Here is a 115343-nt window from a genome sequence, read left to right as displayed (position 1 = left end):
ACCATTGCCCAGTTTACACCCCGTTTTTGCCAATTTTAATACACTTTTCACCCTATTTTGGGCCATGTTTCCGGACTATATTCCCGGCTGTCGCGCATGACACATAATCCAATAGGGCAGAGACACCAAGCAGACGGGTAGTCCCCCCCTGGCCCCTTTGTTTTGAGCGGGTTTGACAGCAAACATTCCCATAACCGTGCAGCGTGATTCCCCCCCCAGGTGTATCGGATCGGCAGCGTATTGATACGCACACCCACACACACCCGACCGTGTAGTTAAACTCCAGCGGCCCCTATCCAACCATTTTATCGAGCAGCGTGTGGGATTATTACCAATGTCAATACTGTCGGCGTTATTTACAAACATACTACCCGAAGAATTTTAACCGCTATAAATGCCACTGAATCGGTGAGTTACCCGCATGGATACAAACTTGCATTAAACACTTATAATCAACTCAGATGTCCTGTTAGTGCTTAAAGCGAGTTCAAAAGTAAATGTTACTAAACTTAAACAGGGGGGGGGTAAGATGAGATACTGGGTAGGGATAGTAATTGGATTTGCCTTTTTAGGCATTGCTGAGGTGTCTCAAGCAGTAGTTTTATTTGATAATGGGCAGTATTCGGGACATCAATCAAATATTAGAAATATTATCGAACCTGGTTTTACACAAATGATTTATGACGATTTTACATTAGATCGTGACTACGTTATTACCGGGTTTAAATGGTCACAACATGATGGAATAAATATGGTTTATATCGCAACAAATTTGACGATATTTAATGGTCTCCCTATTGAAGCTAACACACTAATAAATAGAGATATCATTGCAGAGAGAACGGAGAATAATACAAATGTATTATGGGATAATTGGTACGGCTATGATTATTCAATACATAATCTAAAAATTAATCTGGCAGCTGGTACGTATTTTTTGGGTCTAAACTCAGTGATAGGAACCGGCGTCGAAGCTATTTGGGACGATTCAAGTTGGGATGAAACCGATGGTAATCTTTCAACAATACCTGGTAGATACATCATGAATTATAATTTCACAGAACCTGGTTCATTCTCATGGTGGCAAGACTCAGTTTTTGAGGTTATTGGTCACCCCGCCCCTGTCCCCGAACCCTCGACAATATTCCTCTTGGGTGCTGGGCTTGTCGGTCTTGCGGCATACGGCAGGAAGAAAAGCAAAAAATAAGTCGGAAAATTTTACACTTTTTAAGGGGGGGGGTGTCCATCACGGATGCCCCCATTATTTCATTTGCGTGATCCGTCCACTATTCACACTAACGCTGCATCGTCCTATGCCACCCCCAGACCTCAGCATTCCTCAACATTTCCAGATATTTATTGCGCGGCCAAGAAGAGGGTATGTATCTGCGGCGAGCAGGTTGTCTTATGCCCCCCCCGATACAGTTGACTCCTCTTTTAGACAATCCTCTTTTAGACAAAGGTACACGCGGCCTATGGGACGGTATAGCTGACGGGAACAGTGACGGGGGTAGAGGGGGGTGGTTAGTCTGAACTTTCCACTCTGCAACATTTGACCTAAAAAGAGATGTATGCATTTAGAGGGAAAGGTTGACCAAAATGAGCATCAACAACAAAGGGGCTAGACATTGCTGTCTAACCCCCTGCTTTTTTTGGCGCGCTTGGAGAGATTCGAACTCCCGACCTACGGATTCGTAGTCCGTTGCTCTATCCAGCTGAGCTACAAGCGCGTATGCCTATCTGGTTGTTCGTCAGCTTGCCGGGACGAAATCAACCAGGGAAAAACCGTACAAAGGATGCTGAAAAGCATGGGTTGTGGGGTAGAGAGAAAACAGCCACCCTTTGAAAATCTCGTGATCCCCTTCGCTGATCCTGACCTGCGCCGCAGGGTTCTTCGGCTCGTTGGAGAGCGAAGTCAGCGTCGTCCCCTCCATGGTGAAGTGGGGCAGGAAGTTCTCGACCTTGATCTTCAAGGCCGTGTTGGGAATCGAGATGCTTGAACCGAGAGGAACGGTGTAGACCGTTTCCTTGTTTGTCTTCTTGTCGTTAACCGCTATTCTTACGGCCTTCCACTTTCCCTTGACCGACTCGGGGACCACAACCGTGGTTTCTTTCTTAGCCATCTGGCCAGGTTGAGAAGTGGCAGGCTCACCGACCTTTTGTTCTTCTTTCTTGCTGCAACCCGTCAGGGCAACAACCCCGACCAGTGCCACGCAAGAAAGAATATGTACAGTTAACCTCACCATTTCCTCCGACACTGGGCGGCGGCCCTTGAATGAATGGCGGAGAGAGAGGGATTCGAACCCTCGATACCGGTTTCCCAGTATACTCGCTTAGCAGGCGAGCGCCTTCGACCTACTCGGCCATCTCTCCTAACACGTTTTCTGCACTATCGTCAACAAGATATGGCGGAGGGAGTAGGATTTGAACCCACGGAACTTTCGTTCAACGGTTTTCAAGACCGCCGCCTTAAGCCACTCGGCCATCCCTCCAAACCTTTAGCTGATCCGCTCCTGACCACCCATGTAGGGCCTGAGGGCTTCCGGGATCATTACCGAGCCGTCGGCCTGCTGGTAGTTTTCCAACACCGCCACCAGGGTCCGGCCGACTGCCAGCCCGGAACCGTTCAGCGTGTGGACATATTCCGGCTTGGCCTTTTCATCTTCACGGAAACGGATCGATGCCCGGCGGGCCTGAAAATCCTCGAAGTTGCTGCAGGACGAAATCTCGCGGAATGTATCCTGTCCAGGCAACCAAACCTCTATGTCGAACGTTTTCGCCGCGGAAAAACCGATATCACCGGTGCAGAGCTCAACGACCCGATAATGGAGCCCCAACAGCCGGAGCACCTCTTCGGCATTGTCGAGCAGCCGGTCCAGCTCAGCATAGGAGTGCTCTGGGTGGCTGAACTTTACCAGCTCAACCTTGTTGAACTGATGCTGCCGGATCAGCCCCCGAGTGTCCTTGCCGTACGAGCCGGCCTCTTTCCTGAAGCAGGGAGTATAGGCGGTATACAGCAGGGGGAGATCGTCGCCACGGAGGATTTCGTTGCGATGGATGTTTGTTACCGGAACCTCGGCAGTGGGGATCAGGAAGTAATCAACACCGTCAAGGTGGAACAGGTCATCCTCAAACTTCGGCAGTTGACCGGTCCCGGTCATGCTTTCCCTGTTTACCATAAAGGGCGGCAGCATTTCAAGATAATTGTGCCGCTCCGTATGGAGATCCAGCATGAAGTTCAGGAGCGCCCGCTCCAGCCGCGCGCCGGCACCGCGATAGAGCGTGAACCGTGCCCCGGTCAGCTTTGCCCCCCGTTCGAAGTCGAGAATCCGCAGATCCTCGCCAATCTCCCAGTGGGGTTTGGGGGCAAAGGCCATGGCCGGTTTTTCCCCCCAGCGCCTGATCTCCACGTTGTCCGCCTCTGAGGTGCCGACCGGCACAGAGGCATGGGGGATATTGGGGACCATGAGCAGGACGTTCTCCAGCTCCTCCTCGACCCCGCGCAGCTCATCATCGAGCGTCTTGATTTTCTGGGAGACCTCGCGCATCTCGGCGATGCGCCCTTGGGCCTGGCTCTTGTCCTTGATCCGGCTGATCTCTTCGGAAACCTTGTTGCGCAGCGCCTTCAGGGTCTCAGACTGCAGGAGCACCTCCCGCCGTCGGGTGTCGAGTTCCCGGAAACGACCGAGGTCGACACCGCCGCCACGGGTCTTGAGACGGGATTCGACCAGCTCCAAATTTTCGCGGATAAACCGTGGGTCCAGCATAAGAATACCCTTTACCTGTCAGTCGAAGGAAGCTATAGTTTCTAGCACCTGCCTCCATTTAAGTCAACGTTTTTTGGCTCGAATATGCGACGATCCCTGCTTCTCGCCATAGCTGCATGCCTGCTTGCGTACACCCTGGCCATCCCCTCTGCAGGAGCCGATGAGGTGACCATCTCCGCAGTAGGGGACATCATGCTGTCCGGATCGGCCCGCCCCGTGCTGGAGCAACATGGCTATGCCCATGCCTTTGCCGCAACCCGAACTCTTCTCTCCGGCAGCGATATCGTCGTCGGCAACCTGGAGGCGCCCATCACTTGTGCCGGCGCCGAGTTCACCGGGAAGCGTTTCCGTTTCAGGGCGCCCCTCGCGGTCGCACCGGCCCTTCGCCAGGCAGGATTCTCGGTTCTCACCCTGGCCAACAACCATATCCTCGATTTCGGCGCAGCCGGCCTTGCCGACACCCTGGGAAGCCTCCAGGGAAGCGGCATCCGTTTCTGCGGGGCCGGCAGCTCCCTGGAACAAGCCAGGGTCCCTGCCATCATCGAGGCACAGGGGAAGCGAATCGCCTTTCTCGCCTACTCCCTGACCTACCCTGCCGAATTCTTTGCCGGCCCGAAACGGGCAGGGACGGCGCCGGGCTACGCACCCCTCGTCACGGCCGATATCCGCGCGGCGCGCAAAATCGCCGACTACGTGGTGGTCTCGTTTCATTGGGGGAGGGAACTGGCTGGCCGGCCCCAGCCCTACCAGACACGGATTGCACACCAGGCCATCGATGCCGGTGCCGACGTGATCCTTGGCCATCACCCCCATGTCCTCCAGGGGCTCGAGCGCTATCGCGACGGCGTCATCTTTTACAGCCTGGGTAATTTTGCCTTCGGCAGCGGCAGCCGGGCATCGGACCGGAGCATCATCGCCCGGATCACTCTCGATGGGGGCATCAGGCAGGTGGAAGTCTTTCCGCTCAATGTCCTGAACCGGCAGATCCGCTTTCAGCCCAGGGTGCTGGAGGGAGAGCGGGGCGAACAGGTGATCCGGAAACTGAACCGCCTCTCCGCGGGGATGGGAACGCGTCTCGTGAAAAGCGGGCAGCGCTACCTGGTGGCCGAGTTCGGCTCCGGGCAGCACCTGGCCCGCAAGTAGGGGGAAAAACCATGCACAGGCTGTTCGTGGCCATCGACCTGCCGGAAGAGATGAAGCGTGCCGTAGCCGACCTTCGAGGGGAACTGCGCGGGGCAAAGTGGGTGGGAGCGGAGCAGTTGCACCTGACGCTCCGCTTCATCGGCGATGCGGACGACCTTCTGTTGAAAGGGATCGCGGAAGGTCTGGCCGGGATTGCGTGCAACTGTTTCCCCCTTGGCCTGAAGGGAATCGGCTATTTCCCGCCGCGGGGGGCGCCCCGCGTGCTCTGGGTCGGGCTCAAAGCCGGCGCGCAGTTCCTCACCCTGCAGCACGAGGTGGAGCAGGCCTGCAGAGCAGTGGGCATCCTGCCGGATGAGCGCCCCTTCTCCCCCCATATCACCATTGCCCGGTTGAAAGAGACCACGCCCGCCCAGGTGGCGGCATACACCGCACAGCACGGAGGTTTCCAGAGCGAGCCCTTCAAGGTGACGGAATTCCACCTTTACGAAAGCGTCCTTGGCCGTGAAGGGGCCACTCACACACGGGCACGGACCTATCCGCTCCGGGACTAGTCACACCCCCCGCAAAGAGGCGCCGACACAATCATCGCAGAATCCCGCCCCTTACGGCTCCACCTGCACCTGCTGTTTCTGCAGCCGCTTGTAATAGAAGTTCTGCCCATAGAGCACCGCGACCGGGTTGTGGCCGGTGACCCGGTCCTTGCAGACCAGGGTGGTGACCGGCGCCTGGGAGTGCTTGGCGAACAGCATGTCGTGACCGACGCAGAGGCCGACGATGATGTTCATGTCGGTCTGGTGCCGGTTGCAGAGCTGGGCCTGGGCAATGGGGTTGCATGCCGGCTCGAAGGTGCCGGGCCTGACCTTGTCCTCTTCGGCAAGTCCCAGTTCCAGCTTGTCGATGCTCCCGGCCTTGCAGCAGACCGACAGCGGCTCCAGCCCCTGCGCCCGCAGGATGGCCGACAGGTTGTCGGTCTCGGCCAACAGGCCGATACAGGTGGCAATACCGACCTTCTTCCACCCCATCAGCTTGGCCAGGGCAATGGTATCCTCCACCCTGGTCCAGCGGGCATTGACCGCATCGCTTCCCGGCACCGGCTGGTAACAGAGCCCCTCGACCCTGGCCGCAACCAGGGCAAGCCGGGCATCCTCGCTGTCGTCGGTGTAGAGGGCAAACGACTCCTTGATCACCTCGTCGTAGGCGGTCGACGGACAGTTGCCGGGTCGGGGGGGCGCCGTTGCGGGATCGCCACTCCAGCAGTTGGTGGTACCCTTGTTCTGCCATACTGCGCTGCATTTGGCACATGCCAGGGGGGTCTCTTCTCCGCTCGTCATCGGCACACTCCTTGTGCAATCGGGTTTCCGGCATATACAGGCGACAATGAAACCGCCAGACCGGTGCCACGCCTATTAATCAGCCTTCAGGCCCCGGTAAACGCCCGTGGGTATTTTTCCTTTGCCCGCTCCGGCTCGATCACCGCCAGGAGCGGCGGCCCGCCGTTCTTCAGGCCGGGCATCACCGGGGTGAGCTCCCAGAACCGGCCGTCGGCAGGGTCGCGATAGAGCTTGTCCGTGCCGTTATCGGACGTGGCAAGGTGCTCCAGGGATTCGGCAACGAGCCGATTGATCCGCTCCCAGTTGGCGTCCTCCGCCATTGCGCTCCCCAGGTCGATCCAGAATCCCTGCAGAATGGTCTCATCACTCTTCAGCTGCATTTCCGCACCTCCTCAAACATGAAACGTTCAAACCGTCCGGATCATACCCCGAAACAGCGGCAGGCTCAAGACCTGCGATTACGGGATCGGGCAGCCCAGTATCTCCAAGAACTGCCGCACCAGACGAAAGGTTATTCCCCAGAGCACCGGCTTTTCCGCATGAGGCAGGAGAATGGCAGGGGCCTGAAGGGCCTCGCCGGCAAACCTGACCTCTGCCGACACCTGGCGGGCCTCTTCGCAGAGGAGCGCCAGCGGCACCCAGAAGACATCCCGGATCTCGCCGTTGAGCGTCAGGTGCGGCAGGTCGTGCAGAATATAGACGAAACAGGTCACCCGCACCGGCAGGTGCGCCCCCACTATGTCTGAGAGGCGTCCCACTGCCTCGGCGCGCTGCAGGTCGAGGCCAAGCTCCTCCAGGGTCTCGCGCTCCGCGGTCTGGCGCAGGTCGGCATCGTTATTTTCCTGCTTGCCGCCCGGAAAGCCGATGTTCCCTGACCAGGGATCATCCTCATGGGTGGCCCGCTCGATAAAGAGGAGCTCGGGACCCTCCTGCCCCCGACGTATCACCAGCGCAACGGCCGTGAGAGTCATCTTGCCCGCAGGTGCGAGGGAAACGGTGGCTGTGGCCAGGCGTTCGCGTATGTGGTCAAAGGTCATGACAGTCGGCATTGGCAATCATCACATTTCGTACGGGCCAGTGTCCCTTTCGGGTGGGGAACCCGTCACATCTCTATATCACAGAACTACACCGAATCGCTTGATTTTATCGCATGACGGCTTACTCTTGTAGCAGATTTTGTATTCTGCCGCGCAGTTCGATGCGGCCTCATCACCTGTCTATCAAGGAGAGATCCCATGAGCCGACTCTTTTCCCCACTGTCCCTGCGCAGTGTCACCTTTCGTAACCGCATATTCGTCTCCCCCATGTGCCAGTATTCGAGCCAGCAGGGCATCCCCACCGATTGGCATCTGGTTCACTTGGGGAGCCGCGCCGTGGGGGGTGCCGGTCTGGTCATGGTCGAAGCAACGGCCGTCAGTCCCGAAGGGCGCATCAGCCCGGACGACAGCGGCATCTGGAGCGACGAGCATGCCTCGGCCTTTGCCCCCATCACCCGCTTCATCGCCGAACAAGGAGCAATCCCCGGTATCCAGCTCGCCCATGCCGGGCGCAAGGCATCCACCGATCTCCCTTGGCTCGGCGGCGGGCCGCTCACCCCGGACAGCCGCGGCTGGCAGCCGCTGGCGCCGAGCCCGGTACCGTTTGCCCCCGGACATCCCGTCCCCCAGGAGATGTCGACGGTCGATATAGCCGCCGTGGTGCGCGGCTTTCGCGCCGCTGCCAACCGCGCCCTGACGGCCGGCTTCAAGGTCGTCGAGATTCACATGGCGCACGGCTACCTGCTACATGAATTCCTCTCGCCGCTGGCCAACCAGCGCACCGACGAGTACGGCGGGAATCTGGAAAACCGTCTCCGGCTGCCACTTGAGATCGCACAGGCAGTGCGCGAGGTCTGGCCGGAAGAACTCCCCCTCTTCGTCCGCATCTCGGCCACCGACTGGGTGGAAGGCGGATGGGACCTTGCCCAGTCCATCGAGCTCAGCCGCCGCCTGAAGGCGATCGGCATCGATCTCGTCGACTGCTCCAGCGGCTTTGTCGTCCCCGACGCCGCCATCCCCTTCGGCCCCGGCTTCCAGACCCCCTTTGCCACGGCAATCCGGCAGCATGCGGAGATTGTCACCGGCACGGTCGGCATGATCCTCGAACCGGCCCAGGCCGAGCAGATCATCGCCACCGGCCTGGCCGACGCGGTATTCCTGGCGCGGGCAATGTTGCGCGACCCCTACTGGCCCCTCCACGCAGCCAGGGCATTGGGGGTGGAGATCCCCTGGCCGCCGCAGTACGAACGCGCAAAGTCCTGATACGACAAGTGGAAATGACTGCGGCAACCGCGCTGCGAAGGGGTGAAAGATGGTAAACAATGAACTCAGGTTCAAGGCACTGGTAGTGGAAAAGGAAGGGGATGGCTCGTTTTCCCGGTCGATCCGGGAGCGGACCCTGGCAGACCTGCCGGAAGGCGATCTTGTGGTGCGGGTGCATTACTCGTCGCTCAACTACAAGGATGCCCTCTCCGCCACCGGCCATCCCGGCGTGACGCGCCGGTTCCCCCATACACCCGGCATCGATGCCGCCGGAGAGGTGGTTTCCTGCGACAGCGATCTCTTTACCCCTGGGGACAAGGTGATCGTCACCGGATACGACCTGGGGATGAACACCCCCGGCGGCTTTGGCCAGTACATCCGCATTCCGTCGGCCTGGGGGGTGAAGCTCCCGGCAAACCTCACCCTTCGGGAGAGCATGGCGCTCGGTACGGCCGGATTTACCGCATCCCTCTCCATCCTCAAGCTGATCCAGGCCGGCGTGACAGCCGACTCGGGCGACATCCTGGTTACCGGAGCGACCGGCGGCGTCGGCAGTCTTGCCGTGAGCATCCTGGCCCAATCCGGCTACCGGGTCGTGGCGGTAACGGGCAAACCGGACGCTGCCGACTTCCTGCAGGCACTCGGCGCCCAGGCGGTCATCTCCAGAGACGACGTGACCCGCTGGAGCGAGCGCCCACTGCTGGCGGAGCGATGGGCCGGGGCAGTGGATGTGGCAGGTGGGGAGATCCTGGCTGCGGTGTTGAAGTCAATGCGCTACGGCGGTGCCGTCACCTGCTGCGGCCTGGTCGGCTCGGCCGAACTCAGCCTGAACGTCTACCCGTTCATCCTCAGGGGGGTAAGCCTGATCGGGATCGATTCGGCCCAGTGCCCCCGCCGGACCCGCGAAGAGGTCTGGGCCAGGCTTGCTGCCGGCTGGAAACCGGCACACCTGGAGAGCACCGTGCATGAATGCACCCTGAACGGCCTTGAGGAGCGGATCCAGGCGATCCTGAGCAGCACCGTGCGCGGGCGGATTGTGGTTTCGCTTGGCGAGGCATGAGCACTGCCAAGGCAGCCCGGCCCGTCTCCGACCTATCTCCTGGCACCCTGCCAGCGCACGACCGCGAGCCAGGACACGATGACGAGGTTCACCAGGAAGGTCCCGGCCTTGACCGCGGTTACGGAGCGGGACAGCTCGTAGATCTCCAGAGGGAGGTACATGCCGCCCGAGACGATGCCGAGCCACTCCGCCCAAACCCTCCCGCGCCAGAGCCCCCAGGCCTCGACAAAGCGGACAACCGCATAGGCAAAAGCGGCAAGGGCCAATGACAGCAACCTGCCGTCGGTGACCGACCCTGCCGCCTCCAGGAAGATGCGGGGCATGCGGCTGGCAGGGTTGAAATGGAGATGCCGCACGATCTCTTCGGCAATCCGCTGGGCATCGTGATGAATGAGCCCCAATAGCCCGAACCCCGCGAGGATGATCAGCGCCCCTTTTGCCCCCTCCAGGAGGGCAATAGTATGCAGCCCCGCATCGGCCATGCCCGGATGGCCTCGTCGGCTTTTCCCTTTTCCCTTTTTACGTCCCATGGTCTTCTCTGCGGTACGCCGTGACGGACAACGTCCAGTACGTCGCTATCCGCTTATTCGAACTGACGCCTGAACTCCTCCAACATCCCGCGCAGCACCTCGATCTCGCCGCGCAGTGCAGCGACCTCGGCCTCAAGCCGCCCGATCCGCTCGTTCTCTGCCGCCACCCTGACCCGAGCCGTCTCCTGCGGCGCGACATACTCCTCGGCGGTCATTTCAGGCTCGCCTGAAAAGAGATGGGCAAAGCGTGGCTCCTTGCGCCCGGTCTGGCGGGGAAGCCTGGTCACCAGCGGCATATCGCGCTCCATGAGGGCCTGCAGCACCTCCTCGACGGCTTCCAGGCCGCTAAAGGAGCGCATCCGCTCGGCACGGGTCCGCAGTTCACCCACGGTCTGGGGGCCTCGCAGCATCAGCTCGGCCAGTACCGCCAGCTCTTCCGGCTCCAGGGTAAAACGTTCCGACAGCGAATGGCAATACTTGGCCGCCCGGATCCCCTCGGCTGAGAGCCGGGCAAATCCGCTCCCCCGCAGGACATCCAGGGCCCGGACCACGTCGGCCTCCTCAAGGGCCACGACCGGATCACGGTTGGATTTTTGGTTGCAGGCATTGGTCAGGGCGTTCAGGGTAAGCGGATAGTACTCGGGGGTGGCCAGATCCTTTTCGATCAGACAACCGAGTACCCGCGTCTCGACTTCATTGAGAGTCTTCATCAGGTTCTCCTTGTGTTGTTCAATAGTTCTGCGGCAGAGAAAATGACTGCTTCACCACAGGTGGTCACATCAGCTGTCAGGCGCGCCTGACGGTTCAGTGGCTCTCCTGCATCAGCACGAACGGACTCACGATGAGGACGGCAAAATTCTTCTGCGGCTGGCCTTCCCAGGCAGCCACCTGCTCTTCCGTCGGCCTTCCCAGCAGATGCGCTTCAACCCATCCCTGGATCGACCGGGTATCGTCAGCCGCCATCCGCTCCCCCACCTCTGCCAGGTCGAGCGACCGGTCCACGACAAGCAACGCCCCCCGCTCCCCATGGGCACGCAGCCATTGCCATTCTGCCACATCCACCTCAAGGGCGAGCTTCTCCCTGGTCATCGTCATGCCGCGCGCCTCCTTGCCCTCATTCTCTCTACCAGGCGCGCAGTATAGCAGCAGATGCCGTGCAACGCATGCAGAATATTCCTGTGCCGGGACAGGAGAACGGCTGTTCCGCCTTGGGCATGTTGCATGGTACGATGGGGAATCGGGGCCGGAACAACCGCAGAAACAGATAACGCAGGGGGATAAGAAGCGAAACGGGCGCGCCAAGCCCCGTTTCGCGCGCTGCAGATGGTGGCTAGTGGCCTTCGACAGTGGTGCGCAGGTCAAGAGGGTAGACGACGGTGAAGGTCGTCCCGGATTCCACGTCGGAACGGGTCTCCACGCGCCCCTTGAGATACCGCTCGGTCAGGAGCCTGACACTGTAGGTACCGATGCCACGGCCCGGCTCCTTGGTGGAAAATGACCGCTGAAACAGCTGGAGCCGGACCTCCCGGGAGATCACACCAGGATTGTTGCACCAGAACGCAATCTCCTCGCCGTCCACCTCACAGCCGAGGGTCACGGTCTCCCCCTCCTGCACCGCCTCCAGGGCATTCTTGACCAGATTCCCCATGACCCGCTGCAAAAGACGCTCGTCACTGAAAATGACCGTTTCGCAGATTTCGTTATCGAGTTGGATGGGACGGCCCAGTGCAAGGGGGGTGTTGCGGTAGGTGCGGGCAATACTTTCCAGGAACAACCGCGAATGGATCGGGGCGATAGACACCGACAGCTCGTTGTTCTCCGCAGCAAGAAGTTCCCGCTGGCTGCGGATCTCGCTTACCAGTGTCCGGGCGGCATCAAGAAGCGTCTCCTTCACATCGTCCGGGGTCATGATCCCCTGGACCAAAAGCTCTGCCAGACCGCCGATGGCACCGGCGGTATTGAGGATGTCGTGGAAGAAGATGCGCTCCAGCACCTTGCGCCGCTTCTCGTCGCTGATATCCACGGCCACCACCAACGCCAGCGATTCGCCCTGCCAGCGGAACGGTGTCCCCCATACCTTGAGATCCAGGGCCTCCAGCCCCCGGTTGGTGGTGCGGAGCAGATGGCATTCATGGCTGGAACGGTTGCCGGACAGGGCAGAGAGTATGGCTTCCACGGCGCCGCAGCACTGGCACGCCGCGGCGGTGCCACATCCCGAAGGAGCTGTCCGGGCATTCTCGCAGGAAAGGAGTTCTCCGGGGCGCAGTCCTGTTGGATCGCTACACCCCTGCGACGCAGCGAAATCGACCAGTGCGCGGTTGCCCAGAAGGATCTCTCTGGTCGGTCCGACGACCATGACGAATTCGGGCATGGCATCGATGAGCGTGCAGAGCCCTTCGTCCCGAGCAAGCAGGGCATGCTGGCGAATCAGTTCTTCGTGTTCGATCCGTTCCGGCGAGGCAAAGTAAGTGACAAGGGCAGGTTCGGCCATGGTTTACGATCCTTGCTTCATATATTGTGCAGAATGAATACTGTACGTAAAATCGTTACAAAAGACAAAGGGAAAGAAGGCCCATACTGCATGCCGTCCTGGTTTTGCGATCCGGCTGAATATGGTCAACCGGCCGGAATCAAGGATTTTTTTACCGCATTGACGATTTTAGTGGACGACCGACCGCACTTCCCCGTACCCTAGTAGATAACACATCAACCGGCTGTACAGCCGAGCACACGGAAAGGTCAGACTATGGCACAAGCACGGAAAGGCGATAGAGTCTCCATCAACTACGTCGGCACGCTTGCCGACGGCACCATCTTTGATTCAACACTCGAAGAAGACTGCGACTCGGAAGACTGCGGTGATGACTGCAGCACAGACGATTGCGGCTGCGATTGTCACGGCGGTCCGATGGAGCTGGTTATCGGCGAAGGAACGCTGTTCCCCCAGATCGAGGAGGCCCTGATCGGCATGGCCCCCGGCGAAAAGAAGACAATGACCATCGCCATGGATGACGCCTTTGGCGACTACGACGAGGCAAAGGTTTTCATCGTGCCCCGTACCGACCTCCCCGACAGCCTGCAACCCGAGGTCGGCGACGAGCTGATTTTGACCAACGAGAACGACGAAGACATCGGGGTAGTGGTTACCGCGGTGAGCGACGAGAGCGTCACCTTCGACACCAATCACCCACTGGCAGGTGAAGACCTGACCTTTGAGGTGGAGCTGCTCTCCATCATCTAGCAACCTCCCACCCCTCGCCCCAACTGATACGGCTCAGGAGCAACCATCCTGAGCCGTATTTCTTTCAGGTACTGCTGCAAGTCCCGCCATTCCGGCCACTCTCCCCTCGGCATAATCCGCGATCGCAGCCTCCCTGGCTTGCGGCGCCACCGCTTACCGAAACCGCTCAGGCGCTGCCCTGCGGGAGATGGCAACGACCAGCCAGGTCCCCAGAAGGGCTGCAGCCAGTATCGCGCAGGACGAAAGGGCGCTGTTGAGAATGGATGGCCTGATCAGAAGCACACTGCCGAGACAGAGCATCATGCTCCCCGAAACCAGTTTCAAGAGCCGCCCCTGCCATTCGCTCAGCTTCCTGCTCCCGAGCGTAATGGCAAAGGCAGCCACGATGACCGCCAGGGGGACGGCATAGATGACGTTATAAAGGGCGAGATAGAGATAGTAGGCCCCGGCCGGCAGCTTGTGCAGGGTCAGCACCCGGGTGAAGACCATGGGAAACCCGGCGGTGCAGAGCAGTTCATAGGTATTGGCAGCCACCGCCAGGGTCACGGTGGAGGCTATCATGGCGGGCAGCGACCCGACCCGGATGATCTCCCGCATCCGTTCGAACAGTTTCGGCTTTGCCTGCTCGGGGATGACCAGCGAGACCCCCTGCTCGAACCAGAAGAAATCCTTGATATTGATGACCGCAATGACAATGGCCAGGATGCCGGCGGCGATGGTTATGGCCGGAAGATTCCCCACCAGTATGAAGAGATTGAGCCAGGCAGCCATGAAGAGGAAGTAGATGAAACCGGAAAAGAAGACGTAGATCCCGCCGATGAGAAACATGCGCGACCGCGAGTGCACATGGGTCATGAGGCTGAGCAGGAAGAAGAGCACGAAGAAGGCGCAGGGGTTGAAACTGTCCAGGCCGGCCACAACCAGGGTAAAGACCGGCAGCGACAGCGATCCGACAGAGATGGTCCCGATCAGCGGGACGGCAATGCTTTCACCGCCCCTCTCCGGCGCCGCACCGTCCGCTCCCCGGCTCCGCTCCAGGCACCATGCCACCCGCTCTTCCAGCTTACCTGCGATTTCGGGGCTAAAGCCCGAAAACATCCGCTCCCCCAGGATGAAGGTGGGAACCCCCTGTGCCTCGCTCCCTGTAGCCACTGACAACTGCCGGAGCAGGGCGAGGTTTTCCGGATGCTGGAATACCTCATATTCGCGCACCTGCAACAGTGGGTAACGCCGGGCAAGATCCGCAACGAATGGTTTGGCCTTCTCGCAATGGGGGCATCCCTCCCCCCAGAAGAAGTGCAAGGTGATGTCGGCGTTCTCTGCCGCAGGGGCGGCAACCGCGAACAGCAGCAGGCAGACGACCAGCACGGCAATCTGTTGAAGGCTTTGTCGCATACCGACCTCCATCGAACCGGTAGCATGAGAGACAGCTTACCTTCCTGGTGCCCGCAGCCTCAAATCCGGATACATCCGCTGCCGACCCCACCTGCCATAAGCATATCCTAATCAAGGCATAAAAAAAGGGCGCCATGACAGGCACCCTGTTTTTCGTTCATTATGTTGTCCGTTCAGCAGACCGACAGTCGGACCGCCATCGGAATATGCGCCGTCTTCGGCTCTTCCAGCAGGATCTCGGCGTCGTGCAGCGCTTCCGCCAGGGCGGTCGTCCCCTTGGCGATGATGAAACAGCGCTCCGGCGTGACGAGATAATCGGTCCCATCCCCTTTTGTAAGCCAGACAGCCCCCGAAGTGCAGCGCAGGATCATTCCGTGACGCCCGCCTTCAAGCCTGATCAGTTCGCCTTCCGAGAGGGTGCATTCCATGGTGTCTCTCCTTGTAGCATGATGAATGTACCGTACCTCCTCCGGAAGAAAAAAAACAGATACAGAAATCTTGATTTGTACCCCATACAGTCAGGTGATAGAATAACTGTACCCGTCGAAATCAAGATCAACTGTACCTGTTTGAAAAGGATATACCTCGGATATACTCAAGCCATGAGCACGGAACTGACCAGCACGGACAATACGATCCCCCTCTACGAGCGGGTTGCTACGGAGATGACCGATCTCATCGAACTGGGAACCTTTCGGGCCGGCGACAAGGTCCCCTCCATCCGGCAGCTCAGCCGGCAGTTCAACGTCAGCATCAACACGGTGATGCAGGCCTATGCCCTGCTGGAGGACCGGCGGATGATCGAGGCCCGCCCCCAATCCGGCTACTATGTGCGGGTCAGGGCGCCGGAGATCAACGAACCGGTGCTGCCCAAGCGCCCCCTGATCACTCCGGCCACGGTTACCATCAGCGACCTCTGCCAGCAGGTAATCAGAAACATGATGAACCACGACCTGCTACCGCTGGGGAGCGTTATCCCCAACCCGGCAAACCTCCCGGTGGACAAGCTGAACCGCATGATGGCCAGCGAACTGCGCAGGTTCCGGGAACAGTCCATCTCCTACCTGACCCCTCCGGGTTACCGGCGGCTGCGGGTCCAGGTTGCCCAGCGCCTGCTGACGGCAGGGATCGGCACCCGCCCCGACGACGTGCTCATCACCTCCGGCTGCGTGGAAGCGGTGCTGCTGGCGTTGCGGGCCACCTGCCGGGCCGGCGACACCGTTGCCGTGGAATCCCCCTTCTATTTCAACTTCCTGCAGTTGATCGCCGAGCTGGGGCTGAAGGCCCTGGAGATCCCCTCCACCCCGCGCGAGGGGATCAGCATCGAGGCACTCCGGTATGCCATCGAACACAGCTCCATCAGCGCCTGCCTGGTGATCCCCAATTTCGGCAACCCCCTGGGGAGCCTGATCCCGGACGAGCGGAAGAAAGAACTGGTGGAGCTCTTGGCACGCCACGAGATCCCGCTCATCGAAGACGACATCTACGGCGACATCTTCTTCGGCAACGAACGCCCCTTGGCGGCAAAGTCCTTTGACCGGAAAGGGCTGGTGATCTACTGCTCGTCGTTCTCCAAGACCCTGGCGCCCGGCTACCGCGTGGGCTGGGCCGTGGGCGGCCGTTTCCAGCCGGAAATGGAGCGGTTGAAGATGATGGTTAACCTGGCCACCTCCTCGCCACCGCAACTGGCCCTGGCCGAGTTCATGGCCTCGGGCGGCTACGACCATCACCTGCGCAGCCTGCGCCGCATCCAGGCCCGCAACATCTCCCTGATGGCCGACGCAGTTGCCCGCGATTTCCCTGCCGGCACCAGGATGACCCGGCCCATGGGAGGGTTCATCCTCTGGGTGGAGATGCCCGAAGGGACGGACGCCTTGGCGCTCTACCAGCGGGCGATGGAGCAGCAGATCAGCACCGCCCCCGGCCCGCTCTTCTCCCTCTCCGGCAAGTACCGGAACTTCATCCGCCTGTCGGCTGCATACTGGGACGACAAGATCGCGCAGGGGATCAAGACCCTCGGCCAGCTGGCCCGTGAAGTCCGGGACAACCAGCCTCCCTGACCCGGCTCCCTGCCGGCCGGTTGTCTTCCCCCTGAATTGGGATATCCTCTCAACAGCCCATTAGTTTCCATCCGGAAACACCGGATGGAAACCATTACGTTCGCGAGAGGTCTGTCATGCGTGTGGAAACCGATCTGAAGCTGGGATTCAAGGATGTTCTGATCAGGCCGAAACGCTCCAACCTGAAGAGCCGTTCCCAGGTCTCCCTGGAGAGGACCTTCACCTTCCTCCACAGCCAAACCCGCTGGACCGGCGTGCCGGTTATCGCCGCAAACATGGACACCACCGGCACCTTCGAGGTCGCGACGGTTCTGGCCGGCCACGGCTTGCTCACCGCCGTGCACAAGCACTACAGCACAGCCCAGTGGGACGAGTTCCTGGCAGGATGCAACGCCGACATCTACTCCCGGATCATGGTCAGCGCCGGCAGCTCCGACGAGGATTTCGCCAGGCTCGGCCAGATCGTGGAGCGGCATCCCCAGCTGGAATTCATCTGCCTCGACGTGGCCAACGGCTACACCGAGGCCTTTGTCGCGTTCGTCGGCAAGGTCCGGGCCGCATTCAGCGACAAGACCATCGTGGCGGGAAACGTGGTAACCGGCGAGATGGTAGAGGAACTGCTCCTGTCCGGAGCTGACATCGTCAAGGTGGGGATCGGTCCCGGATCGGTCTGCACCACCCGGGTGAAGGCGGGGGTCGGCTATCCCCAGCTCTCAGCGGTGATCGAATGCGCCGATGCAGCCCACGGCCTGGGGGGAAGGATCATCTCAGACGGCGGCTGCGCCTGCCCCGGCGATGTAGCCAAGGCGTTCGGCGGCGGCGCCGACTTCGTCATGATCGGGGGGATGTTTGCCGGCCACGACGAAAGTGGCGGCCAGCTGGTGGATCGGGACGGGCAGAAGTTCAAGCTCTTTTACGGCATGAGTTCGGAAACCGCCATGTCGCTGCATGCCGGTGGGATTGCGGGGTACCGCGCCTCGGAAGGGAAGACCGTGGAGGTCCCCTATCGCGGCCCGATCGAGGAGACGGTCAGGGAGATCCTGGGTGGGGTGCGCTCCGCCTGCACCTACGTGGGAGCCTCGGCATTGCGGGAGCTGACCAAGCGGACCACCTTCATCCGGGTTCTGGAGCAGGAGAACAAGGCCTTTTCCTGAGCAGCAGCCCCCAGCAAGTTGATGAAAACCTCAGGTTGTTCAAAAACGGTCAGATCGTCGCACCCACAGAAAGCCCCGCGGCGGCGTAGCAGCGCTACGCCGCACAAGGCGGCTTTCGAGGACGGCGGCGAGATGGCTGTTTTTCAACAACCTAGCTAGAAGACCAGCGCGTTGACCAGCTCCGTGACCGCCTCGTCGCGATTCAGGGTGTAGAAGTGAATGCCGGGCACCCCGGCATCGAGCAGTTCCTGTGCCTGCCTGCGGGCAAAGGCAACCCCCACCTGCTGTACCGCTTCGGGGCCGCCGGTCCGGTCGGCCTCTTCCAGCTCCTCCATGTAAGCAGCAGGAATAGTTGCGCCACAGAGCGAGACGATGCGGCGGATCATCTTGAGGCTGAAGACCGGTATGATGCCGGGGATGATCGGCTTGTCGACCCCCAGTTCACGGGCGCGGCGAACGAAATCGAAGTAGAGGCGGTTGTCGAAAAAGAGCTGGGTGACCACGAAGTCGCCCCCCTGGTCGAGTTTGAGCCGGAGGAAGTCCAGGTCGGCCTCGGGGCTCTCCGCCTCGGGATGGGTCTCCGGATACCCTGCCACGCCGATCCCGAAATGGGGATGGGACGAGCGGATGAACGCCACCAGGTCCGAGGCGTTGAGCAGGGTGCGGCAAGCCGAGTACTCAGGCGGCGCACCCTGGGGCAGGTCGCCGCGCAGGGCGAGGACGTTGTCCACGCCGACCCGTTCCAGCTCGTCCAGGAACTGCAGCACCTCGCCGCGGTAGCTGCCGATACAGGTCAGGTGGGCCATGGTCTCCAGGCCGATCTCCTGCCTGATGCGCGTGACGATCTCCAGCGTGTTGCCGTAGGTGGTGCCGCCGGCACCGTAGGTGACCGACACGAACAGCGGCTGCAGGAGCGCCAGCCGCTCGGCGGTCCGGAAAAAGGCAGGCCAGTCGGATCGTTCCTTGGGAGGAAAGAATTCCAGGGAAATGAACGGTTTCCCCGGCCTGATGGTGTCGATGATTCTCATGCGTGCTCCGATGACGATGCCGTCATCCCTTTGTTGAATTCCTGCCGTACCGTGCCACGACGATAGCGCAGCACTCTAATCCGGTTTTATCCGCAAGGCAACAGGGAAATGATGGTGCCGGATCATCCGGTGAGCCCGCCCCGGATGGCTGCCAGGGAGAGAGCGCTGACCAGCATCCAGAGAGCCACTCCCTGCACCATGGGACGGAATCCCACCGTCTGCAGCACCTTCCGGTTCAGCCCCGCGCCGATGAGAAAGAGCGTCATGACCAAGCCATGTTTTGCTACACCGGCCAGACCGTCCCAGACCGTGCAGAACTGGGGCAGGAACGAACGGAGCAGCGCCGCCGCGATGAAACCGAGGATAAAGAGCGGGACGGTCGGCATCTTGCCAGTCCGCTTGATGAGGCCGGCTGCGATCACGCAGGGGGTTATCCAGAGCGCCCTGGCCAGCTTGACGGTGGTCCCGACGGCCAGGGCCGCAGGGCCGTAGGCGGCAGCCGCCCCAACCACACTGCTGGTGTCGTGGATGGCGATCCCGGCCCAGACGCCGAAATCGTGCTGACTCAACCCCAAAAGGTGCCCAACAGCGGGGAAGAGGAGCAGCGCCACCGAGTTGAGGGTGAAGACCGTGACCAGGGAGACGGCAATCTCCTCGTTTTCCGCCTTGATGACCGGTGCCATGGCAGCGATGGCGCTGCCGCCGCAGATGGCGGTGCCGAACGAGATGAGCGTGGCGGTCCGCGGCGGATTCTTGCAGAGCCTGCCGATCAGGGTGCCGACCAGAATGGTGAAGACGATGCCGACGATGGTGAGCAGGAGGGACTGCCTCGCCTCGTGCACGACCTGGCCGATGCCGAGGCCGAAGCCGAGGCCGACCACCGAAAGCTGCAGCAGTTTCCGGCTCGCCTTGGCCGAGCCCTGCATCCACGGATTCCCCAGGATGACGCCGAATGCAATCCCCATGGCAAGGGCTGCGGCGGTCCCCACCCAGGGTGAAGCGCAGAGCGCCACGAGCAGGAGGAAAGCTCCCTGGTGCAGGCGCGCACCGCGGTGGCGGCCATGGGTTGTCTGATCGGCAGTCTGGCTGTCTGTCATACGCACTCCTTGTCGCGCTTATTTCTGGATGGAAATGACCATCGTGACCAGCAGGGGAAAGAGGTTGAGATAGGAAAAGAGCAGTCGGTGCCCGCCTCTCCAGGGAGCCAGCAGCAGCGGCACCGGCAGCAGCGCATACCAGAGGGCCATCTCCCGGTCGATGACGTTGAAAACGGGGAGCAGCAGTGACGCAACGGCGAGTGCACCCAGCCAGAGCCGGCAGATCCGCTCTCCCTGCTCGCCTTCGGCGCATAGTGGCAGACCGGCGGCACGATAGTCGGCCAGGTGTCGTTGCTGGAAGATCCAGAAGTGGGGTATCTGCCAGAGGTAGAAAAGACCGGCAAGCAGGACGATCCGCGGATCGTCGGCCCTGCCCCCGGCCACGCACCAGCCGATGACCGGCGGCAATGCCCCGCAGAGGGCGCCCAGTGCCAGCGACAGGGAGGTGCGGCGCTTGAGCGGGGTGTAAACACAGAGATACCAGAGGACTGCCGCCACACCCAACAGCACCGCCAGCAGCGACCCGGTCGCCGCCAGAAGCGCACAGCCGGCAAAAAGACACAAGACGCCGATTGCCGCGGCTCCCCGGACGGACAGATCGCCCCGCGGGAGCGGCCGTTGCCTGGTCCGCGTCATGATGGCATCGATGTCGCGCTCCACGACTTGGTTCAGGGCCGAACTGCCGGCACCCAGGAGCGTCACGCCGCCGCACGCCAGCCAGAACTGAGCCGCCATCGCCCCTCCCGAGCAGAGGAGATAGCCACCTGCCGCGACGATGCCGTTCAGAAGTGCCAGCGGCAGCCGCAGCAGCCGTGCGACGCTCGTTATCACCTGATCTCCTCGATATATTCCACCAGCGCCTCCAGCTCTTCCTTGCGCAGGTCGCCGAATACCGGCATGATCGGCTGGTACCCCTCCACCACCTTGGCCGCCGGCGCCTCGATCGACTCCCGCAGGTAGGCATCGTCAGCGGTTACGACGATCCGTTTCCCCCCCTGCAGCACCGTCACCTGGCTGTTGTACAGGCCCTTGAAGGTCGGCCCGACCTTGGCCGAACCATCCAGCGAATGGCAGGCGAGGCAGCCATGCTTTTCCAGCAGCTCCCTGCCGGCCCCGGTCGCCTTCTGGGGGCCTTTCCGGTTGAGCCATTCGGCAAACTCCTCGGGCGGGAGGGCCTCTACGGTGGTGATCATTGCCGAATGGCCGACACCGCAGTACTGGGAACAGAAGAGATCATAAGAACCGGCCTTCTCGGCCACGAACCAGACGTGGTTCTTCATTCCCGGCACCACATCGTGCTTGACCCTGAAGGCGGGCAGATAAAAGCCGTGCAGAATGTCCACCGAGACCAGGTTCACCAGCACCGGCTTTCCCACCGGCACATAGAGCTTCGTGCTCGTCCGGCCATTGGCATAGGTGAAGCTCCATGACCACATCCGCGCGGTTGCCGTCACCGGCAGGGCGTCCTTCGGCACATTCCGGAGCGCGAGATAGCCGGCCCAGCCGTAATAGAACATGGCCAGTACCAGCAGGGTGGGGAGCACGGTCCAGACGATCTCCAGCCAGACATTCCCTTCGGATCGCGACGTCGGCTCCGGGGCGCGGGAACGGCGGTAGCGGATGGCAAAACCGACCATGGTCGCGGTGATCCCCAGCAACAACAGCGCCGAGGCGCCGAAGATGAAGATGAAGACCGGATCGACCGCCTGGTTTGTGGTGATGAACAGAGGGTTCACGCCAACTCCTCTAGCGATAGAGCACATCGAAAAAGGTGAGACCGATGAAGATGGCCAGGACCGACAGGGCGACAAAGAGCAGCCAGCGCAAGAGTCGCCCCTCGTAGCGCATGTGCATGAAGACGGCGATCACCAGCCCCCCCTTGGCGGCGGCAATGGCCAGGGAGACCCAGACATGGCCGATCCCCACCTGGTGGCGCGCGGCCCAGACGGTCAGCGCGGTCAGGAACAGCAGCCCCGCCCACACGGCGATCAGCTTTCGGTAGCTTATGATGTGGTGTTGTTCACTCATCTCCTGAATCCGTTTGAAAGCTTTCGACCTTGCTAACCGGGCGCGAGATTTCGGCCAGATCGTGTTGGCCCGCAGAAGCTTCGCTGAGGCGTAGCAGCGCTACGTCGAAGCGGGGCTTTGAGGACACGGCGGCGAGATGGTCGGAAGACCGCGCCCGCCCCTACAGGATCAAATAATACAGCGGGAAGATGAATATCCAGATCAGGTCCACCAGGTGCCAGTAGAGGGCGCCGTTCTCCAGCAGCACGAAATCGCCGGCATGGATCGCCCCCTTTTTCACCCGCACCGCCACCAGGGTGAGAACGAGACCGCCGATCAGCACATGCAGGCCGTGCAGGCCTGCGGTCAGATAATAGAGGCTGTAGAAGACCGACTCACCCGGAGGCCCCGCAACGAGCTGCGGCGAGCCGGGATAGATGCCGCGTCCGATCTCGATGCTCCATTCCAGGTATTTGTCGACCAAAAAGACCACGGCACAGAGGACCGTCCCGGTCAGTAGCAGAAAGGCCGTCTTCCGTTCGTCCCGCTGGATGGCAGTCACTGCCATGGCCGCCAGCAGGCTGCTGGTGATGAGGATGACCGTATTGACCGTGCCGAAGCCGAGCTGCATCTCTTGCCCGGCTGCGCCGAATTCATGGGGGTAGCGGGCCAGGTAGACGGCATAGAGGAGAAACAGGCCGCCGAAGAGGAGCAGCTCGGTAAAGAGGAAGAGCCACATCCCGAGCTTGGCGCCGCCATAATCCCTGTGCAGCGAACCGTTCACGGGATTCCCGCCCCTTTGAAGTCATATGGCCCGTGTGTGACCACCGGTTCCTGCTCGAAGTTCTCCGTTGGAGGCGGCGTCGTGGTGGTCCACTCCAGCGTTGCCGCACCCCAGGGGTTCCTGCCGACCGGCTCCCCTTTCAGCAGGCCGCGGAAGAGGTTTGCCAGAAGGAGCAGCAGTCCGGCCACCAGTATCCAGCTGCCGATGGTGGAGGCGAGGTTCAGGGGCGCAAACTCGGGAAGGTAGTCGTAGTAGCGCCGCGGCATCCCTTTCATCCCCAGCACCATCATGGAAAAATAGGTGATGTTGAAGCCGACGAACATCAGCGCCCAGGCCACTACCGCCGGCTTCTCCGCATAGCGGCGGCCGTAGATCTTGGGCAGCCAGTAGTGCATGGCCGCGAGGAAGGCGAAGACTGCGCCGCCGAAGATGACGTAGTGGAAATGACCGACCACGAACTGGGTGTCGTGGACATGAATGTCGGTGGCAGCTGCGCCGAGGATCAGCCCGGTCAGTCCGCCAATGGAGAAGAGCAGGATAAAGGAGAGGGAGAAGAGCATCGGCGCCTCCAGCGAAATCGACCCCTTGTAGAGCGTGGAGACCCAGTTGAAGACCTTGATGGCCGACGGAATGGCAACGATGAAGGTAAGGAAGGAAAAGACCAGGATCGCGTTGTCGCTCATGCCGCTGGTGAACATGTGGTGCCCCCAGACGAGCGAGCCGGCAGCGGCAATGGCGATGCTGGAGAAGGCGATCATCTTGTAGCCGAAGATCGGTTTACGGGAAAAAACCGGCATGATCTCCGATATCACCCCCATGCCGGGCAGGATCATGATGTAGACCGCCGGGTGGGAATAGATCCAGAAGAGATGCTGGTAGAGGAGTGGGTCGCCACCGCGGCCCGGATCGAACAGACCGGTGCCGAGCAGGCGCTCGGCAAGGATCAGCACCAGCGTGATGCCGAGGATCGGGGTCGCCAGGATCTGCACCCAGGCAGTCGCATAGAGCGACCAGACAAAGAGCGGCAGCCGGCCCCAGGTCATCCCCTCGGCCCGCAGGCGGTGGATGGTGGTGACGAAATTGAGGCCGGTCAGGATCGAGGAAAAGCCGACCACGAAGACGCCAAAGACCGCCAGCGAGACATTGGTGCCGGTCCGGGCGCTGAAGGGTACATAGAAGGTCCAGCCGGTATCGGGTGGACCGCCGCCGGTGAAGAGCGAGGTGAGGATGATCGCTGCACCGGCAATGTAGAGCCACCAGGAGAACAGGTTCAGGCGCGGGAAGGCTACGTCGCGGGCCCCGATCTGGATCGGCATGATCAGATTGCCGAAGGCGCCGGGAAAACCGGGGATGATGAAGAGGAAGATCATCATCACCCCATGCACGGTGAACACGGCATTGTAGGTCTGCGGCCCCATGATGGTCCGCCCCGGCGCTATCAGTTCGAGCCGAAGCAGGATGCCGAGCGTTGCGGCAGCAAGGAAAACGGCAAGCACCGAAAAAAGATAGAGGAGGCCAATCCGCTTGTGATCGGTGCTGAAGATCCAGGCGGCAATACCTCGTTTGCCGGTGTCGTTCCAGAAGCTTTCGGTCGTCGGGAGATCGGCTGCCGGGCTCATTCATTCCTCGGGAGGTGGTTACGCCGTTTTCTGCCGGTCAGGAGCAGGAAGGCGAGAAAGCCGCCGGCACTCAGGATGACCACCGTGGCGCTGACCCGCAACAGGTTGAAGACATAGGTCTTGCCGGTCGGGTCGAAGCTGAAGCAGTAGCCGACCACCGTGCGGATGGTGGCTCCCACCTTTCCGTCCCGCGCCTCCAAAAGCGCCAGGGTCAGATCCTTGGGGAGATAGGTCGTGCCGTACAGGTAGCGGACGATCGTCCCGTCACGGGCAACGACGAAACTGACCACCGGATGGATGAAGTCCCTGCCCGCGCGCCGGAAATGAACCCCTGCAGCATCGGTCAGCCTCCGGACATTCGCGATGTCCCCGGTGAGGAAGTGCCAGCCGTCCGCCGGAAAGGGTGCATTCATGCCGGTCAGGTACATCTTCTTGGCATGTGACGCCTGCACGGGGGTCTCGTTTTCATCAAAGCTGACCGACAGGACGCGGTACTCCTTGACCGGGACCCGCGACACCGCCGGCAGGGCGCTTGCCAGACCCTGCTGCTGGAAATTGCAGACATTGGTGCAGCCGTAATAGACCGGGAGGATGATGGTCGGACCGTTGACCAGCTCGCCCAGCCGGACCTGGCGGCCGTTGTCGTCACGGAAGGTAAGGTCGAGGGGGATGCGGGCACCGAGATGTTCGTCCACACCGAGTGCATCTGCGGTCCCTCCACCGGTGGAGAGGCCTCCGTGGCGATACTCCTCAAGCTGCTTTTCAGTGTGGGCTCCACAGAAGGGAGCCGCCACCAGCAGAAGCAGCAGGATCGCCGGCAGCAATCGGCAGTGGTGTTGGAATTTGATGACGCAAGCGCGAGCCATGCCTCTAATAATATCGCCGATCTTTCTCATGGCAATCCGAGCAGCTCCGGAATCTGGTAGACGTCCGTCAGCCGCCAGCGCGCAGCGCTGAAATCTCCGCCGGCATTCATGGCTCCGGGAAGTGCCGCAACCGCCAGTCCGGCACGGGCGGCAGCCGTCACCCCGCGCTCCGAATCCTCGACGGCAAGGCAGCGCTCCGGTGCCAGCCCGGCACGTCGGCAGGCGGTCAGGTAGGGCTCGGGATCGGGCTTCGCATTGCCGTAATCCTCACGGGTCAGGATGAAGTCGAAAAAGCCGAGCAGACCGCTCTCCCGATGCATGTGCAGGAAGTTCTCCCGCCGGCAGCTCGTTACCACGGCCATGGGCATGCGCCCGTGCAGCAGGGAGAGCACCCTGGCGACACCCGGAATCGCCTGCGCCTCAAGGCCGAGCAGCTCCCGATAGCGCTCGTCGCGCCAGCCCCGCAGCTCCAGCTCCCCTTCGGCTGCCAGCGACAGCACGCTCTCCCCGCGCTTGAGCGACAGCTCGCAGAATGCCTCCAGCGTCAGCTCGATGCCGGCCCGTGCCAGGGCATCGGCGTTGGCGCGGAAGTAGAGGTGCTCGGTCTCCATCAGCACCCCGTCATTGTCCCAGAAGATAGCGGAAAACATCCTCATTTACTCCTTGGATGGCAAATCTGCCCCTCAAATCATCACGGTAGCGATGCGATATAATTCTAATTTTTGAATATAACAGATATAGCATCGCCTTGCATGAAAACCTCCCCCCAAAAAACAAAATCCCGTTTCCAAATAATTAAAACAATCATTTCAGCCAGTTATAGTTTAAATAAAACTCAAGCGCCGAATTGAAACAAAAATTGGTCTAACCAGTAACACAACTGTAACATAACATATTGTTTTATTTTACTTTTTTATGTTTTACCACTTGCATTCCCCGAAACATCCGCATATAGTATGATTAAACATGACAAGAAGAGTGAAAGGAGAACACCCATGAAGTGCCCTGTATGTAAAACCCATGAGCAGTATTCGGAGATAGACCTCCATCTGGAAGGTTTCTCGGAGGGGATCATCACCTGCAGCATCTGCGGCAGCATCTGGTCGGTCAACCACGGCATGACCGAAATCGTCATGGACGCCCAGGAGCAATCGTTTCTCTCAGCGACCTCCGAATGCGTCGAGGCCGATGATTACGGCGTAGCCGCCTAGCAGGTTGTTGAAAAACAGCCATCTCGCCGCCGTCCTCGAAAAACCGCCTTGTGCGTCGTAGCGCTGCTACGACTCCGCGGGGCTTTCTGCGGGTGCGACGATCTGACCGTTTTTGAACAACCTGAGGTTTTCAACAACCTGCTAGACTTCCCGCCGGCCCCGCAGCCGGCAGACACCGATACCGCGGGCCACTGAAAAGGTTCGCGGTTTTTTGTACCCAAAGCATCCACTTCGCTCCGGATCAGACGATGATCCGGCCGTACTCCCTTTCCACGGTTATCTCCACGGGCGTATCCCCCCAGTCGTCGCCATCCACCTGAACCGGCTTCGCCCCTTCCACCCAAACCCGGTCTGCCTGCAGGGTCAAGAGGTCATCGCCTGCGGCAGGCGACCGCCCCCACAAGAGGGCCGCAACCAGACGCAGATAGGCGCCACGGGAGGTCGCACGCACCGCGACCAGCTCCAGGGTCGGGGAAAAGATGCTCGCCTGGGGAGCCAGCAGGAACGAACCGCCATAACGTGCCGTATTACAGACGAACAGGGTATGGCAGGCAAATCGTTCCGTTGCCGTGGTCACCTGCATGCGCCCCCGGTCCCAGGCAAAGGCGTGGCGAACGGCTGCCAGCAGGTAAGCCCCTTTCCCGAACCGCCGCTTCTGCGGGAGCGTGACCCCGCGCACCACGTGGCCATCCAGGCCGATCCCGGCCATGAGGAAAAAACGGGTCTCCCGGCCGTTGCCGCGGATCAGGCCGGCACTGAACGGCCGTGAAGCACCGGCAATGATCCGGCGGACAGCTTCTTCAGGGGAGTCGATCACGAGTTCGCGGGCAAGCACATTGGCGGTGCCGAGCGGCATCAGCGCACAGACGGCACCGGAACCGGCGAGCCCGTTCAGAACGGCGTTGATGGTGCCGTCTCCGCCTGCGGCAACGACCAGCGGGCCGCCGGGCAGACAGGAGGCACGTGCTGCCAGGCCGCAGATCTCGGCAAAATCGCCGGCCAGCCAGAGTTCGGCTGCAATGCCCCCCTCGCGCAGAAGGGCCAGCACCCGCTCCAGGACTTGCCCTGAGTAGCTCCCCGCCCCCTTGTTGGCGATCAGCACGCATTGTCCCATCGTCAACCTTCCCCTCCGGCACACAGCATTTGGCGATACGGTCAGAGGTACCGTTCTCGCAAGGCAACCTTGTTGGTTTTGCCGACACTGGTCTTGTCGAGGGCATCCACCAGCCGCACCCGCGTCAGCACCACCTGCTTGCTGATCAACCCCTTGTCCGCATATTCATGGATCAGATGGACCAGTTCCTTCTCGCTCACCCGCCCGGCATCGCCAGGCCGGGGAACCACCAGCGCCATGGGCCGCTCGCCCCACTTCTCGTCGGGCTGGCCAATCACCGCCACCTCGGAAACCGCCGGATGATGGGCGATGATATCCTCCAACTCCAGGGAGGAGACCCATTCGCCGGCCACCTTGATGATATCCTTGGTCCGGTCGGTGATCCGGACATACCCCAGCTCGTCCCGCACCGCCACATCCCCGGTATGAAGGTAACCCCCTTCCCAGAGCCGCTCCGACGCCTTATGGTCCTTCAGGTAGCCCTGGGTCAGCCAGGGCGCCCTGACCACGATCTCACCGGTGCTGGCGCCATCCCTGGGCTGTTCGCGCAGCTTGTCGTCCACCACCCGCAGATCGACCAGTGGCAGGGTAATGCCGGTCTTGCAGCGGATCGCCGCCTGTTCCGCAGGAGGCAACTCCAGCATCTCGGGAGTCAGCTGGGCCAGTGTCAGGATCGGGCAGGTCTCGGACATGCCGTAGCCGGTGAAGACATCCACCCCCCGGCGCAGCGCCTCCTGGCAGAGGATACGTGACATGACGGCTCCGCCGATGATCACCTTCCACCTGGACAGGTCAATCCGGTCGGCATGGGGATGCTTGAAGAGCATATGGAGGATGGTGGGGACACAGTGGGAAAAGGTCACTCTCTCCCGCTCGATCAGCTCCAGCAGCAGATCGGGAAGATACCGGCCGGGGTAGACCTGCTTCACTCCCAGCATGGTCGCAATATAGGGAAGCCCCCAGGCATGGACATGAAACATGGGGGTAATCGGCATGTAGACGTCGTAACGGTGGAAGCCCCCCTGGTTGGGGTTCGTAGCCAGGGCAGCCATGGTCCCCATCGTGTGCAGAACCAGCTGGCGGTGGCTGAAGTAGACCCCCTTGGGCATGCCGGTGGTACCGGTGGTATAAAAGGTGGTGGCGCGGGCGTTCTCGTCCAGGTCGGGGAAGGAGAACTCCGGCGCAGCCGCGGCCAGGAGCTGCTCATATTCGCCGCAGAAGCGGACGGTACTGTTCAGGTTGCCGCCTTCGTCGGAGATCAGGATATAGTCTCGAACCGTGTCGATCCGCCCCCTGATCTGCTCCAGTATGGGCAGGAACTCGCTGTTCACCAGCAGCACGTCATCCTCGGCATGGTCGATGGTGTAGAGGATCTGTTCCGGCGACAGGCGGACGTTAATGGTATGGAGCACCGCGCCGATCATCGGCACGGCGAAGAAGAGCTCCAGGTAACGGTGGCTGTCCCAGTCCATGACCGCAACCGTGTCGCCCGTTTTCACCCCCAGTCCGGCAAGGACGCCGGCAAGTCGCTGGACCCGCTCCCGCAACTGCCGGTAATTTCCACGGTAATGGCTCCGGTAGACGATCTCCTGGTCTGGGTTGTCCACCACCGGGCAAAAGAGCAGGTTCTTGATCAGCAGGGGGTAGTCATAGGCGGAAGGGGTGCGGGGAATGGGACTGTCGGTCATTGGGGGCTCCTTGCCGGCCGGGCGGCCTGCCGAAGATGTCAGCACCCAGGTTTATAGCATTATTGCGGCTTGAGATGAAGCATTTCCCGCACCCGCAACGCCGGTCAGGGGGCGTCGCCTCGCCGGCAGAAACCCTCCGCGGTAGCAGAAACGGGGGCACGCTCCGGCTGTGCCCCCGGCACGGACAGGGAAGATTGCGGCGCGTCACGCCAGATTGAAATTGTTCTGGTAGGCGAGCAGAGTGTTGATCATCAGGGCCGCCACGGTCATCCTCCCCACCCCTCCCGGCACCGGCGTGATCCAGGCGCACTTGGGCGCAACCGCCTCGAAATCCACGTCCCCCACGATCTTCCCGGTTTCCAGCCGGTTGATCCCCACGTCGATCAGCACCACCCCCTCCTTCACCATCTCCGCGGTGATGAAACCGGGGATACCCACCGCCACGATGACGATATCCGCCCGTTGTGTCTCGTCCAGGAGCAACTCGCGCGGCGTCTCGATGTGGGTCAGGGTGACCGTGGCGTTGCCGATGTCGAAATCGTTGGAGAGCATGATGGAGATCGGCTTGCCGACGATGTTGGAACGGCCGATGACCACGCAGTGCTTCCCCTTGATCGGGATGCCGTAGAACTGGAGCAGCTTGCAGATCCCGTAGGCGGTTGCCGGCCGGAACGCCTTCTGCCCCAGGGTCATGCGGCCGAAGTTCGTCGGGTGGAACCCGTCGATATCCTTGTCGGGCGAAATGGCGTTGATGATATGCTGCTGGTTGATGTGGCGCGGCAGGGGGAGCTGGACGATCAGACCGTCGGTGGTCTGGTCCCGATCCACCTCGTCGATCTTCTCCAGCAGTTCGGCCTCGGAGATGGTCTCGGGAAAACGGAGCAGGCTGCTCTCGAAACCGGCCAGCCCGCAGGAGGCTATCTTGGACTTGACGTACGATTCACTCGGGGCATGCTCGCCGACCAGGATGATGGTCATGTGGGGCTTGCGCAGCCCCGACTCCACGTATCCCGCCACCTTTTTCGCAATCTCGGCGATCAGGCTTTCAGCGCATACCTTGCCATCCAGCAGATTCATGGTCGCTACCTCCAGTCACAGGGCTCAAAGTCTCCCCTTTGTACCATACCGCAGGGGAAAATCCTTCTCTGTATACCGTGGCCCCGGTCAGTATCGTATCTCCAGCGCCGGCTCGGCCAGCGCTGCCAGCTGCTCCCGCAGCTGCAGGATATGCTCTCCCCAGTAGCGGGTGGTGTTGAACCAGGGGAAGGTGCGGGGGAACGCGGGGTCCTCCCACCTGCGGGCCAGCCAGGCGCTGTAATGGAGCATGCGCAGGGTGCGCAGGACCTCCACCAGCCTGAGCTCGCGCGGATCGAAGTCGTAGAACTCGCCGTAGCCCTCGATCAACTCGGCCAGCTGGGCGATCTGCCGCGGCCGGTCACCTGAGAGCATCATCCAGAGGTCCTGCACCGCCGGGGCCATGCGCGCATCGTCGAAATCGACGAAATGCGGGGCATCGTCGCGCCAGAGAATGTTGCCGCTGTGGCAGTCGCCATGGGTTCGCAGGTAACGGACCGGACCGGCCTCGGCCATGATCGCATCGATGGTCTCCAACAGCTGGGCCGTGACGGCGTCGTAGCTCGGCCGGTACTCGTCGGGGATAAACTTCGCGGCAATGAGGGCCACGCTGGCATGCCCGAAGTTCCGGCTGTCCAGGGTCGGCCGATGGACGAAAGGGCGCACCGCGCCGATCCCGTGGATGCGGCCGAGCATCCTGCCCAGGATCAGCAGGTTGTCCAGGTTGTCGAACTCCGGCGCATGCCCCCCCTGGCGGGGATAGAGGGCAAAGCGGAACGGCTCGCAGGTAAAGAGGGTGTCGCCGCGGCCATTGCACCACGGCGCCACCACCGGCAGCTCGTGCTCGGCCAGTTCCAGGCTGAATCGGTGCTCTTCCAGGATCTGCTCGTCGCTCCAGCGGCCGGGGCGGTAAAACTTGGCGATGAGCGGCTGCCCCTCCTCGACCCCCACCTGGTAGACCCGGTTCTCGTAGCTGTTCAGGGCAAAGGTGCGGCAGTCGCAGTGAAAGCCCTGGGATTCGACGGCGTCCATGATGAAGCTCGGGGTAAGAGTCTGGAATGGATGGGTATTTTCGGTCATACGGTTTGTCCCCAATGGCGGCAGATCAGCCTTTGGTCACCATACCACCAATCACGTCAGGAACCAAGGAGAAGCGCATCCAGCCGGGCCGGTAAAAAAGGGGGCAAGGTTCGAGGTGAAGAACGGGGGGTCGCGACGCAAAATCGCGGCAACGGCGGGATCGCGCTTGAATTCCCGCTCCAGGAAACGGCGCACCTCCTTGCGGTCCCAGCCGCCGGGGTGGCGAAACCCGGTATAGAGGGAGAGATCCCCCTGGTAAAAGGGCTCGGTGGCATGGATGCCCGCCTCATCGCCACAAACCGGCATGTTGAACAGGGCGAGGTTCAGAAAACCGATCGCGTCCCGGTTCCGGACCACGAACGCCAGGGTCTGCCGCGCCTCCGGCTCGGTCTCGGCCGGAGTCCCGAACAAGAGATAGAGATAGACGCCGATCCCCGCCTGGCGCAGATTCGTCAGCACCTGCTCCGCCAGCTCCAGGTCGATCCCCTTCTCCAGCCGGTCCAGTACCCCCTGGTCTCCCGACTCCAGCCCGAGCTTGAGCATCACGCATCCAGAGCTCTGCAGCGCCCGGCAGAAACCCGGATCTGCCAGCTCCCGGCCGAAACGGGCAAACCCGTACCAGGGGACCCCTGGCGGCCGGTCGGCAAGCCCCGTAAGCAGCGACGGGCTAACGGCATTGTCCAGGAGATGAAGCAGGACCGGCCTGTTCCGGGCCACGAGTTCGCCGATCTCATCCAGGGCTCGGCCGGTCGGAACCGGATGGTAGCCGTTCCCTTCGGCACGCTCCGGGCAGAAGGAGCAGCGGTTCCAGTAACAGCCGCTGGCAGCGCTGTAGGGGAGGATGAGCCCCGGCGCCAGATAGTCGGCGAGCGGAAGCTGGCCGTACTCCGGCAGGGCATGAACCGCCGCGTCAGCCCCGTTGCCGCAGATCTCCAGAAGCGGGAGTTCCCCCGGACCTGCCACCAGGTCGTCCACCAGTCCGGTAAAGGGGTTGCGCCAGCCGGGGCGTCTCTGCCACGAGGTGATCAGGCCGCCGCCGAGGACGATCCGGAGCCGGGGGAACCGCTCCCTGAGGAAGCCGACCAGGGCAAAGGTACAGAGCGCCTGGCTCAGGTAGTTGAGGGAGATCCCCACCACGCCGGCATGGGCCGCGGCCGGGTCGGCAAGGACCTCCTCCAGGCGTCGGCTGAAATAGGGGGAAAAGGGGTTATCCCGGTGCCGGTCGGCCGCCCGCAGGAGATCTGCGCTCCTGATGGGGGAAAGACCGCTATCCTGGTAGTCGGCAAGGCCGGGGACGACCCCGGTCTCCCTGCCGGAAGCGGCAAGGAGGCGGTTTATCTCCCGGACCGCCCGGTCGTAGCGGTCGGGCGACTGGAAGGTCCGGCTGTCGCGCAGTGCAACCAGGTTGCGGCCAGCGTTTTTCGCTGCCCGCCGGGTCCAGGTGTCGGCGGCTGCAGGTGCTTCTCCCAGGAGCCAGAGCATCCCCTCCAGATTGGCATCCAGCAGGCGACAGGGGACATGATGGCTCTGCAGGGCACCTGCCAGCCGGGCAATGCCGGCCGGCGGCTCACAGGGCTTGGCAACGGGTGGGTGAATGAGCAGCATGGAGGGAATTATGCGGCAGCCGGCAGATTCCGGCAAGGAGAATCAGCCCGGCCACCATGCCTGGCCGGCTCACTCTTGGGCGAGCAGGGTCCGGTCGTTTTCGAATGAGGTATGGCGGATCTGGTGGAAGCGGTCGATGAGCTTTTCCACGGTGAGCGACCGCTTCTCCTCCCCTTCAGCCTCGTAGATGATCTCCCCCTTGTCCATCATCAGCAGCCGGTTGCCGAACTCGATGGCATGGCTCATGTTGTGGGTGATCATCATGGCGGTGAGCCGGTATTCCCGAATGAACCGGTCGGTCAGGTCGAGGACGATCTGGGCGTTCTTGGGGTCGAGCGCCGCGGTGTGCTCGTCCAGCAGGATCAGGTCCGGCCGGGAAAGGACCATCATCAGCAGGGTCAGCGCCTGCCTTTGCCCGCCGGAAAACATGGCCAGGTTTTCCTTCATCCGGTCTTCCAGCCCCATCTTCAGGTGAACGAGCTCGGAGCGGAAATAGTCCCGCATCCTGTGGTTCAGGCTCCGCTTCAGCCACTTGAACCCCTTTTTGTAGGTGATCATCATGTTGTCTTCCAGGCTCATGTTGGATGCCGTGCCGAGCAGCGGGTTCTGGAAGATCCTGCCGATATAGCGGGCCCGTTGGTATTCCGGGTCGCGGGTCACATCCCGGTCGTTCACCCGGATCGAGCCGCGCGACGGGGTGTGGGTGCCGGCGATCAGGTTGAAGAGGGTGGACTTGCCGGCGCCGTTGCTGCCGATGACGGTAATGAAATCCCCTTCGCTGACCTTCAGGTCGATGTTGTTGATCGCCTGGTTTTCGTTGACCGTCCCCTGGTTGAAGACCATGGAGATGTTTCTGAGCTCAATCATGTTTCACCACGGACCTGAAGGCGGCCTTTTTCAGTTTTTTGCTCTGGGTTGCCACCAGCAGCAGGATGATCAGGAGACCTTTGATCAGGTTCAGGTCGTTGGGGGTCATCTTGACGAGGTAGCCGTAGTAGCGCCCCAGGTACATCACGGCATAGAAGCAGATTGAGCCGAGGATGGCGCAGAGGGTGAGGACACTGATCCGGTTGCTCTTCAAGATCAGGAATTCACCGATCATGACCGAGGCCAGGCCGGAGATGATGATCCCCTGCCCCAGTCCCACGTCGGCAAAGCCGAGGTACTGGGCGGCAAAGGCGCCGGACACGGCAACCAGCCCGTTGGAAAGGCCAAGGCCGATAGATTTCAGGGTCTTGGGATTGACCCCCTGGGAGATCACCATCTGCTCGTTGTTTCCCATGGCACCGATGGTCAGGCCCAGGTCGGTGCGGAAGAAGAGGTCGAGCAGCACCTTGATGACCAGGGTGACGCCGAGAAAAAAGACCAGCAGCACATACTCTTCCGGGACGATATCGGCAAGGAGGCCGGAGACCTTGGTCAGGATGGTCTCCTGGTTGAGCAGCGGCACATTGGCGCGGTTGCCGAGAATCCGGATATTGACCGAATAGAGCATGGTCATGGTGAGGATGCCGGCCAGCAGGTTCGGCACCTTGAGATGGTTGTGGATCAGCGAGGTGACTACCCCGGCCGCCACCCCGCCGGCAAAGGCGATCAGCAGCGCCAGCCAGAGATTCATCCCCATCAGGATGCACTGGGCCATCAGGGCCGCTCCCAGCGGGAACGAACCGTCAACCGTCAGATCAGGGAAATCCAGCACCCGGAAGGTGATGAAAACCCCCAAGACCATGATTCCGTAAATCAGCCCTTCGACGAATATTCCTTCGATCATGTACCGTTCCATCTGCCAGGGCGGTACGGCACCCCCTGACGTATCGGGTTATTTGCTCGTCAGCTTGCCGTTCTGCACGACCTTGTTGGCGTTCTTGACGATATCCTTCGGGATGGTCAGCCCCAGCTTCCTGGCCACATCCAGGTTGACAAGAAGATCGATATCCGAGGTGCTGGTCATGAAACGGGTCGGCATCTGCTCCGGCTTCTTCCCCTTGAGGATCTCGGCGATCATCCTGCCGGTGACCCGCCCCATCTTGTAGTAGTCGAAGCCCCAGGCTGCCAGCACCGGATGCCCTGCTGCAGAAGTCGGGTCGGCCGACATGATCGGCACCCTGCTCTTCATGGCCACGTCGGCCACGGCGCTCATGGCCGAGACCACTGTGTTGTCGGTGCTGATATAGAGGGCATCCACGCGGCGAATGATCGCCTGGACCGCCTGCTTCACCTCGGAAGACTTGGAGACCGTGGTCTCGACGTACTCGATCCCCAGCTCCTTGCACGCCTGCTTGACGATACCGGCCAGCACCACCGCATTCTCCTCGGAACTGGTGTAGATATGGCCGAGCCGCTTGATCTTCTTGATCCTGAGGAGCAGCTCGATCTGCTGCTTCACCGGGGTCATGTCGGAGACGCCGGTGACGTTGCGCCCCCCCTTTTTGAGCGACCGCACCAGTCCGGCCTTGACCGGGTCGGTCACCGCGGAAAAGACCACCGGGGTCGTCTTCAGGGTATTCACCAGCGACTGCGCCGTGGGGGTGGCAATGCCGACCGCCAGGGTGACCTTTTCCGACTGGAACTTGTTGGCGATGGATGCGGCGGTATTGGCATCGCCATTGGCATTCTGCAGATCGTACTGGGCGTTGATCCGCAGGGCGGCAAGCTCGTCCTGGATACCCTTTTCCACGCCGTCGAGAGCAGGATGGGAAACGATCTTGGATATGCCGATGAGGACCTTTTTCGGAGGCTCGGCAGCAAAAGCCATTGAGGCCAAAAGCAGCGGAACCGCGAGCAGAACCATTACCAGACACGTTTTGTTGCGCACCAGACACCTCCTGAACCGCATGGGTTATCCCGCTGCCATCGGCGAACGGGGATAGATTCTTTACCGGAACGGGAGGATATCACCGCATGGGAGCTGTCGTCAATCGGTTAGTGACCGTTTCGACACGCAGCGCCCGGCTACGGCAATTGGTAATACCTCGGGATATCTTGCTTATAGCCAATCCGACCCCGAATGTCAAAACGTCGAACCTGCCGGCTACGACCGTACCGGGCAGGCGCTGCGGAAGCCGGAGCAGGTTACGGCTCCCCTTTTCCCCTCCGATCTGCTAAACTTCCCTCATGTATCCGACCCCTTTCAGCTCCGGCATCCGCAGCCTCCTTCCCTCTCTGCTGATACCGGCAGTGCTTCTGGGCGGCGCGCTTGCCGCCTCGGCAGCAGACCTGTCTGCTGCGATCAGCCTGCAGCGGCACCTTGCCAGCGGCAGGCTCCCCGCAAGCGTGAAACAGCAGCTCGACAGCGACGGCCGTTGCGCCGTGCTGGTACTGATGGCCGATGACGATGTCCGCTCCGAAGCGGCCCGGCTCCGCACCTCCCTGAAAACCACCGTCGACACCGACGAGGTCCTGCGTGACAGCGCACGCCTCCTGGGTGAGAAAAAGGGGCGGCTCCTGGCCGGGTTCTCCCCCTTTGACCATGAACTGCTGGCCGATTTCGAGCACTTCTCCGTCCTCTACCTGCAGGTGAACGATACTGCCCTGGCCCGTCTGCTGGAGGACCCCGGCGTGGCAGGGATCAGTGAGAACCGCCGGCACCGCCATTTCCTGACCCAGAGCCTGCCGCTCATCGGCCAGCCGCAGGTGCTGTCCCGCGGCTATGACGGCAACGGCGCGTCCGTGGCTGTCCTCGATACCGGTGTCGATTATACCCTGAGCGCCTTCGGTTCCTGCACCGCGCCCGGTGTCCCCGAAGGCTGCTCGGTGATTTATGCCCAGGACATCGCGCCCGACGACAACAGGCTCGACGACGACGGGCACGGCACCAACGTGGCCGGGATCGTCGCCGGCGTTGCTCCGGACGCCGGGATCATCGCCCTGGATGTATTTCGCCGCGACTATGCCTACGACAGTGACCTGCTGACAGCGCTCAACTGGGTCCTGGCCAACCGGAGCACCTACAACATCGCTGCAGTCAACATGAGCCTGGGAGGTGGCGAGTACAGCGCCCCCTGCGCCAGCGACATCCTTGCCGGCGCCGTTGCCAGCCTCAGGAGCGCCGGAGTCATCTCCGCAATCTCTTCGGGGAACGAGGCCTATACCGGCGCCATCGCCTCGCCGGCCTGCGTTCCGGCCGCCGTATCGGTGGGGGCGGTCTACGATTCGAACCTGGGGAGCCGCAGCTGGTCGAACTGTTCCGACAGCACCACCGCAGCGGACCAGGTCACCTGTTTCACCAACATGGCGGACTTTCTGACCATCGTGGCGCCGGGGTCGGTAATCACGGCAGCGGGAAAGACCTACAGCGGCACGTCCCAGGCAGCCCCCCACGTGGCCGGGGCCGCCGCCGTCATCAAGTCGGCACAGCCGGCACTGAGCGGAGACCAGCTGGCAAGCCGTCTCACCTCCACCGGGACCACGGTCAGCGTCACCCGGCAGACCGCATCCGGACCGGTCACCTATCAGAAACCGCGCCTCAACCTGGACGCAGCCCTCATCCCCAACATCACCACAAGTCCGGCAACCGTGAACTTCGGCGTCGTCGCCGTCAACAGCACCCCACCGACCCAGACCGTCACCCTCGGCAACAACGGCACCAGCGACCTGGTCCTGGGGACCCTCGCCCTGTCGGGCACGGATGCTGCCCTCTTCTCCCTGCAGGCAGATACCTGCACCGCAACGACTCTTGCATCCAGCGCTGCCTGCACGGTCGGCATCCAGCACACGGCATCGGCAGTGGGGGTCAGGAGCGCCCTGCTGACGGTCCCGTCCAACGACCCAGATACGCCACAGCTCTCCATCCCCCTTTCTGCAGAAGACGGCTCCTACTTCACCCTCAGCGTTGCAACCAGCGGCAACGGCACCATCACCAGCTTCCCCGCGGGGATCGACTGCGGCGCCACCTGCAGTGCCCCGTTTTTCCAGGACACGGTCGTCACCCTCACCGCCACCCCCGGCATCGATTCCTATTTCACCGGCTGGAGCGGCGGCTGCAGCGGCACCGGCTCGTGCCAGCCGGTCATCACCGCGCCGCTGTCGGTTGCCGCGACCTTTAGCCTCCTCCCCCCGGCCAGGATCAGCGGCGCCTCCACCGTCTACTACCCGAGCCTGACCGCTGCCTATAGCGCTGCCGCCAGCGGCGACACCATCCAGCTGAAGGCAGCGACCCTCGCGGAAAGCGTGCTCTGCGACCGGGAGATCAGTGTCGTCATCAGAGGGGGATTCGACGGCAGTTACAGCGTCGTGACGGGCTACACCGTCATTGCGGGCAGCCTGACCGTGGCCGCCGGCACGGTTACCCCGGAAAACCTGGTCATCCGGTAGTCATCGCATCTTTTCTCCCTGCAAAGATCGACTTTTGCAGGTATACTGGCTGAAGGTGCCCGTCCGGGCTCCGTTTCCGCACCGTTTCTCATTGTTATCCCCATCCAGGAGGCCTTTCATGTACGTCATGGACAATGTCGGCAGAAACACCATCGCCATGGTTCTGGCAGGAGGGAAGGGGGAGCGGCTCAGCCCGCTTACCGAGCGCCGGGCCAAGCCGAGCGTCGCGTTCGGCGGCAAATACAAGATCATCGATTTCGTCCTCTCCAACCTGTTCAACTCCGGCATCAAGAAGGTCTACATCCTGACCCAGTACCGGGCCTATTCCCTGAACAAGCATATCCGCGAATCATGGGGAAAATGGACCGGCCTGGGGGAGTTCTACGTCGCCATCTCGCCGGAGACGCGCAGCGAGAGCGAGGAGTGGTTCAAGGGGACTGCCGATGCCATCCTGCAGTATCTCCGCTTTGTCGAGTCCTCCGATGCCGACTATGTGGCGATCTTCGGCGGCGACCATATCTACAAGATGGATATCAGCCAGATGATCAACTATCATCGCATGAACCGGGCCGACATCACCATTGCCGCCCTAGAGGTGCAGGTCGAGGATGCCCGGCGGTTCGGCGTCTTCGCCGTGGACGACGATTCCAGGGTGGTCGGCTTTGCGGAAAAACCGGCAGAGCCCGAGACCATTCCGGGGCGGGAAACCTGCTTCGCCTCCATGGGCAACTACATCTTTTCCACCAAGAAGCTGATCGAGGTCCTGCTGGAGGGGAAGAAGCGCCATGAGGACCTGGACTTCGGCAAGCACGTGATCCCGATGATGCTGGAGGCAGGCGACCGGGTCTTTGCCTACAACTTCAACGACAACGTAATCCCCGGCATGAAGGCCGAGGAGCGGGGCTACTGGAAGGACGTAGGGACCATCGACTCCTATTACGAGGCCAACATGGACCTGATCCATGTTTCGCCGCAGCTGAACCTCTACAACTACAAATGGCCGATCCTGACCAACCAGGGTAACTTCCCGCCGGCCAAGACCGTTTTCGACGACGACGACCGGCGGGGCCAGAACATCGACTCCTATGTCTGCGCCGGCTGCATCACCAGCGGCGGCACGGTCAGGCGCTCCATCATCGGCCCCTTGAGCAAGGTCAACAGCTACAGCCTGGTGGAAGACTCCATCCTTTTCGAAAACGTCTCCGTGGGACGGCATGCCAAGATCAGGCGGGCCATCATCGACAAGAACGTGGTCATTCCCGACGGCACGGTCATCGGCTACGACCTGGATGCGGACCGGCGCAAGGGGTACACCGTCACCGAATCCGGCATTGTGGTCGTGCCACGCAAGGACAAATAGTTTTCGCCCGGAAAGGGTTCTTTTCCGCCCTGGCGGCGTCAATCTGCGGGATTCCTTGTGCGGCGTAGCGCTGCTACGCCTCCGCGCAATCCCTTGATTTCATTGCCAGAACGAAAAATCCCTCCTTCCCGATTCGGAAACAAACAGGCCGCTTTCGGCCGGACAAACAGAAGGAGCACCGTAGCACCATGGACCTGAACAGACTTACCTGCATCGATCTCGACCTGCCGGCCCTCGAAGGGTTCCGCCAGTTCATCAGCTCCTGGCTCTACCGGGGCGAAGGCTTCACCCTGCTGGTCGACCCCGGCCCCCTCTCCACCATCCCCCGACTCTGCGCCGAGCTGAAGCGGCAGGGGGTCGAGCGGATCGACGCCGTGCTCCTCACCCATATCCACATCGACCATGCCGGCGGCACCGGGGCACTGCTGGCGGAGTTCCCCATGGCAACGGTCTACTGCCATCCCGACGGCATCCGCCACCTGGTAGCCCCGGAAAAGCTCTGGGAAGGCTCGCGCAAGGTGCTCGGCCCGCTTGCCGAGGCCTACGGCGAGATCGTGCCGGTGCCGGAAGCACGAATCCGCTTCGATGAGGCCATCAATGGCACTCCGGTCCGAGCGTTCCTCACCCCCGGCCATGCCCAGCATCACTGCTCCTACCTGCTTGACGACCTGCTCTTTGCCGGCGAAGTGGCCGGGGTCCGCGGCGAACTCCCCGGCGCCATCTTCATCCGGCCGGCCACGCCACCCCGCTTCATCCTCCAGGTCGCCCTGGATTCCCTGGACCGGATGATCGCCCTCTCCCCCAGGGCAATGGTCTTTGCCCACTACGGCCTGGTGGAGACCGCCCCCGAACATCTGCGGATAGCCCGCAACCAGCTGCTCCTCTGGGTCAGGGGGGTAGCGGAAACCCTGACGAGCGATGCAGCGCACCGCGAGGAGACGCTACGGGAATGGTTGCTTGCGCATGACCCCCATTACCGGAATGTCGGGCTCCTCCCCAGCGACATCCAGGCCAGGGAGCGGTATTTCCTCGGCAATACCCTGCGCGGCATGACGGAATACGTTGAGAGCCTCACGGGCGAAGAACAGCAGGCCCTGACAGAGGACTGATGCGAAATACCGGGCAGCCGGTTCGCTTCCTGTCGCGCCGGCAGCCTGTGCCGGCCCCCCTGATGTCACATCACTATCTGCCCACTCCGGTATCATTTTTCTGATATGCTTATATGCGAGTTTTCACGTTACCCTGACCGGCGAGGTTGTCGTGCCACAGCACAGACCTGCAGAATCCAGTCGTACTCGCATCCCCCCCCTTCTTGCGGCCACGCTCACCCTACTGCTGGGTCTACTGGTCAGCGTCAAGATTGCCAGCCTCGACACGGAACGCCGCATCGCCAACGAACGGAGCCAGGCGGTGATGGAGCTGGCTGCCCTGCGGGCACGCCTCGAAGGCACGGTGCAGGCGACCTTCAGCGCCATAGAGGGGCTGGTCCACGTCATCAGCTACCAGGGCGACATCTCTGACGAACTGTTCAATGCACTGGCGGAACAGAGCATCCGCCGGCACCCGGTGATCCGCAACCTGGCACTGGCGCCCAATGACACGATCAGGCTCGTCTGGCCGGTGGCCGGCAACGAGCGGGTCATCGGCATGCGTTACACCTCTACCCCCGACCAGTACAGGACCGTTCAGCAGGCGAGGGAAAAGGGGATGCCCGTCCTGTCAGGCCCATTCAAGCTGGTCCAGGGGGGAGAAGGCGTCATCCTGAGGGCGCCGATATTCACCGAACATGCTGCCCACTCGGCCAAGGACCGCTACTGGGGGGTCGTCTCCATCGTGGCCCATCTGGACAAGCTGCTCGACGGAGCCGGATTCTCCCGGTCCAAGCACCTGCTCATCGGCTTGCGGGGCAAGGACGGACTGGGAAGCGCCGGCGACTGGATCCTGGGCACCCCAGCCATGTTTGCCGACGATCCGATCACCATGGATGTGGAGATACCCGGCGGCAAATGGCAGCTCGTGGCGGTCCACAAGGGTGGCTGGCCAACGGCAATCGCCGACTCTCCCTATCTCCCCCTCGGCTTAGTCAACAGCCTGCTCCTGGCCATCTTCGTCGGCCTGCTCGTCTACCGGCAGCGAGAGTTGGCGACAAAGAACCACGAACTCTCCCGTGAAATCAACGACCGTATCCGCTCGGAAGAAAACCTGCAGTTCTCGGAACGGAAATACGCCAGTATCTTCAACCTGATGCCGGACATGGTCGGCATCACCCAGATCGACGATGGCCGGTTTATCGAAGTGAACAACGGGTTTGTGGAGTGCACCGGCTGGTCGCGTGAAGAGGTCATCGGCCGCTCGTCCCTGGACTTGGGGCTCTGGGACGCAGAAACGCGGGGGCGTGCCCTGGAAGTGTTGCGAGCTCATGGCCGGGTCGAGAATTTCGACTTCATTTTGACGATCAAGTCCGGGATGAAACGGTATGCCGTGATGTTCCTCATCCCGATCAGGGTCCAGGACAACGACTGCCTCTACTTCATTGCCCGCGACGTCAACGAACTCAAGAAGGCCGAGCAGGCACTCCGCGCGGAGCGTGATTTCTCCACCGGCATCATCGAAGGGACACCTGCCATCATCTGCGGTGTCGCCTCCGACGGCACCACGACCTTCATCAACCCTGCCGGCGAAGCCATCACCGGCTACCGGCGCGAGGAGTTGATCGGCAGGAACTGGTGGGATATTTTCTATCCCGGCGCAGAATACCAGCAGGTCGAGCTGCTGCTGGCCGCCTTTGCAGCCGGGGAAAATGTCCGGGACTACGAGATGCGGCTGACAGCCAAAGACGGCACCGTTCGCACCATCTCCTGGAACTCCATCAACCTGTGCGACGAGCATGGCGCTATCCTGGAGATCGTCGGCTTCGGCAACGACATCACCGACCGCAAGCGGGCCGAGGCGGAACGGCTGGAGCTCGAACGGCGACTGCTCCATACCCAGAAGTTGGAGTCGATCGGGGTGCTGGCCGGCGGCATTGCCCACGACTTCAACAACCTCTTGACCGGCCTCTACGGTTTTCTGGAAATCATCCGGATGAAGAACACCGACCCTGTCATCTCCACCTACCTGGAGCGGGTGTTTTCCGCCTATTCCCGGGCCAAAGACCTGACCCACCGGCTGCTGATCTTTGCCAAGGGGGGGAGCCCCAACCGCAAGCCCTGCCCCGTGGATCTGTTGCTGCGGCAGAGCATCTCCTTCGCCCTGTCAGGCTCCACTGCTTGGTGCGACTACCGGATCGCCGACAACCTCTGGTGGTGCAATATCGACGAGAACCAGATCGGCCAGGTGATCGAAAACCTGGTGATCAATGCCAAGCAGGCCATGCCCGACGGCGGCCAGATCGTGATCATGGCAGAAAATGTGACGCTGCCGAAAGAGGGGCTCCCGGCCCTGCCGCCGGGGCGCTACGTCAAAATAACGCTGCAGGACACCGGCACCGGCATCCCGCCGGATATCCTGCCGCACATCTTCGACCCCTTTTTCACGACCAAGCAGTATGGGAGCGGACTGGGGCTTGCCACCTGCCATTCGATCATGCAGCAGCATGACGGCAGCATAGAAGCGGCATCGACACCGGGAAGCGGCAGCACCTTCACCCTCCTGCTCCCGGCGGTCGATCAGGCGGAATCGCCAGCCCCCGGCGCTTCTAATGTCATGGCGGGCGGCAAAGGCCGCATCATGGTGATGGACGACGAGGAGAGCGTGCGGGAGGTGGAGGAAGAGATGCTGGAGATGCTCGGCTACGGGGTGATCACAGCCACGGATGGAATCGAGGCGCTCCAGATGCTGAAAGTCTGTGCAACCAAGGGCGTGCCCCTTGCAGCGGTTATCCTCGATCTGACCGTGCCGGGAGGTGCCGGCGGTGGTGCCATCATCGACGAGCTTCGCTCTCTCTACCCCGATATCACGGTGATTGCCGCCAGTGGCTATGCCGCAGATCCGATCATGGCTCACCCTGGCGATTACGGGTTTACGGACCGCCTCCAGAAGCCGTTCCAGCTCAGAGACCTGGCAGAGATCCTCGGTCGCTATCTGGGAGAGGCTGAAGCGGGGGAGCGGTAGTCCTGCCAGGGAATGAGCGGGTCAGGCCCCTTCGCGATCTGCGCGGGGATGGGGGAGGGTGGCGGCAAAGAGGGCTGCGACAGCGGTGAGCACCCCTGCCAGCAGGTAGGCGTTACCGAAGCTGCCGCTGGTCCTGGCGATCAGGCCGGCGGTTGCCGGGCCGGTGGACTGGCCCAGGGCGAAGAAGAGCGTCACCGTGGCAAAGGCAGTGGCAGCGCGGGAGAGGCCGAGGTAGTCGCCGATCGCCGCCGCCATGATGGCCGGAATGGCAAAGACTGCCAACCCGTAGAGCACGATGGAGAGCAGCAGGGGTGCATTCCCCAGCTTCAGCCCGGCAAGGAGGTACGCCGCGGACTGCACCAGGAAGACCAGCGCCAGTCCCCACTTCCGGCCGATTCGGTCGGAAAGGGCGCCAAACCCCACCCCGGAAAAGAGGCTGAAAAACCCGACCCACGACCAGTAGAGCCCTGCCTTTGCCTCGGGGAAACCGTATTCCTTGACCATGGTCGTGACGATGAAGGTCCCGTAAACCATGAAGGTTGCGCCGAACACCAGGTAGAGCATCCCCAGGCTGAGCAGGATGACGCCGTCCCCCCGCTTCTCGCGGTCCACAAACTGCCCGCTGACCGGCTGCACCGGCTTGCCCATCGGCTCCAGCCCGAGCTCGCCGGGGTTGTTCCGCAGGAAGAGCGCCGCCACTCCGGCAACCGCCAGGCAGAGCAGGCCGAGTACCAGCCAGCCGTAGCGCCAGCCATCCGCCCCATAGACGCGGTTCAGGAAGGGGACGAGAAACCCGGCCAGGATGATGCCGACACCGTTGCCGCCGATGATCAGCCCCGCAGCCCTCCCCCGCCTCTCGCTCCGGAACCAGTAGGTCACCAGCGCCATCATCGGGATATTTGCAAAGCCGCTGCCGAACCCGACCAGCGCATAAAGGCAGAATGCGGTCGCAAAGCCCGTGCTGGCGCTGATCCCGAGCATGCAGAGACTGAGGAGTGTGAGTCCGGCAGCGATGGTCGCCCTCGGCTTGAGGCGGCGCATGACCGGCGGGGCCAGCACCACCGATACCAGGTAGCCGATGAAGTTGCCGGTGCCGATGAAGCCCATCCGGTCGTAGGAGAGATCGAGTCCCGTCTGCATGGTCGGGATCAGCATGGCATAGGCGTAGCGGGCAAGACCGAAGCAGGAAAAGAGCACCAGCGACCCGATGGCGACGATGACCCAGCCATAGTGGATGCGTTTCAGGGGGGATATGGGTGCTTGGCCGACCATGGCGGCATGATGTGGGATTGGCGGCTGCGAGTCAAGGAAAACCATTGCAGGAAGCAGCGTTCGCCCCGTTCCCCGCCCACCGCACAGACCCCCTTTATTCTCCCGCGGGAGTCTGTTATGGTAACACCTTCCGTTCCCGAGCCGGGAACGATATCCCCGAAGGAGAAGATCCGTGACACACGCATCTGCAGAAGAAATCACCGCCACTTCATGCCCGCCGGTCGACCTGGGCGGAGAACCGAGCTGGGTCCCCTTTGACGCGCCGTCGCTGGTCGGCGAATCGCTCCGCTTCGTTTCCGGCGAGCCGGACGGCAACCGTTTCCGCGCCCGCTACTATCGCGACGCCGAACAGCATCTCCATGCCCGCATCTGGTTCGGCCCGGAGACCGAAGGCCCTCCGGGCAGCGCCCATGGCGGCGCAGTGGCAGCCGTGATGGATGAGGCACTGGGGCTGGCGGCATGGGCCGCAGGCTATCCCATCGTGGTCGGCAACCTGAACGTCAGCTTCCGCAACCTGCTCCCCTTGCAGAAGGTGGTGACGGTCGAGAGCAGGGTCGTCTCCGCAGAAGGGCGCAAGGTCATGGTGCACGGCCGCATCTTCTGCAACGACACGGTCTATGCGGAAGGGGAGTGCCTCTGCATCACCATCAGGAAACCCTGATGCCCGCGGGCAATGCCGGCGGCTGCGCTGCTGCCGGCATTGCCCGCAGGCACCACACCGGATCATCCCACCCCGACCCACCAGCCATGATAGCTGAACGGCACGTGGTGCCGAAGCATCACCCGCGCCACCGGCCCGTCCGCCAGCCGTTCCCCATCCAGCACCGCCAGGAAGCTCCTCCTTGTCCGGCTGTCGTAGACCTCGGTCAGCACCCAGCCGCTCCCTTCATCCGCCACGCCTGGCCGCGGGACAAAGACCGGCTCGGTGCAGAAGCAGCCAGCGCCGAAATCATGGCGTAAGCGCTTCCCCGTCTGCAGGTCGTGCCGCTCCACGGCCGACCAGAAAAACTCCCCCTGGTTCGCCGCACAGAGGTAGACGAACCGGTACGGCCGGCAGCGCAGCCGCTCGTCCATGCGCGGCCACTCGAAATTCCCCTCTGCCAGCGTTTCCGCGCTCACCCGCCCGGCACCGGGATCAATCCGGTAACGGCGGAGCAGGCCGGGGGTCCGGAACACCCCCTTCCCACCGGTCATGACCGAATGGACGACCGCCGTCGGCCCCACCAGGTGGTCGGGGTTGGCATAGCCGACGAAATCGGCGATCAACTCTCCCCGCTGCTCGAAGGCATTGACCGAATGCCACATGAACTCCGCCCCGGTCGCGAGCCGGAGCGGTTCCCCGCTCAGATCCCGCGGCAGCACCAGCAACAGGTTCCCTTCTCCGGGATGCCAGCGCAGGGAATCGAGGATACTCCGGATGCCCAGAAGCGGCCCCCAGACCGCCACCTCCAGGGGGTGGAGGCTGAGCATCACGTGGCTGCTGCTGACGAACCAGTCGTGCAGATAGACGTAGCGGGGGAGTTCGACGACCCGGTGCCGGGAAAGCCGACCGTCGGGTGCAAAGCAGGTCAGGTGCAGGGAAACCCGGCGACCATACTGGATGCCGAAGTGGAGCCATTCGCCAGTGGCGGGATCGAGCTTGGCATGGGCCGCAAAGATCACCGGAGTCTCCGGCGGCACGCCGAGCCTCGACTCACCCAGGGTTTCCAGCGTGTCCGGGTCGAGTGCGAACGGCAGGGACGATTCGTCGAAGGCATAGAGCCTCCCCTGCCAGGGGAAGACCGTTACCCCGGCCTGGCTGCGGATGCGGCCCGGCCCCCAGAAGTTGTTCCAGATGCCGCCAGGGGCAAGGGTGCTCCAGGTGGGGAAGAGAAAGCGGCCCGCCGCTGCCTCCTCCCGGAATTTCGGGGTCTGCACGAAGCGGCAGCGAAACCGGACTCCGCCATCATGGAAATGAAAGCGCTGGATCAGCCCGTCGCCGTCCAAAAGACTCCGCTTGCGCAAGCCTCCCCGGTCGAACAGCCCCGGACCGTTGCGGTACAAAACCCCGCGCAGGGCCGCGGGGAGCGTCCCCGTCACCTCGGCGGCATAGTCGTATTCACGCAGGAGCGAGGTTGCCAACCCCAGGTATGGCTGGTCAGGGCCGCCAAAATCGGTGAACTCCGACTTGGGCAGGGGAGGGCTGGCAACACAGCCGGTCATGAGCGCGACCGCAGCAGAGCCGCTGCATGCAAGAAATTCTCTACGGGTCAGCATGTCTGTGAGTGTACCACTTCCTGCGGCTATTGCGTCTTCCCGCATTTCCCGGCTTGGATTGCGAAACCGCTAACCGGGCAGCACCGGCGATTCGGCATAGATCATCTTCCGGGTCATCCCTCCGTCCACCACGAAATTCTGGCCGGTAACAAAGCCGGCCTGGGGTGAAATCAGATAGGCGACCATTGCAGCGACATCCTCGGGTTGCCCCACCCGCCCAGCCGGGTGCTGGGCATGATCCTGCGGGCTTAAAACCGGCGACTCGCGCCAGGCGCTCTTTCTCCAGGCATCGACCGCAATCCAGCCAGGGCTGACGCAGTTCACCCGGATCTCCGGACCAAGGCTCACGGCAAGGGCATGGGTCAGGGCGACGATCCCCCCTTTGCTGGCTACGTACGCCTCGGTATGGGCCTCTGATTGCAGGGCACGGGTGGAAGCAATGTTGACGATGGCGCCTCTGGCCGCTCGCAGAAGGGGTATTGCATGTTTGCTGCAGAGGAAGACACTAGTGAGGTTGGTTGCAATGACCCGGCTCCAGTCTCCCAGTTCCAGCTGTTCCACCGGGGCGGCATTGGGCATCGCAATCCCCGCGTTGTTGACCAGGACATCCAGGCGGCCGAACCGCGCCCTGATCCGGTGCACCACCCCTGCCACGGCCTGCTCGTCGGCGACGTCGACAGCAACGGCGATGCATGAAGCACCATACTCTGCAGCTGTCTCCTCTGCCGCCTCCTCGTCGATGTCGGCAACGATGACCCGCATCCCGTCCCGCACCAGCCGCTGTACAATCCCCTTGCCGATCCCCTGGCCGCCGCCGGTAACCAGGGCAACCCTTTCAACATTCTCTGCCGTCATGTCGTCTCTCCTCGCTTCTGCCCCACCGGACGGCATCTCTGGCCCGGCAGGGCCTCCCCTGCTGGCACGACCCGGAGATCGCAACCTTTTTCGCTGCAGAATCGGGCCGTTGCCGGGAATGTTACCTTAACAATTGCCCCGCCAGCCGGAACATGCTATATATGGTCGACACCTGACCACAGGGACCCCCCCTGTGGTTTTTTTGTTGGGCACCACCATTAATGGGAGAATATCATGTACAGACAGCTATCGGCAGGCAGTATTGTTGAAACCCAGTGTACCCGCTGCCGAAAACTTATGAACCATACGATCGTCGCCATGGTCGGCGAAAAGATTGTCCGCGTCGAATGCAACACCTGCCACGGCGTCCACAACTACCACCCGGTCAAGACGGCCAAAGAGCCGGCCGCAGCCAAGCCTACCCAGAAAAAGACTGCGACCACCCGCGCGCCGAAAGCCAATTCGGCGGCCGCAGCCGCTGCCGAGTGGGCGGAGCTGCAGGCAGCCTTCAACCCGGAGCAGGCGGTCCCCTACGACATGAACGGCACCTACCGCATCAATACGCTGCTGCTGCACCCGCGGTTCGGGCTCGGTGTCGTGCAGCTCGTTCTGCCCAAAAAGATCGACGTCCTGTTCCAGGAAGGGAAAAAACGGCTCCTGTGCGGTTAAACGCGCATCCTGCCCGAAGCGTCCCGCAGATTACGGAATGCGGCAGCGGTGCCGCCAGCAGCACCGATCCATGCAATATCTGGTCTGCCGGCGCGTCACATCGGAAAAAGTGAAATAAAATCTATTTCTTTTAAATGGTGACAGATTGAATATATCAGCTTGACTCCAATAGAACAAAGCTGTTACTGTCACTAAGATTCGGCATGAGGCCGGACAATTAAACAGGAAGTATCAGGAGAATGTACGCACATGGTAAACGGAACAGTAAAGTGGTTTAACGACAGCAAGGGTTTTGGATTTCTCGAGCAGGAAAATGGCGAAGACGTATTCTGCCATTTTTCCGCCATCACGGGTAATGGGTTCAAATCCCTTGCCGAAGGCGATAGGGTGACGTTTGAAGTTACCAAGGGTCCGAAAGGGCTTCAGGCCGCAAACGTAACCAGAGTTTAACCCCGTCTCCTGTAGACCCCAAAAGCCCCGGGTGGTCCTCGGGGCTTTTTTGTTTCGGCAGCTCCGGGTGCCGCCCCCCCGGCAGGCACCACTGTCCCTGTCCCGTCAGGATCATCCCGATCCAGAACCCGTTCGCACAGGAGTGACCCTATGGCAAAACCCAATTACTCGTTTCAAAAGCGTCAAAAGGAATTGGAACGGAAGAAAAAGAACGAGGAAAAACAGCAGCGCAAGCGGGAAAAGAGCACTGCCACTGACGAACCCCCCGAAGAATCCCCTGCTGAGGAAGAGACTGCCGAAAACTGAACACGCCAGGCAGCCGGTTGCCTGGCCGCTCTGCTCCACGAAAACCGCTGTAACGGGTTGAGCTTTCCTGTCTCGATCAGCTCCGCTATCCACGCTTTTGCCCGTGTCAATCCAGACGCCCCGTACCAGCACGCCCCGTCAACACCCCTTTCACCCCTGGCGTCACCCGCCTACATCAATTTATCGTACCACCCCCACGGGTTTTTCCGCTTGATCCAGACCGGGACCACGAACAGCAGCACCACCAGCGCCAGGCCGAGCGAAATCTGCAGCAGGATGCCGCCGGTGAAGAAGCTCTTTCCGTAGTAGTTGAGGATGATCGTGCCGGGGGTCATCCCGATCAGCGTGCTGAGGGCAAAGGAGCGGAGCGACATCCGCGTCAGGCCGGCCCCGTAACTGACGAGGGCGAACGAGAATACCGGCTCCAGGCGGGCGAACAGGACTATGTAGGCAAGCTGGCGCCGGGCGAGCCGGTTGCTGAAGGTGATCTCCCGGTGGAGAAGCCGGGTGATCGCCTCCCGGCCGAGCTGACGGGCAAGGAGAAAGCAGACGATCGCACCGGCTTCGGACCCCAGGAGCGCGTAAACCGTACCCCAGAATGGCCCGAAGAGCATGCCGCCGGCGATATCGAGAGGAGCGTTGGGCACGACGGTCACGACAATGGCGATGACCCGGAGAAACATATAGATGAGCGGTGCCAGCCAGCCAGCCCTTTTCAGGAAGTCTTCGATCCAGCCCGGATCGAACAGCTCGGGTGGCGCCTCATGCCAGACGATAACGCCGAGCACCGCCACGAGCACGACAAGGACCACAGCCCTGACCGCATAGGCAAGGTTGTTTGAATCGGCTGAAGCCATGAATCGGCCCGTTCTCCCCATCCAGGGGCGTAACAGTCACGTACCGGAGTATACTGGCCCCTTGCCCAAAACGCAAGGAGGGCAGCCGGTCCAACACGTATTGTCTTCCCCTAAAATGCAGGAAGTCTGCTATAATTACAGCAGGAGAAAGAACCTTTACTGCAGGGGAAGGAGCATGTTGCATGGCCGCGCAGTCGAGCGCGGCAGGGAGGTGTACCATGAGAGTCAGCACACGGTTTATGGTCAGAGGGATCTTCCACGAAATGAGAGGGAAGGTCAAAGAGATCGTCGGCTCTGTCTGTTCCAACAGGAAACTGGGAGCCAAGGGCACATTCGAACGGATCACCGGCAAGATGCAGAGAAAGGTCGGCAAGGTACAGGGGATGTGCGGATTGTAGCTGCGGATCTCCTGCCCGATGCGGGCAGGCAGAGCATGCTGCCACGCTCTCCTTACTGAAAGATTGACTTCTTTGCCCGTCTCTGTCAATTTTGTGAGAACACGTTGACGGGTATCCACGGATCAGATTCAGCAGAAGGGCCGAATCCATCAGGGGGTTGATGGGCGGCCCTTTTTTCATGGGGCAATAGATGCAGGCAGTGATCGACCTGGTGCAGGTCTTTTTTCGCGTCGCAGCGCAACTGGGACGTACGCTTCTCTACAAAGCGAAACAGGGAATCATGTCGGAGAACTGCCGGATGCGGCAGGACAACCCTGCGGTCCGGTTTCCGCCGTGCGACCTCTCCACGACCGCCCTGAACCATTGCGACTACCGTCTCTATCTCAATTCCGGCCTGGCGCATGCGCAATTCGTCGTTGAAACGATCCGGAGCCACACCGACGCCCGCAACCTGGCCGTCTGCGAGTGGGGCTGCGGGCCGGGCCGGGTCATCCAGCACCTGCCGCAACTGGACAATGGCATTGCCCGCCTGATCGGCACCGACCGCCACCACGCCACCATCGACTGGTGCCGGCAGAACCTGCCCCATATGGAATTCCTCTCCCACGGGATGCACCCACCGCTCACCCTGGCCAACAACAGCATGGACGTGGTCTACTGCTGCGCCGTCTTCTCCCATCTGGCCGAACCGCTCCACCACGCCTGGGTGACCGAGATCCTGCGGTTGCTCCGGCCGGGCGGGCTCCTGATCGCCTCGTTTCACGGCAATCACTACGAGGACCGCATGGCAGCCAACGAGCTGGCCGACTATCGCAACGGCAGCCTGGTCGTCCATCCCAAGGGGAGGGAGGGGGAGACCGATTTCGTCTCCTTTGCCGGCGACCGCTTCGTCCGCGAACATCTGCTCAACCTCTTCGACAATATCACCCGGCTCGATGACGCCCCGTTCCTGCAGACCGTCTGGGCTGCGACCGCGCCTGCAGCGTGAGCACTGCGAAACCACCCCTCTGCCTCCCGTTGATCTTCTGATTTTCCTCCCATTAATCGCTGGCAAAGATGCATTTTTTCAGCTAAAGTAAATTTCGTTATTTCCACTAAAATACTATGGACGCCACTGCACCTGCGAATCCGGTCCGGTTTATTTCCCCGGATTCTTCGGAGCCGTCAGCGGCACAGATCGCGGCAAAGCACGGCTGTCCATGCACTAACCGGAAGGAGCGGCAATGAAAAAAGGGAAACTGGTCGTCATCGAAGGGATCTATGGTTCGGGAAAGCTTGCGGTGAATCTGGCGGAAAAGTTGCGGAACGCACTGACCAGCCAGGGGAAAGAGGTGTATGAAATCGACAGCCCGGATTCCGGTCGCGCCATGCTCATGGGGGCACAGGACCTTGACTGCGGCTGGCGGTACGGGCTGTTCAGGGCCGATTTCTTTTATGAACTGGCGTCGAGGGCGCGGGCCTGCTCCGTGATCCGCGACGAGCTGCAGTCCGGTAAGATCGTCCTGTGCAAGAACTTTACGCTCTCCTCCATTGCCTATGCCAGGATAAAGGGGCACGACTGGTTCCGCGAGGACCTGAACTGCCTGGAAGCCGGGGCCCGCGGCTTGAATTTCGGCGGCGAGGTATCGCCTGACCTGACCATCTACCTGGATCTTGACCCGGCAGTTGCCATCGAAAAGCTCGAATCGCGGATTGAGGGCTTCTTTACGCCGGATGATATCCATCAGCAGGCTGCATGCTTCAAAGAGGAGCTGTCGAAACTGCCGAAGGAGAAGGTCGGCATCATCTCTGCCGCAAAATCGGACGAGGATATTGCGGCAGAGGCACTGGCACTCATCGCAAAGATTGTGTAGCACCAGGTTGCAGGGCTGGATGGGGAAGATCCACTGACAAAGATCCGGGGAGACGGGGGAAAGCCCTGTTCTCCCCTTTTTTCGCCCAGGGCGTCTGCTGCTAAAGAAAACGGACCCTGCACCTGAGGCCGGAGGGCACCTTCAGCTTGGGGTTGGGGAGTTCGATCCGCACGCCGAAGGTACTGCTGGCAGCATCGATCACCCTGTCGACGATGGTTACCTTACCGATGTAAACGCCGCCGACAGGCGCTTCCGGCCGGATCTCCGCCTTCATCCCTTTCCTGATCGCACCATACCTGCGCGCAGGGGCGATCACCTCGATCCGCAAGGGGTTCAGGCTGGCCAGCTTCATGATCGGGGTCTCGCCGACATAATCGCCCGGAGCCATGAGGCGCTCCGTGACCACGCCGTCGATGGTGCTCGCGATGGTCCGCAGTTTCAATCTTTCCTGGGCCTCTTCAAGCTGCAGCTCGGCCTTTTTCAGTTCGTTCACCAGCTCATCATGCTCATGCTCCGAAATGAGCCGCTTTTTCGCCAGCTCGACATTCCGCTCGGCCTTGCGCTTCAGAAAGGCGACATTGGCGCGGGCCAGCTCGACGGAAGCCTTTTCCACGCCCGATTTCAGACGGGCCAGCACCTGGCCGTTCGTCACGATATCGCCCCGTTCCACCAGGACCTCTTCGATGATGCCGGACACCTGGCTGCTCACCTTCACAACCTCGTTCGGATAGATCATCCCTTCCGATTCATCGGCGGCACACGATGTCGCCACCTGACAGAAGAACAACAGTGCACAGACCATCGTCCCGGTTAAGCGCCTCAAGCTGATCATCTCCACCCTCCCGCTGACCATCATTCCTCGCGTCTGACAAACGTCATCTGTTTTCTGCGCTGCACATCCTGTTTGAACAGATCCCGGCGCATCCGTGCATGGAGCGCCTCGGTCCGCTTTTGGGCGTACAGCAGGGCAGATTGTGCCGCATAATTCCACAACCACGGCGCACTGCGCAGGAGCCGCCGGGCGATCCAGCCACGAATCCCCCCGGTGCCTCCCTGCATGATAGCATCCTCCAGCGACAGGATCATCTCGAAACTGCCCGGATCGCCCTGCCGGGCAGACCGTCCGGCAAGCTGACGGTCGATGCGCGCGGCATCGTGCAGATCGGTCACCATGACATGGAGGCCGCCCAGCTCGCAGACCCCAGGACCGAGCTTGATGTCGGTGCCCCGGCCGGCCATGTTGGTGGTAATGGTAACGCAGTGGAGATTGCCGGCCCGTGCCACGATGGCCGCCTCTTCGCTGTCGTTTTTCGCGTTCAGGACCAGATGCGGAATCCCCTCTTCCCTGAGCAGGCAGCTGATATCCTCGGACGCAGCAACCGAGCCGGTCCCGATCAGGAGAGGCCTGCCAATGGCGTGGATCTCCCTGATCCTTTCCAGCAGATACCGCTCCTTTTCCCGCTTGCCGGGGAACAGGGGGGCTGGATGCCGGACGCGGAGCAAAGGGCGGTGTGTGCGGATCCTGACCGTATGCAGGCCGTAGACGTCCCACAGTTCGCTCCTGACCTCTCGGGCCGTGCCGGTCATGCCGGACAGGTGCAGGTAGCGGCGGAAAAATTTCTGGTAGCTGATCCGGGCCGCGGTCTCCTGCTGCCGGGTGATCTCGCACCCCTCCTTGATCTCGATCAGCTGCTGGAGCCCCTGTTCCCAGGACCGGTCCGCCATCACCCGACCGGTATAGGGGTCAATGATCTGGACCTTGCCGTCCCGGACCAGATAATCCTTGTCCCGGTGAAAAACATGGAGCGCCGAAAGGGCCCTGCGCACCATTTCGTGCTTCCTGATCGTGCTCGTCCATCGCGTTTCGGCCGGCAATGCAAGCTCGTCGATCAGCCTGTTCCCCTGATCCGACATCCTGATCTGCCGGGATTCCAGGTCAACCGTAAAGTCTTCCCGTTCCTTGAGCGTGGCGGCAAACCGGATGACGGCATGCATGAAATGCTCTTCCTCGCCATCGACAACCGGGCTTGCAATGATGAGCGGGGTCCTGGATTCATCGATCAGGAGGCTGTCCGCCTCGTCGACGATGGCGTAATGCAGCCCCCGCAGGAGGAGGCGGTTTTCCCTGGCATCCTTTGCATAGAGTGACTCGGTCTGCAGCCGTATCGGGGTCCCGTCGAAATCGCCGATGGTCAGCTTGTCCCTCAGGTAATCGAAGACAATCTCCTTGTTGGTGCAGTAGGTGACATGCGACTGATAGATGCCGCGCCGCCGCTCCACCGGCACATCGTGGAGGACACACCCGACCGACAGTCCCAGGGCGGCATATATCGGCCCCATCTCCCCGGCGTCCCTGCCGGCCAGGTAGTCGTTCACGGTCAGTACATGCACGGGAATGCCGGCCAGAGCGGCGGTGCCTGCGGCGAGCGTGGCGGTAAGGGTCTTCCCCTCCCCGGTCTCCATCTCGGCAATCATGCCGTTCAGCATGACCCAGCCCCCCATCAGCTGCACATCGAAATGCCGCTTGCCCAGCGTGCGGCTGGCCACCTCGCGTATCAGCGCGAACGATCTGCCGACCACGTCGATCCGGAACCTGTGCCGGCGCAGGTCAATGCCGAGCTGTATGGCTTCCGCCGGGATGGCACTGTCGGGGAGTGCGCCGAAATGTCGTTCATTGGCCTCGACATGCGGCAGAATGCGGTCCGGGCGGACAAGGGCAGGGCTCAGCAACCGCCTGCCCCCCCCCAGGAGAGCGCGCACGGAGGCCTCAAGAAAATCGGGACGGGAATCCTCTTTTTCCGGGCGTTGGAAATGGGTAGCAGGAGGATGTGTTAAAAGGTCACGCAACATGGCTGCCTGGCAGGATGGCATGACAATGGGTCATGCAGTTGTCTCATCCCTACAAATCGAGTTTGCCGATCAACAGGCTTCTGAAGCTCCTGTAGCAGCGTAATGCCAGCGTCTCGGGCTGGTGCTCAAAGCGGACGAACGCCCGCTCCCCGATCCGCTTCAGGGGGGTGTCGGGCAGCACGACGTCGCAGACAAAGTATTTTTTGAAAGCCTGGGGTTTTTCGGTTTCAGTGGGATCGAGGGCGATCGAGCCGCCGCCGGAGGTACTGAGCGCCATGCTGGGAAGCTCATTCGACGCCGCCGGCACCTCCCGCACCATCTTTGCCGGCAGGACCGTTGACAGATTGCCGGCAAGCCTGGCTTCGATCCTCTCCGTCCGGTTCCGTATCTGCTCGACAGAGTCCTGGTCGACAACCACCCGGACGATGGCATGCGAAAAGTCGACCACATACCCCAACGGTTCGCCCTGCTTCACATAACGGCCGGGCATGTCCTCAGGCTGCTGCACCAGAAACGTCCCGTCCGCATGGCTGTGTATCATGAGGCCATGCAACCGCTCACGGGCCCGGTACAGTTCGGCTCTCGCCTTCTCCCGCTCCTGGCGCAGGATCTCCGCCTCAGTGCGGTCAGTGACAAGGCTCTGCAGGTAGCGGGCCTCAACCTCGCGCAGGTTTGCCGACAGCAGGTTCAACTCCTTGTCGAGCTTCGGCGCAACGCAACGGATCAGCAACTCCCCCGGTCGGACATGCGACCCCGGCCGCGCCACGATTTCGGTGATGAAACCGTCAGCGCCTGCCGTGACCTGCGATTCATCGGGGACCCAGACCACGCCCTCGGCAATGGTGCAAGTGGGGAATCGGATCACAAAGGCCACCAGAAGGAGTATCGCGGCGAGAACCGAGCCGATGGCCGCAGTCCGCAGGCGATGCTGGGAGAAGAGCCGCGATGCCGAGGCAGAACGGATCGCCCTGATCAGGGGGACGACGATGAATCCGATGAGCGTCCAGGCAGCAACGATGACGCCGAACAAGAAGTATTTCCCCGCAATATACAGGGCAATGGCAAAGGTTATGAACACCCGGTAGGCAAAGGAGGCGATCCCGTAAAGGGAGAGCCAGAAGGCCTCTTTCAGGTTTGCCGCCGTGCTTTCGGCCTCCCTGATGCCGAACAGCCAGCGCCGTGCCAGGAACCCCCAGTATTCGCCGCTGCGGGTCGCCAGGTTCGGGATCTCCAGGAAATCCGCCAGGATGTAATAGGCATCGTACCGTATCAGCGGATTGCCGTTCATCAGGAGCGTGGAGACCCCGCTGATGATCATGACGTTGTAGGCGACGGTGCGTGCGATGCCCGGCCCCACCTTGGCCCAGACGATCATGGCGATGGCGGCGAGCAGCAGCTCAACGAGTATGCCGGCGGCGCCGACCAGCATCCGCATCCCCTTGCGCCGGAAGGCATATGCTGCCGTGGCATCCACATAGGGGATCGGCATGAAGACCAGCAGCATGATCCCCATCTCATGCACTTCGCCGCCCCATCGCTTGACCGTATAGGCATGCCCGAACTCGTGCAGGATCTTCACCAGCGGGTAGATCAGCGAAAGGATCAGCAGGTTCTCCAGGCTCAGCACCCGCTCCGTGACATTGGCGGTCAGCTCATGCCAATGGATACTGGCAAGGAGCACCCCATAGAAGACCATGCCGGCCCAGAGCAGCATGCCAAACCAGCCGAGCAGGGGGCGGATGAACGGTATCGTCCGGTCCAGGAACCGGTCGGGGTCGAACAGCGGGAAGCGGAGCGAAGTCGGCGACAAGAGATAGGAGAGCAGCCGGTTCCGTTCCACCTTGAGGCTCCGCTCGCTCAGATCGCGCATGTCCGGCGGGAGTTCCGATTGCAGGGCATCGAAGCTGTGGATCTGGGAGAGAAGGTGGATGATCTCGTCCTGGGTGGGGACGGCATCCTCCAGGTGCTGGCAGGCGGCATCCCAGATATCGGCCATGGTCCGCTTGCCGTCCATCAGACCGACGATGAAATAGGCTTCGCTGGAAATGCGATGGAATCTTCCCGACGAGTGGTCCTGCAGTACATACCACTCCCTGCCGCGAAATCTCTGCCGGTGGATCTGGACATGGCTGCGCAACCGCGGCTTCAGCATGGCAACACGGTACCATGCCGGGCTGAACATCTGACGGTCTCTGTTCATGCCGCTTATGGCCACCAGTACCACACCTTCAGCCGGAGCCAGTTCCTGAACTCCCGGGTCCATATAGAGATGAGCCTGCGGCGGTCCACGGAGATCTTTGCCACCCCTTCCATGCCAGGGCGAAGACTGTTGCTGACCAGGTTGAGTTTTGCCTCGACGCGGAAATAGTTCTTCCCTTCCTTCTGCAACGATATGGGGGTGATCTTTTCCACGACGAATGGGAAATTCTTCTCCGCCATGGTCGGCAGGACGAGTTTCCCTGTCTGCCCGGTCTTCACATCGTCAATCTGGTACTCGTCGACCTGCATGATGACCCGATAGGCGTTCAGGGGGGCCACCTCGAACAGCACCTCCCCCTGCTCCACGGCACCGCCGATCCTCTGGCTGAGGTCGCCGCTCACCACAATGCCGTCGAACGGCGCGACAAGAGCGGTTCTCTGCAACTGGCTCCGCACCAGGTTGAGCTGGGCAGCAGCCTGGTCGAGCTGGGAGTTGATGATGTTCGCCTTGGCCCGTTCATCGGCCGCGATGGCTTCCTGGCGCTGGCGCTGGTACTGTACCTGCTGGTTCTGCCATCTCGACTGCTCCAGATGCAGATCCCTGTCGTCCAGGGTGCAGAGGACCGCCCCCTTTTTGACCAGGTCGCCCGAGCGGACCGTTGCCCCCTTGACATAGCCATTGAACGGCGAGGCAATGGATCGCCGAATCAGCGGTTCCAGGACGGTTGTCGCCGTTATGCGGTAGTCGCCGGTTGCCACGGAAAAGAAGATGATCAGCCCCACCAGCGCCGCTGCCAGCAGTTTGCGCCCGACATGACCCGAACCGACCAGCTTGCCCAGTTGCGTCTCGACGGAAGCCCAGACCTTCAGCGGCAGCATGAGATCGTTCTTCCGCTTTGCCTCCAGGATAGGGGCAACCAGGGCGAAGACCCCGCGGCAGACCCTGATCTCCTTTTCACAAAAGGGGATGTCGGCCGGCCGTTCCAGGGTAATGGCGCCATAGTATGCCTTGTTGCCATAGAGCGGGATCGTCAGAACGGATTCCCCGCCCTGCTGGCGCGACAACTCCGCATGATCCCTGACTACGAGCGCCTTGGCGTCTAGCGGCAACGGGAACAGGATCTCGCTCCGCTGGAGGATCGCCTCTTCCATGGCCGTGCCGATACAGCGGACCAGGTTCATGTTCTTGGCTAACTGGGCACTGTGTGACATGGCCTGCAGCCGGATATGATCGTCCCTGAAAACCCCGAGGGAGGCCCGGTCGCATCGCATCAGCGACGCGAGCTCGGTAACGAAGACCATGGCGGCGTCTTTTGCACGCTCCTCAGCCAGGACAGCCGCCAAAAGGTCGAAAGAGGACTTCATCTCGACGAGGGTGCTGTCGCTCCGTTCGGCCTGCTCGCGGCGATGGTGCAACTCCAGCCAGGACGAACCCCACTGCAACTGCTCCATGACATGGCCGAGGGACTCCTCCGATGCGGCCTTCACCTCGACGGCCACGACACCGAACAGCATCTCCCCGATCATGAAGGGGTAGGCAACCGCGTAGGAATTGAGCGTTCCGGGTTCGCCGGACGAACCGCTGCCCGGTGCCGGAAGCTCGGTCAGGAGTCCGCAGCGCTCTGCCAGGACCTGTTCGCAGATATCCGCAAGCCGCTCCGGATCGGCCACCTCTTCCGGCCAGGATGCAACCGGGGCATAGGAGCCGGATTCGGGATCACCGACGACAAGGAGACCCTGCACCGCCGGGGCGATCAAGGACGACTGGAGGGCGAGCCAATGGTAAAAAAAGTCCTCCCCTTCCGCTTCCTTAAAGGAGGACCATCGTTTCTGGAAGGTATCTGCAGAAGTATTCATAGAGAATCAACAGGAGCGGCAATCAGATCCATATCCCCTTCTTATGCGGGCTTTTTTTCGGTTTCTACGGGAAGGCTCCCGAATGCGGCCTCATACTGCTGGATGACCCCGTTCAGGATCAGGGCGAGGCGCTTGGCGGCATAGGGGTTGAGGATGATCCGGTTGGTCAGGTCGATGGTGATCTCCCCCTGCCCCACATTGATGGTCTGATTGGTGCCGAACAGGAGGGAGACCTCTTCGCGGGTGCTTGAGACATTGCACACGTTCGCATAGGTGGTCTTCATGTTCGTGTGGTCCCACTGGATCTTTGCCGTCTGTTCCTCTACGGGGCTCGTTTCTTTCTTGTTCTGTGCGGTCATGGTATGAGGTCTCCTCGCGTGATGGTAACAACCTGGTGGTAATCATCGAATCATGACGGAAGCGGTCCGGCCGGGCGAACGGGGAGCATCCATGCTCCCCGTTCGCCCTCCGTCGCCTGTAGATAGTGTAACATATCCCCGAGAATCATCCGATTCAAGCTCTTTTCCCGCAGCGCAGCCTACCCCCATCGCTGGAAACGACGGCGCCGCGAGTCACGCTCCAGTTTCTCGAAACTGCTCCGGTCGAGACGCGCCGTGCGATCGGCCGCTGCCGCAGGGGTGCCGCCGACCGCCAGTGTCCCTGCAAAAGCCGCAACGAGTTTTTGCCCGGAGAGCTCTTCGTCCGCTGCAGGTTCGGGGGCCGGACTGGTATCGAGAGCTGCCTGCCGTATAGGCAGGGGTTCCGCCAGGGGAGCGGCATCCGCACCGCTGGGCTGCACGTTCGGCTCTGCCGCCGGCTCTCGTGCCGGTGGAGCAGGGTTCTCCCCGTCCGCGTTATAGGAGTCGGAGCGCATGATCAGCGATTCGACATCCTCAGCCGATACCGGCTGGAAGAACCTGATCAGCCTTTCGATCGACTCGCCCGACATGACCTGGTCCGCACCATGGCATGAAACGGCAGGCGCCTCCCACATCTGCGCCATCTGCGGCCCCTCTGCCACGGGGGACGGTGCCGGTTCGCCAAGCACGCCGGCACTCGCTGCAGGGAGAAGTGGAGCGCCGGGGCCTTGTCCATCCCTCGTAAAGGGTGACTGGTAGAGGTCGAACAGGGTGTATGCCAGGAAATCCATCTTCATGACGACCACCGACTCCACCTTGCCGTCCTTCATGACGATGCGGCCATACTCGCCGATCATGACATTGTTGGAGAAACTCCCGTAGAACAGGTCGTTGCCATCCCCGCCCATCATGATGTTGCTGCCCAGAGTGCCGTTCAGGCTGTCGTTGCCACCGATGAAGGGGTCGATGGTCTCGATGGTCATGACACTGCCTGCCCAGGCCACCCGGCCACCGTCGCCGAGCAGGACGTTGCTGCCGCCACCCGCAACCAGGGTATCGCTGCCGGCACCACCGATCAGCGTATCGTTTCCGCTGCCGCCGATCAGCGTATCATTGCCACCCGTGGCGGGGTCCGTGCTGAAGGCCAGTAGGGGGGTGCCGTCGGCGGACAGGGAGACGATCCCGTAATCGCCGAACGCGATCAGATCGGAGTGCCATGCCGCTGCATTGACGGTGTCCGAGCCCCCTTCGCCGAACACTACCAGGACGCCATCCTGGCTCGGACCGGCTGCCGTTGCCGTGATGACGTCGTTGCCGTCTCCAGTCCTGACGATTGCGGCAGTGCCCGGCAACACGCTGTCAATGGCGATATGATCGCCGCCGCTGCCGTACGCGATGTTGATGCCGCCGCTGAACCCGTCTGCAGCGGTGAAGCTGATGACGCCCGAACCGCCGGCATCACCGGTCATGCCGGAGATGCTGCTTTCCGTGATCAGAACGGGATTGAGCGCTGTGCCGCGGCCGGTCGTGTTGCCACGGTCGTTGAGGTTCAGGGTGTTGATGCCGCCACCACCGTCCAGCACCAGGTCCCCGCGGATACCATCCAAAGTGCCTCTCACACTGGATGGTATCGAGGAAACGTTGAAGGTGTCATTGCCGCTGCCGCCAATGAAGGTCGTGGTAACGCCGGCCGGGGTAGCGGTGATGTTCAAGGTATTGCTGCCAGTGCCGAGGGCGATGTTCAGGTTTTCGATTTCTTCATAGTGGATGAAGCCGTCCATGCCGAAACCGGTAATGGTATCGGTGCCGTAGGTGCCGCTGCCGCTCCCGCTGTTGCCGGAATCGTCAAGGATCAGGGAATCGCCGGAGCTGTGGGGCCCCCCGTACACGAACAGTGCCCCATTTATGCCGGACAGCACCCCGCCGCTGTTGCCGCTGCGACTGGCATTGCTGCCGACATAGATCAGGTCGTCGCCGCCGCCGGTCCTGATGATCGTCTGTGCCTCGATACCGGGAAGGATGATGAGATCGTTGTCGCCATTGCCGTTGACGCTGACCGTCTCCGCACTGATCGTGCCGTGGAGGTCGATGACGCTCCCCACCCCGGCATCGGCATCGGCAAAGTCCCCGTAGATTTCCACACCGGTTGCAGCAGCGACCCTACTGCCGCTTTCCAGGATGACATCGTCCCCGCTCTGCAGGACGACCCGTCCCCAGGTGCTCTCGACCGTCACGCCGCTGCGGACCGTGATGTCGTCGCCCGCCGTCGCACCGTCGGTGGAGGTAAGGATGACGTCGTCGGTGGTGGAGCGGATATCGGCCACCACCGTTATCGGACTGCTGGCCGTTATCCGGATCTCGCCGGTCGCCTCGGTGGTGCCGCCGGTGCCGTCACCGGCATTGCCGACAAAGAGAGCGCCGCTGTTGTGGAGCCAGATGCTGCCGGCGACCGAACCTTCCACGTTCGTCACCTGGGTGTTGAGGAAATCGTCCGACCGTCCCACCCCGCTGTCGGAGCGGAGTATCGCCGCCGCTGCAACGATGGCCGTGTCCGTTGTCCCGTTGAGGATGCTCCCCTGGGCCGCCAGATACGCCTTGCCGAGCGGGGTGGAGACCTGGCCGAGCAGCAGGTCCCCCAGGGTTTCGATCAGGTAGACGTTCTGACCCGCGGTTATGTTCACCAGGCCACCTGTTGCGGTATCGACGTCCAGGTCGTTGCCGGCCGCGCCGATGGCGCCGAGTCGGGTGTTCAGGGTGATGTTGGCGGCAAGGACGTCCGGGTCCGGGTTGTCGTTGTCATCCAGGATCGACACGGCTGCCGTAAGAGTGGCATCGCCACCGGCCGTGATCAGGCCGACATTCATGTCGCCGCTCACTTCGGTCAGGAAGATGTCGCCGCCGGCAGTGGCCGTGACCCTCCCCAGCCCCGGCGTGACGCCGTCTGCCAGCGGCAGCTCGGTGTTGAGGGCGTTGCCGCTGGCGCCGATGGAACCGCCCGCAGTCAGGGTGAGGGTATTGGCCATGATGTTCCACTGGTCGTCATGATTGCCGTTCCGGATCGAGTTCGAAGCGGTCAGGGACACGTCGCCTTCGCTGGTATAGACGGTATCGACAACGAGATCGTGATTGACCGCGCTCAGGTCGATGTCGCCGACGGAACGGGCGGTCAGCGCCGACTGGAGCAGATCAACAATCAGCGGATTGAGGCCGGTGCCGATCCTCGTCCCGCTCCCCTCCAGGATAATGCCGCCGCTGGCGCCGCCACCGGTAACATTCGTCTTGCTTCCGCCGGTGACGTCGTAGATGCCGCCGGCAGCCTTGATCCGGATGGCGTCACCGCCGACGATGCTGTCGATGTTGATGTCCTGCTCGCTTCCCAGGTAGACGTGGCTGCCGGCGGTGATGGTGATGGAACCATTCGCCGCGATGTCCACATCGTCGTGCAGGGTGACCTCCAGCGTTGTTGCCCCGCTGTTGGCCGCAAAGATGTCGACGATATTGCCGGCGGCATCCCTGGCGACCATGTCGTCACGCTCGGCAGCAGCCAGGATCAGCCGCTGCTCGGGGCTCAGGTTGGCGCTGTCCAGCGGCAGGGTGAAGGGTTCGTAGCCGCTGATGCCGCCTACACCACCGTTGGGCGTCGCGATGAAGACGTTTCTTGCCGTGATGTTGGCCTCTTCGATCTTGGTCTCGGTATCGGTCTTGGTCCTGAGCAGCGACGGATTGAACGAGGTCTTCAGCTCCTCGTCGGTCCAGTAGTACCCCTCCATCAGGCGGTTGTACTCGTCGCTCCCCACGGTGACATGGTACTGGTAGCCGTCGATCCGGGAGTCGCCGAGGGAGCCGTAGATCAGGTGCAGGTCGTGGTACTCCTGGGTACGTTTGGCGACCAGGTCGGCGATGTCGGCGTCGGTCCAGCCATGGGCCCGGTAATAGGCAAGCTCCAGGTCGGAGAGATGGACCTGGAAGGTCGGATCGTAGACCGACGGGTCGGCCTGCTGTTCGCGGTAGTTCCAGTAGCTGTTGTATTCGCGGGTCTTCAGCCCCTCGTAGGCGAGCAGGTTCTGCTCAGCAGCGGCATCGGCACCCGATTCCAGCGTCAGCTGCATCTTTGTCCAGAGCGCCTCCAGCTGGGTGATGGTCCGCTCGTCGCGGGTATCGTTCGCGTTGTAGTCGAGCAGGTCGCCGTTGTCGATCTGCAGGTGGACATCTCCCAGCACCGAGGTGATCCGGTTCAGATGCAGGTCGCCGGCCGCCTCCTCCAGGTAGATGTCGTTGACCGCCGCGGCAGTCAGGCTGTCGGTATCTGCACTGCCGCTGTCGACGAGCAGCGCCTGGTCTGCACTCCCCAGGCCGCCGGAACGGGAGGTGAGCTCCACGGAACCGCCGCTGATAAGGGAGGCAGCATGGCCGTTGGGGAGTATATCCTGGCCGGCGGCACGGATATCCCGGTCTGCGCTCAGCGTGACATCGCCGGCTGCTGCAGTGATCGTTCCGACGGTGAGCGAGCCGTCGATCTCGTCGATGACGATGTTGCCGCTGTCGCTCACCGCATCGAGATAGCCGCCGGAGAGATCGGTCTGCAGGGCAAGGGCAGCCGTACCGATGCCGTCGGCCGCATGCAGCTCGATGACCGTGCCACCGACGACTGCAGTATCGCTGGCAGCGGTGATCGAGCCGCCGCTGGAGTCGATCGAGGTCGTGCCGCTGCTGTTGACGAGCGCACCCTTGATGATGACATCGGTGGCGGAATCGATGGTGATGCTCCCCGTATCCGAGCCGATGAACTCGATGGCGATACCGTAGTCCGCCTTCTTGCTGACGTTGACGTAATCCTTTTGCCCCTGGGTGAAGATCTGGATGTAATGGTTGTAGGTGGTGGAGAAGATCCACCAGCCGCTGGTGGTGGTGTAGGAATAGGCGTTCACTAGCACTTCGTTGGCCAGGGTCACGTCGATGGTTGTGGAATACGAATCCTCATTGATCCTGGCGTAATCCCAGGTGACGAAGGTGCCGGTATCCAACACCTCTTCGATCCCCGTGTCATACACGGTCACCGAGTTGGGCTGCTGGCCCGGGTCGGCCGAGAGCCAGTCGATCCCCCAGAAGCTGGAGGTAATGTACTCTTTCACAATGATCCGGACCTTGTCATGGCCGGTGACAAAGACATAGCGCTGCCCCGCGTCGGGCTGGTAGCCGTCGGCGGCGGAAAGGTAACGACCCGCCGTGGTCGAGGTGAGGACGCCGTTGACATAGGTCTTGATGTCGTCACCTTCCCGGGTATAGGTGGTGACCGTGGGGGTTGCCCCGGCGATCGGATTGCCGCTGTGATCGAGGGTATTGACGGTATCGACGATCCTGATCACCCCTTCGATGCCGTCGCCACCCGTATCCAGACGGTTGATGACAACGGCATAGCTGGTGTCGTTATGGATGTTGATGGTGCCGTAGCCGTCCACCACCTTCAGGACGGCGTTCGGGTTGGTGTTCATGATCTGGCCGGTGAGCTGCATGAACCCGCCTTCCACGGCAACGGAATCGATGAAGATCTGTTTTGAATCCCGGTCGTAGTAGGCCTCTATGGTGCTGTCCGACGTGGTCTGGAGGGTCAGGTAGCGGCCGAGCGACTCATCGGCCTCGAAGGCGGCGATCTGTGCATCGAGGTTGCCCAGCAGCGTCACGCTCCGGTCGGGGCGGCCGCTCTGGATGGTACCGTTCAGGTTGAGGTAGCGGGCGGTAATGAAGATGTTGTTGCCGGCAATCGTCGGGGTGTCCTGGCTTCCGTACGGCTCGCCGGCGGTGCTGTAGAAGCCGTCGCTGCAGAGGACGAAGTCGCGGCCGCTGGAGATGTCGATGTTCTTCGCCGCGATGGTCTGCCCTTCACCCCCCTTGACGATGACGCTCCCCTTGTTGTTGTAGATCTGCAGGGTCCCCCGCAGGTTCGAGATCGAACCGGCCACCTCGATGTCCGGGGCGGCGGCGCCGGCATACTGGGGCTGGGAGGCAAAACTCGGGTTGAAGGTGCTGCCGATGGAGATGAGAGTGGTGGTCTCGTCGGCATCGGTGGCAACCGTGGTGAAACTGGCCGTGGCGGCAGAGTCGACAGTCGTGTGGAGCAGATCGTAGACCGCGGCGATATCGGCGTTGGAGGTTACCGGGATGCCGTTGAACAGGACTCTGCCTCCCTGCTCCGACGGAATGGTTACGTCACCCACCCGCAGGTAATAGGGGCTGGCGTTGACGATCCTGATGCTGGTATCGTTGTTGCTGTAGAGGTTGCCGCTACCGGTGAGGGTGCCGGCAGTGACCCGGATATTGCCGGAACTGGCCGTGATATCGGGAAGCACGATGTAGGTGACGTTGTAGTTGGTCTTGGGACAGAAGAGCGCATCCGGGTCGTCGTAGCCCGGATCGGACGCATCGATCAGCCCCAACTCCTTGGCCTGCATCTTCAGCTGGGTGATCTGGGCATTGTAGCCGGCAATGGCCGCGGTGTTGCCGTAATGTTCCGCCTTCAGCTCCTGCAGGCGGGCGATCTCGGTGGCGATGCTGACCCCCAGGTCCTCGGTGACCGTGGTGGGGGTGCCGATCCCGGCGGAGATGCCGGAACCGGTGATCGTCACTCCGTTCACGTTGCCGGCATTGACCAGCTTGTACTCCATGGAGAGGCTGATGGTGGTGCCATCGGCGCTGATGGAGGAGATCAGATAATCGCCGTCATTTGCGCCGGAACCGCTGATGGTGATGGTCTGCCCTTCCAGGAAGCCATCGGCGATCCAGCTCCCGGACGCCCTGCTGATCGTGTCGCGGCCGCCATAGACGCTGGCGAAGGTGAGGAGCGGGCTGCCGTCCATGGTCGTGGTATGGATCTGGATGGAGCTGGGATTGTAGCTGGAGACCGAGCAGCCGGTCTGCCCGACAGCTTCCACCAGGGAGAAGGTCTTTTCCAGGTAGATCGTCGCACCGTCCACCGCGGCGATCCGGTAGGAGCCGTCGTTGGCGCTGCTGCCCGAAACCTGGATCACCATGCCGGTGCTGAAGCCGTCGGTCTGCCAGTTCCCGGCCGAGCGGGTGATGGAGTCGCGTGCCTCGGTATGGGAAAGGGTGACCGTGCCGACGGTGAAGCTGGTCTGCACCTGCTCGGCCCCGCGGGCCGTGATGCCGAAGGCGGAGGTCTCGTCCGTCAGGGTCTCGCCCAGCGCCAGGGTGATAGTCGAACCGCTGACGCTCTCGACCAAGTAGCAGCCGTCGTTGCTGGAAGAACCGCCGATATGGATGATCTGGCCGGCGGCAAAGCCGGTCCAGTTCGAACCGTCGTCGAGCAGGATGGTTCGGCTGGCCGCATCGAACGTGACGGTCCGTGTGCCGTTCTGCACCGTCGTATAGTCCGTGTAGGCGATAATCGCCGACGATACCACGCCCGAGGCATTGGCATGCAGCGCCTCTGCCAGAGTGAGCGTGTCGGCGGCCACCGCCGTGATCGTATAGGTGCCGGCATTGACGGTGCCGGTGACGATCAGGGTCTGGCCGACTGCAAAGCCGTTGCTGATGAAGGTGGCATCGCTGGCCGAGCGGGTGATGGTATTGGTGGCCGTATCGAAGGTGAGGGTGAGCGGATCGGTGGCGGACACCGTGGCGCTGGTCTCGTAGGCGAACAGGGAGGTGGGGATCTCGTCGGTGGTGGAGCTGATCGTGTAGAGGCGGCTGTTGGAGACCGTAAGGGTCGTCGCGTTGACGCCGGTTATGAGATAGACACCGTCGTTGGCCGGATCGGACGACCCGGAAATCCGCAGGTACTGCCCGACCAGGAAGCCGTCGTCGATGAAGCTGCCGCTGCCGGCCGCACGCCCGATGGTGCCGGTGGACGAATTCTCGCCGCTGAAGGTCAGCAGCGGATAGACGCTCCCGGCAAGCTGGGCGGAAACCGGTTGCACCGCCTTGATAGTGACGCTGCCCGCCACATGGGCGGTGGCGGCAAGGGTAGAGTCGCTCGTCAACCGCATGATCGTGCCGTCGCCCGAGATACTGGCGATGGTGTAGAAGTTGTCGTTGCTCCCGGCACCTTCCACCACGATATGCTGCCCCGCCACGAAGCCGTCTTCCAGCCAGCTGCCGCTGTCGGCGGCCCTGGTGATGGTGTTCCTGTCGACATCGAAATCGAGGGCCGGATTGCCGGTGGCGACATAGTGCGACACGACGATGCTGCCGTCGCTGACCGCACCAACGCTGGAGGCTGTGAGCGGGGTGCTGACATTGAGCGTTATGGTGGTGTCATCGACGGATTTGATCAGATAGGCGCCATCCATCCCGTCGGTGCCGCTGACCTGGATATACTGGCCGGCACTGAAACCATTGTCGATCCAGCTGCCGCCATCGCCGCGAACGATGGTATCCTCACCCGCGGCGTTGTGGAAGGTCAAAGCCGGTGTCCCGGTCATCGTCACGTTGTTCTCGGCAACGATATTCTCGTCGATGATCAGGAACTGTTTATTGTTCAGGCCGGCCTCGACGGTGCCGTCCACGTTGACGGTGCTGGTCAGGGTGTCCACGCGGCTGCCGCCGGTCTCCTTGATCGATCCCGAGCCGCCGAAGAGGGAGAGGAAATCCCCCAAGAGCTCCATGTAGGCATCCTGGTAGGACCAGTTGCCCGCTGCCGTGTGGGTGCCCCCAATCGCCTGGAGCACCACGTCCTGGTTGCTCCCGATCCAGGCATCCTCCGTCACATCGATGCTGCTGTCGTGGATGATGACCGCATCGGCAGTCGGGTTTGAGCTGACCGGGAAGGCGGTCTTGTTCCAGAGATCGGTGCGGGCAGAGACGGAGAGGGTGTTACGGTGCTCGCCGTCGGCGGTACCCCCGGTGTAGCAGGTGACGTCTTCCACTGCCTGAACGGTCGCACCGTCATTAACGGTGATCGTATTGTCCACCGTGGCGTGGGCAACCGAGATCCCCTGGGCATAGCCGGCCAGGCCGTAGGTCTTGGCATCGGCCTGCGCCTCGAGGTCGACGTCGGTCCAGCTGGAGACATTGATGGCGCCGCCGCTCCTGATGTCAGCGCTGCCGATCACCACTTCGGCTACGTTGGTGTCGTTGTAGATGTGCGATTCGGTCATGGCAGTGGCGACCGCGCCGCCGGCATCGATCTTCGCCTTGTCCTTTGCGGTCACGTCGTTGTAGGCGGTGAGGCTGATGTCGCCATTGCCGCCGTTTCCCGCGGTCACGGTCACCGATGCATTGTTGCCGATGGTGACATGGGTCTCGTTGGAGATCTCCGTCTTGCTGGTGCCGGCCGGGAAAGCCCCGACACCACCCGAGGCGGAGATCAGGTTGTAGCCGCTGAGCCACTCCTTGTCGACCCGGTTGTCCGCTTCCATCTCCAGCTGGTTGGCATCGATGACGGCGCTGGCACCGATGGCTGCAGTAACGTCCGCATCGACGCCGTTGCCGATGGTGGCGCCCGAGGCATCGATGACGCCACCGGACGAACTATCGGTCGAACCGTTGAACTTCGCCGTATGGTCGGCGGTGATCGCCAGGCTCGCCACATCGATGCCGTTGCCGCCCCCCTTGCCCCCGACCGACGCCAGCGTGACGCTGGTGCTGTCGGTATACGCTTCGGAAGCAGCTACCGCAACCACGCCGCCGGTACCAGAGACGGCAGAGGCGATATTCTCTTCAATGCCCCCCGCCGTAATGGAGAAGGCACCGCCACTGGCACTGACACCATCGGCCAGGCATGCGTTGATGGTGCTGTCGCTGGAGGCGGTGGCGCTGTTGCCGCCAACGGCAACGACTGCGCCGTTATGACCCGAAGCGGTGCTGTGCTGGGCGCTGGCGAGATCGGCAGTGATGGTTGCCGTACCGGATATGTCGAGGCTGCTTCCGGTCTCGGCAGTGGCGTAGACCTTGCCGTCGCCCTTGGCGATGCTCTCGGTGGCGAACACCCCGACAAAGCCGCCACTGGAGCCGGTGGCCGTTGCAGTCGCCGAAACATTGCCTGCAGGCAGCAGCTGACGGGCGGTCAGCACAAGCGTGACCGCCTCGATGGTGGCATCCTGACCGATGGTTGCATGGATCTCCGGTGAGGCCTCTGCCTCCGCCTTGGAGCCGCCTACTGCCACGGCGCCGGCGCTGACACCGGTAGTTGCTGCACTGGCATCCACGGTGGAACGGGCATCGACCGTCACCGCGTTCGCCCCGGTAACCGTGGTATCGGCGCCGATCTCCGCCGTCACGTCCGGCGTGATCTTCGCCGTGGAGCTATTGACCCCGACCGCCACCAGGCCGCCGCTCACCGCATCGGTCACGGCGCTCGCCTTTTCGAAGTCCGTTGCCTTGACCGTCAGGTCGTGCACCGATGTCAGGGTCGCCCCGTCGATATGGGCACTGGTGCTGCCGTCGTTGGTGGCCGTCGCCTTCATGACGCCGACGCCGACGCCGCCGGCGGCGACACCGCCACTGGTGGCGCTGGTCGTGTTGTTGGCCAGGGAGGCGACGGTCATGTCGCCGGTAACCGTCAGGCTGGCGCCTGAGGCGACCCTGGTGTTGAGGATCGCGGAGCCGGTTGCCGTTGCTTCGGCACCATTCACGGAGACGACCCCGCCGCCGGGGGCGCTGGCGTCGGCCGTGGCTCCCTTGGCGATGATGGTGCCGTCCTCATTGGTGTTGTGCCGCGACTGCAGCAAGACGCTCTGGGCAGAGATGACCGCGTTGCTGCCGAGATAGGTCTCCAGGTCAGGCGACAGGGTGGCCACGGACTTGGAAGTCCCGACGCCGACCAGACCGCCGGCGATGCCGTCACCCTGCGACGTCGACGAGCCTTCGGAAACGGAAGAGACCACCAGCGCACCCGTAAGTGTCAGATGCGCGGAATCCGCCACGTATGCCTTCAGGGTCGGCGTGACGGTGGAGGAGGCGTCGGCGCCGTTGACGCCGACCAGTGCCCCGCCACAGGCCAGGGCGGAGGCATCGGCGGTGATATCCGTCGCCGCAGCCACGGTGAGATCCTGGGCGCTGACGGAAGGGGTCGCGACATAGGCCCTGACGTCCGGATTGACGGTCACCGTGGACTGGGAGGAGCCGACGCCGACGCCGAGGGCAGCGGCCACGCCGATGGTCTCCGCCGATGCCGCGGCGGTGAGACCGGCCTCGACCAGGAGCTCGCCCGTCAGGTTGATATCTGCCGCACTGCCGGTAAAGGCCCTGACCGTCGGATCGATCCGGGTTTCGGCGTAGTTGACCGCCACCCCGGCACCGATACCGCCGGAGACCGCGATGGACATGGTATTGACTGAAATGTCGGCAATGGCCTGGACAGCGACATCGACGACGCTCAGCCCCGGCTCCTTGCCGATCTTGACGATGTCGGTCCCCTGGCTGTCACCGATGGAGGCCTGGGTTGTGCCGCCGACGTGGGCCATGGACTCGGCAGCGCCCGCAGCGGCCAAGCCGCCGGCATTGACGCCGATCGAGAGGGAATCGATGGCGACAAGGTTCTCCGCCCGCACCGCCAGGGTCTGCGCCTGCCGGACCTCGGAGCTGCCGGCGATCGATGCGGTGATGTCGCTGAAAGAGTCATTGCCGGCATAGGCGTTGCCGCCCGCACCGATGACCCCGCCGGAAACGTTGATGCTGATGGTGTCGACGGCTGAACTGTCGCCGGCATAGACGACCAGGGAATTCGTTGCCCTGAGGATCGATGCGCCGCCGACCGTCGTCGCTACCGTGTTGTCGAACAGGGTGTAGGAGTTGGCGCTGCTCCCACCCAGGCCGAGCGCACCGCCGACACCGGCGGCCAGCGAGAAGACCTTGCTGCCGGAAAGCGTCTCAACCGAGATGTTGGCAGCGGTAACCGTGGCATCGCTAAGGGTGGCGCTGATGTCGTTGGCGATGGTGTTGCTGGAGACCGCCGCGCAGCCGCCCACGCCTGCGGACACGGCAACGCTGACCGCCAGGGAGATGATGTTCGCCTCGCCCCAATCAGCCCCTTCACCGGATGCGGCATTGAGATAGCTGTCGGTCTTGTCGCGGTCACCCGAGCCGAGATCCTGCACCAGGAAGCCTGAGGGGCGATTGCTGGCCGCCTTGTCGCCTGCAGTCACCGTCACCGTCCCGTTCAGGGCCGTAACGGTGGCATCGCTGACATCCGCCGCAATGGTGCTCTTGATGGAGTTGACCGCCACTGCGCCGCTCAGCGAGCCGATGAACGAAGCCGACAGCCCGGCGGCCAGGGTGCCGATCACCGGCGAGGAGGTGGCGCTGACCAGGACATTGCCGGCGGAGATGACGGTGGCATTGTTGCGGATACCGGCCTCGACGGTATCGGCGATGTTGTTGACCGCTACTGCGGCACCGGCTGCGACAACGCCGCCGGCCATGCCGGCAACGGTCACGTTGCCGATGATCGGACGGTCGCTGGCGGTGATGGAGACCGAACCGGTGGCATCCAGGAAGCTGTCGTCGACATACGCCCGGACGCTGTTGCCGATGGTGTTGACCGAGACCGAGGCACCCAGCGCCGCTACGCTTGCGATCCCCACGTTGCCGGTCAGGGAACCGATCACCGACAGATCGGAGGCGTCGACGGTAATGGTGCCGCCGGCCGCCACGTCGGGCGCATTGGTGATGTAGGCGCTGGTCTCGTTGGAGGTGGTGTTGACCGAGACCGAGGCGCCGGCGCCGATGGCTCCGCTCGGGCTGCCGACCGTAATGCTGCCGATGACCACCGTCGTGTCGGCGTCGAGCCCGATGTTCCGGGTAGCATCGAGGTTGCTGCCGTCCACAGAGGCGGCGACCGCATTGTCGATGGTATTGACCGTCACCGCCCCGCCGACGGCAAACCCGCCGCTGGAGATGGAGAGCGCCAGCACGCCGATCACCGAGGTATCGCTGGCCGAGATCAGGATGTCCCGCCCCGCAACAGCCGAGGCGCTCTGACTGCCGTTGACCAGGCTGCCGCTCAGATACGCCCTGGTCGTATTGGCGATGGTATTGACGCCCACCGCGCCGTCGATGGCGACCGCGCCGCTGGAGCAGCTGGCGGCGATGTTGCCGATGACGGCGGTGCTGGTTGCCCTGAACCTGATGTCGCGGTCTGCCTGGAGAGAGCTGTCGCTGGCATAGGCGGCCACCTGGTTGGCGATGGTATTGACCGAAATCGCGGCCCCCAGCGAGACCCCGCCGATCTGGAGGGAGCCGGCAACAACACCGATCACCGAGGTGTCGCTGGCGCCGACAACGATGTCGTTGCCGGCACTGAGCACCGAGCCGCCGATGACGCGGCTGACGGTCTCGTCGGCCAGGGTGTTGACCGCCACGGTGCCGCCGGCGGCGAAGATCCCCAGGGTGCCACTGACGGCGAGGGTGCCGATGATGGCATCGCTGTCGCTGGACATGACGATGTCGCGGCCAGCGGTCAGGGTCGCGGTCTCGACGCTGGTCCTGACCGTGTTGGCAATGGTATTGACCGCCACGGCACCGCCGACGGTAGCACCGGTGATGGAGAACTGGAGCGCACCGGCGATGGCGCCGATGACACTGGTGTCGGATGCCGAGAGACTGATATCCCTGCCGGCATCGACCTCTGCCGGGGTCGTCGTGGTACCGCTGACCGCTGCCTCGGTGATGTTGGCGATGGTGTTGACCACCACCGAGCCGCCGGCGGCGAAGAACTCGGCCCCGGCGCCGCCTACCGCCACGGTGCCGATCACCGACGTGTTGTCGGCAGCAAGCTTCAGATCACGCCCGGCAGAGAGGGTGCTGTTCGCGGCCTTGGCCCGAACGGTATCGGCAACGGTGTTGACCGCCACCGCCGCCGAGATGGCCGCGCCCTGGGCGCCGTTGACCGAACCGGCCAGGTTGCCGATCACCGAGGTATTGCTGGCGCCCAGATCGAGATCCTGCAGCGCCGTTACGGTAGAACCGCTGATCAGCGCCTCGGAGATGGCCACCAGGGTATTGACGCTCAGCGAGATGCTGGCGGCGAACCCCTGGGCGCCGCCACCGGATACCGAGAGGTTGCCGATCACCGAGGTGTTCGAGGCATCGAGGGCGACGTCGCGTCCGGCATAGAGGACGCTGCCGGTCTCTACCCGTGACGAAGAACGGCTGACGATGGTGTCGACCGATATGGCGCCGCCGACGGCGACCCATTGGGCACCATTGACCGAACCGGCTGCCCCGGCCACCACCGAGGCATCGCCGGTGGTCAGCAGGATATCCTTGGCAGCGTTGTAATGCGAATCGGCAGCAACCGCCTCGATGGTATCGCTGATCGTATTGACCATCACCGAGACGCTCCCGGCACCGCTGCCGGCAAAGGCGCCGGCAACGGCGATGCCGCCAATCACCGAGGTGTTGTGCGCCGCAAGGTCGATGGTACCGAGGGCGGAATCGAGGACGATGGTTTCGGTCACCGTCGCCAGGGTCAACTGGACCGCTGACTCGGTGCTGCCGTAGGCCTGGTTGGAGGTCTCGGCAAGCTGGATGGTGTAGTCGTCGACCCGGATGACGTAATAGGTGGCATTGTCGCGCAGGCCGCTGAGCTGGCTGGTGCCGTTGCCGTGGTAGACCACCAGGTCGTCGGTCTGCAGGTTATGCGCCGTGGTAAAGGTGATACTGTCGTTCTGGTCGTCGACAGTAGCGGTGGGATCGAAATCGAGCAGCACGGTCGTCGACAGGGCCTGTCCGTCGCGGCTCTTGATCTCCAGCGCCGGCGTATGGTCGGCAACGGCGATGTCGATCGCTTTGCCGCTGGCCGCGTCCTCGGCCGAAGCGGCCAGGCCGATGGTATCCGCATCGACCAGGATGGTGTAGTAGGTCCGGCCGTTTTCCAGACCTTCGATGCCGTTGGCGCTGTTGTAGTAGACGAACGCCTCGCCCTGGGCCAGGCCATGGGCGGATGCGAAGGTGATTTGGTCGGTCGCAGCATCGACCGAGAAGCTGCTGAACTCCACCGACGTGACCCGCAGTCGCAGCAGGTGCTGTGCCGTCGCCGCAGTGGCCAGAGGCGTCAGGGTCAGAGCGGAGCCGCTCTGGGCAAGGAGCGCGGTCGACGCCAGCTTGATGGTCGTTGCGTCCACCCGGATGACGTAGTAGACCGTGCCGTCGACCAGGCCGATGTCGTCACTGCCGTCATGGCTATAGATCACCTCGTCGCCGGTGACGAATGAATGCGGAGAGCTGAAGACGATGCTGTCGCCGGCAATCGTCTGCGGATCGAGACTGCGCATGCCGGCTTCGAGCAGGCTGCCGTCACTGGAGGAACGGACGACATCGACGATGGTGTTCACGGCTATGGCCGCGCCGATCGAGGCCGTCCCCGCCCCCTGGACCGACCCGGCCAGGGTGGCGATGACCGCGGTGTTGTCCGCATGCAGGTTGATATTGCCCAGCGCGGTGAGCGTGGAGTCGTTCGCATGGGACTCGGTGGTGCTGACGATCTGGTTGACGGCAACGGAACCGCCGGCGGCGACGGACTGGGCAAACTGGCCGCCTACTGCCAGGCTGCCGACGACACCGACGGTGTCGCTTTCGAGCGTGATCGAACCGCGAGCCGCCAGGCTGCTCCCTTCGACGGCAGCAGTGACCGGGTTGGCGATGGTATTGACGGTCACTGCCGCACCGACCGCTGCCGTCTGTGCGATCTGCAGCACGCCGGCCATGGTCGCGATGGCCGAGACATCACGCGCCGTAATGGCGATATCTCCGCCGGCAGTGAGGGACGACGCAGTGGTGCCGCTGTTCCTCACCGCTGCCGTGGTCGTGCTGGTCAGGGTGTTGACCGCCACCGAGCCGCCGAGGGAGAAGCCCGCGGAGCCCTGGATGCCGGCTGCCATACTGGCGATGACGCCTATGTTCCGCGCATCGACGCCGATGTCTCCCCCGGCGTTGAGCGTGCTCCCCTCGATCCGGGCGGTGAGGTCCTTGACCATGGTATTGACGGCGACCGCGGCCCCGGCGGCAAGGCTCTTCGCCCCCTGGAACGCCCCGGCGAATGCGCCGGTCACCGAAACATCCAGGGCCGACAGGGTGATATCGTTGGTCGCGGTCAGGGTCGATCCGGTCAGGTAGCTGTCGGTGGTGCCGACCATGGTGTTCACCACCACCGCACCGCCTGCCGCGTAATTCCCGGCCCCCTGGCCGGCCGCGGCCAGACCCGCGGTGATCGCCGTGTTGCGGGCTGCGAGATCGATATCGTGCGCGGTCAGGACGGTGCTGTTCGCCATCCCGGCAGAGACGGTCCTGATCGAGGAATTCACCGCCACGGCCAGACCGAAGGCCCCCTTGCCGGCCCCCTGGACCGCCCCGGCACCGGCCACGGCCACCGACACGTCGAGGCTGTCGAGCCCGATATCATGGCCGGCCGAGACGGTGGAATCCGTGATGACCGCGGCTGTGGTGCCGACCAGGGTGTTGACCGTCACCGAACCGCCGATGGCGTAATCTTTCGCCCCCTGCCCCGCCACGGCCAGGTTGAGGACCGCGGCGACATTGGTGCTGTCGAGGGTGATGTCATGCCCCGCATAGAGGCTGCTGCCGTCAACCGTCGTGGTGACGCTGTTCACAGCGGTGTAGACCGACACCGCCACGCCGGCGGCGACCTTGCCGGCCCCTTGGAACGAGCCGGCACCGTTCAGTGCGCCCGAGGCGTCGAGGGCGGAGAGCGCTATGTCGTTGTCCACATAGACGGTGGAATCCAGGATCTCGGCAGCCGTGGAGGTAACGACCGTACCGACGGCGAATGATCCGCCGACAGCCCACTCCTTGGCCCCCTGCCCGGCAATGGCGATGGTCGCCAGCGCACCCCAGCGATGGGCCGATACGGAAAGGGCTCCGCCACGATCGGCGGCGCTGTTGACCGCACTCTTCTCCACCCTGGCCCTGGTCGAGCCGACCACGGTATTGACGGCAATGGCGGCACCGATGGCAGCCTTCTCCGCCCCTTCGCCGGTACCGGCAAGGTTGAGCACCACCGATCCGTCCTCGGCCGCAACGCTTGTGGTGGCGTCGGCAGAGACCACGGCACCCAGGATAGAGGCGTCGGTATCGTAGACCAGCGTGTTGACGGCCACCGAGCCGCCGAGGGCATACTTCTCGGCACCTGCCCCACCGGCAGCGACGGTGCCGAGATAGGCGTTGTTCGCTGCGGTGACGGAAAGATTCCTGCCACTGGAGACGGTCAGGTTGTCTGAACCGGTCCGGTCTCCCCAGATAGCGCTTTCGACCGTGCTGACAACGGTGTTGACGGCGATGGAGGCACCGACGCCGGTGGCACCCTTGCTCGACTTCCCGCCCTTGACGCCGATGCCGAAGGTCCCGGCCAGGGAAGCGGCTATGGAGGTATCGGTCGCGGTGACGCTGATGTCGCCGCCGGCACTGACCGCATAGGTGTCCAGATGATCTGTCGCGCCGATGTAGCTGACGGTATCGCTGACGATGGTCGTGGTGGCCACGGACACGGAGGCGGCGATGCCACCGGAGGATTTGGCGCCCGACAGGGCCACTGAACCGACAATCGACGTATTACGGGCGGAGACGGCGATGTTGCCGCTGCTGGTAATGGAGGAATCCTCCAGGTACCCCTTGGTGCTCTTGACGAGGACGGTGGTTGCGATGGCCGGGCCGACGCCGGTGGTGCCCGATGTTACCGATACGCTGCCAGCCACGGTGCCGCAGATGGAGGTGTCGGTGGCGCTCAGGGTGAGGTCCGCCACGCCAGTGACCGTGCTGTCGCTGATGCAGGCCAGGGTGCTCTCGACACCCACCGAGGTCGCGCTGGAGATGCCGACCGCACCCCCCTTGTCCTTGGTCGAGACCGCGCCGGTGGCGGCCAGTGCGCCGTGGATGCCCGTACTGGTCGCGTTCAGGGTCAGGTCGCCACTCATTGCCAGGGTCGAGTCGACGATGCTCGCTTCCGTGGTGTCGACAACGATGTCGGCGGCAAGGGAGATGCCGATGCCCGCGGTCCCCTCTTCCGCCTTGGAGGATATGGCGACGGAGCCGGCAGCAGCGACGTTGACCGTGCCGTTCACCGCGCTCAGCTCGATATCGGTCGCATCGAGGACCGTTGCGTTGGCGATCCGGGCCCTGGCCGTCTCGATGGCGATGTTGGCCGAGACGTTGCCGGAGAAATTGACGCCCCATTTGGAGAGCTTTTCTTCGGTCTTCTTCTCTTCGTTATCCTCTTTCTTCCAGACCTTCTGCAGCGCCTTCTGGTAGTCGGCCCAGCCACCCTTGTGCAGCAGCTGGTTCAGGCTCTCCACGGCGACAACGGGGGTCTTGATGACCTTGCCGATGGTACTGACGATCGTAATGGGTGTCTTCAGCTTTTCCTGCAGATTCTTGCTGAAATCGCCGGCGCTCTTGGAGACCGAGTCGGGTACCGGCTGGGAGGCGGAGACCACGGCGGAGAATGCCCCGGAGAAACCGTTGTTGTCAGCCTTGACCGCAATGGCGCCGTCCGAGGAGACCGATCCGGTTCCGGCAACGGTTTCGTCGGGGTTGCCGATCATGGCCTCGGTGTCGCGATAGAGCACGTTGACCGCCGCAGCAAGCCCCACCCCCGCGGCCTTGCCGAAGGCGGCGCTGCCAGCTGCATTGACCAGCACCGTGTTGTCGTGTGCCTGCACCAGGAGCGAGGCGTCGCTCCCCTCCAGGGCAGTTGCCCCGGTGATGATCGTTGCATCGCCGTCGATATGGGCGGTGGTCTGGTTGATGACCGTATCGATGGAGATGCCGGCGCTCATCGTGGAGGTTTTCGATTTGGAACTGACCGGGACCAGCGCCACGTTGATGACCTTGGTGTCCGCGACCACCGACAGGGTCTCGGCAGTGACCTTTGCATCGCCGCGGATCTCCGCCGAGACGTCGTTGTAGTTGACGTCCACCAGCAGGCTGAGGCCGCCGCCGCTGTTGGATTTTACCCCGAAGGGGGAGACGAAATCGCCGATGGCGCCGCCCGGGATGATCCCGGAGAGATTGACCGTCGTCATGTCGCTGCTGGCACTGACCAGGACGTCCTGTTCGCTGGAGCGGGGCGTATTCTGGTTGACCTGTGCGCCCGTATCGATATAGGCATGGCTCTCGTTGAGCAGGATCAGCACGTTGACCGCACCCTGGGCCGAGAAACCGTCCGACTCGCCGTAGCTTCGCGCCCAGGTCGAGGTGAAGTTGCCGTGCAGGCCGACCAGCCAGTCCGATGACCAGTCCTGGAGGCTGGACTGGATCGAGGTCCCCATGTTGAAGGTCTTCAGGGCATTGAACAGAGAGCCGGCATTGCTGGAGAACTTGGCTATCCCGTCGCTCAGGTCGTTGTAGATACTGGTGTAGCCCGACTCCCAGGGGATCGAGGTGCTCGATGTGATGGAGATCGAGCCGGGTGCATCGACAACGGCATTCTGGCCGATGAAGGCATCGGCCTTGTTGAGCATGAAGCCGAAGGCAATGGCGCCGCCCAGGGCCGTCTGCTTTTCAGTGGCGCTGTCCTTTGCCTTGTTCACCCCGGAGATGTCGCTTTCGGAGTTGATCTTCGGGGCATCGGAGGTTGTCGCCGAGACGAGGATGTCGCCATGGGCGGAGGTCACCGAGGCGTTGTCGCCGATCCGTGCCACCGTCGTGTTGGTAGTGACGGAGACCGCGGCAGCGCCGGAGAGCGCCAGGTCGTTGAGCACGCTGGAGGATTTCGACGGCTTGTCCGACGGAGCCTTGGAGGTGCTGGTGCTGCTCTTCTGCACCAGGGTGGTGTCCTTGCCGGACATGAACGAGGAATAGTTCTTGAAACCGCTGGCCAGGTTCTCGTTCTTCGCACCCGGCACATGGTAGCGCGGCTGGTTCCTCTTGATCAGCTTGACGTTGACGCCGTTACCGGACATGAAGGCATCGTAGTTCGAATAGTAGTCGCGCGGATTGTAGGCCTTGGTCGGGGTGGTGCTGCCGGTGCCGGTTTCCTCGTCCTCCGGCTCTTCCGGCTCGAAGGAAACGGCTGCCTCGGCGGTGTTCTCGTCGCTGGAGAGCGACGACGTAACCGAGACATCCTGGCCGGCAGTCACCGTACCGTCGATGGCCGCGGTAGCGGTGCCGGTAAAGACCGAAACCGCCACGCCCAGGGCGAACCGCCCCTCTGCCTCTGCACCGACGGACTGGCTCTTGGTGATGTCGGCGCTGACGGAGAGTGAGCCGCCGATATCCAGGGTCGAACCGGAGGCTATGACCGCACTCGCCTCTGCCACGCCGACCCCGACACTGACCGTGAACTTCGGCAGCAGATCGAGCTTCTCCTTCAGGTTTTCGATGAAGTCGATCTTCAGACCCGACACGAACCAGTCACCGAGCTTGAAGGGCAGCCAGCGCGCATCCGATTCTGCCGTGGCATCGATGGTGCTTTCGGCCGTGGCGCTGACCGTCATGTCGCCGCTGGTGACGATATCCACGCCCGAACCGACGTTCACCCGCGCCGTGGGAACCGAGACGGCGACGGCGATATTGACGATCGGCAGGCCCTGGATCTTCACCGTGGCGTTGGTCAGGGCCGTTGCGGACAGGGTGAGGCTGTCGGCCTCGATCAGGGTGTTGCTGCCGGTGATATCCACCGTTGCCGTGGCGACGGACAGGGCGACCGGGGAGATATCGAAGGTCGGGATGATATTGGTCGAGAACAGGGAGTCGATGCCGCTGATAATCTCGACGATCTGCCCCTGGAGGTCTTTCTGCTTGGTCAGCGTATGCCCTTCGCCCGCGGCTGACGACGGATCCAGATCGATGCATTTCGGATCGGTCGCCAGCGCATCGGCGCTGCTGGCGGCCAGCCGGATGGTCTCCGCATCGACGACGATCACATAGTAGACCGAATTGCCGGAAAGCCCGCCGATGGCGGTCCCGTCCTCGCCGACGGCGTAGATGACGGCATCGCCGGTCGAAAGGCCGTGCGGCTTGGTGAAGGTTATGCAATTGCTCGCGCTGTCCACCGCTGCCGGGGCAAAGGTCAGCCCCTTGTCCTCGAAGAGGCTCGCATCGCCCGCCTCGGCCGTGATGCTGACGGCGCCCCCCTTGATGACGGCATCCGTAACGGTCACGGAAGAGGACTCGAAGTCGAAGGGGAGATAGAGGGCGCTGAGGAACGTCTTGAACAGTTCGGGCATCGGCCCCAGGAGTTCGCCGATGATCCCCCCCTCGGGGGTGTCCGTTCCGAAGAGGACGACGCTGCCCGCCTGGTAGCTGCTGCCGGCTTCCGTCTGCGCCAGCAGGCTGGCTCCGGCCTTGATGACGACATTCTGACCCTGCAGGGTGATGTTGCCGGAATCGCCGATGGATGTGCCGTTCAGGTAATCGGCACCGCTGATGTTCCGCGATGAGATGAGAACCCCTTCGTTCACCGTGAGGGTGCCGTTGGAGATGATGCAGATATCCCCTTTGACCAGCAGGTCGTAATTCAGGGTGATAGCGTCGGGATCGTAGATGCTGAGCGAGCCGATGGCGCCGGAATAATCGTACTGGTCGTCGCCGTAGCCGCCGGCATAGATGTCGTTGCCGCCGCCTCCGCTCATGGTGTCGTTGCCGCCGCCGCCGTAGAGGATATTGTTGCCGGCATCGCCGGTCAGGCTGTCAGCGAATTCCGAACCGAGCAGGTTCTCGATCCCGCTCAGACTGTCGCTGTTGCCGAAGCCGTCGGTCGCCGTCCCGGTTGCCAGCGAGGCGTTCACCCCGCCCGTGTCATGGGCATAGGAAGCGGTGTCGCTGCCGCTGCCGCCGATCAGGGTATCGTTACCCGCGCCACCCTCCAGCAGGTCGTCCCCGCCCATCCCCTGCAGGATGTCGTTACCGGCCCCGCCAAAAAGGTAGTTGTCGGCATCGTCGCCGGTCAGGGTGTCGTTGTAGGCAGAACCTGCCAGGTTCTCGATCCCGTCCAGGGTGTCGCTGCCGGCGCCGCCGGTGTTCTGGGCACCAGTCGCCCCCAGGTTGACGGTTACACCTGCCGCCGCATGGGCATAGGACACGGTATCGCTGCCGGCCTCGCCGTACAGCAGGTCGTCGCCAGCGCCACCTTCGAGGATGTCGTCGCCCGAACCGCCGCGGATCGTGTCGCTGCCAGCGCCGCCTGAGAGGATATTGTCGGCGGCATCGCCGGTCAGGGTGTCGTTGTAGGCCGAACCGGCAAGGTTCTCGATCCCGCTCAGGCTGTCGCTGCCGCCGTACCCGTCGGTCGCCGTGCCGGTCGCCAGCGAGGCGTTGACCCCTGCCGTGTCGTTGGCATAGGAGGCGGTATCGCTGCCGAGCCCGCCGATCAGCGTATCGTTGCCGCCGAGACCGAGCAGGGTGTCGTCGCCGGCGCCGCCGTTCAGGATGTTGTCCAGGCTGTCGCCGGTGAGGATGTCGGCAAAGGCAGAGCCGTAGAGGTTCTCGATGCCGCTGGCGCTGTCGGTGCCGCCGTCGCCGTCCTTGCCGCTGGCAGTACCGCTGGTGGTCGCCTCAACCCCAGTAGCGGCGAGGAGATAGGAGGCGGTATCGATACCGCTGCCGCCGGCGAGGGTGTCGTTGCCCGCACCCCCTTCCAGCCAGTCGTTGCCGCTGTCGCCAGAAAGCTGGTCGTTGCCCCTGCCGCCGAAGAGACGGTCAGCCCCCTCGCCGCCGGCAAGGATATCGTCGCCGGCACCGCCGTAGAGGGAGTTGTCGGCAGCGTCACCGGCGAGGGTGTCATTGAATTCGGACCCGTACAGGTTTTCGATGCCGCTCAGGGTGTCGCTGCCGGCGTTGACGGTATTCTGGGCGCCGGATAGGCCCAGCGATACCGTCACCCCGGCCGTTGCGGTGACATAGGCTGCCGTGTCCCGGCCACCGCCGCCGGAGAGCTGGTCATCGCCGAGGCCGCCTTCCAGTATGTCGTCGCCGAGACCGCCGAACAGCTGGTCGTTGCCGGCGCCGCCATCGAGGCGGTTGGCAGTGTCGTCGCCGGTCAGGATGTCGTTGAAGGCCGAACCGCTCAGGTTTTCGATCCCGTCAAGGGTGTCGCTGCCGGCGCTGCCGGTGTCCTGGGCGACCGGGTTGCCGTTGGCGTCCACCATGCCGAGGGTAACCGTAACGGCAGCCGTGGCATCGGCATAGGAGGCGGTGTCGCTGCCGGCACCGCCGATCAGGGTGTCGTTGCCGAGGCCACCGGCAAGGATGTCGTCACCGGCCAGGCCGTAGATCGTGTTGTCAGAGGCGTTGCCGGACAGGGTGTCGTTATAGACCGACCCCACCAGGGTTTCGAAATTGGCCAGGGTGTCGCTGCCGGCCCGCACCGTGTTCTGGGAAGTGGTCAGCGCCAGGTTGACCGTGACCCCGGTGTAGGGGTTGGCGTCATCGGCCGTCACCTCGACCTCGGCATAGGAGACGGTATCGGTCCCGCCGGCACCGTCCAGGATGTCGTCGCCCAGGCCGCCGACGATCAGGTTGTCGCCGCTGTCGCCGGTGAGGGTGTCGTTATACGCGGAACCGACCAGGTCTTCGAAGCCGCTGACGGTGTCGCTGCCCGCGCCACCCGTATCCTGCGCCAGAGCCAGACCGCTGCTATCCGCCTTGTTCAGCACCACCGTCACGCCGGCACTTGCCGCAGCATAGGAAAGGGTGTCGCGACCGCTGCCGCCGATCAGGAGATCGTTGCCGGCGCCGCCGGCGATGACGTCGTCGCCCGCCCCGCCATCGATGGTGTTGTCCGCGTCATTGCCGCTCAGGGTGTCGGCGTAGTCGGAGCCGGTGATGTTCTCGAAGCCGGACAGCCAGTCACTGCCGGCACCGAGCGTGTCCTGCTGGTCCGTTGTCCCGAGATCCACGGTAACACCGGCCTCGGCATCGGCATAGGATACCGTGTCGGTACCGGTGCCGCCCCGGAGCGTGTCGTCGCCATCGCCCCCCTGGATGATGTCGTTGCCGGCCATGCCGTCGATCACATCGGCACCGGCGCGGCCGTCCAGCCGGTTGTCCGCACCGTCTCCGATCAGGATGTCGTCATACTCGGAGCCTTCGATGTTTTCGATGGCAACCAGTGTGTCGCTGTCGCCGTAACCGTCGGTGGCGCTTACCCCCAGTTCGATATCGACCCCGTCGGCGTCGCCGCTGTAGGAAGCGGTATCTGAGCCTACGCCGCCGTTGAGGATGTCCGCGCCGCTGCCGCCGAACAGGCAGTCGTCGCCGTCATTGCCGAGCAGGGTGTCGTCTCCTGTCCCGCCCACCAGGATGTTAGCCCCGCTGTCCCCTGAAAGGGTATCGTTATAGATGGAGCCGATCAGGTTCTCGATGCCGGTCAGGGTGTCGCTGCCTGCCCGCACCGTGTCCTGCGCCGTGGTCAGCGACAGGTTGACGCTGACTCCGAGGGTGGGGTTCGCGTCATCCTCGGCGACCTCGACATCGGCGTAGCTGGCACCGTCGTTGCCGTCGCCGCCGATCATCACGTCGTTCCCGGCGCCCCCTTCGAGGAGATCGTTGCCGGCTTCGCCGTAGAGCGTATCGTTGCCCAGCCCGCCGGCGAGCAGGTCGTCACCGTCGCCGCCGTAGATCGTGTCGTCGCCGGCATCGCCGTCGATCCAGTTGACGTTTGCGTCGCCGATCAGGATGTCATTGCCGGCGGACCCGACCAGGTTCTCGATCTCCGTCAGGCTGTCGCTGTCGCCGTAGCCGTCGGTGGCCGAAACGCCGAGAGCAACAAAGACGGCACCCGGATCGTATTCGTAGGTGACGGTGTCACTGCCGTCGCCACCGGCGAGGGTATCGTTGCCGCGCCCTCCCATCAGGACGTCATCGCCGGCGCCGCCGGAGATGACGTTGTCCTGCCGGTTGCCGAAGAGGAAATCGTCGTAGGCAGACCCCTGGAGGTTCTCGATGTCGGTCAGGGTGTCGCTGTCGCCGAAGCCGTCGACCGCGGTGGCGTTCAGGAAGACCTCGACGCCGGCGGTGTCGTTGGCGTAGGAGGCCCAGTCGCTGCCGTCGCCACCGGAGAGCACGTCGTTGCCGGCCCCCCCTTCCAGGATGTCGTCGCCGGCACCGCCGGAGAGCTGGTCGTCGCCGGCGCCACCGATCAGGGTGTTGGCACTGCTGTCGCCGGTCAGGATATCGTCGTATCCGGAACCGGTCAGGTTCTCGATGCCGGAAAGGGTGTCGAGGGCACCGGAACCGTCTATGGCGCTCCCGCCAAGGGTCACGACCACTCCCGCCGCATCGGAGGCGTACGACACGGTGTCGCTGCCGAGGCCGCCGATCAGGATGTCGGCACCGGCTCCCCCTTCGAGGGTATCGTTGCCAGCCCCGCCGGTGAGCTGGTCGTTGCCGGCACCGCCGAAGAGATAGTTGTCAGCGTCGTCGCCGGTCAGGATGTCGGCAAATGCCGAACCGGTCAGATTCTCGATGCCGGTAAGCGTATCGCTGGTGCCGTAGCCGTCGGTTGCAGATCCACCCAGGGTTACGTTGACCCCGGCCGTGTCAAAGGCGTAGGAGACGGTATCGGTGCCGAGCCCGCCATCCAGGATGTCGTTGCCCGCCCCGCCGATCAGGGTATCGTCCCCTTCCCCGCCGGAGATTGTGTCATTGCCCGCCCCGCCCATGAGGAGGTTATCGTCGCCGGAACCGGTCAGGATGTCGTCGTAGGCAGAACCGATCACCTCTTCGACATCGGCCAGGGTGTCGCTGCCGCCCCAGCCGTCCGTGGCGCTGGAGGTGGAGAGATCGACCGCTACCCCGGCCGCATCGTCCGCATAGGAGATCCGGTCCGTGCCGTCACCGCCGGAGAGCGTGTCCGCCCCCTGCCCACCCTGCAGCAGGTCATCGCCGGCACCGCCAAGGAGCGAGTCGTCGCCGCTGCCACCGATCAGCGTGTCGGCACCATCGCCACCGGAGAGGATGTTGTCGGCATCGTTGCCGATGAGGGTATCGTCGAAATCGGAGCCGAACAGGTTGGCGATCCCTGTCAGCGAGTCCACACCGGCTCCCACGGTATCCTGTGGTGAGGTCAGGCGCAGATCCACCGTCACCCCGGCCTCGGCATCCAGGTAGGAAGCGCTGTTGAAACCGCTGCCGCCGTTGAGCAGATCGTCACCGAGGCCGCCGCTGAGCAGGTCGTCCCCCTCGTCGCCGGAGAGGCTGTCGTTCCCGGCACCGCCGTAGAGCAGGTCGCTGCCGATGCCGCCGGAGAGGGTGTCATTCCCGGCACCGCCCAGGAGGGTATCGTCGCCGCCGGCGCCGGATATCGTGTCGTTGCCGGCACCACCGGCAAGCACGTTGTCGTACTGGTCGCCGGTCAGGTGGTCATCGAAGTCAGTACCGATGATGTTGGCGATCTCCGACAGGGTGTCCGTGCCCGCGCCAACCGTATCCTGGGCAACCTTCAGGGTGAGATCGACCGTGACGCCAGCAGCGATGTCGGCGTAGGAGACCGTGTTGCTCCCCGCACCCCCAGAGATGGTATCGTTGCCGAGACCACCGGCCAGGATGTCGTTCCCCTTGTTGCCGTACAGTATGTCGTTGCCCGCACCGCCGGAGATGACGTTGTCCTGATCGTCCCCTTTCAGCGTATCGGCGTAGTCGCTTCCGATGAGGTTCTCGACGCCGGTGAGGGTGTCGAGGCCGCTCCCGACGGTATCCTGTTCCGTGGTCAGGCCGAGATTAACCGTCACCCCGACGGTGGCGTCGTCGTACAGCGCGGTATCGGACCCTTCCTCGCCGGAAAGGATGTCGTTGCCCAGGCCGCCGGTCAGGATGTCGTTGCCGGTACCGCCCAGCAGGGCATCGTTGCCCGCGCCGCCCAAGAGGATATCGTCACCGGCACCGCCATCGAGAGAATCCGCCCCCTCGCCCCCTTCCAGCCGATCGTTGCCATCGCCGCCGGCAAGGGTGTCGTTTCCTGCGCCGCCGATCAGGATGTTATCGGTGTCGTCACCGGTAATGGTGTCGTTGTACGCCGTCCCGATCACCGTGGTGATATGCAGGACCCCGGCCGTTCCGGTCGCCTTGCCAGTGGAGTCCTCGTCGGTCGTCGCCAGGTTGACCGCGACGCCGCTGGCATACGCCGAGTAGTCGAGGGTATTCTGACTCCCGGCACCGCCGTCGATGATGCCGGCGAACGACGCGCCGCTCTCGAAGACGAACCGGTTCTCGCCGCTGCCGCCCAGGAGCTTCTCCACGTTGGCGACCCGGCTGACGAGCATGGTCCCGCCCGCTGCCGCGACCGAAACGGTGCCATCAGCATGGAGGGTGAAGGTGAGGTTCCCCGCTACAGCCGAAAAATCGAGGATATCCCGGACCTCTGAATTTTCATCCTCGGCTGCATTGCTGGAGCTGCTGCCGGCCGCTTCGACGATCTGCACGCCGTTCCAGCCGCTGACGAAACGGTAGGTATCGGAGCCGTTCTTCCCTTCCAGGAGGTCTGCACCACCGCCACCATCGAGGATGTTGTCGCTGGTATCGCCAACGAGATGGTCCCTGAGGGTCGATCCGACCAGGTTCTCCACCTCTGCCAGGATATCGGTGGCATCCGAGCCGTCGGTGGCATAGCCGGTCGTCAGGTCGGCAACCACCGAGTAGTCGCCCTGGGAGACATCGCCGAGATCGTGGGCATAGGTGACGGTATCGCTGCCGTCGCCGCCGGTGAGCCGGTCGGCACCGGCGCCCCCTTCCAGCAGGTCGTCGCCGTCGCCGCCGGAGAGGATGTTGTCCTGCTGGTCGCCGCGCAGCTGGTCGTCGTATGCGGAGCCTATCAGCTCCTCGATGCCGACCAGGGTGTCGCTGCCTGCCGCCAGCGTATCCTGGGCGCCGCTCAGGCTGAGATCGACGCTGACACCGGACGCTGCATCCGCATAGGAGGCAGCATCATGCTCCAGTAGCAGCCCGGACAGGTATTCGCCGCCATCGAGCAGGTCGTCACCGGCGCCGCCGATCAGGATATCTGAGCCTTCCCTGCCATAGAGCCGGTCATTGCCCGCACCGCCGGCAAGGGTGTTGCCGAGCAGGTTGCCGGTCAGGACGTCGTCGTAGCCGGAGCCGATCAGGTTCCGGATGCCGACCAGGGTATCGCTACCGGCACCGCCGGTCTGCTGCGAGCCGATGACGCTCAGGTCAACCGTGACTCCGCTCTGGGCACCGGCATAGGTGGCGGTGTCCTGGTCGCCCGCCAGCGCCTGGTCGAGGGTGCCGTTGGTGATCGCCTCCTGGATGGCGTCGCCGAACAGGGAAACCAGCGTGGTCGGGTCGAGAAGTTCCATCTGGGCGACGTCAAAACCGCCGGAGAGCAGGTCGTTGCCCGCCCCCCCTTCCAGGATATCCTCGCCGTCGCGGCCGTAGAGATTGTCATTGCCGGCGCCGCCTATCAGCAGGTTGTCGGCGCTGTTCCCCCAGATCTCGTCGTCGCCAGATCCGCCGATGACGTTCTGGATGTTGCTGAAGCCGCCGATGAGGGTCTGGCCGTCGGCAGTCTCGGCATGGGCAAAGAGATTGGTATCGGTGGTCGGGATGGTTATCCCGAGATCGACGGAGACGCCGCTGGTGTAGACCGAAAAATCGAGGGTATTGGTGCCGCTGCCGCTCTCAAGGCCAAGCGCCGACAGCAGTGCATTGTCGATGCCGATGGTTCCGTTGAACACGGCGCCGTTCTCGAAGACAAAGGTGTCGTCCCCCTGGCCGTCGAGTATCCGCTCGATGCCGCCGACCCTCCTGAGGATGTTGTCGCCGTCGGTGACCGACACCGTGCCGTCGCTATGGATGGTAAAGGTGAGATTGGCGGTGACGGCGGAGAAATCGAGGGTATCGGACGTGCCGCCGGTTTCGCCGAAGATGGCGTCATCCCCCCAGTTATCGGAGAAGACGTAGGTGTCAGAGCCGGCGCCGCCGGAAAGCAGGTCATCCCCTTCCCCACCGGCCAGGATATTATCGCCGTCAGTACCGATCAGCAGGTCATCGAAGGCGGAACCGGTCAGGTTGTTGATGGCGGAAAAATCGATCCGGCTGCTGCCGGTCTGTGTCGAGGAGCCGGAAAGATCGAAGCTGACCGCCCGGTTGGACGCGGCAAAGGAAAGGGTGCCGCCGTCCACCGTGCCGGAGAAGTCGATATCGCCGCTGCCGGCGATTACCGCCTGGATGTCGGAGATGCCGCCCGTTGCCGTGGCGCTCCCCTGGGCGAGATCGACCGTTACATCGCCGCTATAGAGTGAATAATCGAGGATATCTGTGCCGGCACCACCGTCCAGCGTACCGTCGAACGGAGTGCCATCCGCGACGATGAAGCGGTCGTCGCCGCTACCGCCGATCAGCCTGCCGACCTGCGGCACGCTGCTCAGAGTGTTGATGTCATTGGGGGCCGAGAGGGCGTCATCCGGCAGATACTCGACCGCTGCGAGCGGGTTTTCACCATCGGTGACGGAAACGGTCCCGTCGGCTTCGAGGGTGAAATAGAGATCCGTGGTAACAGCCGAGAAGTCAAGGGTGACTGTGGTGTTGTCCCCGGCCCCGACAATGGCGTCGTCCCCCCAGTTCTCTTCGAAGAGGAAGCGGTCCGAACCGCCGTTACCGGCCAGGGTGTCGTCCCCCTGACCGCCGCTGATCAGGTTGACGCCGGCATCACCGCTCAAGCGGTCGTCGAAGGCAGAGCCGACAAGGTTTTCGATTCCGGAGACGGTATCGTGGTTACCGGCCCCGTCGGTCGCCGTGCCGGCGGCCAGATCGACCGTCACGCCGGCGTCGGCATCGGCATAGGTGAGGGTATCGGTGCCGGCACCGCCGATCAGCACGTCGTCGCCGGCGCCGCCAATCAGGGTATCGTCACCGGCGCCGCCATCGATCCGGTTGGCGCCGCCGTCACCGGTCAGGATATCGTCAAAGGCGCTGCCTGTGATGTCTTCGATCCCGGCAAAGGTATCGGAGGTGCCGAAGCCGTCCTCCCCCTGGCCGTCGGCGAGACTGATTGCCACGGCCTCTGTCGAGGTCGCGTAGGAGACCGCATCCTGACCGGCGCCGCCATCCAGGTGGTCGTTGCCGGCGCCCCCTTCGAGGAAATCATCCCCTTCGCCGCCGATCAGGGTGTCGTCGCCGCCCAGCCCGTAGAGCCGGTCGTCGCCCGAGCCGGAGGAGAGCCGGTTCGCACCGGCAGTGCCGGTCAGGATATCGTCGCCCGAGCCGGATTCGACACTGCCGATCTGCGAGAACGAGCCGATCAGGATGCCGCCGCCCGCTTTCAGGGCGGTGCCGCTTGCGAGATCGACCGTAACGCCGGTGGTATACTCGCTCAGATCCAGGCTGTTGCTGCCGCTGCCGCCGATGATCGTGCCACCGAAGGTGGCGGTGTCCTCGAAACGGAAGGTGTTGTTGCCGCTGCCACCGATCAGGGTCTCGACCGTGCCGGTCACGGAGACCGAATTGTCTTCGTCGCTGACCGTGAGGGTGCCGTCTGCGTAAAAGGTGAAGAAGAGGTCGCTGGTGACTGCCGAGAAATCGAGGGTATCGCTGCCGGTCACGGCGACATCGCTGATGATGTCGGTACCCCAACCGTCGGTGAAGATGTAGCGGTCGTTGCCGGAGGTGCCGACGAACGACTCGTTTGCCGAGCTGCTGACGAAATTCTGCAGGAGGTATGCGTAATCGGCCGTGGTTGTCGAGAAGAGCGCGGAAGACTCAATGACACCGGTGGAATACTCCAGGGTCCAGTCGCCCCCCAGGTCGGCGCTGCCGGTACTATCCGTCGAGGCCTCAACATCCAGACCCGTGATATCCGCCAGCCTGTTGACGAAATCGACACCGGCCGCGCCATCGGCGATGTTGCAGCCGTAGAGGAGGATATCGCCGCCCTGCTTGATGGAGTTCTTCCAGGAAGAGAGCTGCCGGGTCTTGCTCTCCAGCTCGGTCCGGGAGAGCAGGCTGTTGCCGACCTGCATGAACCCGGCAGCGCCGTGGGAGATGATATGCACGGCGCTCACGTCCTGATATCGGGCAAGGACCTCGGTTATCTGGTCGATGCCGTCGCGGTTCGGATTAAGGTAGATCACCTCGTACCGGGAGCCGGCGCTTGCCCGCACTGCGCCGCCATCGTCAGAAACCGGCGTCGGGTCTGCTCCGGATGCAGCGGCTGGGGATGCACCTGGTTCCCCGGTTGCGGCAGTCGATTCCGCCTGGCTGTCCGCATCAGGCAGGGCGGCATCGTCGGCAGCCTGGAGATTCACCGTCGCTGCCTTGCCGGCGTTGACGATCTGATCGACCAGCGTGGCATAATCCGTGACGGAAGTGTCCACGAAAATGATCTGCACCCCTTGCTGCTGCGTCAGCAGGGCAGCATAGCTCTTACCGATCTGGGCCGGACTGCCGGCTGTCGCATCGCCCGACACGACCGGTGCGTCCGTCGCCGGGATGGCGACAGCACTTTCGAGCGTGGATGAATCCGGGGTTTCCGGGGTACTGGACGCGGAGAGATCCTCTTCCGGCTGGCTCTGCGGGTCAGTGGCGTCCTCCGTATCGGTGGCGGACGCCGCAACAGCCGCGTCCGGTGCTGCCGGTGCGGTGACAGTCTCCTGGGCAGGATCGACAGCCGGGGTTGTCGTTGTTTGCGTCGTATCCTGGACGGGATCGACAGTACTGACCGCAGTCGCCGCATCGCTGGCAACGCCGGTGACCGAAGCGACGACAGGGGGGACCGTCACCGTCTGCGGGGCCGCTATCACTGCCGCCGGGGGTATGATCGCATCTCCGGAGAGCAGTACCCGGCTTTCGAGCGTCTCAAAATGGACCTTCCGGTGGTCGGAACCTGACGAGCCCGGGTCTTTCGTCAAACCGGACTTCAGCTTGGCCATTTGCCTGCTTAATTTTCTGAGCATACCCATGATCAACCCCGTCGCGACACGGTTATTCCCGCTTACCTGCCGTGTCTACTGAAGCCAGCTGTTGAGCTGTCTGATATCTTCGTCGTTCAGCGTCCCGACTGCATGCTTGAGCCGCAGCGTGTTCAGGACATAGTCGTTGCGGGCCTGCGAATACTCTTTCTTGTAGCGGTAGAGGTCCTGCAGCGAATCCAGCACGGCAATGCCGATAAACAGGCCCGCCTTGAAACCCTCCTGTTTTGCCTCCACCACGAGATTCTGTGCCTGGATCGACTTTTTCATCGCATCCACCCGTGACATCGCGCTCATGACCCCGGAGTAATCCAGGCGCGCCTTCCGTTCGGCGGCCCGCACCTCTTTTTCCAGCGCCTGGACGGCGCTCCGGTGTTTATTGCTGGCTTCGCGCGTCTTGGACGCGATAAGCCCCCCCTCATAGATGGGGACGTTGATCTTGAAGATGAAATCATAGGTGAGGGTGTTGCTCCCGCCGCCGAAGAGGGTACCGTCGGTATCCTTCAGGACATAGTCGGCCTGGAAATCGATGGACGGGTAATGTGCCGCCTTCTGCCGTTCAATCTCCTTCTCGGCAATCTCAGCCTTGTATTTCTGGATCAGCACGGCCAGGTTCTGCGTGGTTGCCGCTGCGACCCAGTTTTCGAGCTTGTCGGGGAATGGCGCTGCCAGGGGGATATCCGTCTTCAGAGGTTTGGTTTCTATGGCGGTTGTGCCGCAGATCTCCACCAGTGCCTGCTTCTTATCCTCCAGGAAGTTTTCCGCTTCCACGCGCTGGGCGCTCACCGCAGCCAGTCGCGCCTCGCTGTCGTACAGGTCCGTAATGGGAGCAAGACCGTTCGCGGTCCGCATCTTTGCCAGTTCGTAATGCGACTGGACCGCATCCTCCTCGGCCTTGATGGCAAGAAGCTTGTCGTATGCGGAGAGGATGTCCATGTACGCCTCGACGAGCCTTAAGGCGAGGTCCTGTTTGGCCTTTTCCAGCTCCAGGTCGGCGCGCTTCAGTGCCGACCTGGCCTGGCCGACCCCCAGGAACGAGCCGTACCGGAACAAGGGCTGCACGAGATTCAGGCTGAACCCCCTGGACTCGTAGGACGTGCTCCCGACGGCAAAGACCGTGTTGTCGGAGCTCCTGATATCCTGGCCCGTAAAGGTATAGTCGGCATCGCCGTAGATCTTCGGCAACAGCCCCGCATACGCCTGGTCAAGAACCTCCCGGTTGGCCAGATGCTCATATTTGGACCCGGTGAATTGCGGGTCGCTCTTGAGCGCGAGGTCGTAATAGAAGAGCAGGTCGCTCGCAGATGCCGGTTTCGGATGCGTCACCAAAGAGATCGCCACGAACAGAGCCAGCAATGTGGTAAAAATGATCCGGTTCATGAGCAACTGCCCTCCCATTCCTGGGCACCGAAGTGCCTCCAATTTAAACGAAATCTAATGATTGATTTTAGCACAAAAATACTCTCAAATCCTTATGGTTGACATCATTTTAATGTTAAAATTACAACTCTTCCCAATAGCATAATGGTCCGGCATACATAGGATTATATAAATCCATTGAAATAGACGCTGACAGACATGGTTACGCAGCGAAACTACCAATAAAAGTCTACCTTAAGGCCTTGTATTTGTATGTACGGGGGAACAGGTTTGTGCGTACGTGAGGTTGCGGATATGACTGTGGGGGATTTTACTGACAGAGGATCGTGCGAATGCACTTCACTTCTTGTTCCGGATGGCGTAACGCCTGAGCTCCCTCATGCTGTCCAGGTCGAGCTTCACGATGATGCGCGAAAAATAGGTCTCCACGGTCCGGACGCTGATGGTAAACGCTGCAGCGATCTCTGCGTTCGACTCTCCCTGGCCGAGCATGGAGAGTATCTGTTTTTCACGCTCGCTCAGCAAGGCTTCCCGAGTGGCCTCCGGCTGGGAAAGGAGCCTGTTTGCCAGGCTCTGGGCAGCCCGCGGGCTAACATGACGCCTCCCCGCCAGGATGTCGGACACGGCGGCAAGCAGGACATCCGCATTCTCCCGCTTGGTAACATAGCCGTTGGCCCCATTGGCAAAGGCCTTCTCGATGGTGTCGGCATCCTCATGCATGGAGTAGACCAGCACGGCGATGCCACGCTCCCGCAAACCGGCAATCAGCTCGAGTCCGCTCACCTCGCCGAGAGAGAGATCCAAGAGCGCCATGTCCGCACCGGACGACCCGATCCGCTCGCGCGCCTCGTCACAGCTCCCCGCTTCGCCGCAGGCGATGTGCGACTCCTGGGCGAGCAGTAGCTCCAGCCCCTGCCGCACTGCCGGATGATCGTCGATCAGGAAGATGCGCGCCGCTTTCTCAGATCTGGCTTCCATCGGATTGCCCCTCCTGCTTTCTCTCTTCGCACGGAACGACGCAGGTAACCACGGTCCCGCCCCCCTGTGCATCCGAAACGGTCAGGGTGCCACCGATCACCTTTGCCCGGTGCTCCATAATCCCCATGCCGAGCCCGCCGGTGGTCCGGGATGTGACGCTCCTGCCGACGCCATCGTCGCGGACCGTCAGGGTGAGCCGCGTGCGGTCCCGGCAATCGAGCCCGACAACAATGCGGCTCCCCCTGGCATGCTTCACCGCGTTGGTGATCGCCTCCTGGGCGATACGGTAGAGATGGGTGACACTGCCATGGGAGCAGTCCGCACAGCCCCGTTCCTGGATGAAATAGATGGCAATGCCGCTGGATTCGGCCAGGCGTCTGGTCAATTCATCGAGGGAGGCGCTGACCCCCTGGGGATCGTGCTCCACCGGCCAGAGCCCGTGGGAAAGATCATACGCGTGATTGACCGACTCTTCAAGCAGCGACGAGAGACGTTTCAATTCCGACGGTTCCTGGCCGGCACCCGCCAGCTTCCGCTCCAGCACGGAAAACTGCAGCCTGGCGCCGGTCAACTGCTGGCACAGCCCGTCGTGCAGGTCGCGGCTGATACGTCTCCGCTCTTCCTCGCACACATTGACGATCTCGCGCTCCAGCCTGGCCCGCTCCGCTATCTCCTCTTCCAGCGCCCGGTTCTTGTCCGTCACGGCATCGGACAGCTGTTCCACCGCGGCAAAGGCATGGGAATACCGTCGCGCCAGGGCTAGCGATTGTGAGCCGACCAGGAACAGGAAGCCGACCGGCGCCACATAGGCAGTGGCGATGACCCCGTGGTTATGGAGGATATCGTTCACCACCGTCAGGAAAAAGATCAGCAGCCCGGTCAGGATGGTTGCCGCCTCCCCCCTCTTCGCCAGGATCGCCCTGAAGAGCACGACAAAGAGGTAGCCCTGGATGAAGATGATGACCGGGTGAAACGGTGTGACCAGGAGACTCGATATCCGGGCAGGGGTCGCCAGGGTCGTGAGGCCGAAGGCCAGGCAGATCCCCTGCAAGAACCGCGTGAGCCGACGGGAGGAGTCTGCGGGATAGAGCGACTGGATGAACAGGAGGAGGAGCAGGAAGGCGGCATGGACCGTGAACAGCTCTGCCTTGAAGACGAGTTCCCAGGGAAATGCGGGAAAGAGGCCGGTGAAGATGCGGTTCTCGGTCAGGGCGGTCCTGCAGGCGACCACCAGGCAGAACAGGCCGAAATAGAGGACCGACCGGTCCGTGCGCCGGAGCTGGTAGAGAAAGACATGGTACGCGCCCATGATCAGCAGGCAGCCGAAGAGGAAGAAATCCAGCCCCTGCCTCAGCCCCTGTATCCGGGCAAGCCCTGCTTCACTGCCAAGGGTGACCGGATTCCAGACCCCACCCTTGGAGTGGTTGAAGTTGGCAACCTGCAGGACGATATCCAGTGAGTCACTGCTTCGGGGGAGGCGCGAGAGCTGCAGCAGATACTGGGGTCTGTTGGTGGTGGCACTGGTGCCGACCGTGCCGTTGCCGGCGATTTGCGTGCCGTTGACCCAGAGTTGATAGGCGGTTGCCTGGTCCAGGATGCGGATCGCCAACCGGGGTGCGTCGGGCCGGAGCCTGACCCGGAGGCGGAAGGTGGCGTACCCGTCGCCGCTCTGCTTCTCGCCGCCGATCTCCCGGCCGTTCCAGGTGCCGGGAACGGTGAACGGGCCGGTCATGAGAGGCGGGGCAGAACCGGCAAAGTCGCCGGGGGAAAGGAGCTGTCGCCAGAAGAATTCCCATTCGCCGTTCAGGTCGACGCTGCCGTCTTCCCGGAAATCCCAGGTCGTCAGGTCGATCACCCCTCCCCGTGCGAGAGGCGTTGCCCGCGTGCCGACGCTATCTGTGCGACAGCCGCTGACGCAGAAGAGCAGCGCCGCCAGCAGCAGGATGAGACCAAAGTGCAATGCCCGTGCGAATGCGGTTGGAAACATCGGTCAGTTTCTCCAAAACCTGCATACTCTCTGGAACCTGCGGAAACCGTCGCGCCCCAGCTTTCCCGGCAGCCCTCCCGCCTACGCCGCTTCCCCGTGGACCTTGTGCAGGTAGTAGGAATAATCCCCCTGGTAGACCCGCATCTCGCCGTGGTCGATCTCGAAAACCCGGTCGACGAGGGAGCGGAGGAAATGCCGGTCGTGGCTGACCAGCACCACCGTGCCGGTAAAGCCCTTCAGGGCGTCGAGGAGGATCTCCCGCGACCTGATGTCCAGGTGGTTGGTCGGCTCGTCGAGCACCAGGAAGTTAAGCGGCCGGGCCAGGAGGGTCGCCAGCACCACCCGGCTCTTTTCACCGCCCGAGAGGTTCTCGATCCGCTTGTCCACGGCATCGCCGGAAAAGAGGAAGGCGCCGAGGAGATTCCTTATCACGCCGATGTTGGCCAGCGGCATGGCATCCTGCACGGTCTCGAAGACCGTCTTCCGGGGGTCGAGCAGTTCCATGGCGTGCTGGCTGAAATAGCCGAGTTCCACGTTCGCCCCCAGGACGACACTGCCGGCAGTCGGCCCGGTCTGGCCGGCCAGTGTCTTGAGAAAGGTCGACTTGCCGGCGCCGTTCACCCCGACCACGGCAATCTTCTCCTCCCTCCGGATGATACCCGTAATACCGCTGAAAACCGGCTTCTCCTTGCCGTCCGGAGTCTGCCAGCTCTTTGCCAGACCATCCATGATCACCACGTCGTCGCCGCTGCGCGGCGGGGTATTGAAGGCAAAGCGGACCACCCGCTCCTCGGGCGGGATCTCGATCCGGTCGATCTTTTCCAGCTTCTTCACCCGCGACTGGACCTGGGCCGCATGGGAGGCACGTGCCGCAAAGCGGGCAATGAACTCCTCCTCCTTGGCCAGCATCTCCTGCTGCCGCTTGTGGCTTGCCAGCAGCTGCTCGAAGCGGATGTCGCGCTCCCGCTCGTAGAAATCGTAGTTGCCACCATAGGTGGTGACCGTTTTGTTGCTCACCTCGACGATCCGCGTGACGATCCGGTTCATGAAATCACGGTCGTGGCTCGTCATCAGCAGCGCGCCGGTGAATTCCGATGCCAGCCACTCCTCCAGCCAGATGATCGACTCCACGTCCAGGTGGTTGGTCGGCTCGTCCAGGAGCAGCACGTCGGGATGGAGGGTCAGGATCCGGGCAAGGCCGATCCGCATCTTCCAGCCGCCGCTGAACGACTCCACCGGGTGATTGAACCGGTCGGGCCCGATGCCGAGGCCGGTCAGCACGGTCTGGGCACGGGTATCGAGATCGTAGCCACCGCGATGCTCGAACTCCTCCTGGGCACTGCCGTAGCGCTCCAACAGGGCCGCCATCTCGTCGTCCCCCATCGGCTCGCACATGGCGCTCTCCATCGCCTTCAGCTCTTCCGCCAGCCGCACCGTCGCCGCCGACCCGGCCATGACCTCTTCCAGTGCCGACCTGCCCGCCATATCCCCCACATCCTGGGAGAAGTAGCCGATGGTCGTCTTCTTGGCGCAGGTGATCTCGCCGCTGTCCACCTCCTCCTCGCCGGTGATGATCCGGAAGATGGTGGTCTTGCCCGCTCCGTTCGGCCCGACCAGGCCGGTCCGCGAGCCGGGGAGGATCTGGAAGCTGGCATCGCGGAACAGGACCTGCGAGCCATGCTGTTTGGTGATGTTCGTGAGGTGAATCATGGCTGCTCCATACAGTGTAACCTCAATCCGTGACAGATGCCGGGTCGTCGAAGCGACTGTGCCCGAGAGCCAGCCGCTGTAGGCGAAATGGAGCGTCAACCGGCCTGCCTGTTTGAGCCCGTAAGGGTGAGTTGCAGGCAGGTAGCGGAATGAGCCGTACAGCGGCGGTTCGAGCGGCACTCGGAGCGTAGCGGCCCGGCAGTTGTCACGGATTTAAGTGTAAATAAAAAACCACAGGGACGCACCCTGTGGTCGAAACTATCTGGATTTGTATCATTATCTCTTTCATCAAGGCAAGCCCAAATTGCATCCCGGGAAAGGCTACAGGGTCAGGTCGCGGTGCCCGTGGCAGAGCCGGTCGCGGGTCTGCTCCACCTCGGCGCTCTCCAGGTACTCCTCGAAGCCCATGGCCCGGTCGATGACCCCCTCGGGCATGATCTCGACGATGCGGTTGGCCAGGGTAGCGACGAACTCGTGGTCGTGGGAGGCGAAGAGCACCACCTCGTTGAAGGCGATGAGGCCGTTGTTCAGCGCCGTGATGGACTCCAGGTCGAGGTGGTTGGTCGGTTCGTCCAGGATCAGGGCATTGGCGCCGGTGAGCATCATGCGGGCAAGCATGCAGCGAACCCGCTCCCCGCCCGAGAGGACAGCAGTCCGCTTGGTCGCCTCGTCGCCGGAAAAGAGCATCCGGCCGAGGAAGCCGCGGGCAAAGGATTCCCCCTCGCTGGGGGGCGAGTACTGGCCGAGCCACTCGATCAGGTTCAGGTCGTTATCGAAATAGGCGGCGTTCTCCTTGGGGAAATAGGCGCTGGTGATGGTCACGCCCCAGCGGACCGTGCCGCTGTCCGGCTCCAGCTCCCCGGCCAAGATCTGGAACAGGACGGTCTTGGCCAGGCTGTTGCCGCCGACAAAGGCGATCTTGTCCCCCTTGCGCACCGTGAATGTCAGGTTCTGCAGCACCTGCACGCCGTCGATCTGCTTGGACAGGTTGTCCACTTCGAGGATGATGTCGCCGCAGGCCCGCTCCGGCTTGAACGCCACATACGGGTACTTGCGCGACGACACCGGCATCTCCTCCACAGTGAGCTTTTCCAGGAGCCGTTTGCGCGAGGTGGCCTGGCGCGCCTTGGAGGCATTGGAGCTGAAGCGCTGGATGAACTCCTTCAGTTCGTTGGCCCGGTCGGTCACCTTGCGGTTCTCGTCCTGCTTCTGCTTCAGGGTCAGCTGGCTCGCCTGGTACCAGAAGTCGTAGTTGCCGACATATACCTGGATCCGGCCGAAATCGATATCCGCCACATGGGTGCAGACCTGATTGAGGAAATGGCGGTCATGGGAAACGACGATCACCGTGTTGGGGAAGCGGAAGAGGAAATCCTCCAGCCAGGAGATGGACTTCAGGTCCAGATGGTTGGTCGGCTCATCCAACAGCAGCACGTCGGGGTTGCCGAACAGGGCCTGGGCCAGCAGCACCCGCACCTTGTCGCCCCCTTCCAGCTCTTTCATCCGCTTGTGGCGCAGTTCTTCAGGGATGCCGAGTCCGTTGAGGAGCACCGCTGCCTCGGCCTCGGCCTCGTAGCCGTTCATCTCGGCGAATTCGGCCTCCAGCTCCGCCGAACGGATACCGTCCTCTTCGGAGAAATCGCTCTTTGCGTACATCGCCTCCCTGGCGGTCATCACCTCGTAGAGCCGGGCATGCCCCATGATGACGGTATCGAAGACCGTATGCTCGTCAAAGGCGAACTGGTCCTGCTTCAGTACCGCAATCCGCTCCCGCGGACCGATGGAGACCGTGCCGGCGTCCGCCTCGGCCTCTCCGGCCAGGATCTTGAGGAAGGTGGACTTGCCGGCGCCATTGGCACCGATGAGGCCGTAGCAGTTCCCCGGCACGAACTTGATGTTGACGTCCTTGAAAATGACCCGCTTGCCATAGGCAAGGCTTATGTTGTGTGCACTGATCATCAGCTTGCTCTCTTTCTGCGCCGACAAAAAAAACCACAGGGGTTGTCCCTGTGGTTAAGGCGCTTTCCATCTATAGCATGTTCGGGCTCGCGGAGCAATTCATTAACCGCATGCGCCGAACGGGAGCAGCTTCGCCGGCCGATGCGGGCCGGGCAATGGGAACGGCCGCCCGACGGCACGGGCGTACCGGGTTACAGCCCCGCCTGGGCCTGCATCTCAATAATACGGCAGCTGGTCGTCGAAGCGGGTGCCTTTGTTACGGAACCACGCAATCACATGCTTGATCGACTCGACCGCCTTGGTCTGCACCGCCACATCGGAGTTGAACGCCTGATGCGGCTGGACATAGATGTTGGCAGTCCGCTCGATGGCCCTTTTGACGAGCTCCCGCGCAGCCGGAAACGCTTCCGCCTCGCCGGACCCGTTGTTCAGGGCGCGAGCGAATTCGAATTCGCTCGAAAAGACGTCGAGCCCGATGCCGATGATCTTCCCGGCATCGTACAAGCGGAGCAGGGTCTCTTCCGGGGCGATCTCGCCCCTGGTGATATTGATGAAAATCAGCTCCTTTGCCGCCTGCGCCAGGTATTCTCCGGAAAAATAGCCGACGTTCCGGAACGGGCTCTCCGGGGTTTTCGTCAGGTTCATGGCGTTCACCATGATGTCGCTCTCCGCAGCCGCCTGCTCCCTGGAAACGAAGCGGACCGTGCCGTTGTACTGGCGGTTCAGCTCCTCTGCCCTGATATCCACCCCGTACACGGTCAGCCCGTTGGCCACGGCCAGGTCGTAGACCCGCTTCCCGATCTTGCCGACCCCGAACACCGTCAGGGTCCGGTGGCTCCCCAGCTCCATGAAAGCGCTGGAATGCTTTCTCTCGAACGTGGTGCAGTTGGTCTCATAGTGGTTGAGCAGGCCCGCGGTCGCATAGACGAACTTCATCGCCGTCTGCGCGACCGCATTGACGCAATACTCCCGCAGCGACGCGATGTTTGCCGCGTGCATCAGGTGCTCGAAATGGTCGTAACCGGCGCTGCGCGTCACAATGCTTTTTCTTCCGCCGCCCAGATAGCTCTGCGGGAGCAGCGAATGGGTCTTGGTCGAGATGAGGTCGGGCAGGACCGCGCCGGGATTCTTTGCCAGAAAGGCCTGGACCGTATCCGGCGTAATCAGGCAGGCATGCGTTTCCGGAAGCAGCCGCTCCTGTTTCGCCTTTGCGGTCTCCTCTTCGAGCAGCGCTGCCTCGGCGCCCAAGGCCTCGAAATGGATGATGTCGTACCTGGCCCCGCCTGGGGGTGAAGCTGTCCCGTTTGTCATGAGTGCTCCTGACCGTGCTGCGCTGGTTTGCTTAGCCGTTGCTCATCTTGTATCACAAAAAAAAGGCGCCGAAAAGGGCGCCGTCTCATACGGTATTGCGGAAAGCAGTGGTTTCCCCTTTCCGGAACCGTCCGCCGGGTCACGTCCCCTGCTCTTCCTTTAAGCCGCGGGCCTCAAGGGTCCGTGACACCATCAGGCGGAAAAGCTCCTCCATCCGGGCCTGGACCTCGGGCGATTCGATGATGCCAAAGGCGCGGGCAATGGCCTCAAACGTGGCCAGCCCTTCGGGATTGGTCTCCCGGCGCACCCCCCAGGCCGTTTTCGCCCCTGTGGGCAACCGGACCATGGTGGCATGTTCCAGTCCGGGAAGCCGCTTCCCCATCCGCGCGGCCTGACTCCAGTTGCCGTCCGGCACGACAAGGTTGACGGGGCGGGGATCGGCGGCAAGGAGGCTTTCGCCCAAGACCGGCGCGTCCTCGCCCGGATAGAGAAGGAGGGTGCGACGCTCACCGCAGTCGAGGTCACGAAAATCGAGCAGCCGTTCACGTTCTCCCTGGATGCGCAGTTCGCTGTTGGGGAGCATGGCCAGGGCCAGGGGCCCGGTCGCCGTCGGCTTGGCCCACTCGCGGTGGTGCATCACCAGGATGAGCCGGGTGCCAAGCTCGATGCAGGGGATGGCGCTGCAGATGCAGAGCCGGCTATGCAGGCGGCAGCGCGGACAGCGCTCGCTCCGTTTCGATCTGGTCCCCATGCTCAGTCTGTTCCGCCATGGGCAGCAGCTTTTAGCGTCAGCCTGACCCCCTCGGGGGAGAGCGTCACCAGGCCGTCCTTGTAGAGCCCGCCCACTGCCTTTTTGAAGGTCTTCTTGCTCATCCCCAGGGCCTTTTCAATGGCTTCCGGGGCACTCCGGTCGTGCAGAGGGAGGCTGCCGCCATGGGCCGCCAGCGCCTGCAGGATGATATCGCGGGCGTCGGACACCGCCTCGGCCCCCACCTTGCGCAGGGTAATATCCAGCTTGCCGTCCTCGCGCAGGCGCTTCACATAGCCGGCCAGCTGCATGCCCGCGGCGATACCGGCCGGCAGCTCGTCCCGGTAGAGCAGGGCGGGAAAACGATGATTGACGATGACCTTGGCGCCCAGGTCGGTGAGCTGCCAGACCAACAGATCGACGGCGTCTCCCTCATGAAGGTCGGGACGGCGGTAGTCGAGGCAGTCATCGATGCGGGCGTTGGCAAAGGGGCGCCCCTGCTGGTCCAGGTCGACCTTTACCAGGTAGCGCCTGCCGGCCTGCATCCGCTCGGGCTGAAGGCTGAACGGCGCCAGCAGGTCCTTGGCCATCCCCCAGTCGAGGAACGCGCCATGGGGGCCGACCGATCGGACCGCCAGCAGGGCGAACTCGCCGGCCTGGGCCAGCGGCAGACGGCAGGTGGCCTGCAGTTCGCCGGCAGTGTCCTGGTAGAGGAAGACCTCCAGCTCTTCGCCAGCCGTCACCTCGGCTGCCTCCCGCAGGGGGAGGTGGGCCAGCCTCTCGCCCACCTGCAGCCAGGCACCGCGGCTGTCGACACGGACGACCCGCAGTGTGTGCAGCCGGCAGAGTTCGGGTTGTGCAAGGTTCTCCATATGTCCCTCCTTCAGGAACCGTTTTCGCCATTTCGGATACAACGTGACAACCGGTTCCGGATCGACCCGGTTGCGCCCACTACCGTTATCCACGGCCATGGTTCGCCTGAATGCCCAGGATAGCCGGGGTGGCATCTCCACTCTGCCCACACCCCCTGCCAGTCAGCCGGCAACCCCGGTTCATTCGATGCGGGGAGCTTCGGCACCGGTCTCCATGCCGTCGGCAACCTCGCGGATGATCCCCATGCTGACATAGATCGGGCGAACCTTTTCCCTGATCCTGGGGAGATGCCGGGCGAACAACACGCCGCCGGCAAGACAGAAGGCCGCGCCGATCAGGAGCGTTTCGCGCGGTCCGATCACTTCGGCCAACGCCCCTGCCGCCAGGCTCCCGAACGGGACCATCCCCATGAACGAAACGGTAAAGAAACTCATGACCCGGCCGCGCTTGTCCTCCTCCAGGATGGTCTGCAGCACCGTATTGCAGGAGGCGACGAGCGTCATGGCCCCGAAACCGGCGGCTGCCAGCGCCACCAGCGAGAACGGGAAGTTGCGCGAAAGGGAGAAGGCGGCGATCCCGACTGCGAAAACCATGGTCGCCCGTGCGATCACCCGTCCCAGGCCGAGTACGCTGCTGCGGGAGGCGAGATAGAGAGTGCCTGCCAGGGCACCGCAGCCGGCAGCGGTCATGAGGAACCCGAAGGTGTGTGCGCCGCCATGCAGGACCTCCTTGGCGAAAACGGGTACCAGCACGGCATAGGGCATGCCCATGAGGCTTACCAGGGCGACGAGGAGCAGGATGCTTCTGATCGGCCCGAAACCGAAGGCGTACACGAACCCTTCGCGGAGCTCATGCAAGATGTGCCGCCTCTCGCGCTGCTGGTGGGAACCGGGCGTGACGCGCATGGCGGTCAGCGCCAGGATGACCGCCAGGTAGCTGAACGCATTCAGGATGAAACAGATCCCCTCTCCCACCGAGGCCACTAAAAGCCCCGCTATGGCAGGACCGACCAGGCGGGCGCCATTCACCATGGAAGAGTTGAGTGCAATGGCGTTGCCCAGATCCTCCCGGTGCTCCACCATCTCCACGACAAAGGACTGGCGGATCGGGATATCGAATGCATTGACGATCCCCAGCAGCAGGCTCAGAAGGACGATCTGCCAGACCTGCACGTATCCCGTCAGAACGGCAACGGCCAGCAGGGCCGCCTGCACCATGGCAAGGGACTGGGTGGCGAGCAACAGGCGGCGCCGATCCCAGCGGTCGGCAAGTACGCCGGCGACCGGGGAGAGCAGCAAGGTGGGAATCTGGCTGGTGAAACCGACGACCCCGAGGAGCAGGGAGGAGCCGGTCAGGCGGTATACGAGCCAGCTCATGGCTACCTGCTGCATCCAGGTGCCGACCAGCGACACGCTCTGTCCGGCAACGAAGAGCCGATAATTCCTGGAACGGAGTGCACGCAGCAGAAGCCGGGCGCGGTCCCATGTCCCACCGTGATGGACAGAAGCAGCCATACCGTTCTCAGATCTTCAAAAAAATGTCCGGACAGCACCGATTGCGGTCAGACACATGCCTGATCGCAACTCCCGGCGCAATCGTCACATTCCGGCCGGGCCATGGGTCAATACTCATCAGAGGACAGGGAAAGCCCTCTCCGCCGGGACAGCGCCAAAACAGCAGCTGGGGGGCCGACCTTTTCGATCATCGCTCCCCCCTTTCACTTTCCCACTATGGCGTTATGATTAACGCTGAAGTCATTCGTACCCCGAAAACGGGACGCCTGACCGGGTGCATCGCTTTGCCGCCGGGCAGAATCGACCCGGCAAAACAAACACACGCTACGCGGCTTCCATGTGAGCCGCCCATGCCGACAAGGAGCCAACGTGAAACCAACCGTCTTCCCACCCCACTATCATCACGAACATGGTCCCATCAAGAACGTCAACGAGGTCATCAAGGAACAGCGGACCGTAGGACAGCAAGCAGCAGACTGGATTGCCACCAAGGTAGGTTCCTGGGAATTCATCATCTGTCAGTCCCTGATCCTCACTGTCTGGGCGATCCTCAATGTCACTGCCTGGGTACGGCATTGGGACCCCTACCCCTTCATCCTGATGAATCTGGTCCTGTCGCTGCAGGCTGCCTATACCGCCCCCATGATCATGATGAGCCAAAACCGGAAGGCCGATCACGACCGGATCGAGGCGCACATCGATTATGAGGTCAATCTGAAAGCGGAAACCGAAATCCGGGTCATCCTGGAGAACCTTGAAGCACAGAATATCGCCATTGCCGAGATCCACAAGATGTTGGCAGCCGTCTATACCCAGAAAACCGGAGAGGAATAGGGGCGGGCATCAGGGTGCGGACACTCTGACCCGTTTGCCGATCGTCCTCTGCCCGGCAGATGTCGGTTCAATCGCCGATATTCTTAGTCAGGAGCGGCTTCAGAAACTTGTCAAAGGTGGCCTGCTGTTTTGCGGACAAAAGATCGACGTTTCCCTCATTGTCCAGCAAAAAGGTGCCGACGCCGACAACGGTCCGAGTCAGATACCCGGTCCCTTCCACAATCTTATCGATCTCGTCTCTTCGCTTGCTCAGCAGGTTGCGCAGCTGGCGCAGATCAACTTCCATAGTCCATCCTCCTGTTGTTTGTGAAACGGCCCCACTCCTGCAGATTCCCGCCAAGCGTCAGGATCTGCTCCCCCGGCGCCCGGTTTTGGGGGCGGGCCGTTCGGCCACGGCTTTTCCCCGCCGGGAAGGGGTGCCCTTTGCCGGAGGCTGTGCCTTCTTCACCGCCGGAGTGCGGCTCTTGGGCGCTTGGGCGGCCTGCTTGAGCTCCTTTACCCGCACGCTCCGCCGGGCCGCGACCTGCGGGAATTCGGCAAGCGTGCGGCGCGGGATGGCATAGGTGAGCAGCTTCTCGATCGCTGCCAATAACGGCTTTTCTTCCGGGCTGACCAGCGAGAGGGCAATCCCCTCCTCCCCGGCCCGGCCGGTGCGGCCGATCCGGTGCACATAGTCTTCCGGAACCTGCGGCAGATCATAATTCACCACATGGGGCAGCCGCTCGATGTCCAGCCCGCGCGCCGCCACATCGGTCGCCACCAGAACGCGCAATTCACCCCGCTTGAACTCCGCCAGGGTCCGGGTCCGGATCGACTGGCTCTTGTTGCTGTGAATGGCAGCGGCCCTGATTCCGTCGAAGTTCAGCTCTTCTGTCAGCTTGTCCGCGCCGTAGCGGGTGCGGGCAAAGACCAGCACCTGGTTCCAGCCCCCCTGGCGGATCAGGAACGAGATCATCTCCCGCTTGCGGCTCCGTTCCACCTGGTAGACCGCCTGGGTCACGGCGTCGGCCGCGATATTGCGGCGCGCCACCTCGATCCGCCGCGGGTGGTCGAGCAGTTCGTCGGCCAGCTGCTTGATGCTCCGGGAATAGGTGGCGGAAAAGAGCAGGGTCTGGCGCTTGGCCGGTAGATATTCCGCCACCTTCTTGATCTCGTCGATAAACCCCAGATCGAGCATGCGGTCGGCCTCGTCCAGCACCAGGACCTCGATCTGCGAGAGGTTGACGGTGCCCCGTTCCGCGTGGTCCAAAAGCCGCCCCGGCGTGGCGACCACGATATCGACGCCGCGGTGCAGCCGCTCGATCTGCGCCTGGATGGTCACCCCGCCGTAGATCATGGTGGAGCGGAGCGACAGGCGCCGGGCATAATGATTCATCTGCTCGCTGACCTGGGCAGCCAGCTCGCGGGTCGGCACCAGGACCAACGCCCGGGGTATCCGCCGTTTCTGACGGGGGATATTCTCGCCCAGTCGCTGCACGATCGGCAGGGCAAAAGCGGCGGTCTTGCCGGTGCCGGTCTGGGCGCCGGCCAGCAGGTCGCACCCCTCGAAGATCAACGGGATCGCCCCGGCCTGGATCGGGGTCGGCGTGGTATAACCCTGGGTGGCAATCGCGCTCAGCAGTTCGTCGCGCAGGCCGAGAGATGCAAATGACATGGTTGAGACTCCTTCTATAAGCCTTCTGGTGCCCTGTCGGCAGGTTGAAGCTGCCGCTCGGGTGGCAACTGCGCTGACAAAAAAACCACAGGAATATGTCCCTGTGGTCCAGACGCATTGAAATATAGCACGTTATCTCTTCCTCGGCAAACTATTAGCCGTCGAGGCAGATGGGAGGCGGACCAGCTTTCCGCCTAGCATTTTTTATTAAAAAGCGCCTTCGCCCGTGTCTGTATCTCTTCCGCTGTCACGTCCTCGACATGGGTGGCAATGGACCATTTATGGCCGAACGGGTCGACAACGGTCCCCATCCTGTCGCCCCAGAACTGGTCGTCAACCGGCATCAGCAGCTTGGCACCGGTCGCAACCGCCCGGTTCACGACGGCATCCACATCGTCGACGTAGAGCACGATCGATACGGACGTGCCGCCGATCGTCTGCGGGCTGAGCGCATTCCAGTCAGGGGCTTCGTCGCACAGCATGATCGGCGAATCGCCAATCTTGATCTCGGCATGCATCACCCTTCCTTCCGGGGTTGCCAGGCGTGTCAGTTCCTGCGCGCCGAATGCCTCTTTATAGTAATCGATTGCCTTGCCGGCATTGGTGACGATCAGATACGGGGTTGCCGTGTGATAGCCTTCCGGGGTCTTTTTTATTGTGGTTGCCATGATAGGTTCCTCCTTCCCTGGTGATGAACTACGCTTCGTTTCTTTGCTGGCCAGGCTTTCCGCCAGCTTGTCGAAGGACTGGTGCCAGCCTTCCGAGCAGGGTTCCCGCTCGCTCGCCGGCAGCCCTTCGTGGCGCAGGGTCATCCTGGTTTTCCCGTCGACGTCTTCCAGCGTCATCGTCACCAGCAGCTCCAACGGGAAATCCCCGGTCATGCCGTAGTGGCTGGCCGGGACCACGTTGCCCTGCTCATCGGCAAAGCTGTCGGTGCAGACCAGACGCTCGGGCGCGACGATTTCGCGGTAGGTGCCGGTGCTCCAGTAGTCCTGCCCTTCCGGTGACCGCATACAGTAAAGATATATTCCCCCCACGCGGAGGTCGTTGGTACAAAACGGCGCCGTGAAGTCCTTTGGCCCCCACCAGCGCGTCATGCGTTCAGGCTCGGTCCATGCCTGCCAGACCTGTTCGCGCGGAGCATCGAATACGCGAATTATGACCAGTGGCTCGGTATTCATCTCGCTGCTCCTTTCCCGGGCCGTTCCAGAGGCAGATGCGACTCTCCCCGACAACCACCCGGATTGCGTGTAATCCTGTTTTCCTGATTTCATTTTACATACCATTCAGTATGGTGTCAAAGCAATAAATCCGGTTATTTATAACTCATTTTAATATTTTATATTGGCTTAACATACCGGTTGATATATTATTGAATCATGAGAATGGAACCGAAGAAGCGGTCGAGAGACCCGGAAAAGACGCGCGCCCATATCCTGGAAGTGGCCTTCCGCGAGATTTATCACCACGGCTTCCAGGGTATCAGCATCGATCAGATCATCAGGAAGACAGAGGTGACCAAGGGGGCTTTTTTCCACTACTTTCCCACCAAGAGCGACCTGGGGTATGCCATTGTGGATGAGATCCTGCGGGAGATGATCCTGGACCGGTGGATCCGTCCGCTGGCGGCCTACCGGAACCCGCTCCAGGGGATCGTCAAGCGGTTCAGGCTGCTGACCGAGGCCATGGCAGACGAGGACCTCACCCGGGGCTGCCCGCTCAACAATCTCGCCCAGGAGATGTCCGCGGTGGACCCGGTCTTCAGGGAAAAGATCAAGGGAGTGCTGACCATCTGGATCGACGAGACCGAGCGCTTCCTGAAAAAGGCCCGGGATGCCGGCTACCTGAAAAAGGATACCGACACGCGCCAACTGGCCGTTTTCGTCGTGACGCTGGAAGAGGGTGCGTTCGGCCTGGTCAAGAGCATGGCAGACCGGAAGCTGTTCGATTCCCTGTACGACTCGTTGCGGGAACATCTGTATTCCTGTGCAGAGCCGCACGAGTAATGGCCGCAAAATCCCGAAAATGCCCCCTCCCCGACGTCCTGCCAATCGCCGGAATTTGACCTGCGTCATAAGGCCGCTGCCCGGTCCGGGTTATACTCTGCTCCAGCATATCATTTGGGTGCCACACAGGCGCCAGGGAAAAGGAGCGAGGATCATGGGCAATTGCGGATGCGGCCACGATGGGGGCCGAGGGCCGTTTGCAGAAGGCAGGGAGTTGGTGGAGTTTGTTGCGCAGGCCCATGGCGGCGCGCTCAGGAACAAGCCGATACCCGGCGGCGGCTTGCCGGCGGCCTGCCAGGAGTGCGGCACCCCCTTCACCCTGACCACCTTTGTAGGGAGTTGCCCGGCGTGTGGGGGCATCCATGCCGTTTCACCGCCGCGGTGCGCCGATCCGGCCAATATCCAGTTCGCCGGTGCCGGCTATCGGCTGGAGTAACGCGATGTCCGGTACCAGCCAACATGTTGTCACCATCGTCATCTGGGCATTGACCCTGGCCGGCTCCTTCTTCGGCGGCCGTGCCGCCTGGCGGCGTCGCCGGCAGAAACGTGCGGAGACAAAAAAGGAGATGTAAGAAAATACACCCTCGGATTTCCCCCGCCGTGGCTCACTGGAAGATATCGAACAGGCCCTTGAAGAATCGCCGTGCCTTGGCCGAGAAACCCTGGTCAACCTTCCTCTGCATTCCGCTGATATTGGGCATCTCCGCCAGGGCCTGGCGGTACTCCGCCTCGGTCAGCACCCCCTTCCGCCGCATCTGCCCCAATATCATGTCGGAGCGTTTCAACACCCGGTCCAAATGACGGTAGGGGTTATAGACCTTCTGCGGGCCGGGGAGCATGGCCGCAAGAAAGGCACACTCCCGTGGGGTGAGTGACTTAGCCGGCTTGTCGAAATAGTAGCTGGCACCATGACCGACCCCGTAGACCATCGGCCCAAGCTCGACGATGTTGAGGTAGAGTTCGATGATCCTCCCCTTTGTCAACTCCTGCTCCATCCGCATGGCGAGATAGATTTCCTTGATCTTGCGGTTGATGGTCTTGTCCCTGGAGAGGAAGAGATTCTTTGCCGTCTGCTGAGTAATGGTCGAGGCACCCCGGGCAAAACGCTTCTGTTCCAGGTCATATTTGATGGCATTTTTGAGCGCTTTGACATCGATCCCCTCGTGTCGGTAGAAATTGGTATCTTCCGCCACGATGACCGCCCATTTCATCTCCGCGGGGATGTTTTTCAGCGGGGTCCACCAAGGGTTCTGCGGACCCACGACAAACGGGTGCAGCTTTCCCTGCCAGTCCTCCACCTGGATGGTCAGGTTTGTCGTGCGGTCGGCAAGCGCCGATATGGAAGGAAGGCGAAAAAGGGAAATACCCAGGTAGCTGCCATAGAGGGCGATGCTGCCAAGGACGATAACCACCAGCCACTTCAGTGCCTTCACATATGCCTCGAGAGGAGAAAGTGTGAACTGGTGCACGATAGCAGAAATCGGCCGATGATGGTGCAGTTATCTGGACAGCAGGCCGCTCCAGCCACCCTATCTCGCTGATTTTCCAGCAGGGATGCCCTTTCATGAATGACCGCAGCTTCTTACGCTGCTTGATGCTTGGCGGCGCTTGATTGACTGTTCGGCAGCACGGGATACACTAGGATATGTTGAAAAGCCGGACGGACAACTGGGACCTGCGCCACGTTCCGTTGCCAGGCAACGTCCACGACCCTGCAGATCGAAACGGAGGACAACATGCGGAAAATACGCTACGGAGTCTTTGTGCTGTGGATGCTCTTGTGCTGCTCGGTGACCTCTGCCCCGGCCGAGGTGAGCATCGGTATCGGCATCGGGCTGCCCAACGTGAGCATCGGCATCAATCTGCCGCTGTTCCCTGAACTCGTGCCGGTGCCCGGCTACCCGGTCTACTATGCGCCACGGGTGGAGACCAACTATTTCTTCTACGACGGCATGTACTGGGTCTACCAGGACGACAACTGGTATGCGAGTTACTGGTACAACGGCCCCTGGTCGTTTGTGGAGCCAACGGTCGTGCCGCTGTACGTGCTGCGAATCCCTGTGCGGTACTATCGGCATCCTCCCCCCTACTTCCGCGGTTGGCGAGCAGATGCGCCGCCCCGCTGGGGCGAGCACTGGGGCCGTGAATGGGAACAGCACCGGCGAGGATGGGACAACTGGAAACGCGGCTCCGGCCCGAAACGGGCACCGCTCCCCGTCTACCAGCGCCAGTACAAAGGAGATCGGTATCCGCCGGTAGAGCGGCAGCAGACGCTACGCCATCAGTATTACCGTTACCAGCCGCGCGACAAAACGGTCCGCCAGCACTCCCAGCAGCAGGGAGTCCAGAGAGGGCCCGCGCCTGTCCGGCAGGAGAGACGGGAAGAGCCCCGGATGAGAAGCCAGGGCCAGCAGCAAATCCAGCGCCAGGCACCGGTTCCACAGGCCCCCCCGGCAGCCCCGCGCCAGCAGCAGCAGCGTCAAATATACCGGGAGCAGAGGCAGCAGCCAGAGGCAGTACCGGCACAACGGCAGCAGATCAGGGAACAACAACAGCAGGAACGGGGAAGGTCACAGGAGTTCCGGGGCCAGGGACAAGGCCAGGAGCAAAAGAAAGAAGAACGGGGGCGGGAGCGCAATTAATGGCCGGGGGTGGCTATTTCAAGGGAGCGCAAACCGGCTATCCATAAGGATGTCCCCCATCGAGTCCTCTTGAACGGGCAAGGCGGCCACTAGGCCGCCTTGCCCGTTTTTGCATCTGCCACCGTCCTGCCACTCACCTTGCCCGGCGCTTCTTTGCCTTTGGGGCAGGCGGTGCGGCAGCAGCTTTGAACTCCGGCTCGTAGCCGACGATGAAGCTGGTGGCGCCGTCGTTGCGCATGCTGAGGAAGTGGGCGTTACCGGTATCGTACGGGCAGACCGGCTGACTGCAGGGCTCGAAGCCGAACCGCTTGTAATAGCCCGGCTCACCCAGGACAAACAGGGGCTGGTTCTTGATCGCCTCCTGGCGCAGGGCGAATCTGAGCAGTTCCGAGCCTATGCCCTGCCGCTGGAAATCGGGGGCAACGGCCATGGGAGCCAGGTGCAGGCCGCAGACGTCGCTGCCATGATAGGCATTGGAAAAGGCAACATAGGCGATGACCTTGTTGATATGGATGCAGACCCATTCGTGCAGGGGCCGGTCATTCTCATGAAGTTTGCGAACCAGCGCGGCTTCGTAGTCACTGCCGGGAAAGGCGCGCTGCAGGAGGGCATAGACCTTGGGGCGATTTTCAATCGAAACTTTCTGTATTTTCATGACGGTTCTCCATCCACGACAGATTCCATCCCCGGAATCCCTGCCGGATTAATCTGCTCCACTTTCTTCCCGACGGATTATAATGAAGACAGGGTAGCAGATGCAGTGTAGTACCCCGGAGGTGTTACCATGAAACCATTCCTCTCGCAATACAGTTCCCACTGTTACGCGCTGATGCGGATCGTTGTCGGTTTCCTGTTCCTGTGGCACGGCGTGCAGAAGCTGTTCGCATTCCCGAGCGCCATGCCGGCAGGAGTCCCCGCCTACATCATCTATGTTGCCGGGCCGATCGAGTTGATTGGCGGCATCCTGGTGATGGTCGGCCTGTTCACCCACTGGGCGGCCTTCCTGACCAGCGGCCAGATGGCATTCGCCTACTGGATCGGTCACGGGACCACGGCAGTGCTGCCGATCCAGAACAACGGCGAGCTGGCGGTGCTCTACTGCTTTGCGTTCCTGTTCATCGCTGCCCATGGAGGCGGCATCTGGAGCATAGATGCAGTCCGGAAACGACACTAGCGAGGCGCCCGCTCCAGTGGGCATGATGGTCAGCATCGGCAGTATATTCCGCCTCTGCCCGGAGCATGGAGAGAGGCAGTCAGCGCAGGAAGGGGGCGACACATATGGCCACACAGCGTGATTGCGCCGATTCGCCGTCCGGGGCGATTTTGCAGGCACTGGGCGAGTTCAATCGCGGTGACTGGTATGACTGCCATGAAACGCTTGAAGATCTCTGGGTCGGTTCCGAAGACGAAAGCCGGTGGTTCTACCAGGGGATGCTGCAGATCGCCGTTGCGCTTCTGCACTGGAGCAACGGCAACTACGGCGGCGCGGTTTCCCTGCTGACCAAAGGGGGAGAGTACCTGCGGCGGGTCAGACCGGTCTGCCAGCGGATCGAAGTAGAGACGCTCGCCAACGATGCCGAGGCCTTCCTGGCGGAACTCACCCGGCTCGGCCCGGAGCGGATGGCCGAACTCCCTGCGGAGTTGATCCCGAAAATGCGGCTGGCACCAGCGTAACCTTCTGCAAACTCCACTTCATAATTCGTCTCGAATGTTCCATAATGCCCCCATGACCTCCCTCCGGCGCAATATCCCCCTACTCTACGCCTTCTCCTTCCTGCAGATGACCCTCTTTCCCATGGCGATCATCACCCTGTTCTGGAAGGACCACGTCGGGCTGTCACTGTCGCAGATCCTGCTGCTGCAGAGCATCTTCGCCGTGGCAATGGTGGTGATGGAATACCCTTCCGGCTACATCAGCGACCGGGTCGGCTACCGGACGGCCCTGACCTTTGCATCCATTCTCGGGATCGTGGGCTGGGGAGCCTACACGGTCGCCTCATCGTTTCGGGATGTCCTCATCGCCGAGATCCTCCTCGGCATTTCCACCTCCTTCATCAGCGGCACGGACAGCGCACTCCTCTACGAATCCGTGAAGGGAACAGGGGATGAACCTGCCTATGCGCGATTCGAAGGGCGCTCCACCGGGTTCGGCCAGACCGGAGAGGCTGCCGGGGCGGTCTTCGCCGGGCTTCTTTATGCCAGATACCCGCTGCTCCCCTTCATCCTCCAGGTGGTGGTCTGGATTCTGGCGCTGCTCCTCACCCGGGGCTTGACGGAACCGCGGCGTGAACCGAGACACTTTGGTGGGCACCTGAAGGAGGCGCTTGCCTCTGCGCGCTACGTCTTCATCGAGAACCGGCGCCTCCGTATCACGATCATCCTGAGCATCACGCTCGGAATCTCGTCCTTCTACCCGGTCTGGCTGATCCAGCCGTACATGCGTGACGCCGGCGTCCCCCTCGCCTCCTTCGGCCCTATCTGGGCCGGGGCCAACCTCATTGTCGCCCTTTTCGCCGTCCTGAGCCACCGGGTCCGGGCATTTCTGGGCGAACGCCGGATGATCCTGCTGCTGGTGCTGCTGGTCTGGGTGGGATATCTGGGGTTGGGGTATGCGGCAGGGGTCTGGGGATTTCTCTTCTACTACCTGCTGACGGCGATGCGGGGGATGCGGGGTCCGTTCTTTCTGCACGCCGCCCAGGCCGAGATCCCGTCGGCAAACCGGGCAGGGATGCTGTCGCTCCAGTCCCTCTGCTTCCGGCTCCTGTTCGCCATCACCGGCCCGCTGGTGGGGATCTACGCCGATGCCCGGGGGGTGGGAAAAACGTTCCAGCTCCTCTTTGTCGTCTGTCTCCTGGTCCTGCCCCCGCTGGTCTGGCTCTTCCAGAAACAGCGGCACCCCGACGCTGCCGGAGGGTGATCCCGGCTGCAGCGTCAGGCGACCTTCTCTGCCAGGGCGGTCGCCAGTTCGAGCAGCCGCTCCCGCTGCACCAGTCCATCCATAAAGCGTTGCGGGATGCCGGGCAGACCCACCTGCGCCCCCACCAGCGCGCCGGTCAGCATGGCGCGGGCCATGTTCTGACCGCCCCCATTGATGGCATGCAGCAGAGCCGCTTCGAAATCGTCGTGGAAACGGGCCGCCAGATAATAGACCGCCGGCAGCTGGTGGTAAATGGCGCAGGGCATGCCATACACCAGCGAAACCTTCCAGGCCGGCTCGATCCGCACATCCGGGTCCGCAGCCGCAGCCGCCATGTAGGACGGCGTCAGCAGGGCATCGGGAGACGCGAACATGCCGGCACGCGGCGGATCTGGATCGCCGGGACGGGGGGGCTGCAGATCATCGCTGGTGATATGATGGAATGGCAGCTCTCCCTTGTTGACCAGCCGCATCAGCTTGCCGGACAGGTGCGCGTTCAGGCCGTGCCCCTGGACCAGGAGCCCCAGCACCGCACCATAGGCAACGGTCATGGCGACGATGGTCGGGTCGGTCTGGGTCAGCACGGTATTGGCGGCAATGGTTTCGGCCAGGCGGGCCGGTTCGTGGGCATAGCGCACCGCCAGGGCCAGGGTACGTTCGATGGCTTCCGTGTCGTCGGCATGGCCGCCGGTCCGCCCCCAGGGAAGCTGCTGTTGGACCCGCTGCCGCCAGAGTTCGCGGATCGACTGGCTGGTATACCCGCCCGGCCCGGAAACCGGGGTGCCATCCAGAAACGGCAGCAGTTCCGTGTCCAGCAGGCGGCAGAAATCGGCCTCATCGTAGCCTCCTCGCTCCACCAGCGACCCGAGCAGGAGCG

General features: G+C 62.4%; 77 protein-coding genes, 3 tRNA genes and 3 pseudogenes (1 of these 83 cut by a window edge). 26 read left to right on the top strand and 57 right to left on the bottom strand.

What is annotated here, in order from left to right; all coding sequences use genetic code 11:
• The first annotated feature begins 529 nt into the window (after window positions 1-529).
• Entirely contained in the window at window positions 530-1207 is a 678-nt protein-coding gene (locus GJT30_08540; GenBank protein ID MSM39649.1) for a PEP-CTERM sorting domain-containing protein, read from the top strand.
• A 446-nt stretch (window positions 1208-1653) separates the two neighbouring features.
• Here the strand turns inward: GJT30_08540 and GJT30_08535 are convergent.
• The 5 genes from GJT30_08535 to serS form a co-directional block, all read right to left on the bottom strand.
• Window positions 1654-1730, bottom strand: a tRNA-Arg gene (locus tag GJT30_08535).
• A gap of 21 nt (window positions 1731-1751) precedes the next feature.
• The gene (locus GJT30_08530; protein MSM39648.1) at window positions 1752-2246 is read right to left on the bottom strand and encodes a DUF2155 domain-containing protein; all 495 of its coding nucleotides are present in this window, start codon (window positions 2244-2246) and stop codon (window positions 1752-1754) included.
• 34 nt (window positions 2247-2280) lie between these two features.
• Window positions 2281-2373 (bottom strand) — tRNA-Ser (locus GJT30_08525).
• Window positions 2374-2406: 33 nt separating this feature from the next.
• Window positions 2407-2492 (bottom strand) — tRNA-Ser (locus GJT30_08520).
• Window positions 2493-2498: 6 nt separating this feature from the next.
• Window positions 2499-3767, bottom strand: a complete 1269-nt coding sequence (gene serS, locus GJT30_08515; protein MSM39647.1) for a serine--tRNA ligase — start codon at window positions 3765-3767, stop codon at window positions 2499-2501.
• An 84-nt stretch (window positions 3768-3851) separates the two neighbouring features.
• Between serS and GJT30_08510 the strand changes: the two genes are divergently transcribed.
• Window positions 3852-4910, top strand: coding sequence for a CapA family protein (locus GJT30_08510; GenBank protein MSM39646.1), 1059 nt, complete (start codon window positions 3852-3854; stop codon window positions 4908-4910).
• Window positions 4911-4921: 11 nt separating this feature from the next.
• On the top strand, window positions 4922-5461 hold the full coding sequence (gene thpR, locus GJT30_08505) for an RNA 2',3'-cyclic phosphodiesterase (protein ID MSM39645.1): 540 nt from the start codon (window positions 4922-4924) through the stop codon (window positions 5459-5461).
• Window positions 5462-5512: 51 nt separating this feature from the next.
• Here thpR and GJT30_08500 read toward each other — a convergent pair whose 3' ends face one another.
• The 3 genes from GJT30_08500 to GJT30_08490 form a co-directional block, all read right to left on the bottom strand.
• Window positions 5513-6241, bottom strand: coding sequence for a DUF1847 domain-containing protein (locus GJT30_08500; protein MSM39644.1), 729 nt, complete (start codon window positions 6239-6241; stop codon window positions 5513-5515).
• Window positions 6242-6327: 86 nt separating this feature from the next.
• Entirely contained in the window at window positions 6328-6621 is a 294-nt protein-coding gene (locus GJT30_08495) for a hypothetical protein (protein MSM39643.1), read from the bottom strand.
• Between the two features lie 78 nt (window positions 6622-6699).
• Window positions 6700-7212 carry an NUDIX domain-containing protein gene (locus tag GJT30_08490; GenBank protein MSM39642.1) on the bottom strand — a complete coding sequence of 171 codons (513 nt, stop codon included), beginning with the start codon at window positions 7210-7212 and terminating at the stop codon, window positions 6700-6702.
• 264 nt (window positions 7213-7476) lie between these two features.
• Between GJT30_08490 and GJT30_08485 the strand changes: the two genes are divergently transcribed.
• Window positions 7477-8541: an oxidoreductase gene (locus GJT30_08485; GenBank protein MSM39641.1), complete on the top strand. Its 1065-nt coding sequence runs from the start codon at window positions 7477-7479 to the stop codon at window positions 8539-8541.
• 49 nt (window positions 8542-8590) lie between these two features.
• On the top strand, window positions 8591-9601 hold the full coding sequence (locus tag GJT30_08480) for an acryloyl-CoA reductase (protein MSM39640.1): 1011 nt from the start codon (window positions 8591-8593) through the stop codon (window positions 9599-9601).
• Window positions 9602-9633: 32 nt separating this feature from the next.
• Here the strand turns inward: GJT30_08480 and GJT30_08475 are convergent, their stop codons facing one another.
• The 4 genes from GJT30_08475 to GJT30_08460 form a co-directional block, all read right to left on the bottom strand.
• Window positions 9634-10083 (bottom strand): DUF2127 domain-containing protein, encoded by a 450-nt coding sequence (locus GJT30_08475; GenBank protein MSM39639.1) that lies wholly within the window; start codon window positions 10081-10083, stop codon window positions 9634-9636.
• Window positions 10084-10184: 101 nt separating this feature from the next.
• Window positions 10185-10844 (bottom strand): DUF480 domain-containing protein, encoded by a 660-nt coding sequence (locus GJT30_08470; GenBank protein ID MSM39638.1) that lies wholly within the window; start codon window positions 10842-10844, stop codon window positions 10185-10187.
• Window positions 10845-10935: 91 nt separating this feature from the next.
• Complete coding sequence (locus GJT30_08465) at window positions 10936-11226, bottom strand: DUF2288 family protein (GenBank protein MSM39637.1); 291 nt, start codon at window positions 11224-11226, stop codon at window positions 10936-10938.
• Window positions 11227-11461: 235 nt separating this feature from the next.
• The gene (locus tag GJT30_08460) at window positions 11462-12622 is read right to left on the bottom strand and encodes a GHKL domain-containing protein (protein MSM39636.1); all 1161 of its coding nucleotides are present in this window, start codon (window positions 12620-12622) and stop codon (window positions 11462-11464) included.
• A gap of 255 nt (window positions 12623-12877) precedes the next feature.
• Between GJT30_08460 and GJT30_08455 the strand changes: the two genes are divergently transcribed.
• A complete protein-coding gene (locus tag GJT30_08455; GenBank protein MSM39635.1) occupies window positions 12878-13372 on the top strand; it encodes a peptidylprolyl isomerase in 495 nt (164 codons plus the stop codon).
• A gap of 153 nt (window positions 13373-13525) precedes the next feature.
• Here the strand turns inward: GJT30_08455 and GJT30_08450 are convergent.
• A pseudogene (locus GJT30_08450) lies at window positions 13526-14683 on the bottom strand (hypothetical protein).
• A gap of 257 nt (window positions 14684-14940) precedes the next feature.
• The gene (locus tag GJT30_08445) at window positions 14941-15195 is read right to left on the bottom strand and encodes a DUF2917 domain-containing protein (GenBank protein ID MSM39634.1); all 255 of its coding nucleotides are present in this window, start codon (window positions 15193-15195) and stop codon (window positions 14941-14943) included.
• Window positions 15196-15369: 174 nt separating this feature from the next.
• On the opposite strand from GJT30_08445, the gene GJT30_08440 reads away from it, so the two are divergent.
• Together GJT30_08440 and GJT30_08435 are read left to right on the top strand one after the other, a co-directional pair.
• Entirely contained in the window at window positions 15370-16827 is a 1458-nt protein-coding gene (locus GJT30_08440; GenBank protein ID MSM39633.1) for an aminotransferase class I/II-fold pyridoxal phosphate-dependent enzyme, read from the top strand.
• A 116-nt stretch (window positions 16828-16943) separates the two neighbouring features.
• A complete protein-coding gene (locus GJT30_08435; GenBank protein MSM39632.1) occupies window positions 16944-17981 on the top strand; it encodes a GMP reductase in 1038 nt (345 codons plus the stop codon).
• A gap of 155 nt (window positions 17982-18136) precedes the next feature.
• Here the strand turns inward: GJT30_08435 and metF are convergent, their stop codons facing one another.
• The 9 genes and pseudogenes from metF to GJT30_08390 form a co-directional block, all read right to left on the bottom strand.
• Entirely contained in the window at window positions 18137-19009 is an 873-nt protein-coding gene (gene metF, locus GJT30_08430) for a methylenetetrahydrofolate reductase [NAD(P)H] (protein MSM39631.1), read from the bottom strand.
• 122 nt (window positions 19010-19131) lie between these two features.
• Window positions 19132-20106, bottom strand: a complete 975-nt coding sequence (locus tag GJT30_08425; GenBank protein MSM39630.1) for a putative sulfate exporter family transporter — start codon at window positions 20104-20106, stop codon at window positions 19132-19134.
• Between the two features lie 18 nt (window positions 20107-20124).
• Window positions 20125-20937, bottom strand: a complete 813-nt coding sequence (locus GJT30_08420) for a protoheme IX farnesyltransferase (protein MSM39629.1) — start codon at window positions 20935-20937, stop codon at window positions 20125-20127.
• Entirely contained in the window at window positions 20934-21869 is a 936-nt protein-coding gene (gene coxB, locus GJT30_08415; protein ID MSM39628.1) for a cytochrome c oxidase subunit II, read from the bottom strand. The genes GJT30_08420 and coxB overlap by 4 nt, the downstream gene beginning before the upstream one ends.
• On the bottom strand, window positions 21853-22134 hold the full coding sequence (locus GJT30_08410; protein MSM39627.1) for a cytochrome-c oxidase: 282 nt from the start codon (window positions 22132-22134) through the stop codon (window positions 21853-21855). The genes coxB and GJT30_08410 overlap by 17 nt, the downstream gene beginning before the upstream one ends.
• A gap of 160 nt (window positions 22135-22294) precedes the next feature.
• A complete protein-coding gene (locus GJT30_08405) occupies window positions 22295-22852 on the bottom strand; it encodes a cytochrome c oxidase subunit 3 family protein (GenBank protein MSM39626.1) in 558 nt (185 codons plus the stop codon).
• 41 nt (window positions 22853-22893) lie between these two features.
• Window positions 22894-24516: a cytochrome c oxidase subunit I gene (gene ctaD, locus GJT30_08400; GenBank protein ID MSM39625.1), complete on the bottom strand. Its 1623-nt coding sequence runs from the start codon at window positions 24514-24516 to the stop codon at window positions 22894-22896.
• Window positions 24513-25217 (bottom strand): annotated as a pseudogene (locus GJT30_08395) (SCO family protein). Before GJT30_08395 ends, ctaD begins: the two are co-directional and overlap by 4 nt.
• A gap of 191 nt (window positions 25218-25408) precedes the next feature.
• On the bottom strand, window positions 25409-26032 hold the full coding sequence (locus GJT30_08390; protein ID MSM39624.1) for an HAD-IA family hydrolase: 624 nt from the start codon (window positions 26030-26032) through the stop codon (window positions 25409-25411).
• Window positions 26033-26377: 345 nt separating this feature from the next.
• On the opposite strand from GJT30_08390, the gene GJT30_08385 reads away from it, so the two are divergent.
• On the top strand, window positions 26378-26593 hold the full coding sequence (locus GJT30_08385) for a hypothetical protein (GenBank protein MSM39623.1): 216 nt from the start codon (window positions 26378-26380) through the stop codon (window positions 26591-26593).
• 241 nt (window positions 26594-26834) lie between these two features.
• Here the strand turns inward: GJT30_08385 and GJT30_08380 are convergent, their stop codons facing one another.
• From GJT30_08380 to GJT30_08345, 8 genes are all read right to left on the bottom strand, one after another.
• On the bottom strand, window positions 26835-27713 hold the full coding sequence (locus GJT30_08380) for a diacylglycerol kinase family lipid kinase (protein ID MSM39622.1): 879 nt from the start codon (window positions 27711-27713) through the stop codon (window positions 26835-26837).
• A gap of 35 nt (window positions 27714-27748) precedes the next feature.
• Window positions 27749-29395: a long-chain-fatty-acid--CoA ligase gene (locus GJT30_08375; protein ID MSM39621.1), complete on the bottom strand. Its 1647-nt coding sequence runs from the start codon at window positions 29393-29395 to the stop codon at window positions 27749-27751.
• A 204-nt stretch (window positions 29396-29599) separates the two neighbouring features.
• Window positions 29600-30472 carry a bifunctional 5,10-methylene-tetrahydrofolate dehydrogenase/5,10-methylene-tetrahydrofolate cyclohydrolase gene (locus GJT30_08370; protein MSM39620.1) on the bottom strand — a complete coding sequence of 291 codons (873 nt, stop codon included), beginning with the start codon at window positions 30470-30472 and terminating at the stop codon, window positions 29600-29602.
• 87 nt (window positions 30473-30559) lie between these two features.
• Window positions 30560-31549 (bottom strand): serine/threonine protein kinase, encoded by a 990-nt coding sequence (locus GJT30_08365; GenBank protein ID MSM39619.1) that lies wholly within the window; start codon window positions 31547-31549, stop codon window positions 30560-30562.
• A gap of 51 nt (window positions 31550-31600) precedes the next feature.
• Window positions 31601-33154 (bottom strand): radical SAM protein, encoded by a 1554-nt coding sequence (locus GJT30_08360; GenBank protein MSM39618.1) that lies wholly within the window; start codon window positions 33152-33154, stop codon window positions 31601-31603.
• A gap of 69 nt (window positions 33155-33223) precedes the next feature.
• A complete protein-coding gene (locus tag GJT30_08355; GenBank protein MSM39617.1) occupies window positions 33224-34021 on the bottom strand; it encodes an ATP-binding cassette domain-containing protein in 798 nt (265 codons plus the stop codon).
• Complete coding sequence (locus tag GJT30_08350) at window positions 34014-34925, bottom strand: ABC transporter permease (GenBank protein MSM39616.1); 912 nt, start codon at window positions 34923-34925, stop codon at window positions 34014-34016. The genes GJT30_08355 and GJT30_08350 overlap by 8 nt, the downstream gene beginning before the upstream one ends.
• A 48-nt stretch (window positions 34926-34973) precedes the next feature.
• On the bottom strand, window positions 34974-35990 hold the full coding sequence (locus GJT30_08345) for a substrate-binding domain-containing protein (GenBank protein MSM39615.1): 1017 nt from the start codon (window positions 35988-35990) through the stop codon (window positions 34974-34976).
• A 278-nt stretch (window positions 35991-36268) separates the two neighbouring features.
• On the opposite strand from GJT30_08345, the gene GJT30_08340 reads away from it, so the two are divergent.
• The 4 genes from GJT30_08340 (at window position 36269) to GJT30_08325 (ending at window position 43940) form a co-directional block, all read left to right on the top strand.
• Window positions 36269-38467: a S8 family serine peptidase gene (locus GJT30_08340; GenBank protein MSM39614.1), complete on the top strand. Its 2199-nt coding sequence runs from the start codon at window positions 36269-36271 to the stop codon at window positions 38465-38467.
• A gap of 118 nt (window positions 38468-38585) precedes the next feature.
• Entirely contained in the window at window positions 38586-39827 is a 1242-nt protein-coding gene (gene glgC / locus GJT30_08335) for a glucose-1-phosphate adenylyltransferase (GenBank protein ID MSM39613.1), read from the top strand.
• A gap of 188 nt (window positions 39828-40015) precedes the next feature.
• On the top strand, window positions 40016-40936 hold the full coding sequence (locus tag GJT30_08330; GenBank protein MSM39612.1) for an MBL fold metallo-hydrolase: 921 nt from the start codon (window positions 40016-40018) through the stop codon (window positions 40934-40936).
• 151 nt (window positions 40937-41087) lie between these two features.
• Window positions 41088-43940 carry a PAS domain S-box protein gene (locus tag GJT30_08325; GenBank protein MSM39611.1) on the top strand — a complete coding sequence of 951 codons (2853 nt, stop codon included), beginning with the start codon at window positions 41088-41090 and terminating at the stop codon, window positions 43938-43940.
• 21 nt (window positions 43941-43961) lie between these two features.
• Here GJT30_08325 and GJT30_08320 read toward each other — a convergent pair whose 3' ends face one another.
• Window positions 43962-45212: an MFS transporter gene (locus GJT30_08320; GenBank protein ID MSM39610.1), complete on the bottom strand. Its 1251-nt coding sequence runs from the start codon at window positions 45210-45212 to the stop codon at window positions 43962-43964.
• Window positions 45213-45384: 172 nt separating this feature from the next.
• On the opposite strand from GJT30_08320, the gene GJT30_08315 reads away from it, so the two are divergent.
• Window positions 45385-45873, top strand: a complete 489-nt coding sequence (locus GJT30_08315; GenBank protein ID MSM39609.1) for a PaaI family thioesterase — start codon at window positions 45385-45387, stop codon at window positions 45871-45873.
• A gap of 62 nt (window positions 45874-45935) precedes the next feature.
• On the opposite strand, the gene GJT30_08310 is transcribed toward GJT30_08315, so the two are convergent.
• Both GJT30_08310 and GJT30_08305 read right to left on the bottom strand, forming a co-directional pair.
• Complete coding sequence (locus GJT30_08310) at window positions 45936-47465, bottom strand: dioxygenase (GenBank protein MSM39608.1); 1530 nt, start codon at window positions 47463-47465, stop codon at window positions 45936-45938.
• A 72-nt stretch (window positions 47466-47537) separates the two neighbouring features.
• Window positions 47538-48323 (bottom strand): SDR family oxidoreductase, encoded by a 786-nt coding sequence (locus tag GJT30_08305; protein MSM39607.1) that lies wholly within the window; start codon window positions 48321-48323, stop codon window positions 47538-47540.
• A 231-nt stretch (window positions 48324-48554) separates the two neighbouring features.
• Between GJT30_08305 and GJT30_08300 the strand changes: the two genes are divergently transcribed.
• Both GJT30_08300 and GJT30_08295 read left to right on the top strand, forming a co-directional pair.
• Window positions 48555-48992, top strand: coding sequence for a hypothetical protein (locus GJT30_08300; protein MSM39606.1), 438 nt, complete (start codon window positions 48555-48557; stop codon window positions 48990-48992).
• A gap of 249 nt (window positions 48993-49241) precedes the next feature.
• A complete protein-coding gene (locus GJT30_08295; GenBank protein ID MSM39605.1) occupies window positions 49242-49442 on the top strand; it encodes a cold-shock protein in 201 nt (66 codons plus the stop codon).
• Between the two features lie 476 nt (window positions 49443-49918).
• On the opposite strand, the gene GJT30_08290 is transcribed toward GJT30_08295, so the two are convergent.
• Entirely contained in the window at window positions 49919-50626 is a 708-nt protein-coding gene (locus GJT30_08290; GenBank protein MSM39604.1) for a hypothetical protein, read from the bottom strand.
• 197 nt (window positions 50627-50823) lie between these two features.
• Between GJT30_08290 and GJT30_08285 the strand changes: the two genes are divergently transcribed.
• From GJT30_08285 to GJT30_08275, 3 genes are all read left to right on the top strand, one after another.
• The gene (locus tag GJT30_08285; GenBank protein ID MSM39603.1) at window positions 50824-51003 is read left to right on the top strand and encodes a CsbD family protein; all 180 of its coding nucleotides are present in this window, start codon (window positions 50824-50826) and stop codon (window positions 51001-51003) included.
• Window positions 51004-51193: 190 nt separating this feature from the next.
• On the top strand, window positions 51194-51991 hold the full coding sequence (locus GJT30_08280) for a methyltransferase domain-containing protein (GenBank protein MSM39602.1): 798 nt from the start codon (window positions 51194-51196) through the stop codon (window positions 51989-51991).
• A 235-nt stretch (window positions 51992-52226) separates the two neighbouring features.
• Window positions 52227-52856, top strand: a complete 630-nt coding sequence (locus GJT30_08275; protein MSM39601.1) for a hypothetical protein — start codon at window positions 52227-52229, stop codon at window positions 52854-52856.
• A gap of 100 nt (window positions 52857-52956) precedes the next feature.
• On the opposite strand, the gene GJT30_08270 is transcribed toward GJT30_08275, so the two are convergent.
• The 15 genes from GJT30_08270 to GJT30_08200 form a co-directional block, all read right to left on the bottom strand.
• Window positions 52957-53592, bottom strand: a complete 636-nt coding sequence (locus GJT30_08270; GenBank protein MSM39600.1) for an efflux RND transporter periplasmic adaptor subunit — start codon at window positions 53590-53592, stop codon at window positions 52957-52959.
• 116 nt (window positions 53593-53708) lie between these two features.
• Window positions 53709-55706 carry a prepilin peptidase gene (locus GJT30_08265; GenBank protein MSM39599.1) on the bottom strand — a complete coding sequence of 666 codons (1998 nt, stop codon included), beginning with the start codon at window positions 55704-55706 and terminating at the stop codon, window positions 53709-53711.
• A gap of 49 nt (window positions 55707-55755) precedes the next feature.
• The gene (locus GJT30_08260; GenBank protein ID MSM39598.1) at window positions 55756-57906 is read right to left on the bottom strand and encodes a PqqD family peptide modification chaperone; all 2151 of its coding nucleotides are present in this window, start codon (window positions 57904-57906) and stop codon (window positions 55756-55758) included.
• A 5-nt stretch (window positions 57907-57911) separates the two neighbouring features.
• A complete protein-coding gene (locus GJT30_08255; GenBank protein MSM39597.1) occupies window positions 57912-59762 on the bottom strand; it encodes an HlyD family efflux transporter periplasmic adaptor subunit in 1851 nt (616 codons plus the stop codon).
• A 41-nt stretch (window positions 59763-59803) separates the two neighbouring features.
• Window positions 59804-60121, bottom strand: a complete 318-nt coding sequence (locus tag GJT30_08250; protein MSM39596.1) for a DUF3467 domain-containing protein — start codon at window positions 60119-60121, stop codon at window positions 59804-59806.
• A 179-nt stretch (window positions 60122-60300) separates the two neighbouring features.
• Complete coding sequence (locus GJT30_08245) at window positions 60301-91944, bottom strand: DUF4347 domain-containing protein (protein MSM39595.1); 31644 nt, start codon at window positions 91942-91944, stop codon at window positions 60301-60303.
• A gap of 45 nt (window positions 91945-91989) precedes the next feature.
• Complete coding sequence (locus tag GJT30_08240; protein ID MSM39594.1) at window positions 91990-93351, bottom strand: TolC family outer membrane protein; 1362 nt, start codon at window positions 93349-93351, stop codon at window positions 91990-91992.
• A 321-nt stretch (window positions 93352-93672) separates the two neighbouring features.
• On the bottom strand, window positions 93673-94311 hold the full coding sequence (locus tag GJT30_08235; protein MSM39593.1) for a response regulator: 639 nt from the start codon (window positions 94309-94311) through the stop codon (window positions 93673-93675).
• On the bottom strand, window positions 94295-96298 hold the full coding sequence (locus GJT30_08230; GenBank protein MSM39592.1) for a sensor histidine kinase: 2004 nt from the start codon (window positions 96296-96298) through the stop codon (window positions 94295-94297). Before GJT30_08230 ends, GJT30_08235 begins: the two co-directional genes overlap by 17 nt.
• Before the next feature lie 81 nt (window positions 96299-96379).
• Window positions 96380-98008 (bottom strand): ATP-binding cassette domain-containing protein, encoded by a 1629-nt coding sequence (locus GJT30_08225; protein ID MSM39591.1) that lies wholly within the window; start codon window positions 98006-98008, stop codon window positions 96380-96382.
• A gap of 321 nt (window positions 98009-98329) precedes the next feature.
• Window positions 98330-99967, bottom strand: coding sequence for an ATP-binding cassette domain-containing protein (locus GJT30_08220; GenBank protein MSM39590.1), 1638 nt, complete (start codon window positions 99965-99967; stop codon window positions 98330-98332).
• 216 nt (window positions 99968-100183) lie between these two features.
• A complete protein-coding gene (locus GJT30_08215) occupies window positions 100184-101278 on the bottom strand; it encodes a hydroxyacid dehydrogenase (protein MSM39589.1) in 1095 nt (364 codons plus the stop codon).
• A 139-nt stretch (window positions 101279-101417) separates the two neighbouring features.
• Window positions 101418-102029: a DTW domain-containing protein gene (locus tag GJT30_08210; GenBank protein ID MSM39588.1), complete on the bottom strand. Its 612-nt coding sequence runs from the start codon at window positions 102027-102029 to the stop codon at window positions 101418-101420.
• A 2-nt stretch (window positions 102030-102031) separates the two neighbouring features.
• On the bottom strand, window positions 102032-102898 hold the full coding sequence (locus tag GJT30_08205) for a hypothetical protein (GenBank protein MSM39587.1): 867 nt from the start codon (window positions 102896-102898) through the stop codon (window positions 102032-102034).
• Between the two features lie 180 nt (window positions 102899-103078).
• Complete coding sequence (locus GJT30_08200) at window positions 103079-104413, bottom strand: MFS transporter (protein ID MSM39586.1); 1335 nt, start codon at window positions 104411-104413, stop codon at window positions 103079-103081.
• A gap of 369 nt (window positions 104414-104782) precedes the next feature.
• Between GJT30_08200 and GJT30_08195 the strand changes: the two genes are divergently transcribed.
• Window positions 104783-105247 carry a DUF1003 domain-containing protein gene (locus GJT30_08195; protein MSM39585.1) on the top strand — a complete coding sequence of 155 codons (465 nt, stop codon included), beginning with the start codon at window positions 104783-104785 and terminating at the stop codon, window positions 105245-105247.
• 67 nt (window positions 105248-105314) lie between these two features.
• Here the strand turns inward: GJT30_08195 and GJT30_08190 are convergent, their stop codons facing one another.
• The 4 genes and pseudogenes from GJT30_08190 to GJT30_08175 form a co-directional block, all read right to left on the bottom strand.
• Entirely contained in the window at window positions 105315-105533 is a 219-nt protein-coding gene (locus GJT30_08190; protein ID MSM39584.1) for a hypothetical protein, read from the bottom strand.
• Between the two features lie 57 nt (window positions 105534-105590).
• A complete protein-coding gene (locus GJT30_08185; protein ID MSM39583.1) occupies window positions 105591-106901 on the bottom strand; it encodes a DEAD/DEAH box helicase in 1311 nt (436 codons plus the stop codon).
• 194 nt (window positions 106902-107095) lie between these two features.
• Entirely contained in the window at window positions 107096-107569 is a 474-nt protein-coding gene (locus GJT30_08180) for a VOC family protein (GenBank protein ID MSM39582.1), read from the bottom strand.
• Between the two features lie 51 nt (window positions 107570-107620).
• A pseudogene (locus tag GJT30_08175) lies at window positions 107621-108082 on the bottom strand (SRPBCC domain-containing protein).
• A 204-nt stretch (window positions 108083-108286) separates the two neighbouring features.
• On the opposite strand from GJT30_08175, the gene GJT30_08170 reads away from it, so the two are divergent.
• Both GJT30_08170 and GJT30_08165 read left to right on the top strand, forming a co-directional pair.
• Complete coding sequence (locus GJT30_08170; protein MSM39581.1) at window positions 108287-108907, top strand: TetR family transcriptional regulator; 621 nt, start codon at window positions 108287-108289, stop codon at window positions 108905-108907.
• A gap of 154 nt (window positions 108908-109061) precedes the next feature.
• Window positions 109062-109343 carry a hypothetical protein gene (locus tag GJT30_08165; protein MSM39580.1) on the top strand — a complete coding sequence of 94 codons (282 nt, stop codon included), beginning with the start codon at window positions 109062-109064 and terminating at the stop codon, window positions 109341-109343.
• A gap of 169 nt (window positions 109344-109512) precedes the next feature.
• Here GJT30_08165 and GJT30_08160 read toward each other — a convergent pair whose 3' ends face one another.
• The gene (locus tag GJT30_08160) at window positions 109513-110331 is read right to left on the bottom strand and encodes a transglycosylase (GenBank protein ID MSM39579.1); all 819 of its coding nucleotides are present in this window, start codon (window positions 110329-110331) and stop codon (window positions 109513-109515) included.
• 312 nt (window positions 110332-110643) lie between these two features.
• On the opposite strand from GJT30_08160, the gene GJT30_08155 reads away from it, so the two are divergent.
• Window positions 110644-111549, top strand: coding sequence for a hypothetical protein (locus GJT30_08155; protein MSM39578.1), 906 nt, complete (start codon window positions 110644-110646; stop codon window positions 111547-111549).
• A 133-nt stretch (window positions 111550-111682) separates the two neighbouring features.
• Here GJT30_08155 and GJT30_08150 read toward each other — a convergent pair whose 3' ends face one another.
• Window positions 111683-112204 (bottom strand): GNAT family N-acetyltransferase, encoded by a 522-nt coding sequence (locus tag GJT30_08150; protein MSM39577.1) that lies wholly within the window; start codon window positions 112202-112204, stop codon window positions 111683-111685.
• A 129-nt stretch (window positions 112205-112333) separates the two neighbouring features.
• Here GJT30_08150 and GJT30_08145 point away from each other — a divergent pair, with 129 nt between their 5' ends.
• From GJT30_08145 to GJT30_08135, 3 genes are all read left to right on the top strand, one after another.
• Complete coding sequence (locus GJT30_08145; protein MSM39576.1) at window positions 112334-112723, top strand: DoxX family membrane protein; 390 nt, start codon at window positions 112334-112336, stop codon at window positions 112721-112723.
• 104 nt (window positions 112724-112827) lie between these two features.
• A complete protein-coding gene (locus tag GJT30_08140) occupies window positions 112828-113223 on the top strand; it encodes a DUF309 domain-containing protein (protein MSM39575.1) in 396 nt (131 codons plus the stop codon).
• A gap of 52 nt (window positions 113224-113275) precedes the next feature.
• Window positions 113276-114466: an MFS transporter gene (locus GJT30_08135; GenBank protein ID MSM39574.1), complete on the top strand. Its 1191-nt coding sequence runs from the start codon at window positions 113276-113278 to the stop codon at window positions 114464-114466.
• Window positions 114467-114480: 14 nt separating this feature from the next.
• Here the strand turns inward: GJT30_08135 and GJT30_08130 are convergent, their stop codons facing one another.
• Window positions 114481-115343 carry the 3' portion of an ADP-ribosylglycohydrolase family protein gene (locus tag GJT30_08130; protein ID MSM39573.1) on the bottom strand. It continues 214 nt past the right edge of the window, so only the last 863 of its 1077 coding nucleotides appear in the window; its start codon lies beyond the right edge, outside the window; it ends in the stop codon at window positions 114481-114483.

It is taken from the genome of Geobacter sp., assembly GCA_009684525.1.
In the GTDB taxonomy this organism is placed as follows: domain Bacteria; phylum Desulfobacterota; class Desulfuromonadia; order Geobacterales; family DSM-12255; genus Geoanaerobacter.
The sequence above is the reverse complement of the archived record's forward strand: the minus strand, read 5'-3'. Positions and strand labels throughout refer to the sequence as shown.

Excerpts from the sequence above, each read along its gene's own strand:
- GJT30_08540 (MSM39649.1), top strand. The coding sequence starts at position 530 with ATGAGATACTGGGTAGGGATAGTAATTGGATTTGCCTTTTTAGGCATT.
- GJT30_08530 (MSM39648.1), bottom strand. The coding sequence starts at position 2,246 with ATGGTGAGGTTAACTGTACATATTCTTTCTTGCGTGGCACTGGTCGGG.
- serS (MSM39647.1), bottom strand. The coding sequence starts at position 3,767 with ATGCTGGACCCACGGTTTATCCGCGAAAATTTGGAGCTGGTCGAATCC.
- GJT30_08510 (MSM39646.1), top strand. The coding sequence starts at position 3,852 with ATGCGACGATCCCTGCTTCTCGCCATAGCTGCATGCCTGCTTGCGTAC.
- thpR (MSM39645.1), top strand. The coding sequence starts at position 4,922 with ATGCACAGGCTGTTCGTGGCCATCGACCTGCCGGAAGAGATGAAGCGT.
- GJT30_08500 (MSM39644.1), bottom strand. The coding sequence starts at position 6,241 with ATGACGAGCGGAGAAGAGACCCCCCTGGCATGTGCCAAATGCAGCGCA.
- GJT30_08495 (MSM39643.1), bottom strand. The coding sequence starts at position 6,621 with ATGCAGCTGAAGAGTGATGAGACCATTCTGCAGGGATTCTGGATCGAC.
- GJT30_08490 (MSM39642.1), bottom strand. The coding sequence starts at position 7,212 with ATGACTCTCACGGCCGTTGCGCTGGTGATACGTCGGGGGCAGGAGGGT.
- GJT30_08485 (MSM39641.1), top strand. The coding sequence starts at position 7,477 with ATGAGCCGACTCTTTTCCCCACTGTCCCTGCGCAGTGTCACCTTTCGT.
- GJT30_08480 (MSM39640.1), top strand. The coding sequence starts at position 8,591 with ATGGTAAACAATGAACTCAGGTTCAAGGCACTGGTAGTGGAAAAGGAA.
- GJT30_08475 (MSM39639.1), bottom strand. The coding sequence starts at position 10,083 with ATGGCCGATGCGGGGCTGCATACTATTGCCCTCCTGGAGGGGGCAAAA.
- GJT30_08465 (MSM39637.1), bottom strand. The coding sequence starts at position 11,226 with ATGACGATGACCAGGGAGAAGCTCGCCCTTGAGGTGGATGTGGCAGAA.
- GJT30_08460 (MSM39636.1), bottom strand. The coding sequence starts at position 12,622 with ATGGCCGAACCTGCCCTTGTCACTTACTTTGCCTCGCCGGAACGGATC.
- GJT30_08455 (MSM39635.1), top strand. The coding sequence starts at position 12,878 with ATGGCACAAGCACGGAAAGGCGATAGAGTCTCCATCAACTACGTCGGC.
- GJT30_08445 (MSM39634.1), bottom strand. The coding sequence starts at position 15,195 with ATGGAATGCACCCTCTCGGAAGGCGAACTGATCAGGCTTGAAGGCGGG.
- GJT30_08440 (MSM39633.1), top strand. The coding sequence starts at position 15,370 with ATGAGCACGGAACTGACCAGCACGGACAATACGATCCCCCTCTACGAG.
- GJT30_08435 (MSM39632.1), top strand. The coding sequence starts at position 16,944 with ATGCGTGTGGAAACCGATCTGAAGCTGGGATTCAAGGATGTTCTGATC.
- metF (MSM39631.1), bottom strand. The coding sequence starts at position 19,009 with ATGAGAATCATCGACACCATCAGGCCGGGGAAACCGTTCATTTCCCTG.
- GJT30_08425 (MSM39630.1), bottom strand. The coding sequence starts at position 20,106 with ATGACAGACAGCCAGACTGCCGATCAGACAACCCATGGCCGCCACCGC.
- coxB (MSM39628.1), bottom strand. The coding sequence starts at position 21,869 with ATGTGCTCTATCGCTAGAGGAGTTGGCGTGAACCCTCTGTTCATCACC.
- GJT30_08410 (MSM39627.1), bottom strand. The coding sequence starts at position 22,134 with ATGAGTGAACAACACCACATCATAAGCTACCGAAAGCTGATCGCCGTG.
- GJT30_08405 (MSM39626.1), bottom strand. The coding sequence starts at position 22,852 with ATGTGGCTCTTCCTCTTTACCGAGCTGCTCCTCTTCGGCGGCCTGTTT.
- ctaD (MSM39625.1), bottom strand. The coding sequence starts at position 24,516 with ATGAGCCCGGCAGCCGATCTCCCGACGACCGAAAGCTTCTGGAACGAC.
- GJT30_08390 (MSM39624.1), bottom strand. The coding sequence starts at position 26,032 with ATGTTTTCCGCTATCTTCTGGGACAATGACGGGGTGCTGATGGAGACC.
- GJT30_08385 (MSM39623.1), top strand. The coding sequence starts at position 26,378 with ATGAAGTGCCCTGTATGTAAAACCCATGAGCAGTATTCGGAGATAGAC.
- GJT30_08375 (MSM39621.1), bottom strand. The coding sequence starts at position 29,395 with ATGACCGACAGTCCCATTCCCCGCACCCCTTCCGCCTATGACTACCCC.
- GJT30_08370 (MSM39620.1), bottom strand. The coding sequence starts at position 30,472 with ATGAATCTGCTGGATGGCAAGGTATGCGCTGAAAGCCTGATCGCCGAG.
- GJT30_08365 (MSM39619.1), bottom strand. The coding sequence starts at position 31,549 with ATGACCGAAAATACCCATCCATTCCAGACTCTTACCCCGAGCTTCATC.
- GJT30_08360 (MSM39618.1), bottom strand. The coding sequence starts at position 33,154 with ATGCTGCTCATTCACCCACCCGTTGCCAAGCCCTGTGAGCCGCCGGCC.
- GJT30_08355 (MSM39617.1), bottom strand. The coding sequence starts at position 34,021 with ATGATTGAGCTCAGAAACATCTCCATGGTCTTCAACCAGGGGACGGTC.
- GJT30_08350 (MSM39616.1), bottom strand. The coding sequence starts at position 34,925 with ATGATCGAAGGAATATTCGTCGAAGGGCTGATTTACGGAATCATGGTC.
- GJT30_08345 (MSM39615.1), bottom strand. The coding sequence starts at position 35,990 with ATGCGGTTCAGGAGGTGTCTGGTGCGCAACAAAACGTGTCTGGTAATG.
- GJT30_08340 (MSM39614.1), top strand. The coding sequence starts at position 36,269 with ATGTATCCGACCCCTTTCAGCTCCGGCATCCGCAGCCTCCTTCCCTCT.
- glgC (MSM39613.1), top strand. The coding sequence starts at position 38,586 with ATGTACGTCATGGACAATGTCGGCAGAAACACCATCGCCATGGTTCTG.
- GJT30_08330 (MSM39612.1), top strand. The coding sequence starts at position 40,016 with ATGGACCTGAACAGACTTACCTGCATCGATCTCGACCTGCCGGCCCTC.
- GJT30_08320 (MSM39610.1), bottom strand. The coding sequence starts at position 45,212 with ATGGTCGGCCAAGCACCCATATCCCCCCTGAAACGCATCCACTATGGC.
- GJT30_08305 (MSM39607.1), bottom strand. The coding sequence starts at position 48,323 with ATGACGGCAGAGAATGTTGAAAGGGTTGCCCTGGTTACCGGCGGCGGC.
- GJT30_08295 (MSM39605.1), top strand. The coding sequence starts at position 49,242 with ATGGTAAACGGAACAGTAAAGTGGTTTAACGACAGCAAGGGTTTTGGA.
- GJT30_08290 (MSM39604.1), bottom strand. The coding sequence starts at position 50,626 with ATGGGGAGAACGGGCCGATTCATGGCTTCAGCCGATTCAAACAACCTT.
- GJT30_08285 (MSM39603.1), top strand. The coding sequence starts at position 50,824 with ATGAGAGTCAGCACACGGTTTATGGTCAGAGGGATCTTCCACGAAATG.
- GJT30_08280 (MSM39602.1), top strand. The coding sequence starts at position 51,194 with ATGCAGGCAGTGATCGACCTGGTGCAGGTCTTTTTTCGCGTCGCAGCG.
- GJT30_08275 (MSM39601.1), top strand. The coding sequence starts at position 52,227 with ATGAAAAAAGGGAAACTGGTCGTCATCGAAGGGATCTATGGTTCGGGA.
- GJT30_08270 (MSM39600.1), bottom strand. The coding sequence starts at position 53,592 with ATGATCTATCCGAACGAGGTTGTGAAGGTGAGCAGCCAGGTGTCCGGC.
- GJT30_08265 (MSM39599.1), bottom strand. The coding sequence starts at position 55,706 with ATGTTGCGTGACCTTTTAACACATCCTCCTGCTACCCATTTCCAACGC.
- GJT30_08260 (MSM39598.1), bottom strand. The coding sequence starts at position 57,906 with ATGAACAGAGACCGTCAGATGTTCAGCCCGGCATGGTACCGTGTTGCC.
- GJT30_08255 (MSM39597.1), bottom strand. The coding sequence starts at position 59,762 with ATGAATACTTCTGCAGATACCTTCCAGAAACGATGGTCCTCCTTTAAG.
- GJT30_08250 (MSM39596.1), bottom strand. The coding sequence starts at position 60,121 with ATGACCGCACAGAACAAGAAAGAAACGAGCCCCGTAGAGGAACAGACG.
- GJT30_08245 (MSM39595.1), bottom strand. The coding sequence starts at position 91,944 with ATGGGTATGCTCAGAAAATTAAGCAGGCAAATGGCCAAGCTGAAGTCC.
- GJT30_08240 (MSM39594.1), bottom strand. The coding sequence starts at position 93,351 with ATGGGAGGGCAGTTGCTCATGAACCGGATCATTTTTACCACATTGCTG.
- GJT30_08235 (MSM39593.1), bottom strand. The coding sequence starts at position 94,311 with ATGGAAGCCAGATCTGAGAAAGCGGCGCGCATCTTCCTGATCGACGAT.
- GJT30_08230 (MSM39592.1), bottom strand. The coding sequence starts at position 96,298 with ATGTTTCCAACCGCATTCGCACGGGCATTGCACTTTGGTCTCATCCTG.
- GJT30_08225 (MSM39591.1), bottom strand. The coding sequence starts at position 98,008 with ATGATTCACCTCACGAACATCACCAAACAGCATGGCTCGCAGGTCCTG.
- GJT30_08220 (MSM39590.1), bottom strand. The coding sequence starts at position 99,967 with ATGATCAGTGCACACAACATAAGCCTTGCCTATGGCAAGCGGGTCATT.
- GJT30_08215 (MSM39589.1), bottom strand. The coding sequence starts at position 101,278 with ATGACAAACGGGACAGCTTCACCCCCAGGCGGGGCCAGGTACGACATC.
- GJT30_08210 (MSM39588.1), bottom strand. The coding sequence starts at position 102,029 with ATGGGGACCAGATCGAAACGGAGCGAGCGCTGTCCGCGCTGCCGCCTG.
- GJT30_08205 (MSM39587.1), bottom strand. The coding sequence starts at position 102,898 with ATGGAGAACCTTGCACAACCCGAACTCTGCCGGCTGCACACACTGCGG.
- GJT30_08200 (MSM39586.1), bottom strand. The coding sequence starts at position 104,413 with ATGGCTGCTTCTGTCCATCACGGTGGGACATGGGACCGCGCCCGGCTT.
- GJT30_08190 (MSM39584.1), bottom strand. The coding sequence starts at position 105,533 with ATGGAAGTTGATCTGCGCCAGCTGCGCAACCTGCTGAGCAAGCGAAGA.
- GJT30_08185 (MSM39583.1), bottom strand. The coding sequence starts at position 106,901 with ATGTCATTTGCATCTCTCGGCCTGCGCGACGAACTGCTGAGCGCGATT.
- GJT30_08180 (MSM39582.1), bottom strand. The coding sequence starts at position 107,569 with ATGGCAACCACAATAAAAAAGACCCCGGAAGGCTATCACACGGCAACC.
- GJT30_08170 (MSM39581.1), top strand. The coding sequence starts at position 108,287 with ATGGAACCGAAGAAGCGGTCGAGAGACCCGGAAAAGACGCGCGCCCAT.
- GJT30_08165 (MSM39580.1), top strand. The coding sequence starts at position 109,062 with ATGGGCAATTGCGGATGCGGCCACGATGGGGGCCGAGGGCCGTTTGCA.
- GJT30_08155 (MSM39578.1), top strand. The coding sequence starts at position 110,644 with ATGCGGAAAATACGCTACGGAGTCTTTGTGCTGTGGATGCTCTTGTGC.
- GJT30_08150 (MSM39577.1), bottom strand. The coding sequence starts at position 112,204 with ATGAAAATACAGAAAGTTTCGATTGAAAATCGCCCCAAGGTCTATGCC.
- GJT30_08145 (MSM39576.1), top strand. The coding sequence starts at position 112,334 with ATGAAACCATTCCTCTCGCAATACAGTTCCCACTGTTACGCGCTGATG.
- GJT30_08140 (MSM39575.1), top strand. The coding sequence starts at position 112,828 with ATGGCCACACAGCGTGATTGCGCCGATTCGCCGTCCGGGGCGATTTTG.
- GJT30_08135 (MSM39574.1), top strand. The coding sequence starts at position 113,276 with ATGACCTCCCTCCGGCGCAATATCCCCCTACTCTACGCCTTCTCCTTC.